The organism is Micromonospora alfalfae (assembly GCF_022230925.1).
GTDB classification, from domain to species: domain Bacteria; phylum Actinomycetota; class Actinomycetes; order Mycobacteriales; family Micromonosporaceae; genus Micromonospora; species Micromonospora alfalfae.
The window spans coordinates 57,672-172,351 of sequence record NZ_JAKKFH010000006.1 but is presented as its reverse complement, the minus strand read 5'-3'; the positions used below and the strand labels follow the sequence as shown (position 1 = coordinate 172,351).

Here is a 114,680-nt window from a genome sequence, read left to right as displayed (position 1 = left end):
ACACCGCGCCCGGAAGCGGGCTTTTCGCGGGCCATAGGATGATCGGTCACGGCGGGAGGAGCGGCGCGATGAACGGGGAACAACTGGTGGTGACGCGGTGACCCCGCGCGGCTGGGCGCTGTTGACCCTGGCCGGGCTGGCCCTCGCGCTGGTCGTGCTGGCCGCGCTGCTCATCCCGTGGCACCGCCCGCCGGCACCCCGGGCCGACCAGCTCGCCGCGCTGGGCGACCTGCCGGCCGAGCAGGTGGCCAAGGGGCGGGAGTTCCGGGCCGCGCTGCGTCCCGGTGGCTACGCCGCGCTCGCCGTTGGGCTGCTGATCGCCCTCGCGCTCGGGTTGACCCCGTTCGGCGGTCGCCTGGTCGAGCTGGTGGGCCGGCCCTTCGGTGGGCACTGGGCAGCGCAGGCTGTGCTCGGCGGGCTGGCGGTGGTGCTCGTCGCCGACCTGGTGACGCTCCCGTTCGCCGCCTGGCGGCAGAGCGTGCTCACCCGCTACGGGATGAGCACCAACGGCTGGAGCGGCTGGGCTGTCGACCTGCTCAAGTCGTACGCCGTCAGCGCGGTGATCGGCGCGGTGGCGCTGTTCGCCTTCTACGCGGTCATCCGGCTCGCGCCACGCTGGTGGTGGGCGTTCGGTGCGGCCGGCGCCGCGGTGCTTGTGGGGCTGCTGTCGTTCGTGTTGCCGGTGCTGGTGGAGCCGGTGTTCAACCGGTTCACCCCGATGGAGCAGGGCCCGCTGCGCACCGAGCTGATGAGCATGGCCGCCCGCGACGGGGTGCCGGTGCGTGACGTGCTGGTCGCCGACGCCTCCCGGCGCACCAGGGCGGTCAACGCGTACGTCTCCGGTCTCGGTCCGACCCGACGGGTGGTCGTCTACGACACGCTGCTGCGTGAGGCGACCCCGGCCGAGGTGACCGCCGTCGTGGCGCACGAGTTGGGGCACGCGAAGGACTCCGACGTGGCAGCCGGCACGCTGACCGGGGCGCTGGGTGCCGCGGCCGCCGTGGTGGCGCTCTACCTGCTGGGCTCGTGGGGGCCGCTGCTGCGGCTGGCGGGTGTCGACTCGGTGGCCCAGCCGCGCGCGTTCCCGCTGCTGGTCGCCCTGGTCACGGTGGCCGGGCTGGTTGCCGCTCCGGTGCAGGCGCTGATGTCCCGCCGGGTGGAGGCGAGGGCCGACGCGCACGCGCTCGCGCTCACCAACGACCCGGAGTCCTTCGAGTCGATGCAGCGCCGGCTCGGCTCGGTCAACCTCGGTGACCCCGACCCGCCCCGCTGGGAATACCTCTATTCGGCCTCACATCCGTCGACAGTGGAGCGGATGGCCGCCGCCCGCGCGTACGCCCGGGAGGCCGGCCGATGAACCGCACCCTGCTGATCACCAATGACTTTCCGCCCCGTCCGGGTGGGATCCAGTCGTTCGTGCACAACCTCGCGGTCCGTCAACCGGCCGGCTCGGTGGTCGTCTACGCGTCGAGCTGGCGCGGGGCAGCGAAGTTCGACGCCGACCAGCCGTTCGAGGTGATCCGGGAACGTACCCGGGTGTTGCTGCCCACCCCGTTGATCGCCCGCAGGGCGGCCCGGTTGGCTCGCTCGTACGACTGCGACACCGTGTGGTTCGGCGCGGCGGCCCCGTTGGGCCTTCTCGCGGCCGGCCTGCGGCGGCGTGCCGACATCCGCCGGGTGGTGGCGCAGACCCATGGCCACGAGATCGGTTGGGCGGCGGTGCCGGCCGCCCGGCCGGCGCTGCGGCGCATCGGTCGGGGTGTGGACGTGACCACCTATCTCGGCGAGTACACCCGTAGCCGGTTGGCCCGGGTGCTGGACGGGGTGACTGAGCTGCGCCGCCTCGCGCCCGGGGTCGACGTGGACACCTACCACCCGAGCGTGGACGGTGAACAGGTCCGGGCCCGGCTCGGGTTGACCGACCGGCCGGTGGTCGTCTGTGTGTCCCGGCTGGTGCCGCGCAAGGGTCAGGACACCCTGATCCGGGCGCTGCCGGAGATCCGCCGCCGGGTGCCCGACGCGGCGCTGCTGATCGTCGGCGGCGGGCCGTACCGGGCGACCCTGGAGAAGCTGGCCCGCCAGACCGGTGTGGAACGGGATGTGGTGTTCACCGGCACGGTGCCGTCGGTCGAGTTGCCGGCGCACTACGCGGCCGGTGACGTCTACGCGATGCCGTGCCGCACCCGCAACCGTGGCCTCGACGTCGAAGGGCTGGGCATCGTCTATCTGGAGGCATCCGCGGCCGGTCTGCCGGTGGTGGCCGGTGACTCCGGGGGCGCGCCGGACGCGGTCCGCGAGGGGGAGACCGGCTACGTCGTGCGCGGTCGGGATGTCGCCCAGCTCGCCGACCGGGTAGCCCGGCTGCTCGCCGACCGGGACCTGGCCCGTCAGTTGGGCGCGGCCGGCCGGGCGTGGGTGGAACGGGAGTGGCGCTGGGAGGCGCAGGCGGAACGCATGGCGGCACTGCTCGCCGGCTGATCGCCGCCCCCGTTCAGCTCTCCCGGGTGGGCGCGTAGCGCGGCACGTACTCCTGGCCGGTGAGCTGCTGGATCGCCGCCATCACCTCGTCGGTGACAGTTCGGATGTCCCGCGGCCCGTTGATCCGTTCGGCGACCGGGATCGGCGGGCCGAACCGCAGGGTGATCGGGTGTCGACGGGGCAGCCGTGCGTCGACCGGCAGCACCTCGGCGGTGCCGAGCACGCCGACCGGGATGATCGGCACCCCGGCGTCGCGGGCCAGCCGGGTCATCCCGACCCGCCCCCGGTAGAGCCGCCCGTCCGGGGAACGGGTGCCCTCCGGGTAGACGGCGACCAGGCCGCCGGCGCGCAGCACCGGGACGGCGGCGTCGAGGGCGCGCAGGGCGGCCCGGCCGTCGGTGCGGTCGACCGGGATGGCGCCCATGCCGGCGACGATCCGCCGGTTGAGCCAACCTGCCGGGCCCCGGCCGTTGAAGTACTCGACCTTCGCCCAGAAGGTGACGTGTCGGGGTGTCGAGGTGACGAGAAACAGCTCGTCGGCGACCGAGAGGTGATTGCCGGCGAGGATCGCGCCGCCGTGTCGGGGCAGATGCTCAAGCCCTTCCACCCGGGGCTGCCAGCCAAACCGCAGCGCGGCGCCGACGGTCAGCTTGGTGACGTCGTACAGCAGGGGCACGTGTCCTCCGGGTCGGGTTTCAGGCCCGCGCCGGGCCGAGGTGGGCGTCCAACGCGGCGCGCAGCAGGGCATCGTCGTCGGTGGCGCCGGTGGCCAGCGGCAGGCTGCCCCAGGCCCAGAGTTGGGCGATGCCGTGCAGGTTCGCCCACAGCACGCCGGCCAGCACCGCCGCTGGCGCGTCGGTGGGCCGGCACGCCTGCGCCACCAGATCGGCCAGCACGGCGAACAGCGGCAGGCTCGTCTCGCGCAGCCGCAGTCGGCCGCTGTCCAGCAGGTCGTGGCGGAACATCAGCTCGAACATGCCGCGGTGGGCCGCCGCGAAGTCCAGGTACGTCCGGGCCAACGCTGTCAATTGGGTACGGGGATCCGGGTCGGCGTCGCGCAACGTTCGCTCGACCCGGGCGGTGAGGTCGGCGAAGCCCTCCCGGGCGATGGCGGAGAGCAGGTCGACGTGGGTGGGAAAGTAGCGGCGCGGTGCGCCGTGCGAGACCCCGGCAGTACGGGCGATCTCCCGCAGCGACACCGCCGACTGGCCCTCGCGCAGCACCAGGTCCACCCCGGCGGCCACCAACCGCGCCCGCAGCCCTGTCTCGTCCGCGTCCATAGACACTGTCTACCAGTCGAGGTAGACGCTGTCTACCTCCGTGCCGGATCTCCCCGGTCGGTCTGCCGTCCGCAGACCGGTGAGGGGTTTCGTGAAGTCGGGGTGTCGTGCCCGAGGGATACCCCGACATCATGAAAGACGAGTGGATCATGTGCGTCGGTCGGGGTGGTTGGGCCGGGCAGGTTCAGCGGATGCGGGCCAGGATGCGATCGGCGGGGGCCGGGCGGCCGAAGTGCCAACCCTGAGCCGCGTCGCAGCCGATCGCGCGTAGCCGCTCGGCCTGCCCAGCGGTCTCCACCCCTTCGGCGGTGACGGTCAGGTCCAGCGCGTGCGCCAGCGAGACCAGGGAGGCGAGAATCCGCTCGTCGGTGCGGCCGACGGAGGGCGACCGCAGGCCCGCCACGAACTCCCCGGCCACCTTCAGCTCGGTCACCGGCAGATCCCGCAGGTACGCCAGGTTGCTGTAACCGGTGCCGAAGTCGTCGATGGCGATGCGGACCCCGAGGTCGGCGAGGACCCGCAGGGCGCGGACCGGCTCCTCGGCGGTGCTCATCATCGTGCTCTCGGTGATCTCCAGTTGGAGTCGCTCCGGTGGCAGGCCGGTCCGCCGCAGCAGCGCGCGGACCTCCTGCACCAACCCGGGCCGGTGCACCTGCCGTACCGCCAGGTTGACACTGACGAAGGGCGCGGCGACACCCCCGGCCGACCACGCCTCGGCCTCGCGGCACGCCTCGGCCAACACCCAACCGCCCAACTGGACGATCAGGCCGGTCTCCTCGGCCAACCCGATGAAGCTGTCCGGGCGCAGCACCCCCAACTCGGGGTGGCGCCACCGGACCAGCGCCTCCACGCCGACCAGGCTGCCGTCGCGCAGCGAGGTCAGCGGCTGGTAGTCGAGGTAGAACTCGCCCCGCTCCAACGCCGCCGGGATGGCCGCGGAGAGCGCGTACCGGGCCAGTTCACGTTGGTTGCGCTCGGCGTCGTACAGCGCCCAGCGCGCCCCACCGGCGGACTTCGCCCAGTGCAGGGTGCTGTCGGCGGCCCGCATCAGGTCCGTGGGGTTCGCCCCGGCCACCTGGCGCTCGACGATGCCGATGCTCGCCGATATCTGCAACTCGTGCCCGTCGACCAGGGCCGGTGTGCGTACCGCGGCGAGCGCCGTCTCGGCCACCGCCACCATGTCGTCGGTGCCGGCGGTGCGTTCCACCAGAATGACGAACTCGTCGCCGCCGAGCCGGGCCACCAGGTGCTCACCCATTGACTTGCGCAGCCGCTCGGCCACAGTGGCCAGCAGCAGGTCACCGATCTGGTGCCCCAGCGTGTCGTTGACCACCTTGAAGCGGTCCAGGTCCAGGAAGCACACCCCGACCCGCTGCGCGCCCCGGCCCGGCTCGTTGAGCGCAGCGGCGAGCCGTTCGGTGAACAGCGTCCGGTTGGGCAGGCCGGTGAGCGGGTCGTGGGTGGCCTGATGTCGGAACCGGGCCTCGCTGGCCCGCAGCGCCCGCTCGGCCTGGGTGCGGGCACGCATGGCGGCGCGGCGGATCGACTCCTGCTCGTCGAGGGTCCGGTCGCGCAGGGCGCGGGCGTAGCCGGTCGTCACGGCCGCCAGCAGCCGGGCCATCCGGTCCTCGACGTCCTCGGCCACCAAGCCCAGGTCGCGCACCAGGCGGAGCTGGATGACCTCGACGGTACGACCCAGCCCCTCGGCGGAAGCGATGTGCGCGGCGACCAACTCGGCGCCGACCCGGTGCCCGGCACGCAGGTCGAACGGCTCGGTGAGCAACGCCCCGGCCAGTTGCCCGGTGAGCCGGTCCAGCAGGGACTCCAACTGGGCCTGGGTCATCGGTAGGTAGCTGGTGCCGGAGACCGCCTTCGCCCAGGCCCGGGCGAACGTCCCCGGGCAGGGGTTCGCCCCGGGCGACTCAGCCACCGAGGCGCCCGACGCCGCCCATGAAGACCGCGCGCTCGGCGTCCTCCGCGCTCTCCGGGGTGTCCGGTCGCCACTGGGGCACCCAGACCACGCCGGGGTCGAGCAGCTCGAAGCCGTCGAAGAGCGTGGTCAGCTCGGCGCGGCTGCGCACCGACAGCGGGTTGTCGGTACGCCGGTAGACCCGCTCCGCCTCGGCGCGTTCGTCCTCGCTGCGCCCGTCGTCGCTGGCCTGCGACAGCACCAGGTAGCTGCCGGGCGCCAACGCGTCCCGCAGCGTCCGCAGCAGCTCCGCCGGCCGGTCGTCGTCGGAGACGAAGTGCAGGACGGCCACGACCATCACGGCCACCGGTTGGCTCAGGTCGAGCAGCTTGCGGACGTCCGGATGGGCCAGGATCGCCTCCGGGTTGCGCAGGTCCTCCTGTACGACTGCGGCCTGCTCGTTGCCGGCGAGGATCTCGCGGCTGTGCGCCACAGCCACCGGGTCGACGTCCACGTAGACCACACGCGCCTGCGGGTCGAGCTGCTGGGCGATCTCGTGCACGTTGCCGACCGTCGGGATGCCCGAACCGATGTCCAGGAACTGCTTGATCCCGGCGTCGGCAAGGTGGTGCACGGCGCGACGCAGGAACGCCCGGTTGGCCTGGGCCATCAGAGGTGCCTCGGGCACCGCGGCGACCATGGCCTGCGCGGCGGCCCGGTCGGCGGCGAAGTTGTGCGAGCCGCCGAGGTAGTAGTCGTACATCCGCGCGACGCTCGGGCGCTCGATGTCGATGGTGTCGGGTGCCCAGTCCGGCCGCTGCATGCGTTTCACCCCTCGAATCCGCGACGCGAGCATCGTCGCCCGCGCGGGTATTGTGCACCCGCCACGCACGCCAGACCATAGCGCGCCGAAGGTTGCTCGCCGACGTCGGTCGTTTCGTCCCGCTCGACGAGCGGGAGGCAGGTCAGAACTTCGGCGCGTCCGGTGCCTCGAGCAGGCCCAGCCGGAGCGCGGTCATCAGGGCCTGAGCCCGGTTGGCCGCGCCGAGCTTCTCGTAGAGCTTCGAGATGTGCGTCTTCGCCGTGGACTCGCTGACGAACAGCTGCTTGGCGATGCCCGCCACGCTCATCCCGTCGGCGAGCAGCCGCAGCACCTGCCCCTCCCGCGGAGACAACTGCGGGCCGGACGGGGCGAGCCGGCGCTTCATCGCCTCGGCCAGGTCGGCCGCGGTGAACGCGCTGGGGGAGGAGGCGGCGTGCCGTGCGGCGGCCACCACCTCGTCGGCCGGGGCGGTCTTCGGCACGAAGGCGCTCGCGCCGGCCTCCAGAGCCCCGAAGAGCTGGTCGTCGCCGGCGTACATGGTCAGCACCACGATGCCCATCGACGCGCTGGACTTGCGCAGTGCGCGGGTGGCCTCCAGGCCGCTGCCGTCGGGCAGCCGCAGATCCATGATCACCACGTCCGGCTGCAAGGCGCCGGCCTGGCGTACTCCCTCCGCCGCCGTGGCCGCCTCACCGACGACCTCGAACTGGCGGTCGCGCTCGAAGGCGTGCCGCAAACCCTTGCGAATCAGGTCATGATCGTCGACAAGGAGGACCTTGGTACGGGTGGCCGGTATCGGACTTGTGGTCATCCTCGGGTTACTCCCCTTCTGGTGCTGCGCTGCCGCGCACGTTATCGCGCCGGGCCGAGGTGCCGAGAACCACCGCCACGGTCGTGCCGCTGGGTTGCCGCGGCCTGATCTCCAACCGGCCCCGGATACGTTCCGCCCTCTCGGCCATGATCGCAAGACCGTACCGCCCGTCCGGGCGCTGGTCAGCCATCCCCTGACCGTCATCCGACACTTCTATTTGCGCGTACGGGGGGTCGACCTCACACGTGACCCACAAATTCGACGCCCCGGCGTGCTTGCGCGCGTTGGTCACCGCCTCCTGCGCGATGCGCAGCAACTCGGCTTCGGTGGCGGCCGGCAACCGGGCGGTGGACTCGTCCAGCGAGAGGTGCACCCGCAGCCCGCCGGACGCGCCCACTGTGCGCGCGTACTCGGCGATCGCCGCTGCCAACCCACCCTGCCGGTCCACCTCGCTGCGCAACTCGAAGAGGCTCAGCCGCAGCTCCTGGATCACCCGGGTCACCTCGCCGCGCAGCGTACGCAGGGCCTCGGCGGTCTCGTCGGCGTCGTCGAAGACGGTGGCCAGGGCGTTGTCGATGCCGTAGCCGACCATCACCAGCTCCTGGGCCACCCCGTCGTGGATCTCCCGGGCCAGCCGCTGCCGTTCCTCGTTGGTGGCCAGTGAGCGCACCTCGTCGAAGAGCAGCGCCGCCTCCAGCCGCAGCGCGGCCGGGCGGGTCAGCGCGGTCACCCGGGACACCACCGGCGGTGGGTACGCGTGCGCGGCGTCGGCCTCCAGCACCACCAGCCCCACGGTGCGCACCCCGGCGACCAGCGGAATGATCAGCGCGGACACGTCGCCGCCGCAGTGGGAGCGGGACTGCGACCGGGCGGCGGTGGTGGCCTGCTGGGTGGCCCAGGCGTCGGCGATCGCCGAGTCGGCGTCCAGCGTCGTCTCCCAGTCCACCCGGTCGACGCCGGCCTGGGCGAGCACCACGAGCCGACCGCCGCCGCTGGCCGACAGCACCGCGCCCCGGTCCGCGCGGGCCACCGTCCGCAGCTCCTCCAGCAGGTGCTCGGAGATGCCGCCCGGGTCCAGGGTCGCCCCGGGCAGCTGCCGGGCCACCGTCCGCAGTTGGGTCAGCAGCCGGGTCGCCTCGGCGTACGGCTGGGGTTTGCCCTCACCGCGGACCGCCATCACCCGGTGCAGCGTGCCGGCGGCATAGAGCCCCAGCGCCGCCAGGATCAGCCACTGCGCGCAGACGGCGAGGTAACCCAGCTGGCCGAGCTGGAGACCGCCGTCGACCCGGGTCAGCGCGCCGCTGAGCAGCAGGGTGGCGGCGGTGACCACGAGCAGCGCGGCACCCTCCGGGAAGCGGCGGCGCAGCGCGGTGACGGTCACCGGGACCGCCAGGTAGGGCAGCACCGCCGAGGCGCCCAGGCCGTCGACAGTGCCACCGATCGACGCCACCGCGGCGACGTGGCTCGCGGCCAGCCCCAGCACCAGCACCTCGGCCACCCGGCTCAGCGGGCCGACCAGCCGGTGCTGCGGTGCCAGCAGTGACGGCAGCCCGGCCACCGCCAGCAGCGCGATCCACCACAACTGGGTGACGTCGCGGGTGGCGAACAGGGTCAGGATGGCGACCAGCGCCAGCATCACCACGCGGGCGGCCGCGGCGAGGGGATGCGGGTGCGGGGCGGTGGCTGTGGATGCGGGCACGTGACGGATGGTAGTCAGCCTCGGTAGATATCGGCGATCTCCGCCGCGTACGTCTTGTGGACAACCTGGCGCTTGACCTTGAGCGACGGGGTCAGCTCGCCGGTCGCCTCGGTGAAGTCGCGGGGCAGGACCCGGAACACCTTGATCGCCTCGGCCTTCGACACGGCCTGGTTCGCGGCGTCGATCGCGGCCTGAATCTCCTTGCGGAGGCTCTCGTGCTCGCGTAGCTGCTCGACAGGGGTGTCGAGGGGCATCCCGGCGCTCTCCAGCCAGGTCGGCAGCGCCTCCTCGTCGACGGTGACCAGCGCCGCGATGAACGGCTTCCGGTCGCCGACCACGACACACTGGCTGATCAACGGGTGCGCACGGACCAGGTCCTCCAGTACCGCCGGGGCGACGTTCTTGCCACCGGCGGTGACGATCAGCTCCTTCTTGCGGCCGGTGATGCTCAGGTAGCCGTCGGAGTCGAGCTGGCCCAGGTCACCGGTGCGGAACCAGCCGTCGGCGCTGATCGTCTCGGCGGTCGCTGTCTCGTTGCGCCAGTAACCCTGGAAGATCAGCGCACCGGAGATCAGGATCTCGCCGTCGTCCTCGATCCGCACCGTCACACCGGGCAGCGGACGGCCGACGCTGCCCATCCGGGTGCCGCTGGGCAGGTTCGCGGCGGCGGCGGGCGAGGTCTCGGTGAGGCCGTAGCCCTCCAGGACCGTCACGCCGATGCCCCGGAAGAAGTGGCCGAGCCGGGCGCCGAGTGGCGCGCCGCCGGAGATCGCGTCCCGGCACCGTCCGCCGAGCGCGGCGCGCAGCTTGCGGTAGACCAGCCGGTCGAAGACCACGTGCTGGGCGCGCAGCGCCAGGCCAGGTCCGCCCGGGGTCTCCAGCGCCTCGCTGTACGCGATGGCGACCTGCTCGGCGCGGGCGAAGACGCCGCCCTTGCCGTCCGCCTCGGCCTTCTGCTTGGCGGCGTTGTAGACCTTCTCGAAGACCCGGGGTACGGAGAGCACGAAGGTGGGTCGGAACGCCTGCAGCTCGGCGACCAGGTTCTTGGTGTCGGCGCAGTGCGCCATGGTGGCCCGCGCCTGCACGACGCCGATCTGGATGAGTCGGGCGAAGGCGTGCGCCAGCGGGAGGAAGAGCAGGGTGCTCGCGCCGGCGTTGAACAGGTTCGGCAGCACCGGCACCGCGTTGGCGATGTCGGAGTACATGTTGCGGTGGGTGAGCACGCAGCCCTTGGGCCGGCCGGTGGTGCCGCTGGTGTAGATGATCGTGGCCAGGTCGTCGGCGCGGACGGCCTTGCGCCGCCGCCCGACCTCGGCCAGCTCGATCGCGGCGCCGGTGCTGACCAGCTCGTCGACGCCGCCGCTGTCGATCTGCCAGACCTGGCTCAGGTCGGGCAGCCGGTGCCGGACACCGGCGATCAGTGCGGCGTGCGCCTCGCTCTCCACCACGACGGCGACCGCGTTGGAGTCCTCGAGGATCCACGCGGCCTGCTCGGCGCTGGACGTCTCGTAGATCGGTACGGTCACCGCGCCGACGGCCCAGATGGCGTAGTCCAGCAGCGTCCACTCGTAGCGGGTGCGGCTCATCAGCCCGACCCGGACGCCGGGCTCGATGCCGGCGGCGATCAGCCCGCGGGCCACCGCGGCCACCTCGTCGCGGAACTGGAGGCAGGTCACCTCGGTCCATTCGGTGACGGTGCCGTCGGTGCGCGGAGTGGGGCGGGCGAACTGGACGGTGTCGGGCGCGACTTCGGCGTTGTCCCAGACCGGATCGGTGAGGTTGGCCGCGTCGCCAACGGTGACGATCGGCGGGACGGAGAACTCGCGCACCTGCACTCCTTCGTGCTCGCACTGGTCGGGCTGGCCGCCGCCGTGGGCGTCGGCATGTGTCGAAACCTACCCGGCGGGCGGTCGGGGTGAGACAACCAGGAGGCGGGTAGCCTCCCCCCATGGCGGACTCCTCCACCCAGTCGATCATCATCGGCGCCGCACCGGATCGGGTGACGGCGGTCATTTGCGACTTCGCGCGCTACCCGGAGTGGACCGAGGCGGTGCGCCGCGCCGAGGTCGTCGAGGAGTACGAGGACGGCTACGCCAGTCAGGTGCGATTCACCATCGACGCCGGGGTGATGGCCGACGAGTACGTGCTCGCCTACGAGTACGCCGAGGACCTGTCCCGGATCGAGTGGCACCTGGTCGCTCCGTCGAAGATGCAGAAGGCCCAGCGTGGTTCGTACGACCTGGTGGGTAACCAGGACGGCAGCACGACGGTGACCTACACGCTGGAGGTCGACCTGTCGGTCGGCATGCTCGGGATGTTTCGGCGCAAAGCCGAGAAGATGATCATGGACACCGCGTTGAAGCAGCTCAAGCGCCGGGTAGAAGCAACCGGTGCGGCGCAGTGACGTGTCCGGTGGCACGGTAGAGGAGCCGACGGTGGGCGGAACGGATCCGGGTTCGGCCCGGGAAGAGGCGGAGCGGCTGGTCGCCACCCTGCTGGCGGGGGCGCGACTGGCCTCCGCCGGCTCGGCGGGCGGCGCGCTCGGCTCGTTGGGCGGGATGCTGTCTGGTGTCCTCGGTCACAGCGCCGGAACGGACGCCCGCCCCGGCGCCGGTGGTGCTTTCGCCACCGGTTCGGCCGAATGCTGCGTCTGCCCGGTCTGTCGGGGCATCGCCGCCTTGCGGGACCCGAGTCCGGAATTCGCCGAGCGGCTCGCTACCGGCGCCGGAGACCTCGCCGCGGGCGTCGCCAGCCTGCTCCGCGCGTTCTCCCCGACGGAACCGGCCGCGCCGAGCCCCGCCGAGCCGGCCGCCGAGCCGACCAGCCCGCCCTCGCCGGCACCCGCCGCGAGCACCGACGACGTGCTCCCCGAGCCACCCCCGAGTGCCCCGCCCACCGCGACAGTCGACGACCACGTGTGGCGCGATGCCACCCGTACCGGGCATGATTCTCAGCCGGCGCCGGAGCGGGATGTCTGGTCGGTCGCCACCCGGACGGCGGACCCACTCGCCCCGGCCGCCGCACCACCCGTCGACGAGGCCGGGACGGCGACCGTACCGGCACCGACCACCCGTCCCGTGGTGCCCGCCTCGCGGGTGCCCGATGACGCCGACGCGGAAGCATCGGGCGACGGCGCCTGAGCGCGGGACCTTCCGACCCGGACCGGCACTGTGCCGGATCCTGGGCCGGACAGCACAGCAGAGGGGGGCGGTAGCGGTGACGCTGACCATCGGAGTCGACGTCGGTGGCACGAAGGTGGCCGGCGGTGTCGTGGACGACACCGGCACGGTCCTCGTGCAGACCCGACGGGACACTCCCGCCGATGACGTGGCGAAGACCCGCGACGTCATCATCGAGTTGGTCGGCGAGCTGGCTGCCGGGCGGACCATCGAGGCCGTCGGCATCGGCGCGGCCGGTTGGATCGACGCCAGCCGTTCGACAGTGCTCTTCGCTCCCAACCTGGCCTGGCGTGACGAACCGCTGCGCGAGTACGTCAGCGAGGCCGTCGAGCTGCCGGTGATTGTGGAGAACGACGGGAACGTCGCCGCGTGGGCCGAGTTCCGCTACGGCGCGGCCCGCGACGCCGACGACTCGATGATCATGTTCACCATCGGCACCGGTGTGGGCGGCGGCATCGTCCTCGGCGGCGACCTGATGCGCGGCGCGCACGGCATCGCCGCCGAGTTGGGCCACATGCTGGCCGTGCCGGACGGGCACCAGTGCGGCTGCGGCCGGCTGGGCTGCATCGAGCAGTACGCCAGCGGCAGCGCCCTGGTGCGGTTCGCCCGGGCCGGCGCCCGGCAGGAGCCCAACCGGGCCACCGCACTGCTGAAGCTGGCCGGCGGGGAGGCCGAGGCGATCACCGGCCCGATGGTGACCGCCGCCGCGCAGGGCGGCGACCCGGTCTCCGCCGAGGCGTTCGCCCAGATCGGCCGGTGGCTGGGCACCAGCCTCGCCGACATGGCGCAGATCCTCGACCCGCAGACCCTGGTGGTCGGCGGCGGCGTGATCGACGCCGGTGACCTGCTGCTCGGCCCCACCCGCCGCTCGTACCTCGACGCGCTCGCCCAGCGCGGTCGCCTGCCGGTGGCCGAGGTGCTCCCGGCGGAGCTGGGCAACAGCGCCGGGGTGATTGGCGCCGCTGACCTGGCCCGCCGGATCTGAGGCGGTCCGGGATGGGCGTGCCGCTGCGCGTGGTGTCGTACAACATCCACAGCCAGCGCGACGACACCGCCGCGCTGGCGGCGGTGGTCCGGGCCGCGACGCCGGACGTGGTGATCGTGCAGGAGGGGCCGCGCCGGTTCCGGTGGCGACAGAAGTCCGCCACGTTGGCCGAGTCGTTCGGTCTGGTGGTGGCCGCCGGTGGGCTGCCGGCCCTGGGCAACCTGCTCCTGACCAGCCTGCGGGTCCAGGTGCTGGGCACCCGCTGCCAGCGCTTTCCGCTGACCCCCGGCCGGCACCTGCGCGGCGCGGCGTACGCCGACTGCCGGGTCGGTGACGCCCGGTTCACAGTCGCCGGGTCGCACCTGTCCACCGACCCGGCCGAGCGGCCCTCCCAGGCCACCGAGTTCAAGCGTGGCCTGGACGCGGCAACCAGCCCGGTGCTGGCCGGGGCGGACCTCAACGAGGGGCCGGACGGGCCCGCCTGGGCCACCGTGTCGCGCGGGTTGACCGACGCGGCGGTGGCGGCCGACCGGGCCGAACGGCTCACCTACTCCTGCGCCGACCCGCGCCGACGCATCGACGCGCTCTTCGTCGACCGGCGGATCACAGTGGTGGACTACGACGTGGTGGACACCCCGCAGACCCGCCGGGCCAGCGACCACTTCCCGGTCCTGGTCGACCTGCTGCTACCCACCACCGGCTGACCCCCGACCCCGGCTCGACCGTCGGCGCGTCCGGCTCAGGACTGGACATCCGGCCCGGTTGTGGAGAGGATTTCGCGGCGACCGGCACGCCTGCCGTACCAAAAGGAGATGTCCCCGGTGTCCACCTCCACCGACCACGGCCGGCCCGACCCGGAGGCGACCTCGCCCGCGGCGAACAGCGACGGCCGCCCGGTCTCCGACCGGGGCGACACGGTCTGCGTCATCGGGGCCGGGGCCAGCGGCCTGACGGCCATCAAGAACCTGCGCGAGCACGGGTTCGGCGTGGACTGCTACGAGCGGGAGACGGGCGTCGGCGGCGCCTGGAACTGGCGGCACGACCGCAGCCCGGTGTACGCCAGCACCCACCTGATCTCGTCGAAGCCGTTCACCCAGTTCCCCGACTTCCCGATGCCGGACTCCTGGCCGGACTACCCGCACCACGGTCAGCTGCTGTCCTACTTCGAGCGGTACGCCGACCACTTCGACCTGCGTTCGCACATCTGGTTCGGCACCGAGGTGATCCGGGTCGAGCCCGTCGACGGGGACCGGTGGGACGTGACCACCCGCTCCACCGGCGGGTACGGCCCCGAGCGCACCGCCCGGTACGCCGCCGTGGTGATCGCCAACGGCCACAACTGGTCGCCGAAGCTGCCCCGCTACGAGGGCCTGGAGGAGTTCCGCGGCGAGATCATGCACGCCTCGTCCTACAAGGACCCGGCGCAGCTGCGCGGCAAGCGGGTGCTGGTGGTCGGTGCCGGCAACACCGGCTGCGACATCGCTGTCGAGGCCGCCCAGCAGGCGTCGCGCTGCTGGCACTCCACCCGCCGGGGCTACTGGTACGCGCCGAAGTACGTGCTCGGTCGCCCCGCCGACCAGGTGAACGACAGCCTGTTGGCGCTGCGGGTGCCGCTGCGGGTGCGGCAGTGGCTCTACCACTGGACGCTGCGGCTGACCGTCGGCGACCTGACCCGCTTCGGCCTGCCCAAGCCCGACCACCGGGTGTACGAGACGCACCCGATCGCGAACAGTCAGCTCGTGTACTACGTGGGCCACGGCGGGATCGGCCCGGTGCCGGACGTCGCCCGGTTCCACCCGTACGCGGTGGAGTTGGCCGACGGCCGCGAGATCGACCCCGAGGTGGTCGTCTTCGCCACCGGTTACCTGCCGCGCTTCGAGTTCCTCGACGCGTCGGTGTTCGCCGACAGCGCGGGCACGGGCCGGCCCACACTGTGGCTCAACGCGTTCACCCCGGGGCATCCGACCCTGGCCGTCGCCGGCCTGCTGCAACCTGACTCCGGGTTGTTCACCCTGTCGCACTGGCAGACGGTGCTCTTCGCCAGGCTGCTCCAGGCCCGTCGGGACCGGCCGGAACGGGCCACCGCGTTCGCGTCTCGGGTGCGGGAGCGGGCGGGGGAGCGGTACTCCGGGCCGGTCAAGGACAGCAGCCGGCACTGGTTCGAGGTCGGGCACGCCGACTACCTGCGCGCCATCCAACGCGCCCTGGTCGAGCTGGAGGGCAAGTGAGCGCGAGGAGTGAGCTTGCGAGCCCCGCAGTCGCGAACGAAAGGCTGGCACGGTGAGCGCTAGTAGCGAGCTGCGGATCATGCGGGGCCGGGAGTGGTCCCGGCCGGTACGGCCGGCCCGGCGGGAGGTGCTCAGCGCGGTCCCCGAGCTGGAGGAGGGGCGGCCGCCGCTGCTGTTCGTCCCCGGGTTCGGGCACGGCGCGTGGGCGTTCGCCGAGCACTGGTTGGGTCACGTGGCGTCGCGCGGGTTCCCGGCGTACGCGGTGAGCCTGCGCGGGCACGGTGGCAGCGAGCCGGCGCCGGAGGCGACGCTGCGGGCGTACGCCCACGACGTGGTCCAGGTGGCGGCGAGCCTGCCGCGGCAGGCGGTGCTGGTGGGGCACGGCGCCGGGGCCCTGGTGGTGGCACACGCGTTGGCCCGCTACCCGGCGCGGGGCGCGGTGCTGGTGGCGCCGGTCTTCGGCGGCTGGGGGGTGCTGGGCGCGGCGTTGCGCCGCAACCCGGCGGGCACGTTGCCGGCGGTGTTCGGTGGGCCGTTGCGGCTCAACCGGGGGCAGCTGTTCAGCCGCGAGTTGCCCGACGAGGAGGCCCGGCGGTATGTCGGACGCCTCGGTCGGGCGGGTCGGCGGGCCCAGTGGGCGCTGCTGGGCGAGCCGGAGGCCGAGCCGGCCGTGGGCGCGCCCCCGGTGTTGGTGCTGGGCAGCCCGGACGACCGGGTGGTGCCGGCGTCGACATTGACCCGGGTGGCCCGCCGGTACGGGTCGGCCCCGCTGCTCTTTCCCGGAATGGGCCACGACCTGATGCTGGACGCGCGGTGGGCGGAGCCGATCGACGCGATCCTGGACTGGCTGGAGAAGGAGCCGGTGGCGCACTGAGAGGCCAGGCCGTCGGCGCTCAGCCGCCGGCCTGGTGGACGGCCGGGCTGCCGGCCGGGGTGGCCGGCCGGGGCACCCGAGCGCCGCCGTCGGAGCCGGTGTCGGTGCTGGTCAGGCGACTGACCAGGCCCCCGCCCTCGTCCAGGGCGCGCAGGTAGGAGCGGGCCCACGCCCGGATGTCGTGTTGGTGCAGGTGGGCGCGCATGGCCCGCATCCGCTGGGTGGTGTCGGCCGGGTCGGCCCGCAGCGCCGCGCGCAGGCCCTGCTTGAGCCCTTCCAGGTCGTGCGGGTTGACCAGGTACGCCTGGGACAGTTCGGCGGCGGTGCCGGCGAACTCGCTGAGCAGCAGTGCGCCGGTGTCGTCGACCCGCGCGGCCACGTACTCCTTGGCGACCAGGTTCATTCCGTCGCGCAGCGGGGTCACCGCCATCACGTCGGCGACCCGGTAGAGAGCGGCCAGCTCGGCCCGGTCGAAGGGTTGGGTGAGGTAGTGGATCGCGGGCTCACCGACCCGGCCGAACTCGCCATTGATCCGGCCGACCTCGCGTTCGATGCGCTCGCGCAGGATCTGGTACTGGCCGACACGTTCCCGGCTCGGCATGGCGACCTGCACCAGCACCGTGTCGCGGACCTTGACGTCACCGCTGGCGAGCAACTCGCTGTACGCCTTCAGGCGCTGCTCGATGCCCTTTGTGTAGTCCATCCGGTCCACGCTGAGGACCACCTGCCGGGGATCGCCGAGGTCCTGACGGAGCCGGTGGGCCCGGGCGGCCACGTCCGGGCGGTCGGCGAGCGCTGCCATCTCGGCGGTGTCGATGGAGACCGGGAACGCGCCGATACGGACGACCCGGTCGTCGATGCCGATCCGCCGGTCGGTGGCCGGCAGCTCCAGCACCCGGGTCACCAACTGGGCGAAGTTGTGCGCCGCCTGCACCCGCTGGAAGCCGACCAGGTCGGCGCCGAGCATGCCGCGCAGCAGTTCGGCCCGGCGGGGCAGTTGCATGAACAGCTCCGGTGGCGGGAACGGCACGTGCAGGAAGAACCCGATGCGCAGGTCCGGGCGGAGCGCGCGCAGCAGACCGGGGACCAGTTGCAGGTGGTAATCCTGCACCCAGACCACGGCGCCCGGCTCGGCGACCTCCGCTGTCGCCTCGGCGAAGCGCTGGTTGACCCGCTGGTACGCCTCCCACCACCGGCGGTGGTGCTGCGGCTGTTCCACGGAGTCGTGGTAGAGCGGCCAGAGGGTGGCGTTGGCGAACCCCTCGTAGTGGTCGCGCAGGTCTTCCGGGCTGAGCGCGACGGTGTGCATCCGCACGCCGTCGACGTCCGGCAGGGCGGGGGCCGGCCCGGTGCCACCGGCCCAGCCGACCCAGGTCGCCGGGGTGTGCCGCAGGAGCGGGTGCAGCGCGCTGACCAACCCGCCCGGGCTGCGCCGCCACTCGCAGGCCCCGTCCGGGGCCTGGTTGTCGTCGATGGGGAGGCGGTTGGCCACCACCACGAGAGAACTCTGTCGCATCTCGGGCATTCCGATCAGCAGAGGACTGACCGCCGCGAGCAAGGAAAAACCGGTCAGTCAGCGGGGGAAGTGACGTACAGCGGTATTCCTACTGACAGTAAGTTACACCACTGTTACGCACCCGGCGGGGCGCTGCTGTCCCGGGATGCGGGCCGACCGTCAGACGACGGCGCCGTTGTCCGGGTCGTCGTCTTCCTCGTCGCCGGGACGCAGCCGCCAGATCAGCGTGACGAAACCGGCCAGGATGCCGGTGAAGCCGAACAGCGTGACCGCAGAGCGGTCGATCGGGAGCAGCCACGGGAAGAGGAACAGCACGAACCCGACGACCACCCCGAGCACGCCGATCACCGCGTACTTGCTGACCCGCGGCAGCGGTGGCGGTGGCGGCGGGTGGTAGCCCTCGTCGTCCTCGTCGTCGGGCAGGTCGGCGCCGAAGGTGTCCAACCCGTCCAGCAGCGACGGCTCGTCCGGTCGGGTGCCGCGCCCGACGGAGATCCCGGAGATGTCCGTCGCGGACGGCAGCCGGCGAACGTCGGTGGCTGTCGGACCGGGTTCGTCGGTGCCGGAGCGGGCCAGCGGCCCGGAGGTCGGCTCGTCCCGGCTGTCCCGTTCGTCCACGTCCTCCGAGGCCGGCCACGGGTGGTCACCGGGCGTGGAGGTGGTGTGGAAACCCGCCACGATCCGCGCCCACTCGGCGTCGATGTCCGGTTCGTCGCGAGCCGGTGGCTGCTCCGGAGCGGTCTCGTCGGCGAGCTGGGTGAGGTAGTCCCGGGCGGTGGTCAGGTGCGAGCGGTCGACGTAGAGCCTGTCGACCGGCCGGGCCGGCACCGTGGTGGTGCGGGTGACCGGGTTGAGGTCGGCGGAGGGCTGGAGGTAGGCGGCGATCCCGCCGGCGGCCAGCACGTCGAGCAGGTGCTCACCGACGCGCGGATCGACATCGCCGACGACGGCGTACTCGTTCGCGTCGAGCCCGTTGTCCCGCCGTCCCCGGCGGGCCCCACCCGCTGACACCCGGACATCCCCCTTAACGCGCCTTCCGGCGCGGCCACCGCAGCCCTTCGGCGCCAGTCCGCACGCCGTGCTCTGAATCGTGACACGTCAGGGCATGGTTCCGGGAGTGCGTTGTGTCGCGTCTTCCAAAGTCACGGCTGCTCCCGCAGGTCGCGGCGGGGCTCCTTTGTCCGTTCTTGCGCGACAAGTGCGATCTCGGTGATCGCGGGACGGCTCGATGCCTCAGCCCCGGAACGTCGTCCGTTGTGGTGAGAGCGCTCGCTTCGTAGGCTCGGCGGCGACGACGGCTGGCGCTGTCGCGGGCACACCACGGGAAAGGACGCCGGTGCTCTACTGGCTGCTGAAGTACGTCATCCTCGGTCCGCTGCTCAAGCTGATCTTCCGCCCGCAGGTGGAGGGCCTGCGCAACGTGCCGGCGACCGGTCCGGTGATCCTCGCGAGCAACCACCTCTCCTTCTCCGACTCGATCTTCACGCCGTTGATCACCGCCCGGAAGGTCACCTTCGTCGCCAAGGCCGAGTACTTCACCGGCAAGGGAATCAAGGGCTGGCTGACCAGGATGTTCTTCGTCGGCACCGGCACGATTCCGGTGGACCGCTCCGGTGGCCGGGCCGCGCGCGCCGCCCTGGACACCCAGTTGCAGGTGCTGCGGGCCGGGGGAGTGGCCGGCATCTACCCCGAGGGCACCCGCTCCCCGGACGGGCGGCTCTACCGGGGCAAGACCGGGGTGGCCCGGCTCGCCCTGGAGAGCGGCGCGGTGGTGGTGCCGGTGGCGATGCTCAACGCCGACGAGATCCAGCCGCCGGGCAAGCTCATCCCCAGGATCGACCGGGTGAGGATCCGCTTCGGGGCGCCGCTGGACTTCTCCCGCTACGCCGGGCTGGCCGGCGACCGGTTCGTCGAGCGCGCTGTCACCGACGAGATCATGTACGAGTTGATGGAGCTCTCCGGTCGGGAGTACGTCGACGTCTACGCCCAGAAGCTCAAGCAGCCCGTCCCGACGCCGCTGGCCGCCTGAGTCACCGCCGTGCCGGCCCGCTCGGCGCTCAGGGCAGGTGGAGCAGGGCGGGGGCGTGGTGGTGGGTGGCGAAGCCGTGCAGGCGGGCACGGGTCGCCGCGGCGGCCTGTGGGTCGGTCTCGGCCAGCGGGCCGACGGCCAGCGCCAGCGTGATGACCTCGTCGGTCACGTCGGCCATCCGGGCGTAGCTCGCCGCCGCCGAGCGCAACAGGTTCCCCGCTGTCGAGGCGTCCCCGGCGTGCCGGGCCAACGTGGCGTCGGCGACCTGACCGGCCGCGTGAGCCCACGGGGTCATCCGGGGTGCCCGGTCGAGCAGTTGCCGGACCAGCCGGGCCGCGTCCGCGCCGAGCACCCCGGCGACGTGCCCGACGGCTGGCACCCACTCCGCGAACGGAATCATCCGGGTCCGTTGCCAGTCCTCGTCCAACTCGGTGAGCAGCGCCATCGCCTCGGCGCGGCGGCCCTGCACCGCCCGACAGAGAGCGGCGTGCGCCAGGGTGGAGCGCAGCACCCGGTGGAATCCGGTGCGTCGCGCCGCGACCAGCGCCTGCTCGACCAGATCCCCACCCGTTGCGTCCGGCCCCGCAGTTTCGTCGGGCCCGTCGGGTCCGACCAGCTCGGCTCCGGCCAGCCCGCGCATCCAACCCGAGACCGCCACGATGTGCAGATCCCACTCCGCGGTCGGCCGTCGGGTCGACTCCGCCGCCATCGCCAGCGCCGCCGTCCAGTCACCCGCGTAGTACGACCGCGCCCACTGGTCGGCGAAGCTGGTGGCGAGGCTGTGCTCACCGCCCAGGTCGAGGGTGAGCTGCTCGTCGACCAACCGGGCCGAGCCGGCCAGGTCGCCCTCCTCCTGCAACGCCCAGGCCAGGTTCTGCACCGCCCGGCGTCGACTGGTCAGCCGCTCCACCCGGCAGTGCTCGGTCACCTTCGCCAGCTCCGGGAACGCCTCGGCGGAGCCGGCCAGGTAGCGCGCCACGGCCAGGGTGATCCGCGCGTTGGCCTGGACCTCGCGCAGCTGGAGCCGCTCGGCCAGGGTCGCTGCCGCCCGCGCCGCGGTGCACGCCGGCTCGGTCTCCGCGTTGAGCATGTGCACCCGGGCCAGCTCCAGTAGGGCGCCCGCCTTCTCCTGACTGTCCGGTAGGTCGCCGTAGATGCCGATCGCCTGGTCCAGGCAGTGCAGCGTCGTCGAGCGGTCGGCCCGACTCCAGGCGGCGGTGGCGAGCAGCGTCCAGGCGCGTGCCGCCCCCGTCCGGTCGCCGCTCGTGGTGAGCCGCGCGGCCAGCCGGGTCAGGGTGTCGGTGCCCCCCGCCACCAGGAAGGCGTCCCCGTCCCGATAGAACGCCAGCTCGGCGTCGAACAGCTCCAGCGCCGGGTCGGGCCCGACGTCCAGGGCCAGCGCCCGGCCCACCAGCGCGGCGGCGGTGTCCAGCGCGTGCAGCTCGTACGCGCGGCGGGCCGCCCGGTGCAGCGCGGCCCGCGCCGGCGGGGCGTAGGGGGCGGTGTCCAACCCGACAGTCCGGGCGATCTCGTGCGCCGCCCAGCGATGGTTGGCCAGCACCTCGGCCAGGTCGTACTGCCGGCCGTCGGTGAGCTGTGCCATCCAGTCGGCGGTGCGTTGGTGGCGCAGCACCCGTTCGGCCCTGGGCAGCCGCTGGTAGCAGACGTCACGCACCAGGATGTGCCGGAACCGGTACTCGGGCTGGCCGGGCATCGTCGACGTGCTCTGCTCGTACACCAGGTCGCGGCGTTGCAGGCGGTCCAGCGCACGCTCCACCCACTCCACCGGCCGTCCCAACGCCATCGCCACCGGCGCGGCCCAGAACACCACGCCGACCACGGCGGCGGCCTGGAGCACCGCCCGGTCGGCCGGGTCCAGCAGGTCGAGCCGGTTGGCGATGACCGCCTGCACGGTGCGGGGCATCTCCGCGCCACCGTCGAGGTCGGGTCGGGCGGCCGAACCGACAGCGTCGAGCAGGCCGCCGTCCAGCAGCATCCGGGCGTACTCCTGAGCGTAGAGCGGGTTGCCGTCGGCGAACTCGATCAACGGGGTACGCGAGCTGGAGGGCAGCGTCGCCTGCCCGAGGAGCAGCGAGTAGAGCGTGTCGATGTCGGTGTCGTGCATCGGCGGCACCGAGATGGACATCGCGCCACTGATCGTGCCGGTCCAGGCCGGGTGTCGTTCCCGCAGCTCCGGCCGGGCGGTGGCGACGACCAGCAGCGGTACGCCGCGCGCTGACGCGCCCAACTGCTCGACGAAGGCGAGCATCGCCTGGTCGGCCCAGTGCATGTCCTCGAAGACCAGCACGGTCGGGCCGGTGGTCGCCAGGGCGAGCAGGAACCGCCGCCAGGCGGCCTCGGTCTCACCGGGGGTGAGCCGTTCACCGGGTACGCCGATCAGCGGCCCGAGCGCCTCGGCCAGCCGGGTCGCGTGCGGGTCGGCGAGCTGCCCCAGCCGGGAGCGCAGCCGCTCGCGCAGCGCAACCGGGTCGTCGACCTCCGGCACGCCCACCCAGGTCTTCACGATGTCGGACAGGGCGGCCCAGGTGACGTTCTCGCCGAACGGCGGGCACTGCCCGACGAGCCAGGTGATCGGCGGACCGGGCAGGCTGCCGGCGTGCCGGGCCAGTTCGCGCAACAGCCGGCTCTTGCCCACACCGGCCGGGCCGAACACCGTCACCAACTGGGAGGTTCGCTCGGTCACCATCCGGTGCAGCGCGTTGACCAGCAGGCCGCGCTCGTGTTCCCGGTCCACCATCGGGGTCAGTTCGGCGCCGCGCGGGTCCCGGTGCGGTCGCACCTGGACGGCCAGCCAGATCCGGCTCACCGCGGACCGGCCGCGCAGGGTGACAGGTGGTTGGTCGGCGTACTCCATCTCGTGTCGGGTTGCCGACCAGGTGCTCTCGTCGACGACGACACCACCCGGCGGGGCGAACCCCTGTAGACGGGAAGCGGTGTTGACAACGTCGCCGGTCACGAAGGCCTGCCCACCGTCGCGGGTGGCGGAGAGGTCGACCAGGGCCTCGCCGGTCGCGATGCCGACCCGGAATCTCAGCGGCGGCTGCGGACCGGCGGGCTGGCGGGCCAGGCTCCGTTGCAGCTCCAGACCGGCGCGGACGCACCGCAGAGCGTCGTTGTCGGTGGCCACCGGCGCGCCGAACAGCGCCATCGCCGCGTCGCCGATGTACTTCTCGACCACCCCGCCGTACTGGTGCACGATCCGGCGGACGGTGGCGAAGTAGGTCTGTTGCAGACCGCGGGCCTGCTCCGGGTCGGCCCGCTCCGCGTAGCTGGTGAAGTCCACTATGTCGACGAAGAGCACGCTGACCTGACGCCGGTCCTCCTGCACCGCGACGGCGTGGTCCCGCAGCGGTTGACCGCAGCTGGTGCAGAAATTGACCTCGGTGCTGTTGGCATGCCCGCAGTGCGCACAGTTGACCCCGAGCGGCTGGCCACACCCGCCGCAGAAGCGGTCGTCCGGCCCGGCCGCGCGTGCGCAGTGTCCACACTTGAGGTCGATGTTCAGCTCCGTCGGCGAAAGAGGTCAGTATCACGGCCGATCGGCCCAGTCGGGTACCCGACGTGCGGACGGGCAACGGCATCGATCGGTCGGGGTTAGTGTTCCGTACCAGGAAGTTTCATGTCAGGGAGAGTGCCGTGCAGGTACGACTGTCCGCCTCGTGGACCGATCCGGGTGGCACGCTGTGGGCGCCGGGGGACACGATCGACGTCGATGCGGTCACTCTCGCCGAACTGGAGGAGCAGGGCATGGTGGAAGAGCCTGAGGGTCAGTCGGGCGGGTCGGGGGAGACCACGACCACCTCGTCGAGCACGTCCACGGCTGGTAAGCCGACCGATCCGAAGAAGATCGGGCCGGGGCCGGGTGCGCCGCCGGCCGACAGCACGGAGAACTGATTTTCCCGGGTGCGGTCGGCGGGCCATCGGTCCACCGGCCGCACCCGTCTGTCCAGCCCGTTCGTTGATGCCGGTTGCCAGTGGCGGCCGGCATCAGCAGTGCGCGCGGGTGGGTTGGCCGGCAACGGATGACGGGCGTCCACACCGGAGACCGGGTCGTCGGGACGGCCGGCGCGGGCCGGTCGGTCAGCGGTCGGCCATGCCGGCGCGGCGGCGCAGCGCTGCCACGTCGGTCACCACGATCCGGCGGCCCTCGGTACGCAGCCAGCCACGGCTGGCGAACGAGCCGATCGCCTGGTTGACGCTCTGTCGTGAACCACCGGCCATCTCGGCCAGTTGGCTCTGGTTGAGCTCGATCGTGATCATCGGTGCCTGGCTCTCGCCGGCCAGCCGCACCAGCGTCTTCGCCACCCGACCAGGCAGGTCGAGGAAGACGTGGTCGGCGTTCTGCTCGGTGAGCCGGCGGATCAGCCCGCCCAGTGAGCGCATAACCGCGTCCAGGATGCGGGGGTTGGAGTGCACCAGCTCCATGAACGCGCCCCGCGAGAGCGCGAGCGCCGCGCAGTCCTCGATGGCCTCCGCCGAGGCGGACCGGGTGGACGCGTCGAGCAGGGAGACCTCACCGAGCACGTCCGGTGGACGGATAACCGACAGCACTGCCCGCTCGCCGGTGGGTGCGGTGCGGAAGACCGCCACCGCGCCGCGGCGAAGCACGATCAGGGACTCGCCGGGGTCGTTCTCCACGAAGAGCAGTTGGCCCTTGCGGTAGGTGCGCGGAACGGCGGCAGCGATGACGCGCTGCCGCACCTCGGGCTCCAGCCCGGCGAACATCTCAACACCCGTGAGCGCGTCACCCGGCTCCGGCAGGCGAACCTCCACGGCCCAACCCCTCCCCCGGTCATGGACCACAACTCGCTCACCGGGCGAACCTGATGGGCCCCGACAAGGTGAACTGACACCGATTCGGCGTCCGGTAGCGGTACACATCAGATCATGACGGTCCGGTCGCTTGCTGTACACCCCTCGAAGCACTTCCGTGACCGTCACGAGCTGCGACGCGCCGTTCACGAGGTGTCGCCGTGACCCGGTCGCCCTCCGGGCGGGCCCCGCCGGACGCGGCCGCCCGGCGGTGGGCGAGGATGCCCGGAATGGTCTACCGCTACTTCTACGACTGCGAGTTCATCGAGGACGGCACGACAGTCGACCTCGTCTCGATCGGTGTCGTCGACGAGTACGGCCGCGAGTTCTACGCGGTCTCCACCGAGTTCGACGACTCCCGCGCCGTGCCCTGGGTTCGACGCAACGTGCTGGACAAGCTGCCCTCCCCGGCGGACCGGGCCTGGCGCTCACGTGAGCGCATCCGCGACGACCTGTACGACTTCCTGATGGAGCCGATCCGGGACCGGCCGGGGGAGCAGTTGGAGCTGTGGGCCTGGTTCGCCGCGTACGACCACGTGGTGCTCGCCCAGCTCTGGGGCGCGATGCCGGCGCTGCCCCGGGAGATTCCCCGCTACACCAAGGAGCTGCGGCAGCTCTGGGACGACCGGGGTCGGCCGCCCCTGCCGGACGCGGACGCGGCCCGGCACGACGCTCTGGTCGACGCCCGGCACAATCTGGCCCGCTGGCGGGCGATGACAGCCCGTTGACCGGTGGCCGCGCCGCCGTAGGTTTGACCGGTTCTGTCCCGGGCAACGGTTCGACCAGCCGAGCCGAGGGAGATTGCCATGAGCGACCAGCCGAGCAGTGCCGCGGAGGCACGCGCCCGGGTCACCGGCCTGGCCCGGGCCGCGCGGATCTGCATGCTCACCACCACTGCTCTGGACGGGCGGCAGGTGAGTCGACCGATGGGGCTCCAGGAGGCCGAGTTCGACGGCGAGCTGTGGTTCTTCGCCTACGCCGACTCGGCCAAGGTCCGCCAGATCCGGGTGAACCCGGAGGTCAACGTCGCCTTCTCCGACCAGAGGCACAACGCCTGGGTGTCGATCTCCGGCACCGCCACCGAGGGGTTCGACCGGGCCCGGGCCGAGCGGCTGTGGAACCCGCTGCTCAAGGCGTGGTTCCCCGACGGGCTGGACACCTCCGGTCTCACGCTGATCAAGGTGCACGCCAGCTCCGCCGAGTACTGGGACTCGCCGAACAGCACCGTGGTGAACCTGCTCGACTACGCGAGGGCCGCCGTCACCGGCCGGCCACCGAAGGCCGGCGAGAACCACGAGGTGACCTACTGACCGGGGGTGGGTGCCCGGGGCGCGCTGTCGTCGTACCGGCGGGCCGACTACAGTTCGCAGTGACGGCCCGCCCCGGGCCGGCAACGGCGCCGATGGTCTGACCTGACACATACCCTGGGGCATATCGGGCTTTACCTGATGCTCCAGGAGGATGAGCGGATCATGCGTATCGGCGTGCTCACCGGCGGCGGCGACTGCCCCGGTCTCAACGCGGTCATCCGGGCGGTGGTCCGCAAGGGCGTCGCCACTTACGGTCACGAGTTCGTGGGCTTCCGGGACGGCTGGAAGGGCCCGCTCGAGGGTCTGTCCCGCCCGCTGGACATCGCCGACGTTCGCGGCATCCTGCCCCGCGGCGGCACCATCCTCGGCTCGTCCCGGACCAACCCGTTCAAGATCGAGAACGGCGTCGAGCGGATCAAGGACAACCTCGCCGCCCAGGGCGTGGACGCGCTGATCGCGATCGGCGGCGAGGACACCCTCGGCGTGGCCACCAAGCTCTACGAGCTGGGCGTGCACGTCGTCGGCGTGCCGAAGACGATCGACAACGACCTCGGTGCCACCGACTACACCTTCGGCTTCGACACCGCTGTCAACATCGCGATGGAGGCCATCGACCGCCTGCACACCACCGCGGAGAGCCACCACCGCACCCTGGTCGTCGAGGTGATGGGCCGGCACGCCGGCTGGATCGCCCTGCACGCCGGTCTTGCCGGCGGCGCGAACGTGATCCTGCTGCCCGAGCGTCAGTTCGACGTCGACCAGGTGGCCGGCTACGTCGAGAAGCGCTTCCAGCACCAGTACGCCCCGATCGTCGTGGTCGCCGAGGGCGCCCAGCCGCTCGACGGCCAGATGGTGCTCGCCAACCAGGAGCTCGACTCGTTCGGCCACGTCCGCCTCGGCGGCATCGGCCAGTGGCTCGCCGAGCAGCTGGAGGCCAAGACCGGCAAGGAGGCCCGCACCGTGGTGCTGGGCCACATCCAGCGCGGTGGCACCCCGACCGCCTTCGACCGGGTGCTCGCCACCCGCCTGGGCCTGCAGGCCATCGACGCTGTCAACGACGGCGACTGGGGCAAGATGGTCGCGATGCAGAGCACCGACATCGTCCGGGTGCCCCTCGCCGAGGCCACCCGTGAGCTGAAGACCGTGCCGCTGGAGCGGTACGCCGAGGCCGAGGTCTTCTTCGGCAGCTGATCGATCGTCGGCGGCGCGGCGGGCCTGCGGGTCCGCCGCGCCGCGACCCAATGCGAGGGGGTACGGGCCGACATGTCAGCCGGAGTGCACACGGTCGCGGTGATCGGCGCGGGCAAGATCGGTGAGCTGATGCTCTCCGGGCTGCTGCGCTCGGGATGGCCGGTGGACCGGCTGCTGGCCACCGCCCGCCGACCCGCTCGCGCCCAGGAGTTGACCGCCCGGTACGGCGTACGGGTGGTCGACAACCTGACCGCCGTGGACGAGGCGGCGGTGCTCGCGGTCTCGGTCAAGCCGCAGGACGCCGCCGCGCTCCTCGACGAGATCGGCCCCAAGGTGCCGGCCGACAAGCTCGTCATCTCGCTGTGCGCAGGTCTGCCCACCAGCTTCTTCAGCCGCCGGTTGCCCGAGGGCACCCCTGTGGTGCGGGTGATGACCAACACCCCGGCGCTGGTCGACGAGGCGATGACCGCGATCTCCGCCGGCGCGCACGCCACCGGGGCGCACCTCACGCTGGCCGAGGAGATGTTCAAGCCGCTCGGCCAGACGATCCGGGTGCCCGAATCGCAGCAGGACGCGGTCACCGCGCTCTCCGGCTCCGGCCCGGCCTACTTCTACCTGCTGGTCGAAGCCATGATCGACGCGGGGATCCTGCTCGGGCTGCCCCGTCAGGTGGCGCACGAGTTGATCGTGCAGACCGCGATCGGGTCGGCGGTGATGCTGCGCGACTCCGGCGAGCACCCCGTCAAGCTGCGCGAGGCGGTCACCTCGCCGGCCGGCACCACCATCTCCGCGATTCGTGAGCTGGAGAAGCACGGCGTACGCGCGGCGCTGCTCGCCGCGTTGGAGGCCGCCCGGGATCGCGCCCGCGAGTTGGCGGCACAGGCCGACTGAGCGGTCGGGGCGAGCCACGGGGCAGTGCGTGCCGCATACTGGCCCGGTGTTCACACTCGCCCAGGCCCGGCACCTGGTGGCCACCCTGCAACCACGCGTCGACGAGTTGATCCGGGTCCGGGCCGACCTGGCCGAGTTGCGCGCCGACCTGGCCGACCACGGCGTGAGCGCGCTCGGCGGGCTGGCCGAGGACAAGGCACTGGAAGCTCGGCTGCACGCCGTCGTCGACGAGCTGCACCAGCACGACATCCAGGTCAAGGGCATCGCTCCGGTGCTGCTGGACTTTCCCGGTGAGCGGGCCGGCCGCGCCGTGCTCTGGTGCTGGTTGGAGGGCGACTCCGACGTGCGCTGGTACCACCGCGCAGAGTGCGGCTTCGCCGGCCGCCGCCCCCTCTGACCCCCCAGGCCCTGGCGCCGGGGCCCGCGCGGCCTGCCGTGCTGGCCCGCGCCGAGGCGGAGCGAGGCCGCCGGGTTGAGGGCTTGATCCACTCGGGATCCTGAAAGTCGCGGCATCCGGGCACGCCGGACACCGCGACTTCCTTAAACCCGAGTTGATCACGCGGCGGGCCGGGACCTCGCGGCGCTGGCCCATGCCGGCCGGGTGCGCGGCTCAGCCGGCCGCGGACGTCGGCAGGACCGGGTCGGGGGCCTCGGTCACAGCGAACACCACCACGTTGTCGACGTAGTGGCCCCGCCGCCGGTCGAAGTCGCCCCCGCAGGTGACCAGGCGCAGCTCCGCGCCGGGTGTCGGGCCGTAGACCACTGCGGTCGGAAACTGGTCCTTGCGGGTACGCAGCGACCCGGTCACCCGGAACGGCAACCGCTGCCCGCCGCGCCACACCTCCACCACGTCGCCGGGCCGTAGCTCGCCGAGCCGGGCGAAGACCGCCGGCCCGCGTCGTGAGTCCAGGTGCCCGGCGAGTACGGCCGGACCGGTGTCGCCCGGGGCCGGGCCGCCGCCGTACCAGCCAGCGGTGTGGAAGTCGGTAGGCGGAATCAGCACACCGGCGCTGTCCAGACCCAGCACCGTGAGCGGTGAGTCGACGTCGATGCGCGGTACGCGTACCCGCGTGGGTGGACCGTGTGGTGTGGGCGCGGCGGCCACCGACGGGCAGTCGTCGCCGCAGCCGGGGTGCCAGCTCGCCACCGGCGGTGGTGGGCCGGTGGTGGCCAGCCCGACCCCGGTGGCGGCGGCCAGGCAGACCGCCGCGCCGGCCGCTACCAGCGCGGCCAGCGGTATCCGGCGCTCACGGTGGCGCCGGATCGACGGGTCCGGCCCGGCGTTCACCAGGTGGTGCGCCGCCGCCGACGCCAGAGCAGCAGAGCCACTCCGCCGGCCGCCACGGCCAGACCGCCGGCCACCACCGGGTACGCGTCGAGCCCGGCCCCGGCGGCGCCACCGGCACCGGTGTCCACCCCGCCGGCCGGGACGACGGTGCCGCCTTCGGCGTCGCGGCGCAGTTCGGCGGTGAGCCCGCCCTGTTTCGCGTCGAGCACCAGCAGCGAGTAGACCGCGCCACCGGTGAGCCGCACCTCGGCGTCGGTGCTCGGCCCGCCGGCACCCGTCAGCTTCAGCCGCCAACTGCCCGGCTCGACCTGCTGGTAGTCGGTAGTGGTCGCGAACTGCACCCCGTCGGCGATCATCGGGCCGTCGGCGGCGGCCACGTCGAGCACCGGGGTCCGCACCGACGCCTGGACGACCCGCACCTTGGCGCGGCCGTCGGTGGGGGCGCTGAGGTCGTCGTTGAGCACCCGCAGGCCGAGGTCGGCGTGCCGGCCCACACCTGCCACAGTGAAGGCGTTCCCGCTGGTCACCGCGACCTCGGTGGTGAGCACCGGGGGGTCGCTGGCGGGGGCGCCGGCCTCGCGCATGGCCACCGCGTACCGGCCCGGCGCGAGTTCGAGGTAGTCGGAGACCACGCCGTAACCGACGCCGGGGAAGACCTGCGGCTTGGCCGCGCCCGGCGCGGCAAGGTAGACGTCCACCGCCGGGGTGTCCGGGGAGAGGTGCGCGAGCCGGACGTATCCGACGGTGTCCGCTCCGGTCGCGGCGTTCGCCGGAACCGGGATGGCGGCGGTGGCGAGGGCGGTGCCGAGCAGGAGCGCGCCGGAACCGGCCAGCAGCCGGCGGGGAACGGTACGGAGCGTGTGCATGTCGCCTCCGGGGGAGCACGTTCGGTGAGCGGGCAGCAACCCAGAGAACAGGGTCCCGTGAACAGGACTGTGGCGCAAGTTGCCACAGCGATGTTTTGTCGGCCGCCGCTACCGATCGCGGAGGGCGAGGAGGCCGAACAGGTCGGGGACTCCGCCCGGGCCCGCCTCGACGACCCGGACCAGCCGCAGGCCGGCGACAACGGTCGCGTTGATCAGATCGGCGAGGGGGAGATGCCAGGCACCCACCCGTACGCGCACGCCGCTGGCGTTCCAAGTGTCGAAGCTGCGCGACCGGTCGGCGTACCGCGCGTCGACGACGACACGCGGATGCTGACTCCAGTCGGCGAACGCGCCCACGAAACACTGGTGCACACCCACGTGCACGAAACGCCCGCCGGGACGCAGCACCCGGGCGACCTCGCGCAGCACGGCCGGGTAGTCGGGCAGGTCGGTGCTGGCCAGCACGCACATCGCGGCCGGCAGCGACGCGTCGGCGACCGGCAGGGCACCCGCGTCACCCCGGAGCACCGGCAACCGCCCTCGCGCGTGCCGCAACTGCCCGCCGGACAGGTCCACGCCCACCGGCGTCCAACCCAGACCCGCCGGCACCGACGCGTGCGCGCCGGTACCGCAGCAGATGTCGAGGCAGGGGCCCTCGCCCGCGCCGAGCAGGTCCGACACCGTCGCGTGCACCCGCCGCAGATAGTCGCCGCCGCCGGAGATGAAGCTCTCGTACCAGTCCGCGTGGGCGTCGTACGCCGGTGTGCTCGTCGTCCCCATTCGCCGAGGCTACGAATCGACACCCCACCCGCGACACCAGTTCTTCCGAGGGCAGAAGTGGGGCGTTTGCGTTTGCTCACGTGTGGCTACTGAGCAGGCGTAGTGACGAAGGTCGATGCAGGGGACACGTGGTTTCGACGGTCCCGCTGGCGGGTGCTGGCCCGGGTCGCCTGCGCGGGACTGGTGGTCCTGCCGGCCTTCGCGTTGCTCAGCGTCGCGTTCGCCAACCCCTGGTACTCCCCGCCAAGGCGGTGGAGCACCCCGGGTCATTCCGCTGCTCGCCGCGTACCCGGGTTCGCGTACGTTCTCGTTCCGGTCGGCGACGATGGCCCACGGTCGGCTCGTCGCGGACGGGCAGCCGATCGCCAGCTACGACGACGAACTCGCCGCCGCCCTCCGCACGACCACCCGACAGGCGGTCGCGGGGAGGGCGGCGGTTGGCCTTACTCAGCGGGTGGCGGCGGCCAGGGCGGCGCGCAGCTTCGCGGCGTCGCCCTGGGCCGGGTGCTCCCAGTCGGTCGGGCTCGCGGAGTAGAGCGTGCCGTACGCCGGGGTGTCCGGCTGGTAGCGCCACCCCTCGGCCAGCGGGCCGACGTCGACCGCGTCGTAGCCGATCTGGTCCAGGAAGGCCGTCACTTCGGCCTTTGCGGCGGCGTCGTCACCGGCGATCGCGAGGGCGCTGCGGTCGGCCGCGCCGGTCGGCCGGGGGAGCGCGGCCAGGCCCTTGAAGTAGATGTTGTTGAAGACCTTGACCACTCGCGAGCCCGGCAGGTGTCGCTGGAGCAACTCGCTGCTGGTGATCTCACCGGAGTCCAGCTCCGGGAAGGCGCCATCGCGCTGCGGGTAGTAGTTGTTGGTGTCGATGACGACCTTGCCGGCCAGCGGTTCCACGGGCACCGCGCGGTACGCCTTCAGCGGCACGCTGACCACCACCAGGTCGCCTACCTGCGCCGCGTCCTGCGTGGTGCCGGCGCTGGCGTGCTCGCCCAGGGTCTCCACCAGGTCGGTGAGGGTCTCCGGGCCCCGCGAGTTGCTCAGCACCACGTCGTAGCCGGCGTCGACGGCCAGCCGGGCCACGGTGCCGCCGATGTTGCCACTGCCGATCAGTCCCACAGTTGTCATGCTTGTTCCCAACTCCGTCCACCCGCGACGCATTCCCGACCAGCCTGGTGGGTTATTCGGTTTGCTCGCCGCCGGGCGACTTCTCAGGCTGGTCGCGACCTACGCCGTCCCGGCGGGTGCCTGGGTGGCGGCGCAGGCCAGTCCTGCACAACGTACTGCTCGTGCTGGTCGCCGACCGGCTTCCCGCTGACGTGCCACTCTCCGGTGACGAGCGGGGCGGACCGCCTGTCGTTTCGCGGAGTCGACCCGGCGAGATCACGCTGGATCCTGGATGCAGTGGCGTCCGGGAGACGGGAGGCCACTACATCCATGTTCGAGCGGGATCGAGGCGCGCCGTGGAGCGCCCCGGGGTGTCAGGCGGTGGGGAGGGTCTTTTCGATGGCGGCGCGCAGGTCGTCGGAGTCGGGCGTGACAGTGGGGGCGAAGCGGGCGGCGACCGAGCCGTCCGGGGCCACCAGGAACTTCTCGAAGTTCCAGCGCACGTCACCGGTGTGCCCGTCGGCGTCCGGGGTGTCCACGAGCGCGGCGTAGAGCGGGTGCCGGTCGGGCCCGTTGACGTCGACCTTCTCGGTCAGCGGGAAGGTGACCCCGTAGTTGACCTGGCAGAAGTCGCTGATCTCGGCGGCGCTGCCCGGCTCCTGTCCGGCGAACTGGTTGCACGGCACGCCGAGCACCACGAGGCCCTGGTCGGCGTAGGAGTCGGCGAGCGTCTGGAGGCCGGCGTACTGCGGGGTGAGGCCGCAGCGGGAGGCGACGTTGACGACCAGCAACGCCTTGCCGCGGTGGCGGGCCAGGTCGGCGGGGCCGCCGTTGAGGGCGTCGATCGGGATGTCGAAGACGGTCATGGGCCGAGGCTACGCGCCGGTCGGCTGTCGACCCGGGGTGGGCGCAGCGTGAGCACTCCGTGCACCAGGAGAAATCGAAACATGCGCATCTTGACGAACTGATGACGCCGTGAGTACCGTCTCACCATCTCTTTTGGAAAGTTTCCTAACAGTTCGGGAGACGCCTCATGAAAAGATCGCTCCGCCGGGCCCTCTGGGCCGGTGCCGTGGTCGCCGTGACCGTCGCAGCGGTGCCGGTGACCACCGCGTTCGGCGCCGGCACGGTCACCACCACCTTCACCAAGGCGCAGGACTGGGGGACCGGTCACGAGACGAGGGTGACGGTCACCAACGGCTCCAGCGCCACCGTCACCACCTGGCGCATCGAGTTCGACCTGCCGTCGGGCACCACCATCAGCAGCGCGTGGGACGCCGACGTCACCAGCAGCGGCAACCACTACGTCGCGGTCAAGAAGAGCTGGGCCGGCGGCATCGCCCCCGGCGCCTCGTTCAGCTGGGGCTACAACGGCAGCGGCGCCTACAAGGCACCGCTGAACTGCACCATCAACGGTGCCGCGTGCGGCGGCGGGACGACCCCGCCGACCACCACTCCGCCGACCACCACCCCACCGACGACGACGCCGCCCACCACCCCTCCGCCCACCACGCCACCGCCGACCACCAACCCGCCGAACCCGGGCGGCAAGAAGATCGTCGGTTACTTCGCCGAGTGGGGCGTCTACGGGCGCAACTACCACGTCAAGAACATCCAGACCAGCGGCTCGGCCGCCAAGCTGACCCACATCCTGTACGCCTTCGGCAACACCACCGGTGGCCGTTGCGCCATCGGTGACAGCTACGCCGACTACGAGAAGGCGTACACCGCGGCGGAGAGCGTGGACGGCGTCGCCGACACGTGGGACCAGCCGCTGCGCGGCAGCTTCAACCAGCTGCGCAAGCTCAAGCAGCTGAACCCGCACCTCAAGGTGATCTGGTCGTTCGGTGGCTGGACCTGGTCCGGCGGCTTCACCCAGGCCGCGCAGAACCCGGCCGCGTTCGCCGAGAGCTGCTACAACCTGGTCGAGGACCCGCGCTGGGCGGACGTCTTCGACGGCATCGACGTCGACTGGGAGTACCCCAACGCCTGCGGTCTGAGCTGTGACAGCAGTGGCCCGAACGCGTTCAAGAACGTGATCAGCGCGTTGCGGTCGAAGTTCGGGTCCAGCGCCCTGGTCACCGCCGCCATCACCGCGGACGGCAGCAACGGCGGCAAGATCGACGCCACCGACTACGCCGGCGCCATCGGCAACCTCAACTGGCTGATGCCGATGACCTACGACTACTTCGGCGCCTTCGCCGCCCAGGGTCCGACGGCACCGCACTCACCGCTCACCTCGTACACCGGCATCCCGCAGCAGGGCTTCAACTCCGACGCGGCGATCCAGAAGCTCAAGAGCAAGGGCGTCCCGGCCAACAAGCTGCTGCTCGGCATCGGCTTCTACGGTCGGGGCTGGACCGGTGTCACCCAGGCCGCTCCGGGTGGCAGCGCCACCGGTGCGGCGCCGGGCACCTACGAGGCTGGCATCGAGGACTACAAGGTCCTCAAGAACACCTGCCCGGCCACCGGCGCGATCGCCGGCACCGCGTACGCCAAGTGCGGCAGCAACTGGTGGAGCTACGACACCCCGTCGACCATCAACGGCAAGATGACGTACGCGAACAACCAGGGCCTCGGTGGCGCGTTCTTCTGGGAGCTCTCCGGTGACACGAGCAACGGCGAGCTCATCGGCGCCATCAAGGGCGGTCTCGGCTGAGCCGAGGGCCGACGCACCACCCACACGGCGGGAAGGGGCCCGCACCGTCCCTTCCCGCCCGTGACACAGCGGCCCGGTCGACGCCCAGCGTCGGCCGGGCCGCCGCCGTTGGGCTCGGTCAGCCGGATGTGGCAGACTCGCGGCTCGGCACGTCTCGATCTCACCGCCAACGGAGGTGATCATGCGCCCGACACACCGCAGGCTGGCGGCGACCGCCGCCGGGCTGATGCTGCTACCGGTTGCCCTGGTCGGCTGCGGGATCGGCGACAAGGACGAGAAGTCCGCCGCCAAGCCGGCCCGAGCCCCCGCCGAGGAGGCCACCACCCGCTCCCGCGAGCGCGTGCAGGCGTACCTCGACGCGATGGCCGCCAAGGACGTCGACGCCGGCCGCAGCCAGCTCTGCGCTCTGCTGCACGACGGCTTCGACCTGGGCGCCACCGGCCCCAACGGCGACTTCGCCGACCACTTCCAGGTGCCGGAGGCGGCCATCACGGACATCCGGTCCGGTCCGCTCGGGCAGGAGGTCCGCGTCTCGGTCTCGGTCGCGGTCGGCAAGCGCACCGTCATCCGGCCCTTGATCTTCACCGTCACCCGGGACGGAAGCGACTGGTGCATCGCCGGCGAAGCGCCGGGTGGGCCCGTCGCCCCGACGCCGACCGGCGTCGCCCCCACCCCCGCATCCTGACCGGCGTCCGGCAGATTGATCTCCCATCTGCCGGAACCGTCCCCCTCGCCGCCCGGCCACCGCTACCGTCGCCGTACGCTTTCTGACATGCGCCATGAGTGGCATCAGTTGAGCCATCCCGCTGTGGGCAGCCCGGGCCTGCAGACCAGCCGACCGACAGTCGATTCCGCCGAGGACGCCGCGCTCGGTCTGGACCGATGGCGGGAGCTGCCCCGCGAGCAGGTTCCGCCGTGGTCCGACCCGGCTGCCGTGGCCGCGGTCTGCAAGGTCCTCGACACGGTGCCGTCGGTCGTCGCGCCCTACGAGGTGGACCAACTCCGACAGAAGCTCGCCCTGGTCTGCGAGGGCAAGGCGTTCCTGCTGCAGGGTGGTGACTGCGCCGAGACGTTCGTGGACAACACCGAGAGCCACCTGCTGGCCAACGCCCGCACCCTGCTCCAGATGGCGATCGTGCTCACCTACGGGGCGTCGCTGCCGGTGGTCAAGGTCGCCCGGGTGGCCGGGCAGTACACGAAGCCCCGCTCGCTGCCGACCGACGCCCGCGGCCTGCCCGCGTACCGCGGCGACATGATCAACTCGCTGGAGGCCGACCCGACCGCCCGGGTCGCCGACCCGCAACGCATGATCCGCGCGTACGCGAACTCTGCGGCGGCGATGAACATGCTCCGGGCGTACCTCGCCGGCGGGCTCGCCGACCTGCACGCCGTGCACGACTGGAACAAGGGCTTCGTGAAGAACTCCCCGGCGGGGGAGCGTTACGAGGCGATCGCCCGGGAGATCGACCGGGCGCTGGCCTTCATCCGGGCCTGCGGCATGACCGACGACGAGGCGTTGCGCACCGTCACGCTCTACTGCTCCCACGAGGCCCTGGCCCTGGAGTACGACCGGGCGCTCACCCGGGTCTCCGACCGTCGGGCGTACGGGCTCTCCGGGCACTTCCTGTGGATCGGCGAGCGCACCCGGCAGATCAGCGGGGCGCACATCGACTTCATCTCCCGGATCGCCAACCCGATCGGGGTCAAGCTCGGCCCGACGACCTCCCCGGACGAGGCGATCGAGTTGTGCGAGAAGCTCAACCCGGACAACATCCCCGGGCGGCTCACCCTGATCAGCCGGATGGGCAACCACCGGGTACGCGACGCGCTGCCGCCGATCGTCGCCAAGGTCACAGCCGCCGGGGCCAAGGTGGTCTGGCAGTGCGACCCGATGCACGGCAACACGCACGAGTCGTCGAACGGCTACAAGACCCGGCACTTCGACCGCATCGTCGACGAGGTGCTCGGCTACTTCGAGGTGCACCGGGGGCTGGACACCCACCCCGGCGGCCTGCACGTCGAGTTGACCGGCGAGGACGTCACCGAGTGCCTCGGCGGCGCCCAGGGGATCGAGGATCTTGACCTGCCCGACCGGTACGAGACCGCCTGCGACCCGCGTCTGAACACCCAGCAGTCGTTGGAGTTGGCGTTCCTCGTAGCGGAAATGCTGCGGGGCTGAGCGTGTGAGCCCGCAGCCGGCAAGTCAGAGGATGACCATGGCTGACGCGGGGCTGAGCGTGCGAGCCCGCAGTTTGCCAGTTGGCAGTTGAAAGGGATGACAGTGCCTGATCTGTTCGTGGACCTGCGGTCCGACACGGTGACCCGACCCACCGCCGGGATGCGGGAGGCGATGGCCGCCGCTGAGGTCGGTGACGACGTCTACGGCGAGGACCCGAGCGTCAACGCGCTGGAGGCCGAGGTCGCCGCGTTGTTCGGGCACGAGGCGGCGCTGTTCGCCCCGAGTGGCTCGATGGCGAACCAGATCGCCCTGCAACTGCTGGTGTCGCCCGGCGACGAGTTGCTCTGCGACGCCGACGCGCACGTGGTCACGTACGAGATCGGCGCCGCGGCCGCGTACGGCGGGATCTCCTCCCGGACCTGGCCCGCGGTGGGCGCGGACATCGACCCGGAGGTGGTGGCCGGGATGATCCGGCCGGACGGTTACTTCGCCGTCCCCACCCGCGCGATCGCCGTCGAGCAGACCCACAACCGCGGCGGCGGCGGAGTGATTCCGCTGGCGACCCTGCGGGATCTGCGCGGGGTGGCTGACGAGGCGGGCGTCGCGCTGCACTGTGACGGCGCCCGGATCTGGCACGCGCACGTCGCCGACCGGGTGCCGCTGATCGAGTACGGCCGGCTCTTCGACACGCTGTCGGTGTGCCTGTCCAAGGGCCTCGGCGCGCCGGTCGGTTCGCTGGTGCTCGGCAGCGCGGAGAAGATCGAACGTGCCCGGCTGATCCGCAAGCGGATGGGCGGGGGCATGCGCCAGGCCGGCATTCTCGCCGCCGCCGGTCGGTACGCGCTCGCGCAGCACATCGACCGGTTGGCCGACGACCACGCGAAGGCGGCCCGGCTCGCCGAGGCGGTCGCGCCGTTCGGTGTGCTGGCCACCACGGTCCGTACCAACCTGGTCGCGCTGGACCTCACCAAGCACACCCTGGACGCGCGGGCCCTGGCCGCCGCGGCGCGGGCCGAGGGCGTACTGATCTCGGTGCTCGGCCCCCGTACCGCCCGCCTGGTCACCCACCTGGGCCTCAGCGACGCGGACATCGACCGCGCCCTGGCAGCCCTACCCCGCATCCTCGCCGCAGCCTAAAACCCACCCCACCCCACCCCACCCCCGGTGATCATGAAGTTATTGCCACTCGGATCGGCGTGTCATGACAATAACTTCATGATCACCCGGTGGGCCGGGGCCGCCGGGCGGGGAGTTGGTAGGGAGGGGTGGGTGGGTTACGGGTGGGACAGGCGGGTGAGGGTGGCGATGTCGGCGGCGTGGCCCACGTGCTTCTCGCTGGGGGTTTCCACCACGATCGGGACGCCAGCGGTCGCCGGGTGCGCCATCAGCTCGGCGAAGGCGGGCTCGCCGATGCTGCCCTTGCCGATGTTCTCGTGCCGATCCCGGGTGGAGCCGCACAGGTCCTTCGAATCGTTGGCGTGGATCAGCCGCAGCCGGTCCGCGCCGACAGTGGCCACCAGGGTGTCCAGCGTCGACGTCATGCCGCCCTCGGCCGCCAGGTCGTGGCCGGCCGCCCAGGCGTGGCAGGTGTCGAAGCAGACCCCGAGCATGGGATGCCCGTCCACCGCGTCCAGGTAGGGGCCGAGTTGCTCGACCCGGGAGGCCAGTGACCGGCCACCGCCGGCGCTCGGCTCGACAAGCAACATCGGCCCACCAGCGTCGGCAGCCCAGTCGAGCAGCGGCAGCAACACCTCGCGGACCTGTCCCATCGCCGCCTCGGCGTGCCCCTCGTCCACCGAACTGCCCGCGTGGAACACCACCCCGCGCGCGCCGATCGCCACGCCCCGACGAAGCGCGTGGGCCAGCGTCTGACCCGACTTCTCGACGGTGGCCGGGGTGGGCGAGCCGAGGTTGACCAGCAGCGCGGCGTGGATGAACGCGGGAATGCCCCGCTCGGCGCAACCGTCGCGGAACAGCGCGTCCTGCACCGGGTCGCCGTTGGGCAGCGCCCAGCCTCGCGAGTTGGAGACGTAGACCTGCACCACCTGCGCACCGGTCGCGTCGGCGTACGGCAGGGCAGCCTTCGCCAGCCCACCCGAGGTCGGAGTGTGCGTGCCCACCGGCCGCGCGGAGATCGGCGGCATCAGAAGCACGTCAGTGTGACCGGGGTGCCGGGCGCCACCTGCGAATTTTCGCCCGGGATCTGGATCCGGACCACGGCGTTCGGGTTGATCGCCATCGTCACCGGGTAGCCCTGGCCCTCCAGCGCCTGCTTGGCCTGCTGGCACGGCAGGTCGATCACCCGCGGCATGACGACCAGCGGCGGGCCCTTGCTGACGTCCAGCTTGACCTCGGTGCCCTTCTCCACGCCGGCGCCATCGGCGGGGCTCTGGCCGAGGATCTCGTCCCTCGGCTTGTCGGAGTCCTTGTAGTTCTCCTTCAGCACCAGGTTGAGCTGGGCCAGGGTCGTCCGGGCGTCGGTCAGGCTCTTGCCGACCAGGTTCGGCACCGTCACCGGCGCCCTGCCCCGGCTCAGAATGAGGGTGACCTTCGCACCGGGTTTGACCTCGGTGCCCACCTTGGGGGAGCTTTCCACCACGACCCCGGCCGGCAGGCTGTCGTCGTAGCGGGGGGTTCCCTTGGCCACCACCAGCTTCACGTTGACCAGGTCCGCCTCGGCGAGCTCGAACTCCTTGCCGATCACATCCGGTACGGGGAAACGCTCCGGACCGAGGGAGAGGGTCAGGGTGATCGTGCCACCCTTGACGATCTCGGCAGCGGACGCCGGGTTCTGCTCCAGCACGCTGTCCTTCGGGGCTTTCTCGTCGAAGCGCGGCTCAGCGTACTTGACGAGAAGCCCGGCGCGGTCGGCCTTCGCCTGCGCCTCGGCCTTGCTCAGGCTCACCAGCTGCGGAGCGTCCGTGTAGCGGCCGACGCCGAACCACCAACCCCCGAGCGCGGCCACCAGGCCCAGCGTCACGACGACCGCCGCGACGGCCAGCCGGCCACGGGGGTTGCTCAGCACCGTGCTGCGCAGCACGGCGAGCCGGGCGCCCAGGCCCTCCGCCGGCTCCGGGGCGGCGCGACGCCGCCCCGGCCCCTGGCTGCTGGCGCCCTCGGGCAGTCGTGCCCACGACGGGCGGTTGGCCGGCTGGAGCGTCGCCACCATCATGGTCGGCTGGGAGAGCGACGGTGCGTCACTGACCGGGCGGAGTACTGCGGTGTGGCTGTTGGCGTCGCCCAGACGATCCCGGGCCACCTGCACCTCGGCCAACAACGCGCCAGCGTCGGCGGGCCGCGCTCCCGGGTCGCGGCGGGTGGCCCGCTGCACCAGGTCGTCGAGGACCGACGGCAGGCCCGGCACCAGCGTCGAGGGCGCCGGCACGTCCCGGTCGACGTGCTGCCAGGCGACGTCCACCGGGCGGTCCCCGTCGTACGGCACCCGGCCGGTGAGCATCTCGAACAGCACGATGCCGGCCGAGTAGACGTCGGTGCGCGGATCGGCGCGGCCCTCGGTGACCAGTTCCGGGGCGACGTACGCCACGGTGGCCATCAGCTGGTTGCCCTGCTCCTCGTCGGCGCTCGCCTCGACCGCCCGGGCCAGCCCGAAGTCGGCCACCTTCACCACGCTGTCGACCAGGTTGGCGACGCCACCGGTAGGCGCTTCCGCGACCAGCACGTTCTCCGGTTTGACGTCGCGGTGCACGAGACCGGCTCGGTGCGCGGCGGCGATCGCGGCGAGCATCTGCTCGGCGATGGCCAGCGCCTCGTCCGGGTTGAGCCGGCGACGCTCGGCCAGCACGTCACGCAGCGTGCGGCCACGGACGTACTCCATCACCAGGTACGGGAGGCCGGCGTGCGTGCCCTGGTCGTAGACCGCCACCACGTTCGGGTGGGTCAGCCGGGCGATGGTCTTCGCCTCGTCGGTGAACCGAGCCACGAAGTTGGCGATCCGGGCCCGGGCCTCGCTCGCCTGGGTCGGGTGAATGATCTTGACAGCGACGGTGCGCTCGAGGCGTTCGTCGGTGGCGGTGTACACGGTCGCCATGCCACCACGGGCCACGCGACCGCGAATGCGGTAGCGCCCGTCGATCAGCGAGCCCAGCAACGTGTCGGCGACCTGAGTGTCCATCGGCAGGCAGTCTATGTGTCCAGAGGGTGAAGGATGAACAGGATGCTACAGCCGTACACCGAACTGGTCCCTCCCGACGCGTTTCCCGCCCCTTGTTCGCTGGTCAGCGACGATCAGGGAAGAGGACGCAGAAGGGCCGCCCGGGGTGCCGGTGGCTCGTCGCGGCGGCGGCGTGGCAGGGTTGTCGGGTGACCGAACCCGTACCCGACCAGGCCGCTCCCGGCCTGGAGCTCGCCGGCCCCACCGACCCGGCCGACTGGTTGACCCTGCCCGACGTCGCCGAACGCCTCGACGTGTCGATCAGCAAGGTGCACCAGATGATCCGTGACCGGGAGCTGTTGGCGGTCCGCCGCGACGGCGTCCGCCGGATCCCAGCGGACCTGGTTGCCAACCAGACCGTGCTCAAGCACCTGCCCGGCGTGCTCAACCTGCTCGCCGACAACGGCTACGACGACGAGGCCGTCCTGCGCTGGCTCTACGAGCCGGACGACACCCTCCCCGGCGCCACCCCAGCCGCCGCCCTCTCCGGCGATCAGGCCCGCGAGGTGAAACGCCGAGCCCAGGCCCAGGGCTTCTAACTCCGTACCCCCGCGTTGATCATGAGGTTGGTGGCGCGGCACGCCGAGGCTAAGGCCGCCAACCTCATGACCAAGCCTGGAGGCGGGGGCCGGGTGGGGTTAGTCGGACCGGCGGGTTGCGGCTATGGCCAGGTCGACCAGGGCTTGGCGGGCCTCGGTGTCGAGGTCGACGGCGGTCAGGGCGGCCAGGGCGGCGTCGGTGAGTGTGGTGATCCGCTGTTCGGTACGGGCCAGCGCCCCACTTCCCGAGATCACCTCGCGGAGCCGGGCCACGCCGTCCTCGTCCAGCTCCGGGTCGCCGAGCCGGCCGAGCAGCAGCTCACGACCCGCGTCGTCGGTGGCCTCCACTGTCGCCGCCACCAGATAGGTGCGCTTGCCCTCGCGTAGGTCGTCCCCGGCCGGTTTGCCGGTCAGCGCCGGGTCGCCGAAGACCCCCAGCACGTCGTCGCGGAGCTGGAACGCCTCGCCCAGCGGCAGCCCGTACGCCGAGTAGGCCGTCCGCACGTCCTCCGGCGCGTCGGCCAGCGCGGCGCCGAGCAGCATCGGGCGCTCAACCGTGTACTTGGCGGACTTGTACCGGGCGACCTTGCTGGCCCGTTCCACCGAGGTGTCCCCGGTGACCTGGGTGAGCACGTCGAGGTACTGCCCGACGGTGACCTCGGTGCGCATCTCGTCGAAGACCGGCCGGGCCCGGGCCAACGACCACAGGTCCAGGCCGGCGGAGTGCAGCAGCTCGTCGGACCAGACCAGACACAGGTCACCGAGCAGGATGGCCGCGGCGTCGCCGAAACCGTCCGGGTCGCCGCCCCAGCCAGCCTCCCGATGCCGGGTGGCGAAGCGTCGGTGCACCGCGGGCTCGCCGCGACGGGTGTCGGAACGGTCCATCAGGTCGTCGTGGATCAGGGCGCTGGCCTGGACGAACTCCAGCGCGGCCAGGGCGGTCAGCACCTGGTCGCCGTCCAGCCCGCCGGCCCCTCGGAACCCCCAGTAAGCGAATGCGGGACGCAGTCGCTTGCCGCCGCCGAGCACGAACGCCTCGATCGCCTCGGCCACCGGACCCAACGCCTCGTCCACTGCGGCGAGCCGGACCCGTTGGCCGGCCAGGAACTCGGTGAGAGCCTTGTCGACCCGCTGCCGAAGGCCGGCGCGGTCGACGGGAGACACGGGAGCAGCGTGGGTCACGCCCCGACGCTAGCCGGTCGTCCGTGCTCGTGCTCCACCGCCACGCGTAGTCCCGCCGGTGCGCCCGGGACCCGCCCGCCCGGCCGGTCGCGCGCCGGCCGCCGCGGCGCGGCCCGGCCCGGTGGCCCGCGTCGAGCCGGCTCGACGGGTCGCCGCGGCGGCCTCCGCGAGCACCACCAGCGGCACGTCCAGGACGACGGCGAGCCAGCCGAGCCAGAACCCGCCCGGCACGCGACGCTGTCGCTCCCACCGGGAAACCTCGTGCCGACTCAGCGTCGGCACCCCGGCGGCGGCACACAACTCGGCGGCGGCTCGCTGCTGGCTCCAGCCACGGGCCAGTCGGCGCCGGGCCAGCAGCGGCCCGAGCTGCACGGGGCGCGGCGATGCGGGCGGGATCATGTGTCCTCCTGGCGGGCGTCGGTGCGGTGACGACCTACCCGCCCGACCGGACGGGACCGGCGTCACCGCTCGGTTGCTGACCCCCGCGCGGGATCAGGGGCCACCCCCGCCGCCCCTCCCGCACCGTCCCTTCCTACAGCGGAGGTACGACGCCTTTCCGCCGTCGGTCGAGGCGCGGTGCGACACCGTCCACCGGCTCACGGCGGACCCGGGTGAAGCCGCCCACCGGCTCACGGCAGACCGGGTGAGGCCGCCCACCGGACCGGGCGGCACCGGCCGCTGGGTGGGAAGGGCCTGGGTCCTGGTGCCATCGACCGCTAGAGTCGGGTCGTGGCGCTCGGTCTTCCCTCGACACTCCCCAATCCGCAGCCGGCGATCGGGGAGCTCATCCGTGAGCACCAGCCGACCTTCTCGTTCGAGTTCTTCCCGCCCAAGACCGAGGCGGGGGAGCAGCTGCTCTGGCAGGCCATCCGCGAGCTGGAGTCGCTGCGCCCGTCGTTCGTGTCGATCACGTACGGCGCCGGCGGTTCGACCCGGGACACCACAGTGGCGGTGACCGAGCGGATCGCCACCGAGACCACCCTGCTGCCGATGGCCCACCTCACCGCGGTCAACCACTCTGTCGCCGAGCTGCGGCACGTGGTCGGCCGGCTCGCCGGGGTGGGGGTGCGCAACGTGCTGGCTGTTCGTGGCGACCCCCCGGGCAACCCGGGCGGTGAGTGGATCCGTCACCCCGAGGGCGTGGACTACGCCGAGGACCTGGTCCGGCTGGTGCGTGACGCCGGCGACTTCAGCGTCGGCGTGGCGGCCTTCCCGTACAAGCACCCCCGCTCGCCCGATGTGGCCAGCGACACTGCCCAGTTCGTCCGTAAGTGTCGGGCCGGCGCGGAGTTCGCGGTCACCCAGATGTTCTTCGACGCCGACGACTACCTGCGGCTACGTGACCGGGTGGCCGCCGCCGGCTGTGACACCCCGATCCTGGCCGGCGTGATGCCGGTGACCCAGTTCAGCACGATCGAGCGATCCGTGCAGCTGTCCGGTGCGCCGTTCCCACCGGCGTTGGCGGCCCGCTTCGAACGCGTCGCCGACGACCCGGACGCCGTCCGCCGGCTCGGCATCGAGCAGGCCAGCGAGATGTGCCGCCGGCTGCTGGACGAGGGCGTGCCGGGGATCCACTTCATCACCCTCAACCGGTCCACCGCGACCCGCGAGGTCTGGCAGAACCTGAAGGCCGGCGCCCGCGTGTGAACGATGCGCCTGCGACACCTGTTGCCCGGCACGACGGTTGATCCGTGGTGGGCACACAGCTGAACTGGGATCAGTACGCCACGGCGTGGGCGCGGTTGCACGGCGGGTTCGACCCTCGGGTCGCCGCGCCGGTGGTGCGCGCCTGGCTGCGATTCGCGTACCACGTCGGATATGTGCTGGGTCGACTGCGGGTCAGCCCCACCGCTGTCACAGTGGCCGGGGTGCTGCTCTGCTTCTGCGTACCGTTGCTGGTGGGCCGGCCGGGGGACGGGCCGTTCCTCGGCGCGCTGTTCGTGCTGCTCGCCGCCGTGGCGGACAGCGTGGACGGTGCGGTGGCGGTCGCCACCGGCCGCACCACCCGGCTCGGCTACGTCTACGACTCGGTCGCCGACCGGCTCGGTGAGGTGGCGTGGCTGCTGGCGTTCTGGCTGGTCGGCGCGCCGGGTGGGCTGGTCGTCGCGGGCGGCGCGCTGTCCTGGTTGCACGAGTACGTCCGGGCGCGGGCGGTCGCCGCCGGCATGCGGGAGATCGGCGCGGTGACAGTGGGGGAACGCCCCACCCGGGTCTCGGTGGCGCTGGCCGGTTTGCTGGTCGCCGGGCTGGCCGGGCTGATCGAGCCGGACCTGGCCGCCGGCACCATCACCATGGCGACAGCGGTCTGGGTGCTGCTGGCCGGTTTCGGCCTGGGGCAACTGCTCTCCAGCATCCGCCGCGCCCTGCTCGACGCCGACTGAGTGAGCCAGCGGCCGCAGACACCGGCTGAAAGGCGCTGACCGGGACAGGCGCCGGCTGGAGCAGGCCGGGTCTACCAGGCGGGGCCGATCTCGTCGGCGACGATCTGCGCGGAGAGGGTCACCATCGGCAACCCGCCGCCCGGGTGGGTGGAACCACCCACGAGCCACAGCCCGTTCGCCGGCCCCCGGTTCGCCGGGCGGAGCAGCCCACCGGCGGTGCCGTAGATCGAGCCACCTGGCGCGCCGGTCGCCACGTCCAGGTCGGCCGGGGTACGGATCTCGCGGAACAGCAACCGGTCACGCACGTCCACGCCGCGCCGCGCCAACACGTCCAGGATCCGGTCGGCGTACGCGTCGGCCAGCCCCGGGCGTCGCCAGTCGACAGCGCCCGCAGCGGTGCCCTGCCGGGCGGCGTTGACCAGCACGAACCACGCCTCGTGTCCGGCTGGGCGGACCATCGGGTCGTCGGCCACTGTGACGAACACCGCCGGGTCGGCCGCCGGCCGGGCCCGTACACCGCGCCCGGGGTCACCGAATACCGCGTCGAACTCGGCGTCGTAGTCGTCCGGGAAGAAGACATTGTGGTGGGCCAGCCCGGTGCTGCCGGAGACGCCGAGCAGCAGCACGAAGCCGGCGAGGCTGCGGTCGGTCAGCGCGGCCAGCCGACGCGGGTGCGGCAGCAGGTCACGGTAGACGGTGAGCGCGTCCACGTTGGCCACCACCACGTCGGCGGGCACCGGGGTGGTGACGCCGGCGAGGCGTACCCCGTGCACCCGGCCGCCGGTGGCGTCGATCCGTGTGACAGTGGCGTCGGTCTGCACGACCACGCCGAGGTCCAGGCAGCGGGTCAGCAGCGCGTCGGCGAGCGTGCCCAGCCCGCCGCGCAGGTACCAGCCACCGAAGGCCAGCTCGGCGTAGGGGACTGCGACCAGCGCCGCCGGTGCCCGACGTGGGTCGGCGCCGGTGTAGGTGGCGTACCGGTCCAGCATCATCCGCAGCCGCGGGTCGGACAGGTGCCGGCGGCCCAGGCCGCGCAGACTGCGGCCCGGGGCGATGGCGGCCAGGTCGCCGACGCGCCAGGCCAGCGACGCGAGGTCGCGGGGGGAGTCGACGGTACGACGCAGGATGTCCCGTGAGGAGGCCTGCCACACCCGCGCCGCTCGGCGCCACAGCCGCTGCCAGTCGGCGGCCGCCCGGTCACCGAACGCGGCCCCGATCCGGGCGGTGAACTCCGCCGGGTCGGCGCACGAGTCCAGGGTCGGGCCACCGTCGGGAAAGATGTGTCGGACGATCGGGTCCAGCGGGACCAGGTCCAGGTATTCGTCGAGCTTCGCCCCGGTCGCCTCGAACAGGTCGTGGAAGACCTCGGGCAGGGTGAGCAGGCTCGGCCCGGTGTCGAAGTGGAACGACCCGGCCGGGGTGTCGTGCGCGTACCGGCCGAGTTTGCCGCCGACCGTGTCGGCCCGCTCGAAGACGGTCACCTGATGCCCGGTAGCGGCCAGCCGGGCGGCGGTGGCGAGGCCACCCACCCCGGCGCCGACGACCACGATCCGCGCCATGCCGCGTCCTCCCTAGCTGACCGGGCGGCCCCGCCAGGTCAGGCGGCGTCGCTTTCGCAGATGGTACGACCGCAGGGTCAGCCAACCGAGGACCACGACCGACACGGGGTGTGCGAGCGCGTCGGGCCACCACCGGCCACCGGTCGCGCGGGCGGTGAGCACCCGCCCGGCCACCCCGAGCACGTACGCGGCCAGGCCCACGGCGGCCACCCTCGGTGCGCCGGCCGCCGCACCCGTCAGCGCGATCAGCGGTGGGGCGGTGTAGAGCAGCAGCAGCGCCGCCACCACGGCTGCCGCCGCGCCCTGGTGCCCGAACGACGCCCAGAGCGACTTCGAGTACCCGTCGCGCAGTTGCGGCCAGTTGTCGTACATCCGGCAGGTGGCCAGCCGGGAGCCGTCGGCCAGGGCGATCCGCCCACCGGCCCGCTTGACCGCCCGGGCCAGCTCGACGTCCTCCAGGATCTTGTCGGCGACCGCGGCGTGCCCGCCGGCGGCGGTGTAGCCGGCCCGGTCCACCACCAGGAACTGCCCGCCCGCCGCGGCCAACGACGGCCGCGACGAGCGTTCCATCGCGCGCAGCGGCAGGAAGGTCAGCCAGAGCCACTGCAACAGCGGCTGCACCAACCGGTCGCCGGCCGTCGCCACCACGATCCGGGGGTACGGCGACAGCAGCGTCACCCGGGCGGCGCGCAACTCGGTGACGGCGGCGGCCACGGCGTGCGGGGCGAGCACCACGTCGGCGTCGACGAAGACCAGCGCGGTGGCGTCCGGGTCGGCCCGGGTGGCCAACTGCCAGCAGGCGTGCGGCTTGCCCAGCCAGCCCGGCGGTGGGGCGACCCCGGTGAGCAGCGTGACCCGGGGGTCGTCGCCGGCCACCGCGCGGACCACGTCGGCGGTGCCGTCGGTGGACCCGTCGTCGAGGACCACGACGCGTAGCCCTGGTACGCCCCGCTGGGCCAGTAGGGCGCGCAGGCAGGGCGTGACCCGGGTGGCCTCGTCGCGCAGCGGCAGCAGCACTGTGACCGGCTCGTCGACGTCGTCGGGCTGGTCGGTGGGTCGGCGCAGCCACCGGGTGGCGTTGAGCCAGGTGTGCCCGGTCAACGCGGCGACGGCGATGAGCAGGGCGAGCAGGACGGTCATCGGGTCGCGTCGACGCCGGGGCGGTGTGGCTGGTGGGCCTCCCGACCGGAGTCACCGCCCCGGCGGGCACGCAGGAGGGTCACCGTCAGGGGTACGGCGGTCACCGACATGCCGGCGGCGCCCCAGAGCGCCGAGGCGGGCAGGTCGAGGAAGACGGCGTGGGCCAGGATGCTGGAGAAGTACGTCCACAGGTACAGCGCGACCATCGGGTGGTCCCGCCGATCGGTGTGCGCGGCGGCCGGCCCGGCCAGCGGGCGCAGCGCGCTCATCATCAGCACCGCGAACAGCAGCCAGCCCAGGTAGTTGCTGACCGGGATGCCGGCCAGGCCGGGCAGGGCCGGGGTGGCGTCACGCCAGACCCAGTAGCCCTCGGCCACCATCTGCGGGTCGAGGAAGAGGTCCCAGGCGGCCAGCCCCACGGTGGCCAGCGCGATCCGCCCCACCCATCGACCCACAGCGGGCCCGCTGCTGCTGGCTGTCGGCCCGCTGCCGCCCGCCGTTGCGTCCCTGCCGCCGGTCAGTCGGACCGCTGCCAGCCAGGCCGGCCAGGCCATCCAGGTCCAGGCCAACGGAATGATCAGCGGCACGCCGGCCAGCTTGGGGCCCAGCTCTCCGGAGTAGTCGTAGCTGCCGAACGGCACACCGGTGGCCACCCCGATCGCCTCGATCGCGAACCCGCCGCCGGTGGCCACCGCGACCAGCGCCGCCGCCACCCGTGGGCCCCGGCTGAGCAGCGCGTGGCCGACCGAGAGCAGCCAACCGAGGACGACGGTGGCCACTGTGAGCCCCGCCCGGGTGGCGCCGGTGGTGAGCGGGTAGCAGATCTGGGCGAGCACCAGGACGGCGAGCAGCGTCCAGGAGATCCGCCGGGTCATGACGCCGGTGGCTCGAGCGGCAGATCCCGACCGAGTACGCCGAACGGTCGCTCGTCGCCGGGGAAGTGGAAGTCGCGCAGCACGTCGACGAAGCCGAACCGTCGGTACAACCGCCAGGCTCGCGAGGTCTGCTCGTCGGCCTCCGGGGTGGACAGCAGCACGGTGTCGCCCTCCGCCATGCCGAGCAGCGCGCGTAGCTGACCGGTGCCCAGGCCGTGCCCCTGCGCCGGTGGCCGGACGTGCAACTCGACCACCTCGAAGCAGTGGGTGAGCCAGCGCGTGCGGGTCGGGGCGTCCAGTGCGCGGTGCACCTGGTCGTGCCACCACTGGCCGGAAGCGCCCAGGTAGCCGTAGCCGAAGCCGGCGAGGTGACCCTCGCTGGTCAGGCTGGCGACCGCCCGGAAACCCGGCCGGCGGACGTGGGTGGCGATGTAACCGCGCCGGGCTTCCAGCAGATCGGTGCGGTATCCCATCGCCTCGCCGTAGACGGCCACCACGTCGTCCAGCCGCCGGACGAGATCGTCCGGCGTCCAGCGCACCAACCTCATGCCCGTCCACCCTTCACCGTTTCCGGGCCGCCGTCGGCGACCCACCCGAGCACCGACCGGTCGCCGACCACGTCGCGTACCTCGAACCGGGCGAACAGCTCCTCGGCGTACCAGCCCGCGGTGGGGGTTCGCATGATCGCCGCCCGATGCTCCGGGTGACGGTACGCGAACGCCACCAGGTCCGTCGGGTCGCGCCACACGCTCACCGTGCCCTGCCAACCCAGCGGGGCCTCTCCGACCCCGAACCGGGCCAGCAGGCCGGGCGCGTCGCGCAGGGCGGCGGCCACCGGCGGGATCGCCCGCCAGAAGGTGGCCGCCCGGCGGGCCCGCAGCCGGGCCCGGGTCAGTGCCAGCACCGGGCCGGTGACCCGGCCGCCCGACGGGTCGCCGAACGGTTGCTGGCCGGACCACTCGCCCCGGCTGGTCAACGGGCTTAGGTCGATTCGCGCCTGGGCGTGGGCGATGCGCGCCCAGGCCCGTCCGACCGGCGAGTCGTCGAAGCCGGCCGCCGCGGCGGGAGAGTCCCAGACGGTCAGCGCCGCCCACCGGGTCAGGTCGGCGTCCCGTGGCCCGAAGTCGGTGCCGGTTCCGGTGCCCAGCAGTTTGCCGAACCGGACGCCGGGGAGGGCCCGCAACCGGCGGGGGTCCATCGCCATCCGGGTCAGCGCCCGGGGCAGCGTGCCACGGGAGGTCCGCCACACGTGCAGCGTGACCAGTTCCGGAGCGGCACTGCTGCTTCGCTCGCTCACGCCACCTCGGCCGGGGTGCCGGCGGTGACCCGCAACAGCTCGGTGTAGGTGGTCGGGAAGACCGCCTGGGGTACGCCACCCGCGGCCCAGATCTCCGGGTACGTCGCCAGCGCCGTGTCCACCAGGGTGCGCAGCGGGTGCGGGTGCCCGAGTGGGGCGACCCCGCCGATCGGCTGCCCGGTGTGGGCCCGGACGAACTCCGGGGTGGCCCGGCGCAGTCGGGTGACGCCGATCGATGCCGCCAGACCGGCGGTGTCGACCCGGTGTGCGCCGGAGGTGAGGACGAGCAACGGCGTGTCGTCCGCGTCGAAGATCAGTGAGTTGGCGATCTGGCCGACCTCGACGTCGAGCGCCTCGGCGGCCGCCGCGGCGGTGTGTACCGCGTCGGGCAGCAGACGGACCATGCTGGGCTCACCGGCGCCGTCGAGCGTGCCGGCGGCGGTGAGCGCGTCCTGCACCGCCCGTACGTTCGGGTGTGGCTGCATCCCGCCATTCTTCCCGGTCCGTTGGTGGCCGGTTCAGTCGGCCGGCACGCTCGGCGCGTCACACGTTGCATTTTCGTCGGAGGGGAGGTGTACTGTCAGCAGCAGTTAGAACGAGTGTTCGATTGCCTCGAACGCCCGTTCCAACCAGCCGGAGCGCGGCGTTTCGCGGCGCCACCTCCGGGCGGTGCGGCTCCGCGGGCCGCACCTGGGTTTCCGGGCAGTCGCGAGCCTGGTCCCAACAGGCAGGAGCGTCGCCCACCGCCCACGACCCCCGGGCGGCGGGCGACGCACCCGCCGGTCCGCCGGCCGGGTGTGGTGTGGGGAAGCATCCACACCCGGCCGGCCACACCCGGTGCGTCTTCCTCCGCACCACCCCGACCTCGGCGTCTCGTCGGTGGCATCAGCCACCGCAGTGACGTCTCGGCCACGTGGAGGAGAGACATCCATGCCGACCAACCCGGCTCAGGCACCGACGGTGCCGGCGCACGTGCTGCCGCACCGCACCCCCGCCCAACTCCTCACGTTGGCCCGCCGTGGGCTGGTCGAGGCCGGCCAGACCCGACCTGACGGCCTGCGCTACGCAGCTGCCCACCTGGCCGCCCTGCGCGCGGCGGCGGCTCTGCTCGCCGCCCGGGCCCGACCCGCGCCGAGTCGACGCAACCGGATCACCAGCGTCTGGGTCCTCCTCTGCGCCGTCGCTCCCGAGCTCGACGAGTGGTCCCGGTTCTTCGCCGCGGGGGCCAGCAAGCGTGCCGCCGCCGAGGCCGGCATCCCCCGGGTGGTCAGCGCCCGGGAGGCCGACGATCTGCTCCGCGCTGCCGAACAGTTCGTCACGGTGGTGGAAACCGCGCTCGGCGTGGCCCACCAACCGGCCCTGGACGGCCTCGCCGCCTGATCCCGCCGTGCCACCGGCCGCCCTGCGGGGGGAGCCGGGCGGCCGGTGGCACGGCGTGCCGGTCCTGATCTGATCCACAGCAACGACGGGGGAGTTGGTCCAATGGCGGGCCGCATGGTGGTCGGTTCCGCCGCGCTGGCCGATCTGGTGCGCCCGGCGAGCGCGCCCGACCCGGTCGGTGGCCACCGAGTGCTGCCGGTGGTGCCCGAGCTGACCGGTCTGCTGCCCAACCGGGGTCTGCGCCGGGGCAGCACCATCGCGGTCGCCGCCGGCCAGCCCCGCCGCAGCGGTGGCACCTCGCTGATGCTGGCCCTGCTCGCCGAGGCGTCCCGGGCCGGCTCGTGGTGCGCCGTGGTCGGGGTGCCGACGTTCGGCGCGGGCGCGGCGGCTGAGTTGGGCATCGCCCTGGACCGGCTGGCCCTGGTGCCGAACCCCGGCCCCGAGTGGGCCACAGTGGTCGCCGCGCTGATCGACGGGGTGGACGTCGTGGTCACCACAGTGCCGGCCTCGGTCTCCGCCTCGGTCGCCACCCGGTTGGCGGCCCGGGCCCGGCAGCGCGGCAGCGTGCTCGTCCCGTACGGCCGGTGGGACGGCGCGGATGTGACGCTGCAGGTGGTCCGGGGAGTCTGGGAGGGGCTCGGGCTGGGCCGGGGGCGGTTGCGCCGCCGGGAGATCACCGTCTCGGCGCGCGGGCGCGGGGCAGCCGCCCGGCCCAAGGAGATCAAGGTCTGGCTCCCCGGTGACGAGCTGACCCGGGTGATCCCTCGTACGCTGCCGTCGCCCGTGGGCCGATCGGCCGCGCCACTCGCGCTGGTCGGTCGGGGATGACCGGCGCGCCGGCACGCACGCTGCTGCTGTGGTGCCCGGACTGGCCGGTGCTCGCCGCCGAGATCGTCGACGGGGTGCCGGCGACCGGCCCGGTCGCCGTGCTGCACGCCAATCGGGTGGTCGCCTGCTCCGAGCGGGCCCGCGCCGAGGGGGTGCGTCGAGGGCTGCGCAAGCGGGAGGCGCAGGGGCGCTGCCCGCAGCTCACCGTCGTGGAGTACGACCCCGGTCGGGACGCCCGGGCGTTCGAGCCGGTGGTCGCCGCGGTGGAGGAGTTGGTCGCCGGCGTCGAGGTGGTCCGTCCGGGGGCCTGCGCGGTGGCCGCCCGGGGGCCGGGCCGCTACCTCGGCGGTGAGGAGGCGGCCGCTGAGCGGATCATCGAGCACGTGGCGCAGTCGTGCCTGGTGGAGAGCCAGGTCGGCATCGCCGACGGGGTGTTCGCGGCCGGGTTGGCCGCTCGCGCCGGCCGGGTGGTGGCACCGGGTGGGACACCAGAGTTCCTGGCCGGGTTGCCGGTCGAGGCGCTCGGCCGGTCGGCGCTGGCCGACCTGCTGCGTCGGCTGGGCGTACGCACCCTCGGCGACTTCGCCGCCCTGCCGGCCGGCGACGTGCTGGCCCGGTTCGGGTTCGACGGTGCGCTGGCCCACCGGCTGGCCGCCGGGCGGGACCACCGCCCACTCGCCGTCCGGCAGCCGCCGGCCGACCTGACGGTGACCGCCGAGCACGACGAGCCGATCGACAGGGTCGACGCGGCGGCGTTCGTGGCCCGGGCGCTGGCCGAGCGGTTGCACGAACGGCTGGCCGGGCACGGGCTGGCCTGCACCCGGCTCGGCATCGAGGCGGTCACCGAGCACGGGCAGGAGCTGCACCGGGTATGGCGGCACGATGGCCTGCTCACCGCCTCGGCCATCGCCGACCGGGTGCGCTGGCAGCTCGACGGGTGGCTCTCCGGCAGCAACGGCCGCGCCGGTGCCCGGCCGGCCCGACCGACGGCCGGCATCATCCGGCTGCGACTGATACCGGACGGGGTGATCGCCCAGGCCGGTCTGCAGGCCGGCCTCTGGGGGGAGACCGGCGAGGAGCGGGAACGCGCGCACCGGGCGTTGAGCCGGGTGCAGGGCATCCTCGGCCCGGAAGCGGTGGTCACCGCGGTGCTCGGTGGTGGGCGCTCCCCGGCCGACCAGGTGCGACTGGTGCCGTGGGGCGACGAACGCGTCCCCGCCCGCCCTGGCCCGCCGGCCGATGCCGGCGCCGACCCGGGCACCGGCCGGGGTGGAGGCGGGGCTCCGCCGTGGCCAGGCCGGCTGCCGGCGCCCGCGCCGGCGGTGGTGCTGCCCAACCCGCTCGCGGCGACGGTGCACGACGCCGCCGGCGAGCCGGTGGTGATCAGCGCGCGGTTGGCGGTGAGCGCCCCACCGGCTCGGCTGGTGGTCGGCACCGGCCAGCCGGCGGAGATCGTGGGCTGGGCCGGCCCGTGGCCCGTGGACGAGCGGTGGTGGGCGCCGGTCGAGGCCCGTCGACGGGCCCGGTTCCAGGTCAGCCTGGCCGACGGTGCCGCCCTGCTGCTGGCCGTCGAGGCCGGGCAGTGGTTGGTGGAGGCGATCTATGACTGAGCCGGTGCTCCCCAGGTTTGCGGCGGATGCCCCGACGAGGGCGGCTCGATGAGCTTTCACAACCCGAAGATGCCCTGGTCGGAGCTGGAGCGGGTGCTCTCCGGGCGGGCCAGCGGCGGCGGCCGGTCGGGCGGCGGTCGGTCGCGTGAGGAGCGGCACCTGCACGTGGTGGACCCGCTCGCCGTGGACGCCGACGGCGGTGACTCCCCGGCCTGGAGCCGTAAGCGCCAGCAGTACGAGCCACCGGAGCTGACCCGCCCCGACGGCGTGGTGCCCTACGCGGAGCTGCACGCGCACACGAACTTCAGCTTCCTCGACGGCGCCAGCCACCCGGAGGAGCTGGCCGAGGAAGCGGCCCGGCTGGGGCTCACCGCGCTCGCCGTCACCGACCACGACGGCTTCTACGGGGTGGTCCGCTTCGCCGAGGCGGCTCGGACGCTGGGCCTGCCGACCATCTTCGGCGCGGAGCTGTCCCTCGGCCTGCCCGGCCCGCAGAACGGCGAGCCTGACCCGCACGGCGCGCACCTGCTGGTGCTCGCGCACGGCCACGAGGGGTACGCCCGGCTGGCCACCACCATCGCCCGCGCCCAGCTACGCGGCGGGGAGAAGGGCCGCCCGGATTACGGGGACCTGGAGGAGGTCGCCGCCGAGCTGCGTGACCATGTGCTGGTGCTGACCGGCTGCCGCAAGGGGCACGTGCCGGGGGCGCTGCTCACCGACGGGGTGGACGCGGCGGCCCGCGAGTTGGACCGGCTGACAGCGCTCTTCGGCGCGGAGACGGTGGCAGTGGAGCTGACCGACCACGGCCACCCCATCGACGCCGACCGTAACGACGCGCTCGCCGAGCTGGCCGCCGCAGCCGGGTTGCCGACGGTGGCCAGCAACAACGTGCACTACGCCAGCCCTGGCCGGCGTCGGCTGGCCACCACCGTCGCCGCGGTCCGGGCCCGACGCAGCCTGGACGAGATCGACGGCTGGTTGCCCGCGGCGGCCACCGCCCACCTGCGCAGCGGCGCGGAGATGGCGGCCCGGTTCGCCGCGTACCCGGGTGCGGTGGCGCGGGCCGCCGAGTTCGGCGCCGAGTTGGCCTTCGACCTTCAGCTCGTCGCGCCGCAGCTACCGGCGTACCCGGTGCCGCCGGGGCACACCGAGATGAGTTGGCTGCGGAAGCTGACAGCTGACGGGGCGCACGAGCGCTACGGGCCGCCGCAGGCGCACCCGACGGCGTACGCGCAACTCGACCACGAACTGAACATGATCGAGGAACTGGGGTTCCCCGGCTACTTCCTGGTGGTCTACGACATCGTCACGTTCTGCCGTGACCAGGACATCTACTGCCAGGGTCGGGGTTCGGCGGCCAACTCGGCGGTCTGCTACGCGTTGCGGATCACCAATGTGGACGCGGTCCGGCACCAACTGCTCTTCGAGCGGTTCCTCGCCCCGGAACGGGACGGCCCACCCGACATCGACGTGGACATCGAGTCCGACCGCCGGGAGGAGGTGATCCAGCACGTCTACACCCGTTACGGCCGGGAGCACGCCGCCCAGGTCGCCAACGTCATCTCCTACCGGCCCCGGTCGGCAGTGCGGGACGTGGCCAAGGCGTTCGGCTACTCGCCGGGGCAGCAGGACGCCTGGAGCAAGCAGATCGACAGGTGGGGCTCGGTCGCCACTGTCGATGTCGAGAACATCCCCGAGCAGGTGGTGGAGTACGCGAACGAGTTGCAGACGTTCCCACGGCACCTGGGCATCCACTCCGGCGGCATGGTGATCTGCGACCGGCCGGTGATCGAGGTCTGCCCGGTGGAGTGGGGGCGGATGCCCGGGCGCAGCGTCCTGCAATGGGACAAGGACGACTGCGCCGCTGTGGGCCTGGTCAAGTTCGACCTGCTCGGCCTGGGCATGCTCTCCGCCCTGCACTACGGCTACGACATGATCGGGTCCCGGCTCGACCTGGGTGACATGACCCTGGACGACCCGGAGGTCTACGACATGCTCTGCCGGGCCGACTCGGTCGGGGTGTTCCAGGTGGAGAGCCGGGCCCAGATGGCCACCCTGCCCCGACTCAAGCCCCGCGAGTTCTACGACCTGGTGGTCGAGGTGGCGCTGATCCGCCCCGGTCCGATCCAGGGCGGTTCGGTGCACCCGTTCATCCGCCGCAAGAACGGTCAGGAGCCGGTGACCTTCGCGCACCCGCTGATGCGCAACGCCCTGGAGAAGACCCTTGGTGTGCCGTTGTTCCAGGAGCAGCTGATGCAGCTCGCCATCGACCTGGCCGGCTTCGACGCGGCCGAGGCCGACCAGTTGCGCCGGGCGATGGGCGCGAAACGGTCGGTCGAGCGGATGACCCGGATCGCCGACCGGCTCTATGCCGGGATGGCCGAGCGGGGCATCACCGGTGAGCTGGCCGACGACGTCTACCGCAAGCTCACCGCGTTCGCCAGCTACGGCTTCCCGGAGAGCCACGCGATGAGCTTCGCCTACCTGGTCTACGCCAGTTCCTGGCTCAAGCGTTACCACCCCGCGCCGTTCCTGGCCGCGCTGCTCAACGCCCAGCCGATGGGTTTCTACTCGCCGCAGACCCTGGTCGACGACGCCCGCCGGCACGGGGTGGAGGTCCGTCGTCCGGACATCAACGCCAGCGGGGCCCTGGCGGTGCTGGAGTCCACCCCGGAGACCCGGTGGGGCAGCGGGCCGGGGGAGCCGCCGCACGCGTGGGGGCTGGGCGGCCCCGCCGTCCGGCTCGGCCTGTCCAGTGTGCGGACCCTCGGCGTCGACGTGGCCGAACGGATCGAGGCCGAACGGGCCGTCGGCGGGCCGTACCGGGACATGCCGGATGTGGCCCGGCGGGTCGGTCTCACCGCCGCGCAGCTGGAGGCGTTGGCCACTGCGGACGCCTTCGCCTGTTTCGGGCTGACCCGGCGGCAGGCGCTGTGGGCCGCCGGCGCGGCGGCCCAGGACCGACCGGGTCGGCTGCCCGGCACTGTGACCGGCGCGGCGGCACCCACGCTGCCCGGGATGGAGGCGGTGGATCGGCTGGTCGCCGACGTGTGGGCCACCGGGCTGTCGCCGGAGAGCCATCCCGCCCGGTTCATCAGGGGTCAGCTCGACGTGCTCGGCGCGGTGCCGATCGCCCGGCTCGGCAGGGTGGAGCCGGGGCAGCGGATCCGGGTCGGTGGCATCGTCACCCACCGGCAACGCCCGGCGACGGCGGGCGGGGTCACCTTCCTCAACCTGGAGGACGAGACGGGGATGCTCAACGTCACCTGTTCGCCGGGGCTGTGGCAGCGCTACCGGCGGGTGGCGCGGACCAGCGCCGCGCTGGTGGTCCGGGGGCGGTTGCAGCGAAACGAGGGAGTGACCAACCTGATCGCCGACCGGCTGGACGCCATCGAGCCACCGGTGAGTCCGGCATCCCGTGACTTCCGCTGATTCAGTGATCCACATTACGGTTTCCCGAGCCGTCGAGCGGGAGACTCGTCCCGAGCGGGCAGAGCGGCCCGTGATCCGTGAGGGGGAACGACAGTGACGGGAAATCACGCGTACACCGGTGGAATCGCCAACGCCCGGCGGACCCGACTGGGCACCGGCTGGGTGCCGTCGCACCTCGCCGACCCCCGCGAGTACGAGGTGACAAACGGTCCGGTGGCCAACGAGCGCCGGTCCCGGGCGGAGGACGAGGCCGAGGGCACCGAGGCCTGACCGGCCGCCGCGCCACGCACCGATCGGGCGTGTGGTGGGCGCCCCCCGCCACACGCCCGCACCACCACCGGGCCGGGTGACTAGGCTCGGCCGGGTGGAGCAGACCCCAGGCCGGTTCGCCGAGCCGCCGCTGACACCCCGCACCGCCGTGATCTGGTCGGTGCTCCGCGCCGAGCTGGACCGGCGCGGCGACGCCGAGCTCACAGTGCTGGACGTGGGCGGCGGCACCGGCGGTTTCGCCGTTCCGCTGGCCCGCGCCGGGCATCGGGTCACAGTCGTCGACGCCAGCCCCGACGCGCTCGCCGCGCTCACCCGCCGCGCCGCCGAGGCCGGGGTGGCCGACCGGATCGTCGCCGTGCAGGGCGACGGTGACGCCCTCGCCGGGCTGGTCGAGCCGGCCGGCGTCGACCTAGTGCTCTGCCACGCAGTCCTGGAGGTGGTCGACGACCCGACGCCGGTGGTGACCGCGCTGGCCACCGCGCTGCGCCCGGGTGGCGCGGCCAGTGTGCTGGTGGCCGGCCGGGCCGCCGCCGTGCTGGGCCGTGCGATGAACGGGCACCTGGACGTCGCGACCACCCTGGCCGCCGATCCGGCCGGCACCGCTGGCCCGCGCGACACGCTGCGCCGACGCTACGACGCCCCCGGCGCCGCCGCGCTGCTCGGCGCCGCCGGGCTGGTGGTCGAGGAGATCCACGGGGTACGCGTGCTGGCCGACCTGCTGCCTGCCGCTGTCGCCGATGGGCAGTCCGCCGCAGTGGTCGAGCTGGAACGTGCGCTGGCCGTCCAACCGCCGTACCGGGACCTGGCCGCCCAACTGCACCTGTTCGCCCGCCGGCCGGCATGACCGCCGAGGCCGGTGGCCGGCCGGCGCCGCTGGAGATCCTCGGGCCGGGCCACGGCGGGGGTCGCCTCGCCGACGTGCTGCCCAGCGCGCTGGCGGTGCTCGGGGTGCCCGGCTCGACCGACCCGCTGGGGCTCCGGCCCGCGCTGGCCGGGGTACGCCGGATCGCCGTGCTGCTCGTCGACGGGCTCGGCTGGTACCAGCTGCCGACCGCGGCCCCGTACGCGCCGACCATCGCCGGGCTCGCCGCGACTGTGGCCCGGCCGCTCATCGCCGGTTTCCCGTCCACCACTCCGACCAGCCTGGTGTCGCTGGGCACCGGTGCCGCGCCGGGCGCGCACGGCGTGCTCGGCTTCACAGTGCGGGTGCCCGGCACCGATCGGGTGCTCACCCACACCGACTGGGCCGCCGATCCGTCGCCGCTGCGCTGGCAGCCGGTGCCCACCCAGTTGGAGCGGGCCCGCGCTGCCGGGGTGACGACGAGCGTGGTGAGTCGGCCGGAGTTCGGCGGCAGCGGGTTGACGGTGGCCGCCAACCGGGGCGGCGACTTCCGGGGCGCCGCCGGCGGGGACGCGGTGGCCACCGCCATGCTGGCCGCGCTGGCCGCCGGGCCCGGGCCCACACTGGTCTCCGGCTACCACGCCGACCTGGACCGGCACGGCCACATCAGCGGCGTCGACTCGGCGCCCTGGCGGGTCGCCGCGACCGAGGTGGACGCCCTGGTGACCCGACTGGTCGACGGGCTGCCGCCGGACGCCGCGCTGCTGGTGACCGCCGACCACGGGCAGCTCGACATCCCTGCCGCGCACCGCTTCGACCTGGACACCGATCCGCGACTGCGCGCCGGCGTGCGGCTGGTGGCCGGCGAGGCCCGGGTGCGTTACCTGCACGTCGAGCCGGGCGCTGTCGACGACGTGCGGGCCGCCTGGTCGGAGGTGCTGGGTGCCACGGCCCGGGTACGCACCCGCGACGAGCTGGTGGCCACCGGCTGGTTCGGGCCGGTGGCCGAGGAGCACCTGGGCCGGATCGGCGACGTGGTGGCGATCTGCAACGACACGTACGCGGTCATGGCCAGTCGCACCGAGCGGCCGATGGCGTCGAAGTTGGTGGCCTACCACGGGTCGGACACCGCGGCGGAGCTGACAGTGCCGCTGTTGGTCGTCCGGGGCTGACCCGCTGACGGTTCGGCCCGCTGGCCGATGGTGGTGTCGTACCTCCGGGTTAACCTGCCGGGATGGGCCGCAGCCAGTCGTTGCCCCGGGGCGACGATCCGCGCTTCGGGCCGGACGCCGACGACTCCGCCAGCCCGATCCTGCACGTCGACATGGACGCCTTCTTCGCCGCCGTCGAGGTGCGTCGTCGCCCCGAGCTGCGCGGCCGGCCGGTGATCGTCGGCGGTGTCGGCCCGCGCGGGGTGGTCAGCTCGGCAAGCTACGAGGCCCGCCGGTACGGCGTCCGCAGCGCGATGCCGACCAGTCAGGCGAGGGCCCGCTGCCCCCACGCGGTCTACCTGCCACCGGATTTTTCCGCCTACACGGCCGCCTCCCGGGCCGTCATGCAGATCTTCCGAGACGTCACGCCGCTGGTGGAGCCGCTCTCCCTCGACGAGGCGTTCCTCGACGTGACCGGTGCCCGTCGGCTCTTCGGCTCTCCGGCCACCATCGCCCGGCTGATCCGTCGCCGAGTCGCCGACGAGCAGGCGTTGACCTGCTCGGTCGGGGTGGCGCCGACCAAGTTCGTGGCCAAGCTGGGCTCCACCCGGGCCAAGCCGGACGGCCTGCTGGTCGTGCCCCCGGGGCAGGTGCTCGACTTCCTGCACCCGCTGCCGGTGGACGCCCTGTGGGGGGTGGGGGAGCGCGCCGCCGAGGCGCTACGCCGGCTCGGCCTGAGCACAGTCGGCGACCTCGCCGAGGCGCCGGTGGGCATGCTCCGCCGAGCCGTCGGTGCCGCCTCGGCGTCGCACCTGCACGAGTTGGCCTGGGGGCGCGACCCGCGCGGGGTCAGCCCCGAGCACGTCGACAAGTCGATCGGCGCCGAGGTGACCTTCGACGTCGACGTGGCCGACCCGTTGGAGATCCGCCGCGCGTTGCTGGCGCTCAGCGCGAAGGTCGGTGTCCGGTTGCGCGGCTCCGAGCAGGTCGGGCGCACCGTCTCACTCAAGGTCCGGCTCGCCGACTTCCGCACCGTCAGTCGATCTCGCACCCTCGACGTTCCCACCGACACCGCCCGCGAGATGTTCGACACGGTCTGGGCGCTCTACACCGCGTTGGACCCCGGCGAGCGGATCCGACTCGTCGGTGTCCGGGTGGAAGGACTCGCCCCGTCGCAGGGCGCTCCCCGGCAACTCACCCTCGGCGCGCCCGAGCGTGGCTGGCGCGAAGCGGAAGCTGCCGCGGACGCCGCCGCTGCCCGTTTCGGGCGGTCCGTCATAGGTCCGGCCAGTCTGATGGGCGACCGTGATCCCCGTCGAAACGAAAATCCACCCCGCCCATAGGTCGTCCCGCTTTCCGACGCGCGACCCCCCTCGTAGACTTGCGGGTAAGCAGCCGGTTGGCTGCCACGGTCTGTCGGCCCGAGTGGGCCCGACCAACGTGACCGGGGAGGAGTGCCGTGCCGCTCTCGGAGCACGAGCAGCGGCTGTTCGAGCAGATCGAGCGGTCGCTTGCCGAGGACCCCAAATTCGCCTCGGCCGTGCGCGCCAGCGATCCGCGCTTCCATGCGCGGCGTCGCCTGCTCGTCGCCGCCGGCGTCATCATCGCTGGCTTGGCTCTACTGGTCTATGGCGCGGTGATCAAGACTCCACCGCTGGCGGTGGCGGGCTTCGTCGTCATGCTGGCGTCGGCCGCGTTCGCGGTGCAGTCGCACCGGCGGGCGCAGTCACCCGACCTGCACGTGGTGGGCGGCACGACGAGTCGTCGTCGTCCCCGCGGTGGCCGATCCGGTCGCCGGTCGTCAATCCTGGACCGCATGGAGGACAGGTGGCGGCAGCGCCCGGAGGGGCACCGCTGAGCCGGTCCCGCCGCTGAGGCGGGCCGTACGCCGCGACGAGCGGTCGCCGGGCACAGCCCCCGGCGACCTCCGTCGTATCCGCGCGCCCTTACCCGGTTCGCGTCCTCTGCGCTGCGCCTTCTCCCGCGTGATCGTGCTTGGTCTGGGGTCTTCTCCCGCGACTTCTTCCGCCTGATCGTGCTCGGTCTGTGGTCTTCTCCTGCGACTTCTCCCGCGTGATCGTGCTCGATCCGTGGCCTTCTCCCGCGCCTGCTCCCGCTGATCGTGCTCGGTCTGGGGTCTTCTCCCGCGCCCGCGCCCGCTCCCGCATGATCGTGCTCGATCCTGGAAGTAGTGGCATCGTGTGCGAGGGGAGGGGCCTCTTTCCTGGATCGAGCACGACCTTGGGCGGTCCCGGTAGTCGTTGAGCCGCTGCGCCCGGTCGGATCCGCGCGGAACGACGTCGCCCCGACCAGCGGCATGATCGACTCGAGTTCCGCGTGATCGGGGGCACCCGGCCACCGGAGACCGCGACTTCACCGCACCACTGCGCAGACCCGACGTCGCCCCGGGCCTACGCCTCGCTCGGCCCGCGCGGCCTACGCCTCGCTCGGCCCGCGCGGCCTACGCCTCGCTCGGCCCGCGCGGCCTACGCCTCGCTCGGCCCGCGCGGCCTACGCCCCGCGCGGCCCGCGCGGCCTACGCCCTACTCGGCTACGCCTCACCCCGACACGGTGCCGCTGCGCCGGACCGGCGCACCCACCCTGGCGCACCCATGATCACTCGGTGAGCAGCAGCTGCCAGAAGCTCTGCAACTACTGATCATCAAGTGATGATGAGCGGTGGCGGGTGCGCCGGAGCGCTGGTGCGGGGGTGGGTGCGTTGGGTTTCGGTCAGCGTGCGGCCCGGTCGGCCAGCAGCCGACGAGGGTTCCACCGCAGCAGTCGGTACCGGGCCTGACCGGTCAGCGCCACCATCCGGCTGGACCTGTCGGCCATGGCGGTGCGCCAGCGCAGCAGCACCGAGGGCGGCAGCACGGCGGCGAGGAGGCGGGTCCGCCGGTCCGCCCGTGTCGCGAGCGCCGCACGGACCGCGCGTAGCGCCGGCAGCAACCGCTCACCGGTCAGCGGATCCCGCGCGTAGCGGGCCCGCTCCTCCGCCCGGCCGAGCAGCCGCGCGGACCCGATCGCGTCGTCATCGTCGAGGGAGTCCCGGACAAGCCGGTCCGCTGTCGCCCTGGGCGTCTCGGTCGGATCGACCGGGACCCGGAAGTCCACAAGCGTGTCGAGCAGTTCCGCCCAGGCGGCGTGCGCGTCCGCGCGGGCCTGGTTGGCGTCCGCGCTGACCATCACCGGACGTGCCCCCGGCTCCGTGCCGCCGTCGACTCTCGCGGAGGCCATCGCCCCGCTCGCCGCGCGGCCACTGCGTCGGCGGCGCAGGGTCATCCGGCGCAGGGCGGGCACCGCGAGCAGCACCAGCAGGGCCACCAGGCCCGCTGCCCACCAGGGCCAGACCGGTGGCTGCTCGTTCGGCGTCGCCCCGCCGAGGGAGAGCCCTTCGTCGGTGTCCCGGTCGGCGTTGTCCTGGCCGGTCGGCTCCGTCGAGGTGCCCGGGTCCGTCGGGGCGCTCGTGGCGTCGCTGCTCGGGCTGGGCGCCTCCGGCGCGTCAGTGTCCGGTGCCCAGGCTGACCGGGTGGAGCCGGGCACCCCGTACGCCGGGGTGGCGTCGAACGGCACCCAACCAGCCCCGTCGAAGTAGACCTCGGTCCAGGCGTGCAGGTTGAGGTTGGTCAGCGTGAAGGTGTCGCCGTCGCGCTTGCTGCCGTTGGTGAACCCGAACGCCACCCGGGCCGGAATGCCGGCCGAGCGGACCAGCCAGGCCATCGCGGCGGCGTACTGCTGGCAGTAGCCGACCTTGTTGGTCAAGAAGTTGACGATGTCCTGACCGCTGCTGCCGCTCTCGGTGCTCAACCGGTAGCTGAAGCCGTTGTCCGCCGAAAAGTGCCGGTAGATCGACAGCACCCGGTCGTAGTCCGTGCGCTTGCCCTGGATCAGCCCCTTGACCAGCTCCTCCACCTCGGGCACCGGCCCGGGGGTAGCGGTCATCTGTCGGCGTACGGGGTGTTCGGTCGGCAGCGGCTTCGCGGCCCGCAACGCCTCAGGCGTGAACGTCGAGCGGACGTAGTCGAAGGAGTACTTCCGACCGCGGGAGTTCTCCCGGTTGGAGAAGACGACCTGCTGGTTGGTGTCGTAGAGCCAGTTGTCGCTGAGGTCGTCGGCGCGGGTCGGCTCGGCGTACACCGGCATCAGCGACATGCTCAGGCTCTTGGTGACCTCGACGGTCGCCTGGTAGGTGGTCTGCTGCACGCCTGGACCGGCCCGGTCGGCCGGGTTCGGCAGGTCCCTGTTGACCGACCGGCCGCTGGGGTTGCGCGCCTGGAAACCAGCGGGGCGAAGCTCGTCGGCGACCGCGTAACGCAGGTAGAACGGGTTCTGCTCGGACGTCTTCACCTTCACCAGGTCGGCTACCTGGGACTGGTTGAGTTGGCCGGCGAGCGAGGCGAACAGGTCGATCCGACCCGACGTGCCGCCCGAACCGGACCCGTTGCCGGTGCCATTGCCCGGCCCTCGGCTGAGCGAGTCGAGCAGCCCGCCGGTCATGCCGGGCACCGCCAGTGGCAGCACCACCGCCAGCGCCACCCCGACCGCCGCGAGCCGACGGCCGGCGGAGGCCAGCGGAGAGGCCTCCCACACGTCGACGTCGCGGCCATCACCGGTGAACCGGCGCCCGAAGCGACGGACCCGGTCGACGTTGTCGGTGACCAGCAGCCAGAGGTAACCGGCGGCGCCCACCACGAACGGCACCGCGGGGACGCTGTCCACGTAGACGGCGACCGGCACCGAGTAGATGGCGAGCATCGGCAGCCCCGCCAGCGCGGGCCGGCGCAGCCCAACGGCCAGTACGTCCACCAGCACGGCGACTCCGCCGACGCCGAGCACGGCGATGAACAGCAGCGGGTCAGTGTCCGGGACCTCGACCCCGTACGAGCGCATGTCCTGCATGGAGCCGGCGAGCAGGTCGCCGAAGTACGCGAACGTGCCCGGGGTGGGCAGGATCGCGAGCAGCTCCTGGCCGCTGGGGAACAACCAGGTCAGGGCGAGCATCAGGCCGGCCAGCATGCCCAGCACCTGACCCCACAGCGGTGCCCGGGCGAGGCGGGTCAGCGCGGCCACCCCGGCCACCACGGCGACCGCGATGATGGACTCGATCAACCACGTCCAGCCCTGGAAGATGGCCGACAGCGGCGCGGCGGCCAGCAGCGTGGCAGCGGCCGCCACCATGCCGATGTTCCGACTGCTGATCATGAGGGGAGCCTTCCGTTCATCGCACACCGCCGGCGACCGTCTCGGCCAGCGCGGCCCGCAGGGCGAACCCCTGGGCGCCCCGACCGACCTGCGGCCACAGCGCCGGCAGCCGGCCGCCGTGGTCGACGCCGACCACCCGCCAGCCACTCTGCAACATGGCCAGGACGGCGGCGGCGTGGGCGTGCTCCGCCTCGGCCCGCGCCTTCTCCGGCAGGCTGAGCCAGGTGGAGCTGTTCAGCAGGAAGCCGACACAGGTGGCGCCGTTGCCCCGCAGCCCGGCCAGCAGCTCCGCCTCGGCGACGCTGACAGTGCCGAACAGGCCGATGATCAGACCGCCGTCGGCGCGTTGACGGACCCGCTGCACCAGGCCGGTGACCTCGGCGCGCTGATCCAGTCGGACCTCCGCGAGGTGGTCGAGCAGCGCGCCGTCCCCGCCGGCCTCCGAGGCGTCCACATCTGCGCCCGAGCCGGTGACCAGGCGCAACTTGTAACCGGCCTGCCGCAGGTGGACGGCGATGCTCGCGGCGGCCGACACCGACCACTCGAAACTGGCAGTCGGCCCCTCGCCCCGGTGGCCGTACGCCCTGGTGTCCAGGACGACTGTGGCCCGGCTCTCCCACGGTTGCTCCTCGCGGCGCACCATCAGCTCACCGGTGCGGGCGGTGGACTTCCAGTGCACCCGGCGCAGGTCGTCGCCGCGCCGGTACTCCCGGGTCGCCGCGTCGTCCTCGCCGTGCACCGCCACCGAGCGTGCCCGGCTGTCGCCGCTGCCCGCGTACTCCCCGGGGAGCCGGACCGACGGCAGCGGGGTGACCTGCGGGATGACCGTCAGGTGATCGGTGCTGGGGAAGGAGCGGGTGAGTTCACAGAGGCCGAACGGGTCGGTCATCCGGACGACCAGCGGGCCCACGTCGTAGCGGCCCCGAACGTCGGCCCGCACCGTGTACGCCACGGAGCTGGCCTGGTGCGCGCCGAGCCGCTCCAACACCACCCGGGGCCGGCTGCCCAGCGCGTAGGGCAGCCGGTCCTCCAGGAGCAGGGTGCCGGTCGGCAGCCGGGAGAGGTTCTGTAGGCGCAGCACCACCCGGGAGTTGGCGCCGACCGGAACCCGGTGCGGGTCCAGCGAACGGTTGCAGGCCAGCTTGTAGCGGCTCCGCCCGACGTAGGCGGCGGCCAGCAACGGCAGGATGGCCAACAGCACAGCCACCCGGAGCAGGTCCTTCTCGCCGAGGATGCCGGCCGAGATCGCCGCCGCGACCGCAGCGGCGAGGAAGGACCGACCGCGGGTGGTCAGCCCGCGTAGCCCGGCACGCACGTCACGGCCTCCGCGGCTCGTAGGGTGCGCGACCGTTGCCGGTGGCGGGTGGCCGGGTGTCGTACGGGTTGCGCTGCCTGTCGTGTGGCAGCGGCAGGCGGTGCACCAGCTCGGAGACGATCGCGTCGGTGGTGCGCCGGGCGAGCTGCGCGTCGGCGGTCGGGATGATCCGGTGGGCCAGCACCGGCACCGCCAGGGCCTGCAGATCGTCGGGGAGGACATAGTCGCGGCCCTCCAGGGCGGCGACCGCCCGGGCGGTGCGCAACAGTTGCAGGGTCGCCCGGGGGGACGCGCCGAGCCGCAGGTCGGGGGCCTCGCGGGTGGCGGTGACCAGGTCGATCGCGTACTGCTTGACCGCGTCCGCCACGTGCACCTGCCGGACGGTGGCGATCAACTGCCGGACGATGGCCGCGTCGGAGACCGCGCGCAGCTCGTGCAGCGGGTCGGTGGCGCCGTGCCCGTCGAGCATGGCCAGCTCGGCGTTGGAGTCCGGGTAACCCATCGCGATGCGGGCGGTGAACCGGTCGCGCTGCGCCTCCGGCAGCGGGTAGGTCCCCTCCATCTCGATCGGGTTCTGGGTGGCGATCACCATGAACGGGGTCTGGAGCTGGTACGTCACCCCGTCGACGGTGACCTGCCGCTCCTCCATGCACTCCAGCAACGCCGACTGGGTCTTCGGCGAGGCCCGGTTGATCTCGTCGCCGACCACCAGGTTGGCGAACACGGCGCCGGGGCGGAACTCGAAGTCGTGCGTCTCCTGGTTGTAGACGCTGACCCCGGTGACGTCGCTGGGCAGCAGGTCGGGGGTGAACTGGATCCGTCGGACCGTGCAGTCGATGGACCGCGCGAGGGCCTTGGCAAGCTTGGTCTTGCCGACACCCGGGACGTCTTCGATCAGGAGGTGACCCTCGGCGAGCAGGACGGCCAGGGCGAGCCGCACGGTGGCGGTCTTACCCTCGATGACCTGCTCGATGTTGGCCACGATGGCCTCGCTGGCGGCGCGGAACTCGTCGTGCGGCAACAGGCCGCCCACCTCGTCCCAGGTCTGTTGTGTCACGGGCCTCCTCCTCGTCGCCGTCACGGCAGCTCTCTAGAGAGCACCTGGACCCGCCGTTGGGTTCGCGACGTCGAGCCTCGTTTGCCGCAGGAATCTCACTAGTCTCTCAGGCTAACCATGTTTGTCGTTATCGCCGACCCCCGCAGGTAGTCCGTCGGTTACGCACCGATATTCGCCGACTCGGGGGAACGGCTTCGACAGCGCCCGGGGGCCGGCAGGGCGAACCATGGAAGAGGTACACTGCGGGGCATGGCCGGAGTCTTCCTGCTTCTTACCGGGCCGTGCTGATGCGCTGAACCCAGCGACAGCACGGCGGCCCCTCCTGCGCGAGGGGCTTTTTTGTGCCCGCCGCCGGCCCGGCCCGGTGGTGCCGAGACGAAGCGAAGCGAAGCGAGGAGAGACGATGAGTGAGGCAGCCGCACCGGCGGGCGACATTCCCCCGTTCCGGTACACAGCGGCCCTGGCCGACGAGATCGAGATTCGTTGGCAGGACATCTGGGCGCGCGAGGGCACCTTCCACGCACCGAACCCGACCGGCCCGCTGGCCGACCCGACCCACCCACGCGCCGGCGCGGAGAAGCTGTACGTGCTGGACATGTTCCCGTACCCGTCCGGAGCGGGCCTGCACGTCGGCCACCCGCTGGGCTACATCGGCACCGACTGCTACGCCCGCTACCAACGGATGGCCGGTCGCAACGTGCTGCACGCGATGGGCTTCGACGCGTTCGGCCTGCCCGCCGAGCAGTACGCGGTGCAGACCGGCACCCACCCCCGGACCACCACCGTCGCGAACATCGAGCGGTACAAGGCGCAGCTGCGCCGGCTGGGGCTGGCGCACGACGAGCGCCGCTCGGTGGCCACCATCGACACCGACTTCTACCGCTGGACCCAGTGGATCTTCCTGCAGATCTTCAACTCCTGGTACGACAGCGACGCCGGCCGGGCCCGTCCGATCGCTGAGCTGATCGCCGAGTTCGAGGGCGGCAACCGGCCCACCCCGGACGGCCGCGCCTGGGCCGAGCTGAGCGTCGCCGAGCGCCGCCAGGTCGTCGACGACCACCGCCTGGCGTACGTCTCGCAGGCGCCGGTGAACTGGTGCCCGGGTCTGGGCACCGTGCTGGCCAACGAGGAGGTCACCGCCGACGGCCGTTCCGAGCGGGGCAACTTCCCGGTCTTCAAGCGCAACCTGAAGCAGTGGATGATGCGGATCACCGCGTACGGTGACCGGCTGCTGGACGACCTGGACAGCCTGGACTGGCCCGAGCCGATCAAGCTGATGCAGCGCAACTGGATCGGCCGCTCCACCGGCGCCCACGTGGACTTCCCGACCAGCGCGGCACCGGTGCGGGTGTTCACGACCCGCCCGGACACCGTCTTCGGCGCCACCTACATGGTGCTGGCGCCCGAGCACGAGCTGGTCGACACGCTGGCGTCGGCCAGCTGGCCGGACGGGACGAGGGACGCCTGGACCGGCGGGCACGCCAGCCCCCGGGAGGCGGTCGAGGCGTACCGCAAGGCGGCAGCCGCCAAGACCGACGTCGAGCGGCAGTCCGACACGAAGGAGAAGACCGGCGTCTTCATCGGCGCGTACGCCACCAACCCGGTCACCGGTGGGCAGATCCCGATCTTCATCGCCGACTACGTGCTGGCCGGCTACGGCACCGGCGCGATCATGGCGGTGCCGGCGCAGGACGAGCGGGACTGGGCGTTCGCCGAGGTCTTCGAGCTGCCCATCGTCCGTACCGTGCAGCCGGCCGAGGGCTTCGACGGCAAGGCGTACACAGGGGACGGCCCGGCGATCAACAGCGCCGCGCCCGAGCGCGGCCTGGACCTGAACGGGCTGGGGGTCGCCGACGCAAAGGCGGCGATCATCGCCTGGCTGGAGGCGAACGGGCACGGCACCGGCGCGGTGACCTACCGGCTGCGCGACTGGCTGTTCTCCCGGCAGCGTTACTGGGGCGAACCGTTCCCGATCGTCTACGACGAGACCGGCGCGGCCATCGCCCTGCCGGAGGAGATGCTGCCGGTCGAGTTGCCGGAGGTGGACGACTTCTCCCCGAAGACGTTCGACGCCGACGACGCCAACAGCAACCCGGAGACGCCGCTGTCACGGCGGCGCGACTGGGTCGAGGTCGAACTGGACCTGGGTGACGGGCCGAAGCGCTACACCCGGGAAACCAACGTGATGCCGCAGTGGGCCGGCTCCTGCTGGTACGAGCTGCGCTACCTGGACCCGACGAACAGCGAGCGGTTCGTCGACGCGGAGAACGAGCGGTACTGGATGGGCCCGCGCGCCGACGGTGACTGCGGGGGCACCGACCTGTACGTCGGTGGCGCCGAGCACGCCGTGCTGCACCTGCTGTACGCGCGGTTCTGGCACAAGGTGCTGTTCGACCTGGGGCACGTGTCGTCGTTCGAGCCGTTCCGCAAGCTGTTCAACCAGGGCATGATCCAGGCGTACGCGTACACCGACTCGCGCGGCAGCTACGTGCAGGCCGAGGAGGTCTTCGAGCGCGACGGCGCCTACTACCTGGGTGACCTGGCGGTCAACCGCGAGTACGGCAAGATGGGCAAGTCGCTGAAGAACGTGGTGACCCCCGACGACATGTGCGCCGCCTACGGCGCGGACACCTTCCGGGTGTACGAGATGTCGATGGGCCCGCTGGAGGTCTCCCGCCCCTGGGAGACCCGGGCGGTGGTCGGCTCGTACCGGTTCCTGCAGCGGGTGTGGCGGGCCGTCGTCGACGAGCAGACGGGCGCCCTGCGAGTCACCGAGGACCCGGCCGACGAGGCGACCCGCCGGCTGCTGCACAAGGTGATCGACGGGGTCCGTGGCGACATGGACGGCATCCGGTTCAATACCGCTATCGCCAAGTTGATCGAGCTGACCAACGGGCTGACCCGACTGTCGGCCACGCCGCGTGAGGTGGCCGAGCCGCTGGTGCTGATGGTGGCGCCGTTCGCCCCGCACATGGCCGAGGAGCTGTGGCGCAAGCTGGGCCATGACACGTCGCTGACGTACGCGGACTTCCCGACCGCCGACCCGGCGCTGCTGGTGGCCGACACGGTGACGTACCCGGTGCAGGTGAACGGCAAGGTCCGTGGCCGCGTCGAGGTCCCCGCCGACGCCTCCGAGGAGAGCGTCCGCGCGGCGGCACTGGACGCGGTGGCGGCGACCCTGGGTGGCAAGGAGCCCCGCAAGGTCATCGTGGTCAAGGGCCGGATGGTCTCGGTAGTCGCCTAACCCCCGCACGCGCCTTGCCCCGCCCCCACCCCGCGATCTTGCAGTTTCGGTTTGGTTTTTGTCCCTTGTATCCCGTGATGCGGGGACAGAAACTGCAAGATCGCGGGAGTGGGGGGTGGGGTTAGACGGGCATGGTGCGACGGCGGCGACGTTCTGCTCGCCACCACTGGTGGATGAGCACCAGGCTGGCGATCAGGCCGAGGCTGGCCGGGGCCGCGGCGTACCAGTTGACGTGGCCGGGGGAGCTGACCGCCGCGCCGATCGCCGCGTAGCCGAAGGCGGTCGGCGCGGACGCGATCACGCTGCCGGCCAGGAACGGCAGCACTCGGGCGCCGGTCGTGCCGTAGCCGTAGCTGACCAGGCCGAAGCCGGCGATCGGCAGCAGCCGGACGGTGACCACACCGAGCACGCTCTGCCGGGCGAACCAGCCGTCGAGGCGGGCCAGGCGACCGCGGACCCGCTCGGCGACAAACTCCCGACCGAGCAACCGGCCGACAGTGAACCCGATCGCCGCCGCCACCAGCGCCGCGCCCAGGGCGTACGTGGCGCCCTCCAGCGGGCCGAAGATCGCACCTGCGGCGAGCGTGATGAAGGTCCGGGGCACCAGCGCGACAAGCAGCAGCGCACCACCGAGGATCGCCGCCACCGGGGCGAGGTCGCCCAGCCGGTCGGCGACCAGCGGCAACTGCGCCGGATCCGGCCGGGGCACCAGCAGCAGCAGTAACCCGCACCCGCCGATCAGCAGCAGGAGCAGCGCGAACCGGGCGGCCGACGGCTGCCGGAGCAGCCGCCGGACGGCACGGATCATGCCCGGGCGGCGGCCACCGCGGAGCGGCGCTCGTTGCGGAGCCGGTCCGACCATGTGTCGTCCAACGGCGGGAGCTGGTGTGCCCCGGTGGCCCAGCGCAGCAGCAGGTCGGCCAGGGCCGGGTTGCGCGCCAGCGCCGGCCCGTGCGAGTAGGTGCCCAGCAGCTTGCCGCGCCACGCGCCCTCGGTGGCGCCGTCGTTGCCCACCCCGGCGGTGACCCGGGCCAGCGGGGAGACCTCCGGACCGAGGTGGGTGCGACCGCCGTGGTTCTCGAAACCGGTCAGCGGCGGCAGGCCGAGCCGGGGGTCGATCTCACCGGCCAGCTCGCCCACGGCCCGGCTCTCGCCCCGGTCGGACCGCAGGTCGAGCAGCTCCAGCCCGCGGCACTGCACACCCTTGGCGAAGAACGAGGTGCCGAGGAGCTGGTAGCCGGCGCAGACGCCGAACACCACCGAGCCCTGCGCGACGGCGCGGTGCAGGCCGCCGTCGGCCAGCAGCCGCTGGGCGCCGAGCGCCTGCGGGCCGTCCTCGCCGCCACCGACCAGGTAGATGTCGGCGGTCGCGGGCAGCCGCTCGTCGGAGCGGACCTCCAGCACCTCGACCGGCATCCCGCGCTGACGGGCCCGCCGGGCGAGGATCAGGGCGTTGCCCCGGTCTCCGTAGGTGGAGAGCAGGTCGGGGTAGATCCAGACGATGCGCAGACTCTCAGATGACACGGTCCAACTCCGCTCGGATGTCCTGGAACGCGGTGTAGTTCGCGATGACCTCCAGCCGGCCGGGCGGGACCGACCGGAGTGCGTCGTCGAACGTGCGGACGTGCTGGAACGGCACGTCGTTGACGTCCAGTCGCACCGCCAGGTCGTATGCCCGGTCGCCGGTGATCAACACCTGCCGGCCTCGGAGCGGGGCGAAGTCGACGTCGTAGAGCCAGGAGGTGTCCAGACCGTCGGGATCGCGCGCGTTGATGGAGAGCAGGGTCGGCGCGTCGTCGGCCATGTCGAACGCCTCCAGCCAACTGGCCGGGTTCTTGGCCAGCAGCAGCCGGATGTTGCGCCCGTCCTTGTCGACCTGTGCGTAGCGGCCGGCCACCGAGGTGACGATGCCGAGGCGGGACACCGCGTCGACCGGGCGGACGCCGAACTCGGCGGCCACCGCCAGCGCGGTCGCCGCGTTGCCGAGGTTGACCTTGCCGGGCAGTTGGAGGGAGACCTTGTGCCAGGCGCCGGTGGGGTCGAGCACGCCCTCGTCCTCGACGACCCAGTGCGGCTCCGGTCGGCGTAGCGGGCAGCCGGTGCACCACCACTGCTCGCCGGAGCGCTGGATGGTGGAGCCGCACTCCGGGCAGACCCAGGAGTCGTCGTGCCAGCGTTGGCCGGCACTGAACCACGTCACGTGCGGCGGGTTGATGCCCCGGGCGGGGTCACCCGGTGGGGTGGCGGCCCACACGACCAGCGGGTCGTCGGCGTTGGCCACCACCCGTACGTCGGTGTGCCGGACCAGCGCCGCGCGCCAGAGCTGCGCCATCATGGCGACCTCCTTGGCGCGGTCGAGCTGGTCGCGGGAGAGGTTCAGCAGCGCGACAACGTGCGGCTCGGTCGCCTCCAGCACCTGCGCGAGGTAGTGCTCGTCGACCTCCAGCACCGCGTACGGGGTGCTGCCGGCCTTGGCCAGCGCCGAGGTGTGCCCGCTGGGCATGTTGGCGCCGAACGAGTTGGTGGCGACCCGGCCGAGCACGCCGACAGCGGCGGAGGTCAGTCGGGTGGTGGTGGTCTTGCCGTTGGTGCCGGAGACGAGCGCGATCGCGCGCCCGGCCGACAGGTGGGCCAGCAGGTCCGGATCGATCTTCAGGCCGATCCACCCGCCGATCACTGAACCGTCGCCACGGCCGGCCGCCCGGGAGAGCGCCGCGGCGGTCCGTGACACGGAGCTGGCCACCTTGGCCCGTAGGGGCATTTTCGCGTCCGTCACGCGAGCGAGGTTACCGGACCGCCGACCCCACCAGATCGCCGCCGACGGGGAACCGTTCGGCAGTGGTGGCTGCGCGGGCGGCCGGGTCGGCCTCCCCCGGACGGAGTCGATCTATGTCGGAAAGCGGACCACGCCGAGGGGCGGTCGAAGCCCTCCACTCCGCTCCACCCCTTGTGACGTGCGGTTTTGTCCCCGGGTCAGGCGCGCCACGCGGGCGAATTTGGTTGCGGGTGGAGGGAAGTGGAGTAGAGTGGGGACCAATGGTGAGGCCGGGAGGGCTCACCGGCCCGGGGGGTCAGCGGCGCCGCGAACGCCGCTCAGGGGCGAGGGGGTTGGGCCGATGTTTCTCGGCACCCACACTCCGCGCCTGGACGAAAAGGGCCGGTTGATCCTTCCGGCCAAGTTCCGGGATGAGCTGGCGGGGGGTGTCGTGGTCACTAAAGGGCAGGAGCGCTGCCTCTACGTCTTCCCGACCCCTGAGTTCCAGCGGATCGCGGAGCAGTTGCGCGCACAGCCGATGACCCACAAGGCGGCCCGGGCCTACAGCCGGGTCTTCTTCGCCAGCGCGCACGACGAGGTTCCGGACAAGCAGGGTCGGGTGACCATTCCGGCTCACCTGCGGGCCTATGCCGCGCTGGACCGCGAGTTGGTGGTGATCGGCGCGAGTACGCGCGTGGAGATCTGGGACAAGGTCGCCTGGGAGACCTACCTCGCCGAGAGCGAAGACGACTTCGCCGACATCGAGGAGGGGGTGCTGCCCGGCGGTCTGTAGGGCGGTAACGGCGCCCGACGTACTGCGAGATCTCCAGCCGCTTTCGAGTTCCTGGCATCACTTCCCCGGTGCCAGGCGCACGATCCAGTCATTGGGCGACGGTCCGGTGTCAGGCGGGAGCGGATGGGGATCTGGCGGTACGACGGCAGCGCCGTCCGACGACAGGCGCACGAGAAGAACGGACGTTTCAACCAGTGGGGGTCATCATGGGGGAGTTGCGCGGCACGCACGTGCCGGTGCTGCTCGAGCGGTGTCTCGAGCTGCTGGCCCCCGCGCTGGGTCGAGGCGGCCGGACGGTCTACGTCGACGCGACGCTCGGTCTGGCCGGGCACGCGGAGGCGGTGCTCGAGGCACAACCGGAAACGGTCCTGATCGGGCTCGACCGGGACACCGAGGCGCTCGCTCACGCGCGGGTCCGGCTGGCCCGGTTCGCCGATCGGGTGCACCTGGAACACGCCGTCTACGACGAGTTGCCGGACGTGCTGGACCGGCTGGGCTATCCGGCCATCGACGGCATCCTGTTCGACCTGGGCGTCTCGTCGTTGCAGTTGGACGCGCCCGACCGAGGGTTCGCGTACGCCCAGGACGCGCCGTTGGACATGCGGATGGATCAGACCCGGGGGGTGACCGCCGAAGAGGTGGTCAACACGTACGCGCATCCGGACCTGGCCCGGGTGCTGCGGGTCTACGGCGAGGAGAAGTTCGCCGGTCGGATCGCCTCGGCGATCATCCGGCAGCGGGAGCGGGCCCGGATCACCTCGTCCGCGCTGCTGGCGGAACTGGTTCGGGACTCCATCCCGGCACCAGCCCGACGAACGGGCGGGCACCCGGCAAAGAGAACGTTTCAGGCTTTACGGATCGAGGTAAACAGAGAGCTGGCAGCGCTGGAGACAGCGTTGCCATCCGCACTCGACGCACTGACAGTGGGCGGTCGCATGGTGGTCCTGTCCTACCACTCGCTGGAGGACAGGCTCACCAAGGCGGCCCTCACGGACCGGGTCCGCAGTAAGGGCCCGATTGACCTCCCGGTCGAGCTTCCCGGGTCCGGTCCGACGTTCCGGCTGCTCAGCCGGGGCGCCGAACTGCCGGGGGAGGCGGAGGTCGCCGCGAACCCGCGGGCCGCCTCGGTGCGGCTGCGGGCCGCGGAGCGACTCGACCCGAACGCGACAGAGCACTGGCGGACCGACCGCGAACGGTCTCGCCGACGGGTGAAGGGAATGCACCAACCGGGCACGGGGTCCGCCTGATCCGTGGGGGGTCAGGGGCACCGGGACGGCTAGAGGGACGGACGTTGAGGGGGAGGGACATGAGCATTGACAAGCGCGACCGCCGGGACGTCACCGGCGGCGGGCAGCGCGCACCGCGGTCGGGGGGCCGGATCGCGGCGGAGCGGGCTCCGCGCCTCGGAAACGGTACGCCACGCATCGATCGAACGAATCGGCAGGGGGAGACTCGCGCCCGGGGGGCGCGCGAGTTCCCGACTCAGGGCAGCGCCGCGCTGCGACCGGTCGAGAAGACCGCCAGCGCCACCAGCGCCCGGCCGCCGCGGCTGCGGGTGGCGCCGCCGCCGCCGATCTCGGTGCCGCGTGCTCCGTTCGCGGCGCTGATCGTGGTGCTCGTGGTCGGCGGGGTGCTGGGCATCCTGGCGGTCAACACCAAGATCAATGAGAACGCGTTCCGGCTTGAGCGGTTGCAGCAGCAGCAGGCTCGACTGGACCTGGAGAAGCAGCAACTGGACAAGCAGATCGCCGAGTCCAAGGCGCCGGGCAACCTGACCGCCGAGGCGCGCCGGCTGGGCCTGGTCGACGCGGGCGAGCCCGGCTACATCCGGCTGCCGGACGGCAAGACCATCGGCGTGCCCCAGCCGGCGACCGGCGAGCCGTCGGTGACCAGCCAGGGTGCGGGAGGCTGACCGGTGCCACCAAGGTCGGACGAGCCGCGCCGGGACCCTACGGGGTCCCGGCGCGGTTCTGCACGTGACCCTCGACCCGCCGACGGCGAGCCCCGCACCGGCGACCCAGGCGTCGGGGGCATCTCCGGCGCCCGGGCGTACACCCCGAGGGGTCGGACGGTCCGCGAGGAACGCGCCACTCCGGCGCGCGGGCAGGGTGCGGAGCAACGGCGTACACCGCGAAGCAGCACCCGGTCCGGTGACCCTTTCCGGCCGGCGTTGCAGGTGCTCGACGGGGGCCGGGCCGCCGCCCGGGCCGGCCGGCGCGACGCTCCGGCCGCCGGACGCGGTCAGGTGGTGCGCACCGTCGCGTCGCGTACCCCCCGTGGCCTGGCCGGCGACGAGCCGCCGCCGCGTCGCCGGACCACGCCCCGCGCGCCGCGGCGCACCGACCGACCGGTGGCCCGGCGGCCGATCCGCAAGCCACGACGCCCACCGAAGCTTGCCGACTCGCGGCTGCGGCTGCGGCTGGGCACCGTGCTCGCGCTGACCCTGTTCGCTGTCATCGGGATCCGGCTGATCTTCCTCCAGGCAGTCGACGCTCCGGCGTACGCCGGGGGCGGCACCGCCGACCGTCTCCGCATCGTCGAGCTGCCGGCGCCACGGGGTGCTATCTACGACAGCACCGGCGCGCCGCTGGCCCGCAGTGTCGAGGCACGGTACGTGTTCGCCGATCCGACCAAGGTGGAGGACCCGCCCGGCATCGCCAAGGCGCTCTCCCCGCTGCTCGGCATTCCGGTGTCGAAGCTCATGGAGTTGATGAAGCCCCGCAAGTTGGAGAACGGCAAGGACTCCACGTTCGCCTACCTCGCCCGGGGCGTGGAGATCCCGACCGCCAAGCGGGTGCAGGCGCTGGAGCTGCCCGGTGTCGGCGTGCACCGCGACGAGCGCCGCGAGGTGCCCGGCGGTGACCTGGCGGCCAACCTGCTCGGCTTCACCAGCCAGGACATGGACGGGCTGGAAGGGCTGGAGGCCCGCTACGACGACGTGCTCGCCGGTCAGGACGGAAAGCGGGTGTACGAGGCCGGCCTCGGCGACCTCGACGCACCGATCCCGGGCGGTTACAGCCGGACCACTGTCGCCAAGCCGGGCAGCTCGCTCGCCCTCACCATCAACGGCGACCTGCAGTTCCGGACGCAGCAGATCCTCAGCGCCGGAATGGCCCAGGCGCCGGGTGGCACCGGCGCGGCCGTGATCATCGAGATTCCCTCCGGCGCGGTACTGGCCCAGGCCAGCAACCCCACCTACAACGCGGCGAAGCCGACGCCCAGCGACCCGGTCGCCCGGGAGGACGCCGCGACCAGCTTCGTCGTCGACCCGGGCTCGGTGCACAAGGCCATCACCTACGGCGCGGCGTTGCAGGAAGGGGTGATCACCCCGGACACCACGCTGCCCATCGCCAACAGCATCAAGAAGGGCGACACCTGGTTCTCCGACACGCACCCCGCCGACGGCAAACGGATGAGCGTGCCGGGAATGCTCGCCTACTCGTCGAACGTCGGCACGATCACGATCGCCGACAAACTCGGGCCGGACCGGCTGATCGACTACCAGAAGCGATTCGGGCTGGGCAAGCCCACCGGCGAGGGGATGCCCGGGGAGGCCAGCGGGCGACTGCTGCCGGCCGACGAGTGGAGCGAATCGTCGCAGGGGTCGGTGCCCATCGGGCACAGCGTCGACGCCACCCCGTTGCAGATGGCCGCCGCGTACGCCGCCATCGCCAACAACGGCACGTACGTGCAGCCGCACCTGGTCAAGGAGGTGATCGGGCCGGACGGCAAGCGCACCCCCGCGGCGGCCCCGGTGACCCGGTCGGTGCTCAGCCCGCAGAACGCCGCGGCCCTGCGCACCATGCTGGAGGCGGTCACCACCGTCGACCACGCCACCGGCCTGACCGCCGCGGTCCCCGGTTACCGGGTCGCCGGCAAGACCGGCACCGGGTGGCGGCTGGTGAACGGCAAGAAGCAGCCCGGTGAGGTGTCCTCGTTCATCGGGATGGCCCCCGCCGAGAACCCGCGCTACGTGATCGCCGTCTTCGTCTACGCGCCCAACGGCGGAGGCGCGGCGATCGCCAATCCGGCGTTCCGGGACATGATGCAGTTCACTCTGCGTCACTACCGGGTGCCGCCCTCAACCGGCGGATCCGCGCCCAAGTTCGTGGTCTATCCGCGCTGAGCAGCAATGGCGGGACATCATCGGTGAGTGCCGACGAACCACCGGGGCGGCTGTGCGGCCGGAACCGGACGACCGGGTAGGGTCTGACGCCGTGCCCGGCAATCCACGTCCACGTACCGTGACCGGAGTCCGGCTCGGTGATCTCGCCGTCCGGCTCGCCGTCGACCTTCCGGCGGACGCCGCCGCGGTGGTCGTCACCGGGGTCACCCATGCCAGCCAGGAGGTTCGCCCCGGCGACCTGTACGCGGCGCTTCCCGGTGCCCGTCGGCACGGCGCGGAGTTCGCCGCCGGCGCCGTCGAGGCGGGTGCCGTGGCGCTGCTGACCGACAGGGCCGGTGCGGAGTTGGCGGCGGGAACCGGTCTGCCCGCCCTGGTGGTGCCCGACCCGCGCGCCGTGCTCGGCGAGCTGGCCTCGGCCGTCTACGGCGATCCGACAGCCGATCTCACGGTGATCGGAGTGACCGGCACCGCGGGTAAGACGTCCACCGCGTACCTGATCGAGTCGGGGCTGCGGGCCGCCGGGCACACCACCGGGCTGGTCGGGACGGTGGAGACCCGGCTCGGTGATCTGGTGATCGACAGTGTCCGCACCACCCCCGAGGCGACCGACCTGCACGCCATGTTGGCCACCGCCCGCGAGCGTGGGGTCACCGCAGTGGTCATGGAGGTCTCCAGCCACGCGCTGGCCATGGGCCGGGTGGGCGGTGTGCGGTTCGCCGTCGGCGGTTACACCAACTTCGGCTCCGACCACCTCGACTTCCACGCCGACAGCGACGACTACTTCGCCGCGAAGGCCCAGCTCTTCGACGGGCGCTGCGCGGTCGAGGTGCTCAACCACGACGACCCGGCGTTGACGCCGCTGCTCAAGCCGACCACTGTCACCTACTCGGCGGCCGGTGAGCAGGACGCGACCTGGTGGGCCGACGGTGTGGGCGGCGAGGGGTACGCGCAGCGGTTCACCGCGCACGGCCCGAACGGCGTGACGGTGTCCGCCGGTGTCGCGCTGCCCGGCCGGCACAACGTGGCCAACGCGCTGCTGGCCATCGCCGCACTGGTCGGTGCCGGGGTGGACCCGGTGACCGCGGCGACCGGTGTGGCTGCCTGCGGGGGCGTCCCGGGCCGGCTGGAACTGGTCGACGTGGCCGCGCCGGTGCGCGGGGTGGTCGACTACGCCCACAAGTCGGACGCGATAGTGGCCGCGCTCGCCGCGCTGCGCGAGCTGAGCGCCGGCCGACTGATCTGTGTGATCGGCGCCGGTGGGGACCGGGACCGGGGCAAGCGGCCGGTGATGGGCGCCGCCGCGGCGGAGGGAGCCGACGTGGTGCTGGTGACCGACGACAACCCGCGCACCGAGGATCCGGGGGAGATTCGCGCCGAGGTGCTGGCCGGGGCGTACCGGGCCGGCACTGCCGCTCGGATCATCGAGGTGGCGGGCCGCCGCGCAGCGATCGACGAGGCGGTGCGGCTGGCCGAGCCGGGCGACGTGATCGCGCTGCTCGGCAAGGGCCATGAGCGCGGCCAGGAGGTGGCGGGTCAGGTGCTTCCGTTCGACGACAGCATCGAGTTGGCCGAGGCGTTGCGAGCCCGCTTCGGGGACCTGGCGGGTCAGCGGTGATCACGCTGAGCCTGGCCGAGGTGGCCGCGGCGGTCGACGGGCGGCTGGTGGCCGCCGACCCGGCAACCACAGTCACCGGGTCGGTGGAGTTCGACTCGCGCAAGGTGGGGCCCGGTTCGCTCTTCGTGGCCTTCCCGGGGGAGAAGGTCGACGGGCACGACTACGCGGCGACGGCGATCCAGGCCGGCGCGGTGGCGGTGCTCGGCAGCCGAGAGGTGCCCGGGGTGCCGATGGTGCTTGTCGACGACGCCCTGACCGCGATGGGCCGACTGGCCCGCGCGGCGGTGGACCGGCTGACCGGGCTGACCGTGATCGGTGTGACCGGCTCGTCCGGCAAGACCACCACGAAGGACCTGATCGGTCAGCTCACCGCCCGGCTCGGGGCCACTGTGGCACCACCCGGCTCGTTCAACAACGAGCTGGGGCACCCGTACACCGCACTGAGGGCTGACTCGGACACCCGCTACCTGGTGATGGAGAAGGGCGCGCGCGGGGTCGGGCACGTGCGGTACCTGTGCGAGCTGGTGCCGCCCCGGATCTCCGTGGTGCTCAACGTCGGCACGTCGCACATCGGCGAGTTCGGCTCGCAGGACGCCATCGCCCTGGCCAAGGGCGAGCTGGTCGAGGCGCTGCCGCCGGACGGGCTGGCCGTGCTGAACGCCGACGACCCCCGGGTGGACGCGATGGCGGGCCGCACACAGGCCCGGGTGGTCCGCTACGGCGAGGCGCCCGACGCCGACGTGCGCGCCGAGGACGTCACGCTCGACGAGCGGGGTCACCCGTCGTACACACTGGTCACCCCGGAGGGTCGCGCCCCGGTGCGGCTCCGGCTGGCCGGCCGCCACCAGGTCGGGAACACCCTCGCGGCGGCGGCGGTCGCCCGGGAGCTGGGCATGCCGCTGGCCGAGCTGGCCACGGCCCTCGGCGAGCTGGGGCTGGTCTCGACCCGACGGATGGACGTCTTCGACCGCCCCGACGGGGTGACAGTGATCGACGACTCGTACAACGCCAACCCGGCCTCGATGGCGGTCGCGGTGCGGGCGCTCGCCAGCATGGGCCAGGGGCGGCGTACCGTCGCGGTGCTTGGTTACATGGCCGAGCTGGGCCCGTTCGAGTACGACGGCCACGCCGAGGTCGGCCAACTCGCGGCCGAGCTGGGTGTCGACCGGCTGCTCGTGGTGGGCGAGCCGGCCGCGCCGATCCACGAAGGCGCGACAGCTGTAGCAAACTGGGGAGGAGAGTCGGTGCTGCTCACCGATCAGGCGGCGGCCGTCGAGGTGCTGCGGAGCGAGCTACGACCGGGTGACGTCGTCCTGGTCAAGGGCTCCCGGTACCGGACCTGGGAGGTGGCCGACGCCCTGCGCGCCGACGCCGGTGGGGAGTCGACCCGATGAGGGCGGTCATCGTCGCCATCGGGGTGGCGTTCCTCGTCTCGCTCTTCTGCACCCCGATCGCGATCAAGGTCTTCACCCGGCTCAAGGCCGGTCAGCCGATCCGGTCCGACGGCCCCGCCATGCACCAGGGCAAGAAGGGCACGCCCACCATGGGTGGCGTGGTCTTCATCCTGGCCACCGTGATCGCGTACGTGGCCGGGCACCTCGCCCTGACCACCCTGCCGGACCAGCAGATCGCCCAGGTGGAGCCGACCATCACCGCGCTGGTGCTGCTGGGCCTGATGGTCTTCTCCGGTGCTGTGGGTTTCCTCGACGACTTCCTGAAGGTGCGCAAGCGCAACAGCGCCGGGCTGAACAAGCGCGGCAAGTTGCTCGGGCAGATCCTGGTCGGTGCGGTCTTCGGGGTGATCGCGCTGTGGTTCCCGAGCACGATGACAAACGGTTCGGGCCTGGCGACCAACACCGAGACGGTGGGCAGCACCACGCTGAGCTTCATCCGGGACATCGACTTCCTGGAGGTCAGCAAGGTCGGCGCGGTGATCATCTTCATCTTCGTGGTGATGGCCGCGACGAACGGCGTCAACCTCACCGACGGTCTGGACGGTCTGGCCACCGGCGCGTCGGTGATGGTGCTCGCCGCGTACGCGCTGATCGCGTTCTGGCAGTACCGGCACTGGTGCGCCGACCCGAACTACACCCAGCCGTACTGCTACGAGGTCCGCGACCCATTGGAGATCGCGCTGATCGCCGGGGCTGCGGCCGGTGCCTGTGTGGGCTTCCTCTGGTGGAACACCTCCCCGGCGCGGATCTTCATGGGCGACACCGGTGCGTTGGGGCTGGGCGGTCTGATCGCCGGCATGGCGATGTCCACCCGCACCATCCTGCTGCTGCCGATCATCGGCGGGCTCTTCGTGATCATCACGATGTCCGTGGTGATCCAGATCATCTCCTTCAAGACCACCGGTAAACGGGTGTTCCGAATGTCTCCGCTCCAGCACCACTTCGAGTTGGCGGGCTGGAGCGAGGTCAACATCGTGGTGCGCTTCTGGATCATCGCCGGCATCGGCGTGGCCATCGCCCTGGGCCTGTTCTACAGCGAGTTCCTCGCCAACATGACCTGATCCCCGCCTCGCCCCCCGCCCCCTCGCCCCGTCGATCTTGCACTTTCGGTTGGCGCAACGTCCACTTATGGGCGTTTGGTCGCCACCCAAAGTGCAAGATCGACGCGTGTCGGCGGCGGGGGTGGGGAGGGTTCGACACGCCCGGTGGGGCGTTGTGGGGCGCGGGGGCCCGTCAGCGGTGATGATGTCGGGGTGGGGGAGGAAATCGGCACCGAGGATGGGACTGTCGGACGGCCGCGACGGTCGCCGAGCGCGACGCGTACGCCGTCGGCCGGCGGGGCGCGCGGCCCGGAGCCCGGCGCGGGGGCCCGCGAACCCGGGCCGCCGGCGCGGGAGGCCGGGCCGACGGGCCGCGAGCCGGAGGCCGTGGCGACCGCACCGCTGCGCGGTATCGACGCGGCCGGCGGGCTCGCCGCGCTGCGCGGCCTGCTGGACCGGCCGCTGACCTCCTACTACCTGCTGCTGTCCTGTTCCGGCCTGCTGCTGCTGATCGGGCTGACGATGGTCTTCTCGGCGACCAGCGTGAAGGACTACGCCGAGGACGGCAACGCCTCGGCCTCGGTGACCAAGCAGGCCATCTTCGCGGTGATCGGCATCGGCGCGTTCTGGGTCTGCCAGCGCCTGCCGGCCAGCACCTACCGGTCGCTGGGCCGCCCGCTGCTCTTCACCTCGGTCGTCCTGCTGGTGGTGCTCAACCTGCTGGTCGCCTACGCCCGGCTGACGAACCAGAAGACAGGGCAGATCGGCCCGATCGAGGCGCGGCTCAACTGGCTCTTCGTCGGCGGGATCCAGCTTCAGCCATCCGAGCTGGCCAAGTTCGCGATGGTGCTCTGGGGTGCGCACATCGTCGCCCGCAAGGGCGCCGCGCTCGGGTGGTGGCGCGAACTGGCCACCCCGCTCTTCCCGGTGGTCGGCCTGCTCTTCGTCCTGGTCGGCTACAACGACACCGGCACGATGCTCTGCCTGCTGGCCCTGATCGTGGGTCTGCTCTGGGCCGCCGGGGTGCGGATAAGGGTCTTCGGCGCCCTGGCGGCGGCCGGGCTGGTCGGGATCGGCCTGCTGGTAGCGGTGGCCTCACTGGGCGCCGGTTCCGGCGAGCGCGGCGAGGACAACTACCGCTTCGCCCGGCTGGACATGTTCTTCAATCCACCGGACCCGGAGACCTGCAAACTTGACGGCTGTCTGCAGTTCTACCAGGGGCGGCTGGCCATCGAGCACGGCGGCTGGTTCGGTGTCGGGCTGGGTAAGGGCAGTCTGAAGTGGGACTGGCTCCCCGAGGCGCACAACGACTTCATCTTCGCGATCATCGCCGAGGAGCTGGGCGTGATCGGGTGCGTCGTGGTGCTCAGCCTCTTCGCGGTCCTCGCGTACACCGGTTTTCGGATCGCCCGGCGGGTCGACGACCCGTTCCGTCGGCTCGCCGCCACCGCCGTGACCACCTGGCTGGTCAGCCAGGCCGTGATCAACATCGGTGGGGTGGTGGGGCTGCTGCCGATCACCGGTCTGCCGCTGCCGTTCATCTCCGACGGCGGAAGTGCCCTGGTGGTGACGTTGGCCGGCATCGGCATGCTGGCGTCCTTCGCCCGCGCCGAACCCGATGCGGCCAGAGCACTGCATGCCCGTCCGCCGGCCCGGTGGGTCCGACTACTCTGGGCCCCGTTGCCGCCGCTTCCCGGCCGGCGTCGCCGACCGGCGACGCCGCCCGCTGGCCGAGGGTCCGTACCCCGGTCCCGCGAGCGGCGCCATGACGATCAGGCCGCGCCGCGCGGGGTCCGACAGGACCGGAGCCGCGGTGGTACGGCGAGCGAGAGGAGACGCTGATGGGTCCGCTGCGTTCGGTGGTGCTCGCGGGAGGTGGCACCGGGGGGCACGTCTACCCGCTGCTCGCCTTCGCCGACTGCCTTCGCCGACACGACCCGGGCGTCCGGATCACCTGCCTCGGCACACCACGGGGCATGGAGAACGACCTGATCCCGCCGCAGGGCTACGACCTGCGGCAGATCCCGGCGTACCAGCTGCCCCGGTCGGTCAACATGAACCTGGTCCGCACACCGGGCCGGATGTGGACCGCGGCGCGCGCCGCGGGCAAGGTGATCGACGAGGTGCGCGCCGACGTGGTCGTCGGCTTCGGCGGGTACGTCTCGGTGCCGGCCTACCTGGCCGCGTGGCGCCGCGAACTGCCCATGGTGATCCACGAGGTGAACGTGCCACCGGGCGTGGCCAACAAGCTGGGCATGAAGTTCACCAAGAACGTTGCCGTCGGCTTCCCGAACCAGCCGAGCCAGGCCGAGTCGCTGCGGGACGCCACAGTCGTCGGTGTGCCGCTGCGCCGCAGCATCGCCGGTCTCGACCGGTACGCGCTGCGTAACGCCGCCCGCGCCCACTTCGGGCTCCGCCCGGACCTGCCGGTGCTCTTCGTGTCCGGCGGCTCGTCCGGCGCCCGCTCGATCAACCTGGCGGTCTCCGGGGCGGCCAAGGAGCTGGCCCGCAACGGCGTGCAGGTGCTGCACGTGATGGGCGCCCGCAACGAGCCGGTGCCGATCCCCACCGACCTGCCGGTGCCGTACGTGACGCTGCCGTACCTGTCCGAGATGGAGCTGGGCTACGCCGCCGCCGACCTGATGCTGGCCCGGGGCGGGGCGATGACCGTCGCCGAGGTGGCCGCTATCGGGTTGCCCACGATCTACGTCCCGTACCCGCACAGCAACCAGGAGCAGCGGCGCAACGCGCTGCCAGTGGTGGAGGCCGGCGGTGGACTGCTGGTCGACGACGGGGAGCTCACCCCGGACTGGCTGGAGCGCACTGTCATCCCCCTCATCCGTGACCCGCAGCGGCTCTACAACATGGGTGCCGCCGCCGGGTCGTACGGCCGGCGCGACGGCGACGAGGCGCTGCGTTCCTTCGTGCTGGCGGCGGTGGCCCGATGACCGCGCAGTTCACCCCGGCCGGCACGCTCACCGCTGAGGACCTGGGCGCCGTCCACCTGATCGGGGTGGGTGGGGTGGGCATGCTCGGCGTGGCCCGGCTGCTGCTCACCCGTGGTATCCGGGTCTCCGGCAGCGACCTGCGGGAGTGGCCCTCGCTGGCCGGCCTGCGGGCGCTCGGCGGCACCATCCACCTCAGCCACGAGGTGAGCAACCTCGACGGCGTGGACACCGTCGTCTACTCGTCGGCAATTCCCCAGGACCACCTGGAGTTGGTCGAGGCGCGTCGGCGCGGGCTGCGGGTGCTGCACCGCTCGGAGGCTCTCGCCGCGGCGATGACCGGCCGTCGGGCGGTGGCAGTCGCCGGCACGCACGGCAAGACGACCACCACCTCGATGGTGACGATGGTGCTCCAGCAGGCCGGAGTGGACCCGTCCTTCGTGATCGGTGGAGAGATCTCCGAGGTCGGTTCGGGCGCCCACCACGGCACCGGCGAGCACTTCGTTGTCGAGGCGGACGAGAGCGACCGCTCGTTCCTCATCTACCGCCCGTACGTCTCGATCATCACGAACGTCGAGGCGGACCACCTCAACACCTACGGCGACTACGCGACGCTGGAGGCGGCGTTCGTGGAGTTCGCCCGCCTCACCGACCCGGACGGGTTCATCATCACCTGCGCCGACGACCCGGGCGGCCGGCGGTTGGCCGAGAGCCTGCGGTCCGCGGGGCGACGGGTCTTCACCTACGGCGAGGCCGTCGACGCCGACCTGCGGTTGACCGAGATGGTCTCCTCCGCGCGTGGGGTGCGCTACCTGGCCGCGATCGACGGCCGGTCACTGGGCGAGTTCCGGCTGCCGGTGCCGGGGCGGCACATGGGGCTGAACAGCGCCGCCGCGGTGCTGGCCGCGTACCTGCTGGAACTGCCGCTGGAGGCGGCGGAGGCCGCGCTGGCGGTCTTCCCCGGGGTGCGGCGGCGCTTCGAGCGCAAGGGTGTCGCGGACGGTGTGCTGATCTACGACGAGTACGCCTACCACCCGACCTCGATGAAACTGGCCATGCAGACGTTGCGCGAGGTCGCCGGGGACGGCCGGCTGATCGTCGTCTTCCAGCCGTACCGGCTGTACCGCACCCGCGACAACCAGGCGGAGATCGCCGAGGCGCTGGCCATCGCCGACGAGGTGGTGCTCCTGGAGGTCTTCGGGCCCGGTGAGTTGCGTCAGCCCGGCGAGGGTTCGGCGGCGCTGATCGCGGCTGTGGATCTGCCCGCCGACCGCAAGGTCTTCGTGGAGTCGTGGGAGCAGGCCCCGATCGAGGTGGCCCGCCGCGCCCGCTCCGGGGACGTGGTGGTCACCATGGGCGCCCCACCGATCTCGCTGATGGGCGACGAGCTGCTGGCCGCCCTGGGTGAGCGTACGGCCGGCTCGGCACCGACCGCGACCGTCGACCCGGTGGCCACCACCCCGGCGATCGGTGATCCGGTGCCGGGTGGGGCGACGGCCGGCGGCGACGGCGCGGCTCTCGGTGGCACCGCCGTGCCCGGCGGCTCGGCGCCCACGGCCGGATGAGTCCCGGCCCGGCCCGAGGGCGGACCAGCGCCGCCGACGGCGGCGCCCCGCGCCGCGGTCCGGCCCGGCGGTGGCAGTTGGTCCGGGCGGGCCGCGACGCGGTACCGCCCTCGACCCGCCGGTTCATGGCCCGTGCCCGGCAGCGTCGCATGCGTGCGGCGCTGCCGTGGGCGGTGACCGCCGGGGTGCTCGCTCTGGCCGGGCTGGTCGCCTGGACGGTGCTCGGTACCGGGCTGTTCGGTGTGCGGGAGGTGCGCGTGGAGGGTGCCGACCTGGTCACCCCGGTGCAGGTGCACGACGCGGTCGGGGTGCCGGACGGCGTGCCGTTGGCCCGGGTGGACCTGACCGCCGCCGCCCGTCGGGTCGGCGCGCTGCCGGCGGTGGAGCGGGCCACTGTCTCCCGGGACTGGCCCGGCGCGCTGGTGGTGCGGGTGACCGAGCGGACCGCGGTGGCTGTGGTGCCGCAGGGCGAGGCGTTCGCCCTCATCGACCGGAGCGGCGTGGCGTTTCGGACTGTGGAGCGACGCCCCGCCGACCTGCCACAGGTGACGGTGGCCCGGCCGGCCGCCGACGACCCGGGCACCCGGGCCGGGCTGGAGGTGCTCGTCGCGCTGACGCCCCAGCTGCGCGCCGAGCTTGTGGACGTGAACGTGGCGGGGCTGGCCCGGATCAGCCTGCGGCTGCGCGGCGAGCGGACGGTGGTCTGGGGCGACGCGACCCGGGGTACTGACAAGGCTCGGGTGGCCACCGCGCTGCTCGACGAGGACACCGACCGGATCGACGTGAGCGCACCGGATGTGGTGACCTTTCGTTGACCGGTGAGCGTGCGCGGACGTGACCCGTGGCGCTCCGCGCGGCGACACGCCGCCCGGGTCCTTGGCTCATAGCGCGGTGGCGCTTACGTTGCCTCGAAGAGCTTCAGTGGTTGACATAACTGTAACCCTCTAGTAGAGGGTTAGGGTTCACCCCTGATCCTCGTTGGTGACAGCTGTCGTCGGCCGCTGGTCTGGCCACGCCGTAACCGGTCGGCCGAAGCCAATCTCGAAGGAAAGGACCGGAGATGACACCTCCGCACAACTACCTGGCGGTCATCAAGGTCGTCGGCATCGGGGGTGGCGGCGTCAACGCCGTCAACCGGATGATCGAGGTTGGGCTCAAGGGCGTCGAGTTCATCGCGATCAACACCGATGCGCAGGCGCTGCTGATGAGCGACGCCGACGTCAAGCTCGACGTCGGTCGGGAGCTGACCCGTGGCCTGGGGGCCGGGGCCAACCCGGACGTCGGGAAGAACGCCGCCGAGGACCACCGCGACGAGATCGAGGAGGTGCTCAAGGGCGCCGACATGGTCTTCGTGACCTGCGGCGAGGGAGGCGGCACCGGCACCGGCGGCGCGCCGGTGGTGGCCAACATCGCCCGCAAGCTCGGCGCGCTGACCATCGGCGTGGTGACCCGGCCGTTCTCCTTCGAGGGCAAGCGCCGCCAGGTGCAGGCCGAGACGGGGATAGACGAGCTCCGCAACCAGTGCGACACGCTGATCGTCATCCCGAACGACAGGCTGCTGGCCCTGGGCGACCGCAACATCAGCATGATGGACGCGTTCCGCACGGCCGACCAGGTGCTGCTCTCGGGTGTGCAGGGCATCACCGACCTGATCACCACCCCGGGTCTGATCAACCTGGACTTCGCCGACGTCAAGAGCGTGATGAGCGGCGCCGGCAGCGCGTTGATGGGCATCGGCAGCGCCCGCGGCGAGAACCGCGCGGTCGAGGCGGCCGAGGCGGCCATCTCCAGCCCGCTGCTGGAGCAGAGCATGGACGGCGCGCGGGGCGTGCTGCTCTCCATCGCCGGCGGCTCCGACCTGGGCCTGTTCGAGATCAATGATGCCGCCCAGCTGGTCACCGACGCGGCCCACCCGGACGCCAACATCATCTTCGGCGCGGTCATCGACGACGCTCTCGGTGACGAGGTGCGGGTGACTGTCATCGCGGCGGGCTTCGACGGTGGCACGCCCGCGTACAAGGCGGCCGAGCCGACCCGTAAGACCAACACCAACCAGCCGGCACCGCAGAGCACCCCGGCGCCGGCGCCGGCCACCAACCCGGCTCCGGCCCAGTCGCCGCGTCGCGTGCTCTTCGACGACGTGGACGTTCCCGACTTCCTCAAGAACGGGTCCTGAGCACCGCCGATGACCGACAGCTCAGCCACGGTACGTCCAGATCGGCACGCCGAACTCGCGGCCGGTCTGGCCCAGGTTCGGTCCCGGGTCGATGACGCCTGCGCGCAGGCCGGCCGGGATCGTGCCGAGGTAACCATGATCGCGGTGACGAAGACCTACCCGGCCAGCGACGTGTTGGCGCTGGCCGGGCTCGGGGTGACCGACATGGGGGAGAACCGCGACCAGGAGGCGGCCGGCAAGGCCGCCGAGGTGGCTGCCGCCGGGGTGCGTCCCCGCTGGCACTTCATCGGCCAGTTGCAGCGCAACAAGGCCCGCTCGGTGGTCCGCTACGCCGACGTGGTGCACTCCGTCGACAGTGTCCGGCTGGCCCGGGCGTTGGCCACCGCGACTGCCGACCGGCAGGAGCCGCTCGACGCTTTGGTCCAGGTGAGCATCGACGGCGACGCCGCGCGGGGCGGTGCCCTGCCCGGCTCGGCGGATCCGGCCGCCGGTCTGGAGCCGGTGGCCGAGGCGGTGGCCGACGCGCCGGGGTTGCGTCTGGTCGGTCTCATGGCGGTCGCTCCGCTGGGGTGGGAGCCGGAGCGGGCGTTCGCCCGGCTCGCGGAGGTCGCCGACGCGTTTCGGGCCGTCCATCCGGGAGCCACCGCGCTGTCCGCCGGTATGAGCGGAGATTTCGAAATCGCGATCCGTTACGGCGCGACACATGTCCGCGTCGGTAGCGCGTTGCTCGGAATGCGTCCCACGCTGCGGTAGCCTGACCGCGAGACATGCAAATTACATCAGTGTTGTTTCAGGGGCGGGCGTCTCCTTAGTCGGGGGTCGTGGCGCGCGACGCGAATCGCGCGCCGGGGGGATTGCCGTTCCGGTCCGGTGGGCATGGTTGTCCACTCGCGACGGGCGACATGGCACGGGGGCGCGTGCCGCACGGCGGACGGAAGGGCGCGGGATGGGTGCACTGCGCAAGGCGGGGGTCTGGCTCGGTCTGGTCGAAGAAGACGACGAGCGGGCCTACGACGACGGTGGCTACGACAAGGGTGGCTACCGCGACTCGCGTTACCGGCAGAGCCGGTACGCCGAGGAGTTCGCCGACGACGACGAGGACGACGCCGAGGAGCCGCCGGCTCCCCGGCCGCGCGACAGCGGGCGGGGTCGACTCTCCGAGCGGTCGAGCGGGCGGTTGAGCGAGTCCGAGCGTGGCGACGGTGAGCGGCCGGAGCGGATCGAGCGGTCCAGCGTCCGGTCGATCACCCGGTCGTCGGCGGGCGAGACCTCCGGTGCGCTGACCTACCACACTCGGGACAACCTGGCCCTCGCGCCGCAGGTCACGTCGCGCGAGCGGGCTCTGCCCGAGGAGGAGCAGCGTTACCAGATCACCACGCTGCACCCCACCACCTACCGGGAGGCGCGCACCATCGGTGAGCACTTCCGCGACGGCGTCCCGGTGATCATCAATCTCACCGAGATGGATGAGGCCGATGCCCGCCGTCTGGTGGACTTCGCCGCCGGACTGGCGTTCGGCCTGCGCGGTACGATCGAGCGCGTGACCAATCGGGTGTTCCTGCTCTCACCGGCTAACGTCCAGGTCACCGCAGAGGACAAAGCCAAGATCGCTGAGGGCGGCTTTTTCAGTCTGAGTTGATCCCGCCCGACCCGAGGGACGTCGCTGACCGTGTTGTCGATCTTACTGCAAGTGTTGTACCTGATCCTTTATGTCTTCCTGCTCCTTCTTCTGTCCCGGTTCGTGTTGAGCGCCGTCCTGCAGTACGGCCGTCGCTGGCAACCGGGGCGTGGAGCATCGGCAGGATTGGAATCCGTGTGGAGCGTCACTGATCCCCCTCTCAACACGTTGAGGCGTGTGATCCCTCCGCTGCGAATTGGTACCGTGAGCATCGACCTGGCCTCCCTTGTGCTCCTGGTTATCCTGTTCGTGCTGATGGAGTTCGTGTTAGGGCCGTCGATCAGGGCATCTGCCTGATGACCGACGCGCTTTCGCGGCCGCAACTGACCCGAGGAGTTTCGATGCCGCTGACCCCGGCCGACGTCCACAACGTCGCCTTCAAAAAGCCGCCGATCGGCAAACGGGGGTATGACGAGGAGGAGGTCGACGCCTTCCTTGACGAGGTCGAGCGCGAGCTCGCCCGTCTCATCGAGGAGAACAACGAGCTGCGCGCCCAGGTGGAGCGCGGCGGCCGTGGCGGTGCCCCCGCCGGCCCCGGCGGCGACGCCCGACTGGCGGCGGAGCTCAACGATGTCAAGGCCCAACTGGACCGGGTGCAGCGCGACAAGTCGGCGGCCGAGCAGGCTGCCCGCGCGATGCAGGCCGAGCTGGAGCAGGTCCGCGCGACCGGCGGCCCGGCCAGCGGCGTCACCGGTGACGGTGAGCAGCAGGCCCTGCGCGTGCTGATGATGGCCCAGCGCACCGCCGACGACCACGTGTCCGACGCTCGCCGCGAGGCCGACCAGCTGCTGTCCGAGGCTCGCAGCAAGGCCGAGGAGGTGACCCGGGAGGCGCGCGCCAAGGCTGACGCCCTTGAGCGGGACGCCCGCCAGCGGCACCAGGAGGCCATGGGCGGCCTGGACGCCAAGCGCACGGCGCTGCAGAAGCACATCGAGGAGCTCAAGCAGTTCGAGCGCGAGTACCGCACCCGGCTCAAGGCGTACCTGGAGAGCCAGCTGCGTGACCTCGACGGTCGTGGCCAGGGCCTCGAAGCCGAGATGACCCGCTCCGAAGCCGGCCGGGTCGCTGGCGGCAACGGGCTGGCGGCAGCGGGTCTCGCTGGTTCGTACGGCGGCGGCGGGCGCTCCGGCGCCCTCGAAGCCGGACGCTGAGCACCGGCCGGCGATCGCTGTCCGCCAATGGTGACGGTCGCCGGCCTGGCCTGGACGGTTCGACGCGGCGGGGGTGAGCCGTGATAGTCGCAAGTCTTCTGCTCATCCTCGTCGCGGTGGCGCTACTGGTGCTCGGCCTGGCCGGTGGCTCCAGCTTCTTGTTGGTCATCTCCATCGCGGCCAGTCTGCTGGCCGCCGTGGCGTTGGTGGTGGGCGCCCGCCAGGCAGCCGCCAACCGCGCCATGGCGGATCCCGGCCGGACCGACCGGCGGCACCCCGACGCACCCCGCACGGCCAGCCAGGCCACACCGGGTGTCGCGTACGGGCCGCCGCTGGTCGAGCCGGAGGTGCCGGTCCAGCACGTGCCCACGACGTTTGGTACCGGCGGCACCGGGTGGCGGCAACCACCCGAGCCGCCGGTCGACCATGCGCCGCCGGTCGATGAGGTGTCGCCGGTCGATGAGGTGTCGCCGGTCGATGAGGTGTCGCCGGTCGACGCGTCGCACGTCGATGACGCGTCGCCGTTGGTGGGTTCGGCGGACGAGGCGCCCGCGCGGGCCCGGCCGGTCAGCCCGGCGTCGCCGATGGACGACGTGTTCGATCCCGCGGTCGCGGCGGTCGACGAGCCGGCCGCCCAGCAGATCACGGCCGCCGAGGCGGCCCGGGTGGCCCGACTGCTCGACGCCGTCGAGGTCGTCGACGGCCGCCCTCGTTACCACCTGGACGGCTGCCCCCACCTGATCGGCTGGCAGCCCGAGACGTTGCCGGTCGCCGAGGCCGTGGACCTCGGCTTCACCCCGTGCGCGCACTGCGCGCCGGCGACCGCTCTCCTCGCCGACGCCCGGCCGATCTGAAGCGGCGCCGGTGCCCGCACAGGACACGCTCACCGTGGCGGTAAGGGTGAAGCCCGGCGCCTCGCGGGACCGGGTGGGTGGCCGCTTCGACGGCCCGCACGGGCCCGCGCTCGTGATCGCGGTCCACGACCCGGCCGTCGACGGCCGGGCCACCGAGGCCGCCCGCCGGGCGTTGGCCGGCGCGTTGGGCGTCCGACCTGCCGTCGTGTCACTGCGTGCCGGCGCGGCCAGTCGGGACAAGCTCTTCCTCGTCGACCGGCCGGGCCCGGAGCTGCCCGAGGTGCTGCGCCGTCTGCGCGACGGATCCGTCGAGTGAGGACAGCCCAGGCAAGGCAGCCGTGACGCCCGGGTTGGATATCGCGCTGCTGCTCGGTGCGGCAGTGCTGCTGGTCGCTGTCGGCGCGGTGCGACTCTCCACGAGGCTCGGCGTGCCCAGCCTCCTGGTCTACCTGGCTCTCGGTGTGGCTATCGGCGAGAACGGGTTGGGCATCCGTTTCGACGACGTCGAGCTGACCCGGACCCTCGGCTTCTGCGCGCTGATCGTGATCATCGCGGAGGGCGGGCTCACCGCCCGGTGGACCACGTTGCGCCCGGTGCTCGGGCTGGCCTCCGCGCTCTCCACTGTCGGCGTGATCGTCAGCATCGCGGTGGTCGGCGTGGCAGTGCACCTGCTGCTGGGGCTGGACTGGCGGTTGGCGCTGCTCTACGGCGCTGTGCTCTCGTCCACCGACGCGGCGGCCGTCTTCGCCACTCTGCGCCGGCTGCGGTTGCCGCCCCGGCTGGTGGCGACCCTGGAGGCCGAGTCGGGGATGAACGACGCCCCGGTGGTGCTGCTGGTGGTGCTGCTGTCCCACAGGGGTTTCGCGCACCCGTGGTGGTACGAGGTCGCGCTGGTCTGTTACGAGCTGGGCGTCGGTGCGGCGGTGGGCGTGGCCGCTGGCGTCGCCGGCACCTGGGCGCTGCGCCGGGCCGCGCTGCCCTCGGCCGGGCTCTACCCGATCGCCGCGGTGGGCATCACAGTTCTGGCGTACGCCGCGGGGGCTGTTCTGCACGCCTCGGGCTTCCTCGCCGTCTATGTGGCAGGGGTGTTGCTGGGCAATGCCCGCCTGTCGCACCGGCAGGCGATTCTCGGTTTCGCGGACGGGCTGGCCTGGCTCGCCCAGATCGGGTTGTTCGTGCTGCTCGGGTTGCTGGTCTCGCCGGGCCGGCTGGACGCGGCGGTACTGCCAGCGGTGGTCGCCGGGCTGGCTCTGGTGCTCCTGGCCCGGCCGCTGTCGGTGGCTGTCTCGGCGGTGCCGTTCCGGGTCGGGCTTCGAGAACAGGCGTTCCTGTCCTGGGCCGGGCTGCGCGGTGCGGTGCCGATCGTGCTGGCCACCATTCCGCTGTCCGAGCGGGTGCCCGGCGCGGAGCGGCTCTTCGACGTGGTCTTCGTGCTGGTGGTGATCTTCACGCTGGTGCAGACCGGGACGCTGGGGCCGTTCGCCCGCCGGTTGCGGGTGACCGCGCCGGCCGAGGCCGCCGAGATCCACGTGGAGACCGCGCCGCTGGAGCGAATGCGGGCGGACCTGCTCCAGGTGGAGGTGCCACCGGGCTCACGACTGGCCGGCGTGCACGTCGACGAGCTGCGCCTTCCGTTGGGCGCGTCGGTGACCCTTGTGCTGCGCGACGGCGTGGGCTTCGTGCCCGCACCGGACACCCGGTTGAAGACCGGCGACAGTCTGCTGATCGTGGCGACCGCAGGGGTGCGGGACGCGGCGGAACGGCGGTTGCGGGCGGTCAGTCGGCGGGGTCGTCTGGCCCGATGGTTTGGTGAGTACGGGGATGAGGTGCCCAATTGATCTGCTAGCGTTCCCTTTGCCCCAGTTAGGCAGGGCTAGGGGCTGTTAGACGGTGCGACGGTGCGGCACGTTGTCGGACGCCTGTACGTTCCGTATTCTTGCCAACCTCCGGAGTGCGCGGCCATCGTCGCCGTGCGCCCCTTTTCGTACATAGGGGACGCCCTAGTCGGCGCCCCCTGTCCAGGCGCCGCGGACCGCGCGGTTCCCCGGCCGAGGGAGCGACCCATGGCGAAGCCATCCGACACCAGGACCGCCGGGCGCAAGCCGGTGGCGAAGGCCACCCGTAGCACGGCGGAGACCGAGAAGATCCGGGCGGCGCTGGCGGCGCGGCGGGACGAGCTTCGTGCCGAGTACGATCAGACGCTGAGTGAGATCACCGAGCTGCAGCGCGATCGGCTGACCGACTCGGCCGGGGACGACCAGGCCGATACGGGCACCAAGACGCTCGAGCGGGAGCAGGAGATCTCTCTCGCCAACAGCATTCTGGAACGGATCACGCAGGTGGAGCGCGCTCTGGAGCGCCTCGACGAGGGTGGTTACGGCTGGTGCGAGCGGTGCGGCAACCCGATCCCGGTCGAGCGCCTCGCCGCCTTCCCGTCGGCCACCCTGTGTGTGACGTGCAAGCAGCTGGAGGAGCGGCGCTGAGGTCCGTTCCCCGGCGGCGATGAGACGGTGAGCGATCACCGCCAAGACTGTCGATGGGGAGCGCATGACCGCAGTACCGTCCGCCGAACCCGGCCGCACCGATCCGGGCGGCGGCACCCGCCGGCCCCGGGCAGTCGCGATTCTCGCCGGAGTCGCCCTGGTGGCCCTGCTGGCCGACCTGGTCACCAAGCACCTCGCGCTGGCCGCGCTGACCGACCGGGAGCCGGTCCGGCTGCTCGGTGGGTTCGTCTACCTGAGCCTGACCCGCAACAGCGGTGCGGCCTGGAGCATCGGCGCGGACCACACCTGGGTCTTCCCACTGATCACCATCGGTGTGGTCGGCTGGATCGTCTGGATGGCACTGCGGCTGCGCTCGCTGCCCTGGGCGGTCTCGCTCGGCCTGGTTCTCGGTGGCGCGTTGGGCAACCTCGTCGACCGGATCTTCCGGGCGCCGTCCCCGTTCCACGGGCACGTCGTCGACATGATCAGCCTCTTCGACCCGTACGGTCAGGTCTGGCCGGTGTTCAACCTCGCCGACAGTTCGCTGGTCTGTGGCGTGCTGCTGGCCGTCCTGTTGGAGTTGACCGGCCGCCAGCGTGACGGCCGGCGGGCGGGTCGCGACGGCGACCCGGCCACGACGGACGCCGCCGCGTCGGGCGCCGAGCAGCGGGAGCGGGCATGACCTCGGCATTCGCCGCTGGCGGCGACCACCGTTCCCTTCCGGTTCCGGACGGCCTCGACGGCATGCGCCTGGACCAGGCCGTGTCCCGCCTGTTCGGGCTGTCCCGCACCGCCGCCGCGGCCCTGGTCGACGCCGGGGACGCGCTGGTCGACGGCTCCGCCCGGCCCAACTCGCACAAGGTCAAGGCCGGCTCCTGGCTGGACGTCACGCTGCCCGCCCCTGTCGCACCGCCGACAGTGGTCCCGCAGGCGGTGCCCGGCCTGCGGGTCGTCTACGCCGACGACGACATCGTCGTGGTCGACAAGCCGGTCGGGGTGGCCGCGCACCCGAGCCCCGGGTGGACCGGGCCGACGGTGATCGGCGCGCTCGCCGCGATCGGGCACCGCATCTCCACCAGCGGCGCCGCCGAACGCCAGGGCGTGGTGCACCGGCTCGACGTGGGCACCACCGGGATCATGGTGGTGGCCAAGAGCGAGCAGGCGTACACGGCGTTGAAGCGGGCCTTCAAGTACCGCGAGGTCGACAAGGGCTACCACGCGGTGGTGCAGGGTCACCTGGACCCGCTGCGGGGCACCGTCGACGCGCCGATCGACAGGCACCCGACCCACGACTACCGCTGGGCGGTGGTGTCCGGCGGCAAGCCGAGCATCACCCACTACGACACCCTTGAGGCGTTCCCGGCGGCGAGCCTGGTCGACGTCCGGCTGGAGACCGGCCGGACCCACCAGATCCGGGTGCACTTCTCCACCCTGCGGCACCCCTGTGTGGGTGACCTCACCTATGGCGCCGATCCCACCCTCTCGGCCCGTCTCGGCCTGGCCCGACAGTGGCTGCACGCCCGCGAACTGAGCTTTTTGCACCCCCGAACGGGGGACGAGGTCCGGTTCGTCAGCGACTACCCTGACGACCTGGACCGTGCGCTTCAGATCCTGCGTGACTGAGCGGCGACCGCCCGACACCGTTCCACAGAGGGGATCCCGCCCGTGCGCGCCGGCAACCTGCTGCGGCAGCTGGACCAGCGGTTGCTGCCGCCGCTGACCCGGACCGTGGCCCGCCTCGGCGACCGGTCGGCGCGCTCCGGCGTGCTCAGTTGGGCCGCGGTGCTCTCCGCGGCGGCGGTGTTGGGCACCGCCGTCTGGGCCGTCGACGACACTCCGGTCGGCGACCGGACGGTCGGCGAGGTGACCCGGGTCGGTGTTGCCGACGGCGACTCCGTCCCCGGCTACCTGCGGTCCGCCGCGGCCGACCTGGCCGCGCTGCCCGCGTCCGCCCCGGCCGCGGAGGGCGGGACGTACGCGCTGGTCACGCTCGACACGTACCTGCCTCCGCAGCGGCTGGCGACGGTGCTCGGCGACGTCGGGGTCTCGACGGTCTTCGGGCGGGTTCCGCTGCCCGGCCGGCAGACCGAGATCGTCAAGATCCCCGCGCTGCGGGTGCCGGACGACGTGGTGGCCGGGATGGACCAGGTGGCGGCCCGCAAGGAGACCGAGGCCGCCGACTACCGGGCCAGGGCCGCCGCTGTGGACGGCGACGGGGTGGGCGAGCGGGAGTTGCGGGAGCAGTACGCCAGTGGCGCCGAGGTGGCCGCCGCCGAGGCGGTCGCGTACCGCACCGGCTGCGCCTGCGTCTACGCGGCGGTGGTTCGCGCGACGCCGGTGGCGCTGCGCGGTGTCGCGGCCCGGCCGGATGTACGGGCGGTCGACCCGGCCCCCGAGGTGTACCGGCTGGACCGGACGGTCTTCACGCCGCCCCTGCCCGAGCAGCGTGACGTGGTGCGCCCGCCGGCCGACACCGGGCCGAGCCCCGTACCGACCCGGTCCGAGCCGCCAGCGCCGATGATCAGCGCACCGGCGCCGTCGGCCCCCGTGGGCGAATCGTCGGAACCCGCACCAGTCGTGACCATTCCGTCACCCGAACCGTCGACGCCGGAGCCCGCCGAGTCGGCGCCGCCGAGCGTCACCACCTCGCCGGACGCCGCCCTCACCGAGCCGTTGCCGCCATCGCCGTCGTCGTGATCTGCGCCGGCTGGTGTGCGCTCTGAGGTGTGGTCCGAATAGGGTTGGGTTCGTAGCCTGTCAGACAGAGATCGATGGCGCTGGGAGGGCGGGCCGTGGAGGGCAGTGAGACCGGCTGGGGCCGGCCGGCCGAACCAGCGCCGCGGTGGCGCGCGCTGTTGGACCGTGCCCGGCTGGGCGGTCGCGGCGCGGAGCAGACCGAGCCGGAGCGGCGCGGCGAGGAACCGCCGCCGGACCCGCTGCCACGACGTGCGGCCCCCAACGGCTACGCCGGGCGGGCACCCGCCATCGGGCATCCGGCCGACCTGTCGTACGGCGCGGAGCCTGCGTACCGGGCCGAGGCGACCTACCGGGTCGACCCCGCGTACCGGGCCGAGCCGGACTACCGGGCCGAGCCCGCGTACCGGACCGAGCCGGGTTATCGGGCCGAGCCGGACTATCGAGCGGAGCCGGCGTACCGGACCGGGCAGCCGGACTACCGCGCCGAACCCGGCTACCGGGCCGAGCCGGGCTACCGCGCTGAACCGGACTACCCCGCCACGCCCGGCTACCGGGCCGAGCCCGACTACCGGGCGGACCCGGGTTATCGGGCCGAGCCGGGCTATCGGGCCGAGCCCGACTACCGGGCTGAGCCGACCTACCGGGCCGAGCCCGAGCCGCCGGCACGCGGCCCCGACCCGGTCCCGTCGCGCTACGCGTTGCTGGACAACGGCTACCGGCCGGGCGACCCGCCGGTGGAGTCGCGGTACGCCCTGCTGGAGACCGGCTACCAGCCGGAGACCGGCTACCCGGCCGCCCCGCCACCGCCCCCGCCGGTCGCCCCGCCGCCCGTGCCGCCGGTCGCCGTGCCGGTCACGCCGCCCGTTCCGCCACCACCCGCCCCGGCGGTCGGCTCGGTGGTCGCCGAACGCGCCTACCCGGCCCGGATCGAATGGCGCCCACCGGCCGTCGACCAGGAGCAGGAGCGCGCCAACGGGGTGCTCCAACGGGACCTGGGCACGCCCCGGGTGTTCGCCTTCGCCAACCCCAAGGGCGGAGTGCACAAGACGACCGCCACAGTGCTCGCCGCGGCGACGGTCGGCAGCGTCCGCGGCAAGGGCGTGCTGGCCTGGGACGACAACGAGCTGCGCGGCACCCTCGGCCTGCGCGCCGGCAGCGCCCGGCACGCCCGGACGATCCGGCACCTGATCAGCGACCTGGCCCAGATCGAGATCCTGGAAGACGCGACCCTGCTGGACCGGCTTGACGACTACCTGCGGCACGCCTCCGACGGCTCGTACGACGTGCTGGCCGGCGAGGAGAGCCCACGCTTCGCCCAGCGACTGGACCAGTTCACCGTCCGACGGGTGCTGGAGCTGCTGCGGCGCACCCACGACGTGGTCTGCGTGGACACCGGCAACAACGTGGAGAGCCCCAACTGGCGCACTGTGATGCAGGCCGCCGACCAGCTGGTGGTGACCACTGTGCCCCGGGAGGACGCGGCGTTCAGCGCGGACTGGATGCTCGACCTGCTGCACGAGGAGGGCATGGGCGAGTTGGCGGACAACGCCATCACCCTCATCTCCTGCCCGACCCCCGGTCGCTCGACGCTCCAGGACGACCTGGAGCGGCACTTCGCCACGCGTACCCGGGGCGTGGCCGTCGTGCCGTACGACCCGGCTCTGGAGACCGGGTCGTCCATCGAGTACCACCAGCTCCAGCCGGAGACCCGGCAGGCGTGGCTGCGGGCCGCGGCGATGATGGTGGAGCCGTTCGCCCGGTGAGCTGGTCTGCCGCCACCGGAGCCCCGGCCGCGCACCGGGCCTGAGAGGATCATCGGGTGAGCCCGGACAACCCCGACCGTGAGCGGCCCGTCGACGAGCCCGACCAATCCGCGCCGCCCGGTACGCCGGACGCGAGACCGCCGGAGGTCGACCCGCCGGCCGCGACGACGCCCGGCGAGTTCGGTCCGGGCCACCTGCCGGACTCGGCGGCGTACCAGAGCTTGTTGGAGCTTCGGTTCGACGAGCCGCGTCGTCCATTGCGTGCCCTGGCGACGGTGCTGGGCACCGTGCTCGCGCTGGCCGTGTCGGGTGTTCCGCTCGGGCTGCTCTGGGCCGCGCTCGCGCCGGACACCCCGGTGCTCAAGACCGCCGAGGGGGCGATCTACGCCGAGCCGCAACCGGAGCAGCCGATCGCCGCCGACGGCTGGTTCAGCCTGCTCGGGCTCGCCTTCGGGCTGCTCGTGGCGTTCGCCCTGTGGTTCGTGCTGCGTCGACGGCGCGGCCCGGTCGGGCTGCTCGCCGCGGTGCTCGGCACCCTGGTCGCCGCGCCGGTGGCCTGGCAGGTGGGACGGCGGATCGGCCTGGCCACCTTCGACCGGCTGCTGGCGACGGCCCCGGTCGGGCAGGCCTTCAGCAAACCCGCCGACCTGCGGGCTGGTGGGGTGGACTGGCTGCTCGGCGTGCTGCCGGTTCCGCACGGCAACCTGCTGCTGCCGGCGTTCGGGGCCGCTGTCATGTACACACTGCTGGCCGGTTGGTCGCGGTGGCCGGGGCTGCGCCCGGAGCCCGAGCCGGGGGACTTCAGTTGGGTGTCGGCGGGGACGCCAGCTCCGACAGCGGCACCGGAACCGCCCGCACCTGACGCAGCAGAGCCGCCTCGCGGTTGAGCAACCGCAGCTCGGCGCGGAGCCGGGAGGCGGTGTCGTCGATCGCCAGCAGCCGTTGCCGGTCGTCGACGGTGAGCGCCGCGGTCGCCGCCACCAGGTGCGAGAGCACGGTCGGGTCCTCCGGCAACTGCTCGGAGATCTCCTCCGGGTCGGAGCGGATCAGGCCGAGGTACTGCCGGAACACAGCGATAACCCGGGCGGCCAGCAGATCGGCCACCTCGTCCGGGCCGCCCGGGTCGGGCAGCCACTCGACGTCGGCGGTCAGGTAGGGCTCGGCGCTGTCGTCGATTTCGGCGATCCGGAATCGACGCCGACCGACAGTGACGATGTCGAAACCACCGTCGGTCAACTCGGTCACCTGGCGCAGCTCGGCGGTGCAGCCCACCTCGTGCAGCGTCACCTCGCCGACGCTCGATCGGGCCGGGGCGCCGGCGGGACCGGCGGGCGCGACTTCCCAGCCGGCCTGGATGGCCACCACGCCGAACTCGCGCGGGGCACCGTCGGGCAGGCCGACAAGGTGCCGGACCAGCGCCCGGTAGCGCTCCTCGAAGATGTGCAGCGGCAGCACCAACCCGGGAAAGAGCACCGTTGCGAGCGGGAAAACCGGCAGCCGTGCGGTCACATGGTCGAGCCTAACCAATCTCGTCCCCGGGGGCGTGGCCCGGCTCACCGTCCCGGCGGACGGGCGGCTCGGGTGGACGTCGGGCCGGCCGCCTAGACTCGCAAGGGTGCTGAATCGGATCGACCTGCGCGACGGTCTCGGTGACCCGCGCCGCCTGCTGCCCCGTGCCCAGCTCGACGTGTCCGTCGCCGTCGAGCGCATCCGGCCCCTGGTGGAGGCGGTCCGTGAGCATGGGTACCCAGCGATCCGGGAGGCCAGCGTTCGGTTCGACAGCATCTCCCCGGAGGTGCTGCGGGTGCCGGTCGAGGCGATCACCGAGGCGGAGGGGGTGCTCGACCCGGCGGTGCGTGCCGCGCTGCTGGAGTCCATCGCCCGGGCCCGTCGGGTGCACGATGATCAGCGGCGCACCGACCACACCACGACTGTGGTGCCCGGCGGCACTGTCACCGAGCGATGGCTGCCGGTCGACCGGGTCGGCCTCTACGTGCCCGGTGGCCTGGCGATGTACCCGTCGACTGTGGTGATGAACGTGGTGCCCGCCCAGGCGGCCGGGGTGCGCTCGCTGGTGGTGGTCAGCCCGCCGCAGAAGGACAACGGCGGCCTGCCCGATCCCCGGGTGCTCGCCGCGTGCGCGCTGCTCGGCGTCGACGAGGTGTACGCGGTGGGCGGGGCCCAGGCGGTGGCGATGCTGGCGTACGGCGCGGCGGTGGACCCGGCGGGTGAGCTGCGGTGCGACCCCGTCGACCTGATCACCGGCCCCGGCAACATCTGGGTGACCGCCGCCAAGCGGCTGCTGCGCGGCGTGGTCGGCATCGACGCCGAGGCCGGGCCGACCGAGATCGCCATCCTGGCCGACGACACCGCCGACCCGGCGCACGTGGCCGCCGACCTGATCAGTCAGGCCGAGCACGACCCGCTCGCCGCGAGCGTGCTGGTCACCCCGTCGGTGGCGTTGGTCGAGGCGGTCGAGGCGGAGTTGGCCCGGCAGGTGCCGGCGACCAAGCACACCGAACGGGTCACCACGGCGCTGACCGGTGAGCAGAGCGGCGTGGTCCTGGTCGACGACCTTGAGGCGGGGCTGCGGGTGGTCGACGCGTACGCGGCCGAGCACCTGGAGATCCAGACGGTGGACGCCCGGGAGTGGGCGCTGCGGGTCCGCAACGCCGGGGCGATCTTCGTGGGCGCCTGGTCGCCGGTGTCGCTCGGTGACTACTGCGCCGGCTCCAACCACGTGCTGCCCACCGGTGGCTGCGCGCGGCACTCCTCCGGCCTGTCCGTGCAGTCCTTCCTGCGCGGCGTGCACCTGATCGAATACACCGAGGCCGCGCTACGCGACGTGGCCCCGCACGTGGTCACCCTGGCCAACGTGGAGGACCTGCCCGCGCACGGCCAGGCGGTCCAGGCCCGTTTCCCGGGAGGGTCGGCGTGAGCGCGCGCACCAGCCGGCTCGGGCGACCGGTGCCTCCGGCCGCTGTCTCGCGAAACGGGGAGGCGGCGTGACCAGCCTGGAAGAGCTGCCGATCCGGGCCGACCTGCGGGGGCTGTCGCCGTACGGGGCGCCGCAGTTGGACGTGCCGGTGCGGCTCAACACCAACGAGAATTCCCACCCGGTGCCGGAGCCGGTGGTCGAGGCGATCGGCAAGGCGCTCGCGGCCGAGCTGCGTGAGCTGAACCGCTACCCGGACCGGGACGCGGTGGCGCTCCGCGCCGACCTGGCCGAATATCTCGGGCACGGGCTCACTGTCGACCAGGTGTGGGCGGCCAACGGCTCCAACGAGATTCAGCAGCAGCTGCTCCAGGCGTTCGGCGGGCCGGGGCGCACGGCGCTCGGCTTCGTTCCGGCGTACTCGATGCACCCGCTGCTGGCCCTCGGCACCGGCACCCGGTGGGTGCCCGCCGCGCGCGGCGTCGACTTCGGGTTGACCGCCGAGGAGGCGGTCGCCCAGGTCCGCGAGCACCAGCCGGACGTGGTCTTCCTCTGCTCGCCGAACAACCCCACCGGCACGGCACTGGACCCGGCGGTGATCGCCGCGGTGCTCGACGTCGCTCCCGGCATGGTGGTCGTCGACGAGGCGTACGCCGAGTTCGCCAGGCCCGGGACGGTCAGCGCCCTGGCGGTGCTGCCCGGCCACCCACGGCTGGTGGTGACCCGGACGATGAGCAAGGCTTTCGGCTTCGCCGGTGGTCGGCTGGGTTACCTGGCCGCCGACCCGGCGGTGGTGCGGGCGGTGCAGCTCGTCCGTTTGCCGTACCATCTCTCCGCGCTCACCCAGGCCGCCGCACGCGCGGCGGTGGCTCACCGCGACGCCCTTCTCGGTACGGTGAGCGCGATCATGGCGCAGCGGGACCGGATCGTGGCGACGCTGCGCGAGCGGGGGTTGCGGGTCGCTGACAGCGACGCCAACTTCGTGCTCTTCGAGGTGGGCGGCGACCAGACCATCGTCTGGAACGCCCTGCTGGCGCAGGGGGTGTTGGTCCGTGACGTCGGCCTGCCCGGCTGGCTGCGGGTGACCGCCGGCACCGCCGCCGAGACCGACGCCTTCCTTTCTGCAATGGAGACTTCGCAATGAGTCGGACCGCCCGGGTGGAACGGATCACCAAGGAGACCAAGGTCCTCGTCGAGATCGATCTCGACGGCACCGGTGCCGCCGAGATCAGCACCGGCGTCGGCTTCTACGACCACATGCTGCACCAGATCGCCCGGCACGGCGGCTTCGACCTGACCGTGCGCACAGTGGGTGACCTGGAGATCGACGCGCACCACACGATCGAGGACACCGCGCTGGCCCTGGGCGCGGCGTTCGACCAGGCACTGGGCGACAAGGCCGGCATCCGGCGGTACGGTTCGGCGACCGTTCCGATGGACGAGGTGCTGGTCCGGGCGGCGGTGGACCTGTCCGGTCGGCCGTACGTGGTGCACGACGAGCCGGTGCTCGCCCCGTACATCGGGCCGGTGTACGCGACCAGCATGACCCGGCACATCTGGGAGTCCTTCGGTCAGGCGGCCCGGGTCACGCTGCACGTCGACGTGCTGCGGGCGGCCCGGCCCGGTGGTCACCCGGACGCGCACCACGTGGTGGAGGCGCAGTTCAAGGCGGTCTCCCGCGCGTTGCGCGAAGCCACCTCGATCGATCCGCGTTCCGCCGGGGCGATCCCGAGCACGAAGGGCGCGCTCTGATGCGCGCGAGGAGTGCAGCGCGGCGGAGCCCCGCAGTCGCGACTGGAAGGTGGCTCTGATGGGCGCCGCGTTGCCGACGTTGCTGCTGATTCTGGCCGGGGTGCTGGTGGGCGGCACCTGGTCGCTCTACCGGCAGGGCGCGCCGAAGGCCGCCGTGCTGATCACCGCGGCGCTCGCGGTGCTCGCCACCGTCGCCGGGGTGCTGCGGCTGCTGCCGGAGAACGGGTGATCGGGGTGACGACATGAGTGACGTGGTGGTGCTCGACTACGGCTCGGGCAACCTGCGCTCGGCGGAGCGGGCGCTGGCCGCCGCCGGAGCGGACGTCCGGGTGACCGACGACCTGGCCGCGGCGGCCGCCGCCGATGGTCTGGTGGTGCCGGGTGTGGGCGCGTACGCGGCGTGCATGGCGGGGATCGAGGCGCTGGGCGCCGGCCCGGTGATCGCCGAACGGGTGGCTGCCGGCCGGCCGGTGCTCGGCATCTGCGTGGGCATGCAGGTTCTCTTCGAGCACGGCGACGAGCACGGCGTGGTGACCAAGGGGCTGGGGCTGCTTCCCGGCGGGGTGACCCGGCTGGCCGCCACCCGGTTGCCGCACATGGGCTGGAACACGGTCCGGGCTCCGCGGGAGTCGGTGCTGTTCGCCGGGTTGACCGAGCAGAGCCGGTTCTACTTCGTCCACTCGTACGCGATGGGCGACCCGGCGGCGCTGGTCGCTGCCGGTGCCACTGTGACCACCGCCCACCACGACACGGATTTCGTCGCGGCGGTGGAGCGGGGCTCGTTGTCGGCGGCCCAGTTCCACCCGGAGAAGTCCGCCGACACCGGTGCCGCGCTGCTGCGCAACTGGCTCGCCACGCTGCCCAGCGGTGACTGAGCGCCGTCGCGCGGTGCCCGAGCGGCGGGCGTCGCGGTGAGCCGGGAGCGCGCCCGCCGACGGGCGGAGCGGGAGGCGGAGCAGGCCCGGGAGCGGGCGGTCCGGCAGCGCCAGGTGGCCCGGCGGCAACGCCGTCGCGCGGTGGTGCGCAGTTTGACGCCGCGGCTGCGGCGGGGTCGCTCCGGGCGGCTGGCCCGGCACACTCGGGGGGAGCGGGCCGCGATCGTGCTGCTCACCGGCGCGGCGTTGCTCCTGATCTGGACGTTTGTCGACAACCTGGCGTTGCGTATCGCGCTGATCGTGCTCTTGCTGCTCGTACTGCCGGCGATCGTGGTGATCGCCCTGGACCGTCGTACCTGATCGAGGAGAAGACCTTGAGCCTCACCCTGTTACCCGCCGTGGATGTCGCTGACGGCCGGGCCGTCCGGCTCGTGCAGGGCGCCGTCGGAAGCGAGAGCATCTACGGCGACCCGTTGGACGCGGCGCTGGCCTGGCAGCAGGACGGCGCGGAGTGGATCCACCTGGTCGACCTGGACGCGGCGTTCGGTCGGGGCACGAACGCGCACCTGCTCGCGGAGGTGGTGCGCCAGTTGGATGTGAAGGTGGAGCTCTCCGGGGGCATCCGTGATGACGAGTCGCTGCGTGCGGCGCTGGGCACCGGTGCGGCCCGGGTGAACATCGGGACCGCCGCTCTGGAGGATCCGGTCTGGTGTGACCGGGTGGTGGCGGAGTACGGCGACCGGGTGGCCATCGGGCTGGACGTGCGGGGTCACACCCTGTCGGCGCGGGGTTGGACCCGCGACGGTGGTGACCTGTACGAGGTGCTGGAGCGACTGGACAAGGCGGGCGCGAGTCGGTACGTGGTCACCGACATCACCAAGGACGGCACGATGCGTGGGCCGAACCTGGATCTGCTGCGCGAGGTGTGTGCCCGTACGGACCGGCCGGTGATCGCCTCGGGTGGGGTGTCCACCCTGGACGACCTGCGGGCGTTGGCGACCCTGGAGTCGGCCGGGGTGGAGGGCGTGATCGCCGGCAAGGCGCTCTACGCGGGTGCCTTCACTGTGGCCGAGGCGCTGCGGACGCTGGCCGAGGCGTGACGACGACCCGACTGGGGTCGGGCGGCCCGTGGGAGCAGCGCTACGGGTACTCCCGGGTGGTCCGGGCCGGTGAGCGGGCCTGGACGGCGGGTTGCACGGCGACAGTGGACGGCCGGGTGGTGCACGTCGGTGATCCGGCCGCGCAGACCGCGCAGGCGCTGCGGATCGGGCTGGCCGCGCTCGCCGAGGTGGGTGCGGAGCCGGGCGATGTGGTCCGGACCAGGATGTACGTGACGGACCGGTTGCACGCCGACGAGGTGGGCCGGGCGCACAACGCGGTCTTCGGTGCGGTCCGGCCGGCCGCCACCCTGGTGGTGGTGGCCGGTCTGCTGGACCCGGAGCACCTGGTGGAGGTGGAGTTGGAGGCGTACCTCGGCGATCGCTGAGGTACCGCCCGGGCGTCCTGCCGGGCCGTCCTGCGCCCCGATAAGTTGTGCACAACTTAATTGTGGGCTACGGTTCAGCGGTGACCGATGACCTGGAGCTGCGCCGGCAGGTGTGCTTCGCGCTCTACGCCGCGTCGCGCGCACTGACCGACGTCTACCGGCCGATCCTCGACGAGGTCGGGTTGACCTACCCGCAGTACCTGGTGCTGCTGGTGCTCTGGGAGCGTCCCGACGACGCCCCCACGGTGTCCGAGCTGGGCGCCGAGCTGCGGCTGGACTCCGGCACGCTCTCCCCGCTGCTCAAGCGGCTGGAGGGGGCGGGCCTGGTGGTGCGGCGGCGGTCGGCCCGCGACGAGCGGCGGGTCGAGGTGGGCCTCACCGAGCAGGGCCGGGCGCTGCGCGAGCGCGTCTGCGACGTCCCGCTGCGGATCGCGCAGGCCACCGGGCTGGGCTTCGGCGAGCTCGTCGCGCTGCGCGACACCCTCACCCGGGTCACCGACACCATCCACCGACAGAAGGAGCAGTGACCACCATGCAGGTTGTCTACACCGCGTCCGCGACCGCCACCGGCGACGGCCGGGACGGCCACGTCGAGACCTCCGACGGCACGTTCGCACTCGACCTGGCCGTGCCGAAGGAGATGGGCGGCGCCGGTGGCGCGGCCAACCCCGAGCAGCTCTTCGCCGCCGGTTACGCGGCCTGCTTCCACAGCGCCCTGCGGCTGGTGGCCCGCCGGGCCAAGGCCGACGTGACCGGTTCCGTGGTCGGCGCCGAGGTGGGCATCGGCCCGAACGGCAGCGGCGGCTTCGGGCTCACCGTGCAGCTCGTCGTCGACCTGCCCGCCGCGCCCCGCGAGGTCGCCGAGCAGATCGTCGAGCAGGCCCACCAGGTCTGCCCGTACTCCAACGCCACCCGTGGCAACGTCGACGTCACACTGACCGTCCGCGAGACCCTGTCCGCGTGACCTCGCGGCCCCAGGCCCCAGGCCCCATCCGCGGACGAGAGGACGACCACCCCGTGACCAGTAACCGCGAGATCCACCTGGCCAGCCGCCCCCAGGGCTGGCCCACCGAAGACACCTTCCGGCTCGTCGAGACCGAGGTTCCGACGCCCGGACCGGGCCAGATCGTGGTCCGCAACCAGTACATGTCCGTCGACCCGTACATGCGCGGACGGATGAACGACGTCAAGTCGTACGTGCCGCCGTTCGCGCTCGACGCGCCGCTCGACGGTGCCGCGATCGGTGCGGTGGTGGCCAGCGAGGCGGCGGACATCGCCGTCGGGACCACAGTCCTGCACGGGCTGGGCTGGCGGGAGTACACGCTGCTCGACGCCACCGCGGCCCGACCCGTCGACCCGAACATCGCCCCGGTCAGCGCGTACCTGAGCGTGCTCGGCATGACCGGGCTGACGGCGTACGCCGGGCTGCTGGAGGTGGCCGCGATGAAGCCCGGCGAGACGGTCTTCGTCTCCGCCGCGGCCGGCGCGGTGGGCAGCCTGGTCGGCCAGATCGCCAAGCTCAAGGGCGCCGGTCGGGTGATCGGCAGCGCCGGCTCGCCGGCCAAGGTCGAGCGGCTGCGGGCGCTGGGCTTCGACGCCGCCTTCGACTACCACGACGGCATCCGCGAGTCGCTGCGGGCGGCCGCCCCGGACGGCATCGACGTCTACTTCGACAACGTCGGCGGCGACCACCTGGAGGCCGCGATCTCGGCCATGAACCTGCACGGCCGGGCCGCCATCTGCGGCATGATCTCGCAGTACAACGCCACCGAGCCGCCGGCCGCCCCGCGCAACCTGGCGCTGGTCATCGGCAAGCGGCTCACACTGCGCGGCTTCCTGGTCAACGACCACAACGACATGCGGGCGGCGTTCGTGCGCGACGTCGCGGGCTGGCTGCGCGACGGCACGCTGTCCTACGACGAGACGATCGTGGACGGCATCGAGAACGCCCCGGCCGCGTTCCTCGGCCTGTTGCGCGGCGACAACCTCGGCAAGATGCTCGTCCGCGTGTGACGCAGACCTCTCTCACGGCGGTCGACCCGATCGGGTCGACCGCCGTGCCGCGTGCGGAGGATAGGCTCGCGGCATGACGGTGGCGGTACGGGTGATCCCCTGTCTGGACGTGGACGCCGGGCGGGTGGTCAAGGGGGTCAACTTCCTCGACCTGCGTGACGCCGGCGACCCGGTGGAACTGGCTGCCGCGTATGACCGGGCCGGCGCTGACGAGTTGACCTTCCTCGACGTCACGGCGTCCTCCAGCGACCGGGGCACAATGCTCGACGTGGTGCGCCGCACCGCCGAGTCGGTGTTCATCCCGCTGACCGTCGGCGGTGGCGTCCGGCAGGTCGCCGACGTGGACACACTGCTGCGCGCCGGCGCGGACAAGGTCGGCGTGAACACCGCAGCCATCGCCCGTCCGGAGCTGATCGCCGAGATCGCCGACCGGTTCGGCAGGCAGGTGCTCGTGCTCTCCCTCGACGTGCGGCGGTCGCCGAACGGCGGCACGCCCAGCGGCTTCGAGGTCACCACCCACGGGGGTCGGCGCGGCACCGGCATCGACGCCGTGTGGTGGGCGCACCGGGGCGCCGAGTTGGGCGCGGGGGAGATCCTGCTCAACTCGATGGACGCCGACGGCACCAAGGCGGGCTTCGACCTGGAGCTGATCGCCGCGGTGCGCGCGGTGGTGGACGTGCCGGTGGTGGCCAGTGGGGGCGCCGGCGAGGTGGCCCACTTTCCGCCCGCTGTCGGCGCCGGCGCGGACGCCGTGCTCGCCGCCAGCGTCTTCCACTTCGGCGAGCTGACCGTCGCCGAGGTCAAGGACGCGCTGCGCCTCGGCGGCCATCCGGTGCGCTGAGCAGCTCAGCGCTCGCCGGAGTGGCCCTCCGGTGACCGGCGCGGGGTGGGGATCGAACGGACCGCGTACTCCTGGACGGCAGCCGCGTGGTCGGCCTCGTCCAGGATCCAGTCGGCGCTGCCCGGCGCGTGCCGGCGGGTCAACACACCCTGCACGGTGTCCACCATTGTCGCCACACCCGCGCGCGGCCGGGTGCGCCACAGCTGCTCACCCTCGGCGGTGATGCGGAACCAGCCGTCGGCGACGCTGACCAGCCCGGCGCCGACCAACCGCTGGACCGCTGCCTCCACCTCGTGTCGCTGCGGAATCGCGTGGTTGAGGTGGTCGGCGGTGGAGAGCACGTCGGTCAGGCGGACGCCCTCCGGTCGTCGGCTTGTCGCCGACCGGCGGTGCCGTCCGGCCCCGCTCGCGATGACGAGCGACACGAAGATCCAGGCGTCGTTCCAGCGCCAACCGTTCTCCCCCATGCAGAGATGATGACGGCGCGCGTCGCGGAAGGGAACACCCACCCGCGAACCGGTGCGCGGCACCACCACCACGTACCGGTTCGCGGACGGTCGGTGAGGGTTCAGCCGGCCGGGGTGGCCGGCGCGGGGTTGCCCGGTGGGGGCGCGGCGCTGTCCGGCTCGGTGCCCTCCGGCACGGCGAACAGCGGGATGAAGAACTGGGCCAACGGGCCGATGGCCAGGGCGTACGCGACGGTTCCCAGGCCGACCTTGCCGCCGAGCAGCCAGCCCAGCGCCAGCACTGTGACCTCGATGATGGTGCGCACCAGGCGGATCGACCGGCCGGGCCGGCGGGCCACGTACCCGGTCATCAAGCCGTCGCGGGGGCCGGGGCCCAGATTGGCACCGAGGTAGAGGGCGGTGGCCGCGCCGTTGGCGACGATCCCGCTTGTCAGCAGCGCGATCTGGACGCTGAGCGGACCACCGGTGGGCACCAGGGCCAGTGTGGCGTCCACCACCAGGCCGATCACCACGACGTTGCTGACAGTGCCGAGGCCAGGCCGCTGCCGTAGCGGGATCCAGAGCAGCAGGACCAGCGCGCCGACGCCGATGGTGACAGTGCCGAAGGAGAGCCCGGTCAGCTCGGAGAGCCCCTGGTGGAACACGTCCCACGGGTCGAGGCCCAGGTCGGAGCGGATCATCAGGGCCATGCTGACGCCGTAGAGCGTGAGCCCGAGGTAGAGCTGGACCAACCGTCGAACCGGTCGGTGCCGCAGATTGCCAAGCAGTGCCATGCATGCCACCCTAGGTGCCAATCCGCGTCGAGGAAGAAGCCAATATCTGAGGAGTGGCTATGACAGGGCAGGTGCGCGGCGTCCAATTGGCCCGTCTGCTCGGGCAGTGGCATGCCCTGCCGGGCCGCCGCCGCAGCCCCGACTACGCCGCGCTGGCCGGCTCGGTGCGCGGGCTGCTCGCCGACGGCCGGCTGCCGCTGGGCGTCCGCCTCCCGGCCGAACGGGAGCTGGCCGAGGCGCTGCGGATCAGCCGGACCACCGTCACCGCCGCCTACCGGCAGCTCCGCGAGACCGGACACCTGGCCAGCCGTCGGGGCGCCGGTAGCTGGACGATGCTGCCCGGCAACCACCGGGTGGCCAGCACCGGCCTGTGGACCCCGCTGGACGACAGGGAGATGCTCGACCTCGGCGTCGCGGCGCTGGCCGCCCCGCCGCAGCTGTTGTCAGCCGCGCGGGCCGCCACCGAGGACCTGCCCCGCTACCTCGGCGGGGCCGGTTACCACCCGACCGGCATCATCGAGCTGCGCGAGGCGGTGGCCGACGCGTACTCCGCCCGGGGTCTGCCCACCTCGGCCGACCAGATCATGGTCACCAGCGGCACCCAGCACGCACTGGATCTGGTGCTGCGGCTCGCCCTGGCCCCGGGCGGCACCGTGCTGGTCGAGTCCCCGACCTACCCCAACGCCCTCGCCGCGCTGGCTGGCCGGCGGGCCCGGATCAGCACCCACGGGCTGGCCGCCGACGCCGGTTGGGAGCCCGACCTGCTGCTGGGCACTCTCCGGCAGACCCGGCCCAAGCTGGCCTACCTGATTCCGGAGTTCCAGAACCCGACAGGGCATCTGATGCCCGCCTCCCTGCGCGAACACGTGGTGGCCGTGGCGCACGCGGTCGGCACCGATCTGATCATCGACGAGTCCTTCGTGGACCTGTCCATGGACGGCACCGAGGTGCCACCCCCGGTCGCCACCTACGACCGGCACAGCCGGGTGGTCAGCATCGGCGGGATGAGCAAGCCCTACTGGGGTGGCCTGCGGATCGGCTGGGTCCGCGCGTCCGCGCCGCAGGTGCAGCGGCTGGCCGCCGTGCGGGTCGGGGTCGACATGGCCAGCCCGGTGCTGGACCAACTGGTAGCGGTGCACCTGCTCGCCGACGCCGAGGCCATCGTCGCCGACCGCCGCGTCCAGTTGGCCGTCCAGCGCGACGCCCTGCTCGGCGCGCTGGCGCACCAACTGCCGGAGTGGCGGGTCACAGTGCCACGGGGTGGCGTGACGCTCTGGGCCGAGTTGGACGGCCCGGTCTCGAGCGCGCTGGCCCGGGCCGCGGAGGAGGTCGGCGTACGGCTGGCCCCGGGCCCCCGGTTCGGCCTGGACGGCACCCTGGAGCGCTTCCTGCGGCTGCCCTTCACCCTGCCCGCGGCGGACCTCGTGGAGGCCGTCGGGCGGATCGCGGCGATCCGCTACGACCTGGACCGGGCCGGCCGTCAGCGGTGGCGGGAGCCCGCCGTCATCGCCTGAGCCAGCGCCCAACCACCAGCGGCATCCGCCGGCACCATTATGCCGGGAATGCGTCATCCGCCCCAGCTCGGCTGCCAGACTCCCCTGGTGGGCCAGGACAGCGGGACACGCGGGGTCCGCCGCAGTGCGCCGGGCTCGCGGGCGACCCCGCTGGAACTCTTCTACGACCTGGTCTTCGTCTTCGCGTTCCTGCACGTCACCACGGCCACCGCCGGCAATCCGACCGCCCGGGGCCTGGTCCAGTGCCTGGTGCTGCTGGCCCTGCTCTGGTGGTGCTGGTCGGCGTTCGCCCTGCTGGGCAACCTGATCCGTACCGACCAGGGGATCGTCCCGGCGGTCGGCTTCGTCACCATCGCCGCCGCCTTCGTGCTGGCGCTGAGTCTGCCGAAGGCGTTCGTCGACCGTCCCGGTGGGCTGTTCGGTCCGCTGGTCTTCGCGACCTGCTACTTCCTCGTCAGGGTGAGCGAGAGTGTGATCTTCCTGTGGATCGGCCGCCGGAACCGCGACGTGCGTCGACGCTGGCAGCTGCTCGCCCTGCCGGCGGTCGTGGCCACGGCCCTCATCGTGGTCGCCGGGCTGCTGCCGCAGCGGCTCTTCGACGGAACAGCCGAGTCGGTGGCCCGCCTGCTGTGCTGGCTCGCGGCCCTCGGCGTGGAGTACGGGGCCGGCCTCGCGCTGCGGGGCACCGGGTGGACAGTGCTCTCCGCCGGGCACTGGGCGGAGCGGCACGGTCAGATCGTCCTGATCGCCCTCGGCGAGGCCATCATCGCACTCGGGTTCAGTCCCAGCGAAACCGCTGGTCTACCGCTGACCTGGCCGGTGCTGATCGCCGCGGTGCTCGGCATCGCGGTGGCCGCCGCGATGTGGTGGGCGTACTTCGACACCCTGGCGCTCGGCATGGAACAGACCCTGCACCGCACCCGCGACCCGTACGCGCGCGCCATCCTGGCCCGGAACGCCTACAGCTACCTGCACCTGCCGGTCATCGCCGGCGTCATCCTGTTCGCGCTCGGGCTCAAGGGGCTGATCCACGAAGGCGCCGATCCCACCACACCGAGCTGGGGCGTTCCGCTGCCGAGCTTCGAGCTGCTGGCGCTCAACGGTGGGGTCGCGCTCTACCTGCTCGCGCTCATCGTGCTCGGCCGGCGGATGCTCGGCGCCTCCCGCTGGCCCACGATCGGCGGGATCCTGCTGCTGATTGCGCTGGTGCCGGCTGCCGGGTCGCTACCCGAGCTGATCGCCTTGGCCATGGTGGCCCTCGCCACGGCGGTGGCGGTGGCGCTGCAGACGGTTGTCGACTCCCGGCGCCGGGCCGGGGTCCGGCAGATGGCGTTCGAGGAGCAGCTCGCCGCGGAGGAGGAGCACACGAGGTGGCGGGGTCACCACCTGTGAGGGTCCCATGCCGACTTCCTCGCCGGCACGGGACCCTCGGTCGGCTCAGAGCTCGGCGAGGGTGCCGGCGTACATCTTGTCGATCTCGGTGGCGAAGTTGCTCTCCACCCCACGCCGCTTGATCTTCAACGACGGGGTGATCTCGCCGTCCTCGATCGTCAGGTCGCGCGGGAGGATGGCCACCTTCTTGATGGTCTCCCAGCGGTTGAGCTTGGCGTTGAGCTGGGCGACGTACTCCTCGACCATCGTCTGGGCCTCAGCCGACGCGACGATCTCGGTGTAGCTGCGCCCTTCGAGGGGGCCGCCGGCGACCCAGCCCCGGATCGCGTCCGGGTCCAGGGTGACCAGCATCGTGCAGAAGTTGCGGGCCTGACCGACGACGACCGCCTGCGAGGTGTACGGGCAGATTGCCTTGAACATGCCCTCGATGTGCGACGGCGCGATGTACTTGCCGCCCGACGTCTTGACCAGGTCCTTCTTGCGGTCGGTGATGCGCAGGTAGCCCTGCTCGTCGAGGCTGCCGATGTCACCGGTACGGAAGAAGCCGTCCTCGGTGAACGAGGCGGCGGTCTCCTCCGGCAGGTTGTGGTAGCCGCGCATCACCGGCCGACCCCGCACCAGGATCTCCCCGTCGGTGTCGATCTTGCATTCGAGGTCGCCCATCGCCCGGCCCACGGTGCCGATCCGCAGCCCGGCCGGGGGGTTGACGAAGTTGCCGGCGCTGGTCTCGGTCAGGCCGTAGCCCTCGGAGATCGGCAGGTTCGCGGCGGCGAAGAAGGTGGCGATCTCGGGGCTGAGCGGCGCGGCGCCGGACACCAGCACCCGCATCCGGCCGCCCAGGCGGGCCTGGAGCTTGCTGAACACCAGCTTCTCGGCAAGCCCGTAGCGCAGCTTCAGCCCGGCCGGCACCGGCTTGCCCGCCTGCTCCAGGGTGACCTTCTCCTTGCCGACGCCGACGGCCCAGCCGAAGATCTTCGCCTTCGCGCCGCCGGCGCCCTGCGCGGTGGTCACTGCCTTGTTGTAGACCTTCTCGAACACCCGGGGAGCACCGCACATCAGTGTCGGGCGGATGACCGAGAGAAGGTCGACCAGCTTGTCCACCCGCCCGTCGACGTAGGTGGGCAGGCCGACGTGGATGGCGCCGCAGAGCAGGG

106 protein-coding genes and 1 pseudogene (1 of these 107 only partly in view) are annotated in these 114,680 nt (G+C 72.5%); 71 read left to right on the top strand and 36 right to left on the bottom strand.

What is annotated here, in order from left to right; all coding sequences use genetic code 11:
- Window positions 1–97: 97 nt before the first annotated feature.
- Both MED01_RS05490 and MED01_RS05485 read left to right on the top strand, forming a co-directional pair.
- On the top strand, window positions 98–1,357 hold the full coding sequence (locus MED01_RS05490; RefSeq protein WP_238667429.1) for a M48 family metallopeptidase: 1,260 nt from the start codon (window positions 98–100) through the stop codon (window positions 1,355–1,357).
- The gene (locus MED01_RS05485; RefSeq protein WP_238667428.1) at window positions 1,354–2,478 is read left to right on the top strand and encodes a glycosyltransferase family 4 protein; all 1,125 of its coding nucleotides are present in this window, start codon (window positions 1,354–1,356) and stop codon (window positions 2,476–2,478) included. Before MED01_RS05490 ends, MED01_RS05485 begins: the two co-directional genes overlap by 4 nt.
- A 13-nt stretch (window positions 2,479–2,491) precedes the next feature.
- On the opposite strand, the gene MED01_RS05480 is transcribed toward MED01_RS05485, so the two are convergent.
- The 7 genes from MED01_RS05480 to MED01_RS05450 all read right to left on the bottom strand — a co-directional run bounded on the left by MED01_RS05480 (window position 2,492) and on the right by MED01_RS05450 (window position 10,829).
- A complete protein-coding gene (locus tag MED01_RS05480) occupies window positions 2,492–3,154 on the bottom strand; it encodes a lysophospholipid acyltransferase family protein (RefSeq protein WP_238667427.1) in 663 nt (220 codons plus the stop codon).
- Between the two features lie 19 nt (window positions 3,155–3,173).
- Complete coding sequence (locus MED01_RS05475; protein ID WP_238667426.1) at window positions 3,174–3,758, bottom strand: TetR/AcrR family transcriptional regulator; 585 nt, start codon at window positions 3,756–3,758, stop codon at window positions 3,174–3,176.
- 184 nt (window positions 3,759–3,942) lie between these two features.
- A complete protein-coding gene (locus MED01_RS05470; protein WP_238667489.1) occupies window positions 3,943–5,601 on the bottom strand; it encodes a putative bifunctional diguanylate cyclase/phosphodiesterase in 1,659 nt (552 codons plus the stop codon).
- Between the two features lie 79 nt (window positions 5,602–5,680).
- Window positions 5,681–6,490, bottom strand: coding sequence for an SAM-dependent methyltransferase (locus MED01_RS05465; protein ID WP_238667425.1), 810 nt, complete (start codon window positions 6,488–6,490; stop codon window positions 5,681–5,683).
- Between the two features lie 142 nt (window positions 6,491–6,632).
- Window positions 6,633–7,301 carry a response regulator transcription factor gene (locus MED01_RS05460; RefSeq protein WP_030337723.1) on the bottom strand — a complete coding sequence of 223 codons (669 nt, stop codon included), beginning with the start codon at window positions 7,299–7,301 and terminating at the stop codon, window positions 6,633–6,635.
- Between the two features lie 7 nt (window positions 7,302–7,308).
- On the bottom strand, window positions 7,309–9,000 hold the full coding sequence (locus MED01_RS05455) for a sensor histidine kinase (RefSeq protein ID WP_238667424.1): 1,692 nt from the start codon (window positions 8,998–9,000) through the stop codon (window positions 7,309–7,311).
- A gap of 14 nt (window positions 9,001–9,014) precedes the next feature.
- On the bottom strand, window positions 9,015–10,829 hold the full coding sequence (locus MED01_RS05450) for an AMP-dependent synthetase/ligase (RefSeq protein ID WP_238667423.1): 1,815 nt from the start codon (window positions 10,827–10,829) through the stop codon (window positions 9,015–9,017).
- Between the two features lie 119 nt (window positions 10,830–10,948).
- Here MED01_RS05450 and MED01_RS05445 point away from each other — a divergent pair, with 119 nt between their 5' ends.
- The 6 genes from MED01_RS05445 to MED01_RS05420 all read left to right on the top strand — a co-directional run bounded on the left by MED01_RS05445 (window position 10,949) and on the right by MED01_RS05420 (window position 16,266).
- On the top strand, window positions 10,949–11,404 hold the full coding sequence (locus MED01_RS05445; protein ID WP_238667422.1) for an SRPBCC family protein: 456 nt from the start codon (window positions 10,949–10,951) through the stop codon (window positions 11,402–11,404).
- Between the two features lie 31 nt (window positions 11,405–11,435).
- The gene (locus tag MED01_RS05440; protein WP_238667421.1) at window positions 11,436–12,140 is read left to right on the top strand and encodes a hypothetical protein; all 705 of its coding nucleotides are present in this window, start codon (window positions 11,436–11,438) and stop codon (window positions 12,138–12,140) included.
- A 76-nt stretch (window positions 12,141–12,216) separates the two neighbouring features.
- Window positions 12,217–13,164, top strand: a complete 948-nt coding sequence (locus tag MED01_RS05435) for an ROK family glucokinase (RefSeq protein ID WP_238667420.1) — start codon at window positions 12,217–12,219, stop codon at window positions 13,162–13,164.
- Between the two features lie 11 nt (window positions 13,165–13,175).
- Window positions 13,176–13,868, top strand: a complete 693-nt coding sequence (locus MED01_RS05430; RefSeq protein WP_372493586.1) for an endonuclease/exonuclease/phosphatase family protein — start codon at window positions 13,176–13,178, stop codon at window positions 13,866–13,868.
- A gap of 117 nt (window positions 13,869–13,985) precedes the next feature.
- The gene (locus MED01_RS05425) at window positions 13,986–15,392 is read left to right on the top strand and encodes a flavin-containing monooxygenase (RefSeq protein ID WP_238667419.1); all 1,407 of its coding nucleotides are present in this window, start codon (window positions 13,986–13,988) and stop codon (window positions 15,390–15,392) included.
- Window positions 15,393–15,471: 79 nt separating this feature from the next.
- Window positions 15,472–16,266, top strand: a complete 795-nt coding sequence (locus tag MED01_RS05420) for an alpha/beta hydrolase (protein WP_091408054.1) — start codon at window positions 15,472–15,474, stop codon at window positions 16,264–16,266.
- 19 nt (window positions 16,267–16,285) lie between these two features.
- On the opposite strand, the gene MED01_RS05415 is transcribed toward MED01_RS05420, so the two are convergent.
- Window positions 16,286–17,782: an alpha,alpha-trehalose-phosphate synthase (UDP-forming) gene (locus MED01_RS05415; RefSeq protein ID WP_238667487.1), complete on the bottom strand. Its 1,497-nt coding sequence runs from the start codon at window positions 17,780–17,782 to the stop codon at window positions 16,286–16,288.
- Window positions 17,783–17,941: 159 nt separating this feature from the next.
- Window positions 17,942–18,793, bottom strand: coding sequence for a DUF308 domain-containing protein (locus MED01_RS05410; protein ID WP_238667418.1), 852 nt, complete (start codon window positions 18,791–18,793; stop codon window positions 17,942–17,944).
- Between the two features lie 325 nt (window positions 18,794–19,118).
- Here MED01_RS05410 and MED01_RS05405 point away from each other — a divergent pair, with 325 nt between their 5' ends.
- The gene (locus tag MED01_RS05405) at window positions 19,119–19,811 is read left to right on the top strand and encodes a lysophospholipid acyltransferase family protein (RefSeq protein WP_238667417.1); all 693 of its coding nucleotides are present in this window, start codon (window positions 19,119–19,121) and stop codon (window positions 19,809–19,811) included.
- Window positions 19,812–19,839: 28 nt separating this feature from the next.
- On the opposite strand, the gene MED01_RS05400 is transcribed toward MED01_RS05405, so the two are convergent.
- Window positions 19,840–23,331 carry an AAA family ATPase gene (locus MED01_RS05400; protein WP_238667486.1) on the bottom strand — a complete coding sequence of 1,164 codons (3,492 nt, stop codon included), beginning with the start codon at window positions 23,329–23,331 and terminating at the stop codon, window positions 19,840–19,842.
- Between the two features lie 137 nt (window positions 23,332–23,468).
- Here MED01_RS05400 and MED01_RS05395 point away from each other — a divergent pair, with 137 nt between their 5' ends.
- Window positions 23,469–23,726, top strand: coding sequence for a hypothetical protein (locus MED01_RS05395; protein WP_084597913.1), 258 nt, complete (start codon window positions 23,469–23,471; stop codon window positions 23,724–23,726).
- Window positions 23,727–23,912: 186 nt separating this feature from the next.
- On the opposite strand, the gene MED01_RS05390 is transcribed toward MED01_RS05395, so the two are convergent.
- Entirely contained in the window at window positions 23,913–24,605 is a 693-nt protein-coding gene (locus MED01_RS05390) for a Crp/Fnr family transcriptional regulator (RefSeq protein ID WP_091407574.1), read from the bottom strand.
- A 269-nt stretch (window positions 24,606–24,874) separates the two neighbouring features.
- Here MED01_RS05390 and MED01_RS05385 point away from each other — a divergent pair, with 269 nt between their 5' ends.
- The 5 genes from MED01_RS05385 to MED01_RS05365 all read left to right on the top strand — a co-directional run bounded on the left by MED01_RS05385 (window position 24,875) and on the right by MED01_RS05365 (window position 28,433).
- Window positions 24,875–25,372, top strand: a complete 498-nt coding sequence (locus MED01_RS05385; RefSeq protein ID WP_091407578.1) for a polyadenylate-specific 3'-exoribonuclease AS — start codon at window positions 24,875–24,877, stop codon at window positions 25,370–25,372.
- 78 nt (window positions 25,373–25,450) lie between these two features.
- A complete protein-coding gene (locus MED01_RS05380; RefSeq protein WP_238667416.1) occupies window positions 25,451–25,954 on the top strand; it encodes a pyridoxamine 5'-phosphate oxidase family protein in 504 nt (167 codons plus the stop codon).
- A gap of 162 nt (window positions 25,955–26,116) precedes the next feature.
- Window positions 26,117–27,145 carry a 6-phosphofructokinase gene (locus tag MED01_RS05375; protein ID WP_091408060.1) on the top strand — a complete coding sequence of 343 codons (1,029 nt, stop codon included), beginning with the start codon at window positions 26,117–26,119 and terminating at the stop codon, window positions 27,143–27,145.
- Window positions 27,146–27,217: 72 nt separating this feature from the next.
- Window positions 27,218–28,036 (top strand): pyrroline-5-carboxylate reductase, encoded by an 819-nt coding sequence (gene proC, locus MED01_RS05370; protein ID WP_238667415.1) that lies wholly within the window; start codon window positions 27,218–27,220, stop codon window positions 28,034–28,036.
- 46 nt (window positions 28,037–28,082) lie between these two features.
- A complete protein-coding gene (locus tag MED01_RS05365; RefSeq protein ID WP_238667414.1) occupies window positions 28,083–28,433 on the top strand; it encodes a DUF2203 domain-containing protein in 351 nt (116 codons plus the stop codon).
- Between the two features lie 213 nt (window positions 28,434–28,646).
- On the opposite strand, the gene MED01_RS05360 is transcribed toward MED01_RS05365, so the two are convergent.
- The 5 genes from MED01_RS05360 to MED01_RS05340 form a co-directional block, all read right to left on the bottom strand.
- A complete protein-coding gene (locus MED01_RS05360; protein WP_238667413.1) occupies window positions 28,647–29,324 on the bottom strand; it encodes a class F sortase in 678 nt (225 codons plus the stop codon).
- The gene (locus tag MED01_RS05355; RefSeq protein WP_238667412.1) at window positions 29,321–30,190 is read right to left on the bottom strand and encodes a DUF4397 domain-containing protein; all 870 of its coding nucleotides are present in this window, start codon (window positions 30,188–30,190) and stop codon (window positions 29,321–29,323) included. Before MED01_RS05355 ends, MED01_RS05360 begins: the two co-directional genes overlap by 4 nt.
- A 108-nt stretch (window positions 30,191–30,298) precedes the next feature.
- Complete coding sequence (locus tag MED01_RS05350; RefSeq protein ID WP_238667411.1) at window positions 30,299–30,970, bottom strand: class I SAM-dependent methyltransferase; 672 nt, start codon at window positions 30,968–30,970, stop codon at window positions 30,299–30,301.
- Window positions 30,971–31,417: 447 nt separating this feature from the next.
- Complete coding sequence (locus tag MED01_RS05345; RefSeq protein ID WP_238667410.1) at window positions 31,418–32,092, bottom strand: NADPH-dependent F420 reductase; 675 nt, start codon at window positions 32,090–32,092, stop codon at window positions 31,418–31,420.
- A gap of 353 nt (window positions 32,093–32,445) precedes the next feature.
- Window positions 32,446–32,937 (bottom strand): glutathione peroxidase, encoded by a 492-nt coding sequence (locus MED01_RS05340; RefSeq protein WP_238667409.1) that lies wholly within the window; start codon window positions 32,935–32,937, stop codon window positions 32,446–32,448.
- Between the two features lie 167 nt (window positions 32,938–33,104).
- Here MED01_RS05340 and MED01_RS05335 point away from each other — a divergent pair, with 167 nt between their 5' ends.
- From MED01_RS05335 to MED01_RS05320, 4 genes are all read left to right on the top strand, one after another.
- On the top strand, window positions 33,105–34,730 hold the full coding sequence (locus MED01_RS05335) for a glycosyl hydrolase family 18 protein (RefSeq protein ID WP_238667408.1): 1,626 nt from the start codon (window positions 33,105–33,107) through the stop codon (window positions 34,728–34,730).
- A 181-nt stretch (window positions 34,731–34,911) separates the two neighbouring features.
- On the top strand, window positions 34,912–35,415 hold the full coding sequence (locus MED01_RS05330) for a nuclear transport factor 2 family protein (protein WP_238667407.1): 504 nt from the start codon (window positions 34,912–34,914) through the stop codon (window positions 35,413–35,415).
- Window positions 35,416–35,502: 87 nt separating this feature from the next.
- Window positions 35,503–36,909: a class II 3-deoxy-7-phosphoheptulonate synthase gene (locus MED01_RS05325; RefSeq protein WP_238660833.1), complete on the top strand. Its 1,407-nt coding sequence runs from the start codon at window positions 35,503–35,505 to the stop codon at window positions 36,907–36,909.
- Window positions 36,910–37,005: 96 nt separating this feature from the next.
- The gene (locus MED01_RS05320; protein WP_274525291.1) at window positions 37,006–38,046 is read left to right on the top strand and encodes a threonine aldolase family protein; all 1,041 of its coding nucleotides are present in this window, start codon (window positions 37,006–37,008) and stop codon (window positions 38,044–38,046) included.
- A 137-nt stretch (window positions 38,047–38,183) separates the two neighbouring features.
- Here MED01_RS05320 and MED01_RS05315 read toward each other — a convergent pair whose 3' ends face one another.
- Together MED01_RS05315 and pknB are read right to left on the bottom strand one after the other, a co-directional pair.
- Window positions 38,184–39,053 (bottom strand): deoxyribonuclease IV, encoded by an 870-nt coding sequence (locus MED01_RS05315; protein WP_238667405.1) that lies wholly within the window; start codon window positions 39,051–39,053, stop codon window positions 38,184–38,186.
- Window positions 39,053–41,041 (bottom strand): Stk1 family PASTA domain-containing Ser/Thr kinase, encoded by a 1,989-nt coding sequence (gene pknB / locus MED01_RS05310; protein ID WP_238667404.1) that lies wholly within the window; start codon window positions 41,039–41,041, stop codon window positions 39,053–39,055. The genes MED01_RS05315 and pknB overlap by 1 nt, the downstream gene beginning before the upstream one ends.
- A 188-nt stretch (window positions 41,042–41,229) precedes the next feature.
- Between pknB and MED01_RS05305 the strand changes: the two genes are divergently transcribed.
- Window positions 41,230–41,619 carry an Rv2175c family DNA-binding protein gene (locus MED01_RS05305; RefSeq protein ID WP_091408069.1) on the top strand — a complete coding sequence of 130 codons (390 nt, stop codon included), beginning with the start codon at window positions 41,230–41,232 and terminating at the stop codon, window positions 41,617–41,619.
- Between the two features lie 99 nt (window positions 41,620–41,718).
- Here MED01_RS05305 and MED01_RS05300 read toward each other — a convergent pair whose 3' ends face one another.
- The gene (locus MED01_RS05300) at window positions 41,719–42,801 is read right to left on the bottom strand and encodes a polyprenyl synthetase family protein (protein WP_238667403.1); all 1,083 of its coding nucleotides are present in this window, start codon (window positions 42,799–42,801) and stop codon (window positions 41,719–41,721) included.
- 9 nt (window positions 42,802–42,810) lie between these two features.
- On the bottom strand, window positions 42,811–43,200 hold the full coding sequence (locus MED01_RS05295) for a helix-turn-helix domain-containing protein (protein ID WP_238667402.1): 390 nt from the start codon (window positions 43,198–43,200) through the stop codon (window positions 42,811–42,813).
- 330 nt (window positions 43,201–43,530) lie between these two features.
- On the opposite strand from MED01_RS05295, the gene metF reads away from it, so the two are divergent.
- Together metF and MED01_RS05285 are read left to right on the top strand one after the other, a co-directional pair.
- A complete protein-coding gene (metF, locus tag MED01_RS05290) occupies window positions 43,531–44,448 on the top strand; it encodes a methylenetetrahydrofolate reductase [NAD(P)H] (protein WP_112623915.1) in 918 nt (305 codons plus the stop codon).
- 44 nt (window positions 44,449–44,492) lie between these two features.
- On the top strand, window positions 44,493–45,182 hold the full coding sequence (locus MED01_RS05285; protein WP_112582773.1) for a CDP-alcohol phosphatidyltransferase family protein: 690 nt from the start codon (window positions 44,493–44,495) through the stop codon (window positions 45,180–45,182).
- A gap of 71 nt (window positions 45,183–45,253) precedes the next feature.
- Here the strand turns inward: MED01_RS05285 and MED01_RS05280 are convergent, their stop codons facing one another.
- Genes MED01_RS05280 through MED01_RS05255 form a run of 6 tightly spaced genes read right to left on the bottom strand, consistent with a single transcriptional unit; the run spans window position 45,254 to window position 50,538 of the window.
- Window positions 45,254–46,741 (bottom strand): phytoene desaturase family protein, encoded by a 1,488-nt coding sequence (locus MED01_RS05280; RefSeq protein WP_238667401.1) that lies wholly within the window; start codon window positions 46,739–46,741, stop codon window positions 45,254–45,256.
- 12 nt (window positions 46,742–46,753) lie between these two features.
- Entirely contained in the window at window positions 46,754–47,881 is a 1,128-nt protein-coding gene (locus MED01_RS05275) for a glycosyltransferase family 2 protein (protein ID WP_238667400.1), read from the bottom strand.
- Entirely contained in the window at window positions 47,878–48,756 is an 879-nt protein-coding gene (locus MED01_RS05270; RefSeq protein WP_238667399.1) for a carotenoid biosynthesis protein, read from the bottom strand. The genes MED01_RS05275 and MED01_RS05270 overlap by 4 nt, the downstream gene beginning before the upstream one ends.
- Window positions 48,753–49,304 (bottom strand): GNAT family N-acetyltransferase, encoded by a 552-nt coding sequence (locus MED01_RS05265; protein WP_124817698.1) that lies wholly within the window; start codon window positions 49,302–49,304, stop codon window positions 48,753–48,755. Before MED01_RS05265 ends, MED01_RS05270 begins: the two co-directional genes overlap by 4 nt.
- Window positions 49,301–50,053, bottom strand: coding sequence for a monooxygenase (locus MED01_RS05260; RefSeq protein ID WP_238667398.1), 753 nt, complete (start codon window positions 50,051–50,053; stop codon window positions 49,301–49,303). The genes MED01_RS05265 and MED01_RS05260 overlap by 4 nt, the downstream gene beginning before the upstream one ends.
- Window positions 50,050–50,538 carry a YbaK/EbsC family protein gene (locus tag MED01_RS05255; RefSeq protein ID WP_238667397.1) on the bottom strand — a complete coding sequence of 163 codons (489 nt, stop codon included), beginning with the start codon at window positions 50,536–50,538 and terminating at the stop codon, window positions 50,050–50,052. The genes MED01_RS05260 and MED01_RS05255 overlap by 4 nt, the downstream gene beginning before the upstream one ends.
- 445 nt (window positions 50,539–50,983) lie before the next feature.
- Between MED01_RS05255 and MED01_RS05250 the strand changes: the two genes are divergently transcribed.
- The 9 genes from MED01_RS05250 (at window position 50,984) to MED01_RS05210 (ending at window position 61,423) form a co-directional block, all read left to right on the top strand.
- Window positions 50,984–51,433, top strand: a complete 450-nt coding sequence (locus MED01_RS05250; RefSeq protein ID WP_007463070.1) for an SAV_6107 family HEPN domain-containing protein — start codon at window positions 50,984–50,986, stop codon at window positions 51,431–51,433.
- Between the two features lie 102 nt (window positions 51,434–51,535).
- A complete protein-coding gene (imuA', locus tag MED01_RS05245) occupies window positions 51,536–52,261 on the top strand; it encodes a DnaE2-dependent mutagenesis accessory factor ImuA' (protein WP_196918923.1) in 726 nt (241 codons plus the stop codon).
- Entirely contained in the window at window positions 52,258–53,871 is a 1,614-nt protein-coding gene (locus MED01_RS05240) for a DNA polymerase Y family protein (protein WP_238667396.1), read from the top strand. Before imuA' ends, MED01_RS05240 begins: the two co-directional genes overlap by 4 nt.
- Window positions 53,872–53,919: 48 nt before the next feature.
- Window positions 53,920–57,303: an error-prone DNA polymerase gene (locus MED01_RS05235; protein WP_238667395.1), complete on the top strand. Its 3,384-nt coding sequence runs from the start codon at window positions 53,920–53,922 to the stop codon at window positions 57,301–57,303.
- A 93-nt stretch (window positions 57,304–57,396) separates the two neighbouring features.
- Window positions 57,397–57,573, top strand: a complete 177-nt coding sequence (locus tag MED01_RS05230; RefSeq protein ID WP_167492956.1) for a hypothetical protein — start codon at window positions 57,397–57,399, stop codon at window positions 57,571–57,573.
- A gap of 76 nt (window positions 57,574–57,649) precedes the next feature.
- Complete coding sequence (locus MED01_RS05225) at window positions 57,650–58,417, top strand: methyltransferase domain-containing protein (protein WP_238667394.1); 768 nt, start codon at window positions 57,650–57,652, stop codon at window positions 58,415–58,417.
- A complete protein-coding gene (locus MED01_RS05220) occupies window positions 58,414–59,586 on the top strand; it encodes an alkaline phosphatase family protein (RefSeq protein WP_238667393.1) in 1,173 nt (390 codons plus the stop codon). Before MED01_RS05225 ends, MED01_RS05220 begins: the two co-directional genes overlap by 4 nt.
- A 62-nt stretch (window positions 59,587–59,648) precedes the next feature.
- The gene (locus tag MED01_RS05215; RefSeq protein WP_238667392.1) at window positions 59,649–60,908 is read left to right on the top strand and encodes a DNA polymerase IV; all 1,260 of its coding nucleotides are present in this window, start codon (window positions 59,649–59,651) and stop codon (window positions 60,906–60,908) included.
- A gap of 116 nt (window positions 60,909–61,024) precedes the next feature.
- Window positions 61,025–61,423, top strand: coding sequence for an SCO2097 family morphological protein (locus tag MED01_RS05210; RefSeq protein ID WP_030334542.1), 399 nt, complete (start codon window positions 61,025–61,027; stop codon window positions 61,421–61,423).
- A gap of 872 nt (window positions 61,424–62,295) precedes the next feature.
- Here the strand turns inward: MED01_RS05210 and MED01_RS05205 are convergent.
- The 3 genes from MED01_RS05205 to MED01_RS05195 are packed head-to-tail and all read right to left on the bottom strand — an operon-like array spanning window position 62,296 to window position 67,139.
- Window positions 62,296–64,767 carry a transglutaminase TgpA family protein gene (locus MED01_RS05205; RefSeq protein ID WP_238667391.1) on the bottom strand — a complete coding sequence of 824 codons (2,472 nt, stop codon included), beginning with the start codon at window positions 64,765–64,767 and terminating at the stop codon, window positions 62,296–62,298.
- A gap of 16 nt (window positions 64,768–64,783) precedes the next feature.
- Window positions 64,784–66,082, bottom strand: a complete 1,299-nt coding sequence (locus MED01_RS05200) for a DUF58 domain-containing protein (RefSeq protein ID WP_210785716.1) — start codon at window positions 66,080–66,082, stop codon at window positions 64,784–64,786.
- A gap of 1 nt (window position 66,083) precedes the next feature.
- Window positions 66,084–67,139, bottom strand: a complete 1,056-nt coding sequence (locus tag MED01_RS05195) for an AAA family ATPase (RefSeq protein ID WP_091407670.1) — start codon at window positions 67,137–67,139, stop codon at window positions 66,084–66,086.
- Window positions 67,140–67,542: 403 nt separating this feature from the next.
- Between MED01_RS05195 and leuS the strand changes: the two genes are divergently transcribed.
- Window positions 67,543–70,383, top strand: a complete 2,841-nt coding sequence (gene leuS / locus MED01_RS05190) for a leucine--tRNA ligase (RefSeq protein ID WP_238667390.1) — start codon at window positions 67,543–67,545, stop codon at window positions 70,381–70,383.
- A 121-nt stretch (window positions 70,384–70,504) separates the two neighbouring features.
- Here leuS and MED01_RS05185 read toward each other — a convergent pair whose 3' ends face one another.
- From MED01_RS05185 to MED01_RS05175, 3 genes are read right to left on the bottom strand one after another with little or no spacing between them, the layout of a single operon-like run.
- Entirely contained in the window at window positions 70,505–71,191 is a 687-nt protein-coding gene (locus MED01_RS05185) for a TVP38/TMEM64 family protein (protein ID WP_238667389.1), read from the bottom strand.
- Window positions 71,188–71,907, bottom strand: coding sequence for a type 1 glutamine amidotransferase (locus MED01_RS05180; protein ID WP_091407683.1), 720 nt, complete (start codon window positions 71,905–71,907; stop codon window positions 71,188–71,190). The genes MED01_RS05185 and MED01_RS05180 overlap by 4 nt, the downstream gene beginning before the upstream one ends.
- Entirely contained in the window at window positions 71,897–73,144 is a 1,248-nt protein-coding gene (locus MED01_RS05175; RefSeq protein WP_091407686.1) for a MurT ligase domain-containing protein, read from the bottom strand. The genes MED01_RS05180 and MED01_RS05175 overlap by 11 nt, the downstream gene beginning before the upstream one ends.
- A gap of 355 nt (window positions 73,145–73,499) precedes the next feature.
- On the opposite strand from MED01_RS05175, the gene mraZ reads away from it, so the two are divergent.
- The 25 genes and pseudogenes from mraZ to MED01_RS05050 all read left to right on the top strand — a co-directional run bounded on the left by mraZ (window position 73,500) and on the right by MED01_RS05050 (window position 100,365).
- Window positions 73,500–73,931: a division/cell wall cluster transcriptional repressor MraZ gene (gene mraZ, locus MED01_RS05170; RefSeq protein WP_030488958.1), complete on the top strand. Its 432-nt coding sequence runs from the start codon at window positions 73,500–73,502 to the stop codon at window positions 73,929–73,931.
- A 206-nt stretch (window positions 73,932–74,137) separates the two neighbouring features.
- A pseudogene (gene rsmH, locus MED01_RS05165) lies at window positions 74,138–75,248 on the top strand (16S rRNA (cytosine(1402)-N(4))-methyltransferase RsmH).
- Window positions 75,238–75,843, top strand: a complete 606-nt coding sequence (gene ftsL, locus MED01_RS05160) for a cell division protein FtsL (RefSeq protein ID WP_238667388.1) — start codon at window positions 75,238–75,240, stop codon at window positions 75,841–75,843. Before rsmH ends, ftsL begins: the two are co-directional and overlap by 11 nt.
- 3 nt (window positions 75,844–75,846) lie before the next feature.
- The gene (locus MED01_RS05155; RefSeq protein WP_238667387.1) at window positions 75,847–78,057 is read left to right on the top strand and encodes a peptidoglycan D,D-transpeptidase FtsI family protein; all 2,211 of its coding nucleotides are present in this window, start codon (window positions 75,847–75,849) and stop codon (window positions 78,055–78,057) included.
- 52 nt (window positions 78,058–78,109) lie between these two features.
- Window positions 78,110–79,672, top strand: coding sequence for a UDP-N-acetylmuramoyl-L-alanyl-D-glutamate--2,6-diaminopimelate ligase (locus MED01_RS05150; RefSeq protein ID WP_238667386.1), 1,563 nt, complete (start codon window positions 78,110–78,112; stop codon window positions 79,670–79,672).
- Window positions 79,669–81,066 (top strand): UDP-N-acetylmuramoyl-tripeptide--D-alanyl-D-alanine ligase, encoded by a 1,398-nt coding sequence (locus tag MED01_RS05145; protein WP_238667385.1) that lies wholly within the window; start codon window positions 79,669–79,671, stop codon window positions 81,064–81,066. Before MED01_RS05150 ends, MED01_RS05145 begins: the two co-directional genes overlap by 4 nt.
- Entirely contained in the window at window positions 81,063–82,187 is a 1,125-nt protein-coding gene (gene mraY / locus MED01_RS05140; RefSeq protein ID WP_030334519.1) for a phospho-N-acetylmuramoyl-pentapeptide-transferase, read from the top strand. The genes MED01_RS05145 and mraY overlap by 4 nt, the downstream gene beginning before the upstream one ends.
- A 366-nt stretch (window positions 82,188–82,553) precedes the next feature.
- Entirely contained in the window at window positions 82,554–84,008 is a 1,455-nt protein-coding gene (locus MED01_RS05135; RefSeq protein WP_238667485.1) for an FtsW/RodA/SpoVE family cell cycle protein, read from the top strand.
- On the top strand, window positions 84,008–85,114 hold the full coding sequence (gene murG / locus MED01_RS05130) for an undecaprenyldiphospho-muramoylpentapeptide beta-N-acetylglucosaminyltransferase (RefSeq protein WP_238667384.1): 1,107 nt from the start codon (window positions 84,008–84,010) through the stop codon (window positions 85,112–85,114). The genes MED01_RS05135 and murG overlap by 1 nt, the downstream gene beginning before the upstream one ends.
- Entirely contained in the window at window positions 85,111–86,676 is a 1,566-nt protein-coding gene (gene murC, locus MED01_RS05125) for a UDP-N-acetylmuramate--L-alanine ligase (protein WP_238667383.1), read from the top strand. The genes murG and murC overlap by 4 nt, the downstream gene beginning before the upstream one ends.
- A complete protein-coding gene (locus MED01_RS05120) occupies window positions 86,673–87,491 on the top strand; it encodes a cell division protein FtsQ/DivIB (RefSeq protein ID WP_238667382.1) in 819 nt (272 codons plus the stop codon). The genes murC and MED01_RS05120 overlap by 4 nt, the downstream gene beginning before the upstream one ends.
- A 245-nt stretch (window positions 87,492–87,736) precedes the next feature.
- The gene (gene ftsZ, locus MED01_RS05115; protein WP_091407710.1) at window positions 87,737–88,852 is read left to right on the top strand and encodes a cell division protein FtsZ; all 1,116 of its coding nucleotides are present in this window, start codon (window positions 87,737–87,739) and stop codon (window positions 88,850–88,852) included.
- Window positions 88,853–88,861: 9 nt separating this feature from the next.
- Window positions 88,862–89,605, top strand: coding sequence for a YggS family pyridoxal phosphate-dependent enzyme (locus MED01_RS05110; protein ID WP_238667381.1), 744 nt, complete (start codon window positions 88,862–88,864; stop codon window positions 89,603–89,605).
- Between the two features lie 193 nt (window positions 89,606–89,798).
- Window positions 89,799–90,491 (top strand): cell division protein SepF, encoded by a 693-nt coding sequence (locus MED01_RS05105; RefSeq protein ID WP_238667380.1) that lies wholly within the window; start codon window positions 89,799–89,801, stop codon window positions 90,489–90,491.
- A 30-nt stretch (window positions 90,492–90,521) separates the two neighbouring features.
- Window positions 90,522–90,827 carry a YggT family protein gene (locus MED01_RS05100; protein ID WP_238667379.1) on the top strand — a complete coding sequence of 102 codons (306 nt, stop codon included), beginning with the start codon at window positions 90,522–90,524 and terminating at the stop codon, window positions 90,825–90,827.
- A 44-nt stretch (window positions 90,828–90,871) separates the two neighbouring features.
- Window positions 90,872–91,681 carry a DivIVA domain-containing protein gene (locus MED01_RS05095; RefSeq protein WP_238667378.1) on the top strand — a complete coding sequence of 270 codons (810 nt, stop codon included), beginning with the start codon at window positions 90,872–90,874 and terminating at the stop codon, window positions 91,679–91,681.
- Window positions 91,682–91,761: 80 nt separating this feature from the next.
- The gene (locus MED01_RS05090; RefSeq protein WP_238667377.1) at window positions 91,762–92,535 is read left to right on the top strand and encodes a hypothetical protein; all 774 of its coding nucleotides are present in this window, start codon (window positions 91,762–91,764) and stop codon (window positions 92,533–92,535) included.
- A 10-nt stretch (window positions 92,536–92,545) separates the two neighbouring features.
- Complete coding sequence (locus MED01_RS05085) at window positions 92,546–92,851, top strand: DUF167 domain-containing protein (RefSeq protein WP_238667376.1); 306 nt, start codon at window positions 92,546–92,548, stop codon at window positions 92,849–92,851.
- A gap of 22 nt (window positions 92,852–92,873) precedes the next feature.
- Entirely contained in the window at window positions 92,874–94,373 is a 1,500-nt protein-coding gene (locus MED01_RS05080) for a potassium/proton antiporter (RefSeq protein ID WP_238667375.1), read from the top strand.
- A 225-nt stretch (window positions 94,374–94,598) separates the two neighbouring features.
- A complete protein-coding gene (locus tag MED01_RS05075) occupies window positions 94,599–95,018 on the top strand; it encodes a TraR/DksA family transcriptional regulator (RefSeq protein WP_091407724.1) in 420 nt (139 codons plus the stop codon).
- 64 nt (window positions 95,019–95,082) lie between these two features.
- Window positions 95,083–95,700, top strand: a complete 618-nt coding sequence (lspA, locus tag MED01_RS05070) for a signal peptidase II (RefSeq protein ID WP_238667374.1) — start codon at window positions 95,083–95,085, stop codon at window positions 95,698–95,700.
- Window positions 95,697–96,641, top strand: a complete 945-nt coding sequence (locus MED01_RS05065) for an RluA family pseudouridine synthase (protein WP_091407730.1) — start codon at window positions 95,697–95,699, stop codon at window positions 96,639–96,641. The genes lspA and MED01_RS05065 overlap by 4 nt, the downstream gene beginning before the upstream one ends.
- A 42-nt stretch (window positions 96,642–96,683) precedes the next feature.
- Window positions 96,684–97,715, top strand: a complete 1,032-nt coding sequence (locus tag MED01_RS05060) for a hypothetical protein (RefSeq protein WP_238667373.1) — start codon at window positions 96,684–96,686, stop codon at window positions 97,713–97,715.
- Between the two features lie 74 nt (window positions 97,716–97,789).
- Window positions 97,790–99,478, top strand: a complete 1,689-nt coding sequence (locus tag MED01_RS05055; protein ID WP_238667372.1) for a MinD/ParA family ATP-binding protein — start codon at window positions 97,790–97,792, stop codon at window positions 99,476–99,478.
- Window positions 99,479–99,534: 56 nt separating this feature from the next.
- Window positions 99,535–100,365 carry a DUF2567 domain-containing protein gene (locus MED01_RS05050; RefSeq protein WP_238667371.1) on the top strand — a complete coding sequence of 277 codons (831 nt, stop codon included), beginning with the start codon at window positions 99,535–99,537 and terminating at the stop codon, window positions 100,363–100,365.
- Here MED01_RS05050 and MED01_RS05045 read toward each other — a convergent pair.
- Window positions 100,280–100,987, bottom strand: a complete 708-nt coding sequence (locus MED01_RS05045) for an LON peptidase substrate-binding domain-containing protein (RefSeq protein ID WP_238667370.1) — start codon at window positions 100,985–100,987, stop codon at window positions 100,280–100,282. The two genes, MED01_RS05050 and MED01_RS05045, sit on opposite strands and share 86 nt — an antisense overlap.
- A 106-nt stretch (window positions 100,988–101,093) precedes the next feature.
- Here MED01_RS05045 and hisD point away from each other — a divergent pair, with 106 nt between their 5' ends.
- The 12 genes from hisD to hisF all read left to right on the top strand — a co-directional run bounded on the left by hisD (window position 101,094) and on the right by hisF (window position 109,380).
- Entirely contained in the window at window positions 101,094–102,416 is a 1,323-nt protein-coding gene (hisD, locus tag MED01_RS05040; RefSeq protein WP_238667369.1) for a histidinol dehydrogenase, read from the top strand.
- Between the two features lie 67 nt (window positions 102,417–102,483).
- Window positions 102,484–103,557 (top strand): histidinol-phosphate transaminase, encoded by a 1,074-nt coding sequence (locus MED01_RS05035; RefSeq protein WP_238667368.1) that lies wholly within the window; start codon window positions 102,484–102,486, stop codon window positions 103,555–103,557.
- Window positions 103,554–104,165, top strand: coding sequence for an imidazoleglycerol-phosphate dehydratase HisB (gene hisB, locus MED01_RS05030; protein WP_030334475.1), 612 nt, complete (start codon window positions 103,554–103,556; stop codon window positions 104,163–104,165). The genes MED01_RS05035 and hisB overlap by 4 nt, the downstream gene beginning before the upstream one ends.
- A 58-nt stretch (window positions 104,166–104,223) precedes the next feature.
- The gene (locus tag MED01_RS05025; protein WP_167362522.1) at window positions 104,224–104,394 is read left to right on the top strand and encodes a CG2302 family histidine operon protein; all 171 of its coding nucleotides are present in this window, start codon (window positions 104,224–104,226) and stop codon (window positions 104,392–104,394) included.
- A gap of 13 nt (window positions 104,395–104,407) precedes the next feature.
- Window positions 104,408–105,040 (top strand): imidazole glycerol phosphate synthase subunit HisH, encoded by a 633-nt coding sequence (gene hisH / locus MED01_RS05020; RefSeq protein WP_238667367.1) that lies wholly within the window; start codon window positions 104,408–104,410, stop codon window positions 105,038–105,040.
- Between the two features lie 36 nt (window positions 105,041–105,076).
- Window positions 105,077–105,400, top strand: coding sequence for a hypothetical protein (locus tag MED01_RS05015; RefSeq protein WP_238667366.1), 324 nt, complete (start codon window positions 105,077–105,079; stop codon window positions 105,398–105,400).
- Window positions 105,401–105,414: 14 nt separating this feature from the next.
- Window positions 105,415–106,140, top strand: coding sequence for a bifunctional 1-(5-phosphoribosyl)-5-((5-phosphoribosylamino)methylideneamino)imidazole-4-carboxamide isomerase/phosphoribosylanthranilate isomerase PriA (gene priA / locus MED01_RS05010; protein WP_091407754.1), 726 nt, complete (start codon window positions 105,415–105,417; stop codon window positions 106,138–106,140).
- Window positions 106,137–106,526: a RidA family protein gene (locus MED01_RS05005; protein WP_124776183.1), complete on the top strand. Its 390-nt coding sequence runs from the start codon at window positions 106,137–106,139 to the stop codon at window positions 106,524–106,526. Before priA ends, MED01_RS05005 begins: the two co-directional genes overlap by 4 nt.
- An 80-nt stretch (window positions 106,527–106,606) precedes the next feature.
- Entirely contained in the window at window positions 106,607–107,053 is a 447-nt protein-coding gene (locus MED01_RS05000) for a MarR family winged helix-turn-helix transcriptional regulator (RefSeq protein WP_238667365.1), read from the top strand.
- Window positions 107,054–107,058: 5 nt separating this feature from the next.
- A complete protein-coding gene (locus tag MED01_RS04995) occupies window positions 107,059–107,490 on the top strand; it encodes an organic hydroperoxide resistance protein (RefSeq protein WP_112668570.1) in 432 nt (143 codons plus the stop codon).
- 53 nt (window positions 107,491–107,543) lie between these two features.
- On the top strand, window positions 107,544–108,539 hold the full coding sequence (locus MED01_RS04990) for an NADP-dependent oxidoreductase (protein ID WP_238667364.1): 996 nt from the start codon (window positions 107,544–107,546) through the stop codon (window positions 108,537–108,539).
- Window positions 108,540–108,612: 73 nt separating this feature from the next.
- A complete protein-coding gene (hisF, locus tag MED01_RS04985) occupies window positions 108,613–109,380 on the top strand; it encodes an imidazole glycerol phosphate synthase subunit HisF (RefSeq protein ID WP_238667363.1) in 768 nt (255 codons plus the stop codon).
- A gap of 5 nt (window positions 109,381–109,385) precedes the next feature.
- On the opposite strand, the gene MED01_RS04980 is transcribed toward hisF, so the two are convergent.
- Complete coding sequence (locus tag MED01_RS04980; RefSeq protein WP_091407765.1) at window positions 109,386–109,847, bottom strand: hypothetical protein; 462 nt, start codon at window positions 109,845–109,847, stop codon at window positions 109,386–109,388.
- A 101-nt stretch (window positions 109,848–109,948) separates the two neighbouring features.
- Window positions 109,949–110,620 (bottom strand): membrane protein YczE, encoded by a 672-nt coding sequence (gene yczE / locus MED01_RS04975; RefSeq protein WP_238667362.1) that lies wholly within the window; start codon window positions 110,618–110,620, stop codon window positions 109,949–109,951.
- 59 nt (window positions 110,621–110,679) lie between these two features.
- Between yczE and yczR the strand changes: the two genes are divergently transcribed.
- Window positions 110,680–112,134, top strand: a complete 1,455-nt coding sequence (gene yczR, locus MED01_RS04970) for a MocR-like transcription factor YczR (protein WP_238667361.1) — start codon at window positions 110,680–110,682, stop codon at window positions 112,132–112,134.
- A gap of 48 nt (window positions 112,135–112,182) precedes the next feature.
- Window positions 112,183–113,526, top strand: a complete 1,344-nt coding sequence (locus MED01_RS04965) for a low temperature requirement protein A (RefSeq protein WP_238667360.1) — start codon at window positions 112,183–112,185, stop codon at window positions 113,524–113,526.
- Window positions 113,527–113,571: 45 nt separating this feature from the next.
- Here MED01_RS04965 and MED01_RS04960 read toward each other — a convergent pair whose 3' ends face one another.
- A protein-coding gene (locus MED01_RS04960) for an AMP-dependent synthetase/ligase (protein ID WP_238667359.1) crosses the window boundary here: on the bottom strand, window positions 113,572–114,680 show its 3' portion. The gene runs 718 nt beyond the window's last position; 1,109 of the gene's 1,827 nt are visible here — the last part of the coding sequence; the start codon falls outside the window, past its right edge; it ends in the stop codon at window positions 113,572–113,574.

Coding starts and splice junctions, on each gene's coding strand:
- MED01_RS05485 (WP_238667428.1), top strand. CDS start 1,354: ATGAACCGCACCCTGCTGATCACCAATGACTTTCCGCCCCGTCCGGGT.
- MED01_RS05475 (WP_238667426.1), bottom strand. CDS start 3,758: ATGGACGCGGACGAGACAGGGCTGCGGGCGCGGTTGGTGGCCGCCGGG.
- MED01_RS05470 (WP_238667489.1), bottom strand. CDS start 5,601: ATGACCCAGGCCCAGTTGGAGTCCCTGCTGGACCGGCTCACCGGGCAA.
- MED01_RS05465 (WP_238667425.1), bottom strand. CDS start 6,490: ATGCAGCGGCCGGACTGGGCACCCGACACCATCGACATCGAGCGCCCG.
- MED01_RS05460 (WP_030337723.1), bottom strand. CDS start 7,301: ATGACCACAAGTCCGATACCGGCCACCCGTACCAAGGTCCTCCTTGTC.
- MED01_RS05445 (WP_238667422.1), top strand. CDS start 10,949: ATGGCGGACTCCTCCACCCAGTCGATCATCATCGGCGCCGCACCGGAT.
- MED01_RS05430 (WP_372493586.1), top strand. CDS start 13,176: ATGGGCGTGCCGCTGCGCGTGGTGTCGTACAACATCCACAGCCAGCGC.
- MED01_RS05420 (WP_091408054.1), top strand. CDS start 15,472: ATGCGGGGCCGGGAGTGGTCCCGGCCGGTACGGCCGGCCCGGCGGGAG.
- MED01_RS05415 (WP_238667487.1), bottom strand. CDS start 17,782: ATGCGACAGAGTTCTCTCGTGGTGGTGGCCAACCGCCTCCCCATCGAC.
- MED01_RS05385 (WP_091407578.1), top strand. CDS start 24,875: ATGGTCTACCGCTACTTCTACGACTGCGAGTTCATCGAGGACGGCACG.
- MED01_RS05380 (WP_238667416.1), top strand. CDS start 25,451: ATGAGCGACCAGCCGAGCAGTGCCGCGGAGGCACGCGCCCGGGTCACC.
- MED01_RS05375 (WP_091408060.1), top strand. CDS start 26,117: ATGCGTATCGGCGTGCTCACCGGCGGCGGCGACTGCCCCGGTCTCAAC.
- proC (WP_238667415.1), top strand. CDS start 27,218: ATGTCAGCCGGAGTGCACACGGTCGCGGTGATCGGCGCGGGCAAGATC.
- MED01_RS05355 (WP_238667412.1), bottom strand. CDS start 30,190: ATGCACACGCTCCGTACCGTTCCCCGCCGGCTGCTGGCCGGTTCCGGC.
- MED01_RS05350 (WP_238667411.1), bottom strand. CDS start 30,970: ATGGGGACGACGAGCACACCGGCGTACGACGCCCACGCGGACTGGTAC.
- MED01_RS05345 (WP_238667410.1), bottom strand. CDS start 32,092: ATGACAACTGTGGGACTGATCGGCAGTGGCAACATCGGCGGCACCGTG.
- MED01_RS05340 (WP_238667409.1), bottom strand. CDS start 32,937: ATGACCGTCTTCGACATCCCGATCGACGCCCTCAACGGCGGCCCCGCC.
- MED01_RS05335 (WP_238667408.1), top strand. CDS start 33,105: ATGAAAAGATCGCTCCGCCGGGCCCTCTGGGCCGGTGCCGTGGTCGCC.
- MED01_RS05330 (WP_238667407.1), top strand. CDS start 34,912: ATGCGCCCGACACACCGCAGGCTGGCGGCGACCGCCGCCGGGCTGATG.
- MED01_RS05325 (WP_238660833.1), top strand. CDS start 35,503: ATGCGCCATGAGTGGCATCAGTTGAGCCATCCCGCTGTGGGCAGCCCG.
- MED01_RS05320 (WP_274525291.1), top strand. CDS start 37,006: ATGACAGTGCCTGATCTGTTCGTGGACCTGCGGTCCGACACGGTGACC.
- MED01_RS05315 (WP_238667405.1), bottom strand. CDS start 39,053: ATGCCGCCGATCTCCGCGCGGCCGGTGGGCACGCACACTCCGACCTCG.
- pknB (WP_238667404.1), bottom strand. CDS start 41,041: ATGGACACTCAGGTCGCCGACACGTTGCTGGGCTCGCTGATCGACGGG.
- MED01_RS05295 (WP_238667402.1), bottom strand. CDS start 43,200: ATGATCCCGCCCGCATCGCCGCGCCCCGTGCAGCTCGGGCCGCTGCTG.
- MED01_RS05280 (WP_238667401.1), bottom strand. CDS start 46,741: ATGGCGCGGATCGTGGTCGTCGGCGCCGGGGTGGGTGGCCTCGCCACC.
- MED01_RS05275 (WP_238667400.1), bottom strand. CDS start 47,881: ATGACCGTCCTGCTCGCCCTGCTCATCGCCGTCGCCGCGTTGACCGGG.
- MED01_RS05270 (WP_238667399.1), bottom strand. CDS start 48,756: ATGACCCGGCGGATCTCCTGGACGCTGCTCGCCGTCCTGGTGCTCGCC.
- MED01_RS05265 (WP_124817698.1), bottom strand. CDS start 49,304: ATGAGGTTGGTGCGCTGGACGCCGGACGATCTCGTCCGGCGGCTGGAC.
- MED01_RS05255 (WP_238667397.1), bottom strand. CDS start 50,538: ATGCAGCCACACCCGAACGTACGGGCGGTGCAGGACGCGCTCACCGCC.
- MED01_RS05250 (WP_007463070.1), top strand. CDS start 50,984: ATGCCGACCAACCCGGCTCAGGCACCGACGGTGCCGGCGCACGTGCTG.
- imuA' (WP_196918923.1), top strand. CDS start 51,536: ATGGCGGGCCGCATGGTGGTCGGTTCCGCCGCGCTGGCCGATCTGGTG.
- MED01_RS05240 (WP_238667396.1), top strand. CDS start 52,258: ATGACCGGCGCGCCGGCACGCACGCTGCTGCTGTGGTGCCCGGACTGG.
- MED01_RS05235 (WP_238667395.1), top strand. CDS start 53,920: ATGAGCTTTCACAACCCGAAGATGCCCTGGTCGGAGCTGGAGCGGGTG.
- MED01_RS05220 (WP_238667393.1), top strand. CDS start 58,414: ATGACCGCCGAGGCCGGTGGCCGGCCGGCGCCGCTGGAGATCCTCGGG.
- MED01_RS05215 (WP_238667392.1), top strand. CDS start 59,649: ATGGGCCGCAGCCAGTCGTTGCCCCGGGGCGACGATCCGCGCTTCGGG.
- MED01_RS05205 (WP_238667391.1), bottom strand. CDS start 64,767: ATGATCAGCAGTCGGAACATCGGCATGGTGGCGGCCGCTGCCACGCTG.
- leuS (WP_238667390.1), top strand. CDS start 67,543: ATGAGTGAGGCAGCCGCACCGGCGGGCGACATTCCCCCGTTCCGGTAC.
- MED01_RS05185 (WP_238667389.1), bottom strand. CDS start 71,191: ATGATCCGTGCCGTCCGGCGGCTGCTCCGGCAGCCGTCGGCCGCCCGG.
- MED01_RS05175 (WP_091407686.1), bottom strand. CDS start 73,144: ATGCCCCTACGGGCCAAGGTGGCCAGCTCCGTGTCACGGACCGCCGCG.
- mraZ (WP_030488958.1), top strand. CDS start 73,500: ATGTTTCTCGGCACCCACACTCCGCGCCTGGACGAAAAGGGCCGGTTG.
- ftsL (WP_238667388.1), top strand. CDS start 75,238: ATGAGCATTGACAAGCGCGACCGCCGGGACGTCACCGGCGGCGGGCAG.
- mraY (WP_030334519.1), top strand. CDS start 81,063: ATGAGGGCGGTCATCGTCGCCATCGGGGTGGCGTTCCTCGTCTCGCTC.
- murG (WP_238667384.1), top strand. CDS start 84,008: ATGGGTCCGCTGCGTTCGGTGGTGCTCGCGGGAGGTGGCACCGGGGGG.
- murC (WP_238667383.1), top strand. CDS start 85,111: ATGACCGCGCAGTTCACCCCGGCCGGCACGCTCACCGCTGAGGACCTG.
- MED01_RS05120 (WP_238667382.1), top strand. CDS start 86,673: ATGAGTCCCGGCCCGGCCCGAGGGCGGACCAGCGCCGCCGACGGCGGC.
- ftsZ (WP_091407710.1), top strand. CDS start 87,737: ATGACACCTCCGCACAACTACCTGGCGGTCATCAAGGTCGTCGGCATC.
- MED01_RS05110 (WP_238667381.1), top strand. CDS start 88,862: ATGACCGACAGCTCAGCCACGGTACGTCCAGATCGGCACGCCGAACTC.
- MED01_RS05105 (WP_238667380.1), top strand. CDS start 89,799: ATGGGTGCACTGCGCAAGGCGGGGGTCTGGCTCGGTCTGGTCGAAGAA.
- MED01_RS05095 (WP_238667378.1), top strand. CDS start 90,872: ATGCCGCTGACCCCGGCCGACGTCCACAACGTCGCCTTCAAAAAGCCG.
- MED01_RS05075 (WP_091407724.1), top strand. CDS start 94,599: ATGGCGAAGCCATCCGACACCAGGACCGCCGGGCGCAAGCCGGTGGCG.
- lspA (WP_238667374.1), top strand. CDS start 95,083: ATGACCGCAGTACCGTCCGCCGAACCCGGCCGCACCGATCCGGGCGGC.
- MED01_RS05065 (WP_091407730.1), top strand. CDS start 95,697: ATGACCTCGGCATTCGCCGCTGGCGGCGACCACCGTTCCCTTCCGGTT.
- MED01_RS05055 (WP_238667372.1), top strand. CDS start 97,790: ATGGCGCTGGGAGGGCGGGCCGTGGAGGGCAGTGAGACCGGCTGGGGC.
- hisB (WP_030334475.1), top strand. CDS start 103,554: ATGAGTCGGACCGCCCGGGTGGAACGGATCACCAAGGAGACCAAGGTC.
- MED01_RS05025 (WP_167362522.1), top strand. CDS start 104,224: ATGGGCGCCGCGTTGCCGACGTTGCTGCTGATTCTGGCCGGGGTGCTG.
- hisH (WP_238667367.1), top strand. CDS start 104,408: ATGAGTGACGTGGTGGTGCTCGACTACGGCTCGGGCAACCTGCGCTCG.
- MED01_RS04995 (WP_112668570.1), top strand. CDS start 107,059: ATGCAGGTTGTCTACACCGCGTCCGCGACCGCCACCGGCGACGGCCGG.
- hisF (WP_238667363.1), top strand. CDS start 108,613: ATGACGGTGGCGGTACGGGTGATCCCCTGTCTGGACGTGGACGCCGGG.
- MED01_RS04980 (WP_091407765.1), bottom strand. CDS start 109,847: ATGGGGGAGAACGGTTGGCGCTGGAACGACGCCTGGATCTTCGTGTCG.
- yczE (WP_238667362.1), bottom strand. CDS start 110,620: ATGGCACTGCTTGGCAATCTGCGGCACCGACCGGTTCGACGGTTGGTC.
- yczR (WP_238667361.1), top strand. CDS start 110,680: ATGACAGGGCAGGTGCGCGGCGTCCAATTGGCCCGTCTGCTCGGGCAG.
- MED01_RS04965 (WP_238667360.1), top strand. CDS start 112,183: ATGCGTCATCCGCCCCAGCTCGGCTGCCAGACTCCCCTGGTGGGCCAG.